This is a genomic window from Shinella sp. H4-D48 (assembly GCF_022637395.1).
GTDB classification, from domain to species: Bacteria; Pseudomonadota; Alphaproteobacteria; order Rhizobiales; family Rhizobiaceae; genus Shinella; species Shinella sedimenti.
Map to the genome: position 1 here is coordinate 749,389 of NZ_CP093338.1, position 113,914 is coordinate 863,302.

Annotated in this window: 110 protein-coding genes and 2 pseudogenes (2 of these 112 running past the window's edge); 55 read left to right on the top strand and 57 right to left on the bottom strand. The window is 61.3% G+C overall.

From position 1 onward, the window contains the following. The 10 genes in view from MNR02_RS20490 to MNR02_RS20535 are tightly spaced (at most 53 nt apart) and all read left to right on the top strand, a layout consistent with a single transcriptional unit that may run on beyond the window. Positions 1-655 carry the 3' portion of a GntR family transcriptional regulator gene (locus MNR02_RS20490; RefSeq protein ID WP_241949131.1) on the top strand. Its footprint begins 68 nt before the window's first position, so only the last 655 of its 723 coding nucleotides appear in the window; its start codon lies beyond the left edge, outside the window; the stop codon is at positions 653-655. Then, on the top strand, positions 652-1,467 hold the full coding sequence (locus MNR02_RS20495; RefSeq protein ID WP_241949132.1) for a sugar phosphate isomerase/epimerase: 816 nt from the start codon (positions 652-654) through the stop codon (positions 1,465-1,467). The genes MNR02_RS20490 and MNR02_RS20495 overlap by 4 nt, the downstream gene beginning before the upstream one ends. A gap of 53 nt (positions 1,468-1,520) precedes the next feature. Further along, positions 1,521-2,189, top strand: a complete 669-nt coding sequence (locus tag MNR02_RS20500; RefSeq protein WP_241603030.1) for an amino acid ABC transporter permease — start codon at positions 1,521-1,523, stop codon at positions 2,187-2,189. 10 nt (positions 2,190-2,199) lie between these two features. Beyond that, positions 2,200-2,850, top strand: coding sequence for an amino acid ABC transporter permease (locus tag MNR02_RS20505; RefSeq protein WP_241949133.1), 651 nt, complete (start codon positions 2,200-2,202; stop codon positions 2,848-2,850). Positions 2,851-2,886: 36 nt separating this feature from the next. Continuing rightward, the gene (locus MNR02_RS20510; RefSeq protein WP_241949134.1) at positions 2,887-3,711 is read left to right on the top strand and encodes a transporter substrate-binding domain-containing protein; all 825 of its coding nucleotides are present in this window, start codon (positions 2,887-2,889) and stop codon (positions 3,709-3,711) included. A 45-nt stretch (positions 3,712-3,756) separates the two neighbouring features. Beyond that, positions 3,757-4,491 (top strand): amino acid ABC transporter ATP-binding protein, encoded by a 735-nt coding sequence (locus MNR02_RS20515; protein ID WP_305854561.1) that lies wholly within the window; start codon positions 3,757-3,759, stop codon positions 4,489-4,491. A gap of 21 nt (positions 4,492-4,512) precedes the next feature. Then, positions 4,513-5,367, top strand: a complete 855-nt coding sequence (locus tag MNR02_RS20520; RefSeq protein WP_241949135.1) for a shikimate dehydrogenase — start codon at positions 4,513-4,515, stop codon at positions 5,365-5,367. Between the two features lie 13 nt (positions 5,368-5,380). After that, positions 5,381-5,749, top strand: a complete 369-nt coding sequence (locus MNR02_RS20525) for a 5-carboxymethyl-2-hydroxymuconate isomerase (protein WP_241949136.1) — start codon at positions 5,381-5,383, stop codon at positions 5,747-5,749. 32 nt (positions 5,750-5,781) lie between these two features. Continuing rightward, complete coding sequence (aroQ, locus tag MNR02_RS20530; protein WP_241949137.1) at positions 5,782-6,231, top strand: type II 3-dehydroquinate dehydratase; 450 nt, start codon at positions 5,782-5,784, stop codon at positions 6,229-6,231. Between the two features lie 7 nt (positions 6,232-6,238). Continuing rightward, positions 6,239-7,276, top strand: coding sequence for a Gfo/Idh/MocA family protein (locus MNR02_RS20535; RefSeq protein ID WP_241949138.1), 1,038 nt, complete (start codon positions 6,239-6,241; stop codon positions 7,274-7,276). A gap of 363 nt (positions 7,277-7,639) precedes the next feature. On the opposite strand, the gene MNR02_RS20540 is transcribed toward MNR02_RS20535, so the two are convergent. Together MNR02_RS20540 and MNR02_RS20545 are read right to left on the bottom strand one after the other, a co-directional pair. Continuing rightward, positions 7,640-8,266 (bottom strand): hypothetical protein, encoded by a 627-nt coding sequence (locus tag MNR02_RS20540; protein WP_241949574.1) that lies wholly within the window; start codon positions 8,264-8,266, stop codon positions 7,640-7,642. A 90-nt stretch (positions 8,267-8,356) separates the two neighbouring features. Next, positions 8,357-8,821: a pyridoxamine 5'-phosphate oxidase family protein gene (locus MNR02_RS20545; RefSeq protein WP_241949139.1), complete on the bottom strand. Its 465-nt coding sequence runs from the start codon at positions 8,819-8,821 to the stop codon at positions 8,357-8,359. 217 nt (positions 8,822-9,038) lie between these two features. Between MNR02_RS20545 and MNR02_RS20550 the strand changes: the two are divergent. After that, positions 9,039-9,287: pseudogene (locus tag MNR02_RS20550) on the top strand (rubrerythrin family protein); the annotation flags it as partial. A 56-nt stretch (positions 9,288-9,343) separates the two neighbouring features. On the opposite strand, the gene MNR02_RS20555 reads toward MNR02_RS20550, so the two are convergent. Continuing rightward, positions 9,344-10,282 carry an AraC family transcriptional regulator gene (locus tag MNR02_RS20555; protein ID WP_241949140.1) on the bottom strand — a complete coding sequence of 313 codons (939 nt, stop codon included), beginning with the start codon at positions 10,280-10,282 and terminating at the stop codon, positions 9,344-9,346. A gap of 107 nt (positions 10,283-10,389) precedes the next feature. On the opposite strand from MNR02_RS20555, the gene MNR02_RS20560 reads away from it, so the two are divergent. After that, on the top strand, positions 10,390-11,586 hold the full coding sequence (locus tag MNR02_RS20560; protein WP_241603069.1) for an MFS transporter: 1,197 nt from the start codon (positions 10,390-10,392) through the stop codon (positions 11,584-11,586). Positions 11,587-11,845: 259 nt separating this feature from the next. On the opposite strand, the gene MNR02_RS20565 is transcribed toward MNR02_RS20560, so the two are convergent. Then, a complete protein-coding gene (locus tag MNR02_RS20565; RefSeq protein WP_241949141.1) occupies positions 11,846-13,534 on the bottom strand; it encodes a GMC family oxidoreductase in 1,689 nt (562 codons plus the stop codon). 160 nt (positions 13,535-13,694) lie between these two features. On the opposite strand from MNR02_RS20565, the gene MNR02_RS20570 reads away from it, so the two are divergent. Next, a complete protein-coding gene (locus MNR02_RS20570) occupies positions 13,695-14,621 on the top strand; it encodes a LysR family transcriptional regulator (protein ID WP_241949142.1) in 927 nt (308 codons plus the stop codon). Between the two features lie 188 nt (positions 14,622-14,809). Here MNR02_RS20570 and MNR02_RS20575 read toward each other — a convergent pair whose 3' ends face one another. The 3 genes from MNR02_RS20575 to MNR02_RS20585 all read right to left on the bottom strand — a co-directional run bounded on the left by MNR02_RS20575 (position 14,810) and on the right by MNR02_RS20585 (position 16,124). Further along, positions 14,810-15,061, bottom strand: a complete 252-nt coding sequence (locus MNR02_RS20575) for a DUF1488 family protein (RefSeq protein WP_241603093.1) — start codon at positions 15,059-15,061, stop codon at positions 14,810-14,812. A gap of 387 nt (positions 15,062-15,448) precedes the next feature. Beyond that, on the bottom strand, positions 15,449-15,697 hold the full coding sequence (locus MNR02_RS20580; RefSeq protein WP_241603095.1) for an acyl carrier protein: 249 nt from the start codon (positions 15,695-15,697) through the stop codon (positions 15,449-15,451). 136 nt (positions 15,698-15,833) lie between these two features. Continuing rightward, on the bottom strand, positions 15,834-16,124 hold the full coding sequence (locus MNR02_RS20585; protein WP_241949143.1) for a hypothetical protein: 291 nt from the start codon (positions 16,122-16,124) through the stop codon (positions 15,834-15,836). A gap of 574 nt (positions 16,125-16,698) precedes the next feature. Between MNR02_RS20585 and MNR02_RS20590 the strand changes: the two genes are divergently transcribed. From MNR02_RS20590 to MNR02_RS20660, 15 genes are all read left to right on the top strand, one after another. Next, entirely contained in the window at positions 16,699-17,052 is a 354-nt protein-coding gene (locus MNR02_RS20590; RefSeq protein WP_241603100.1) for a response regulator, read from the top strand. Positions 17,053-17,142: 90 nt separating this feature from the next. After that, positions 17,143-18,189, top strand: coding sequence for a sensor histidine kinase (locus MNR02_RS20595; RefSeq protein WP_241949144.1), 1,047 nt, complete (start codon positions 17,143-17,145; stop codon positions 18,187-18,189). A 341-nt stretch (positions 18,190-18,530) separates the two neighbouring features. Beyond that, positions 18,531-18,812 (top strand): hypothetical protein, encoded by a 282-nt coding sequence (locus MNR02_RS20600; protein ID WP_241949145.1) that lies wholly within the window; start codon positions 18,531-18,533, stop codon positions 18,810-18,812. Between the two features lie 399 nt (positions 18,813-19,211). Then, a complete protein-coding gene (locus MNR02_RS20605) occupies positions 19,212-20,297 on the top strand; it encodes a PHB depolymerase family esterase (RefSeq protein ID WP_241949575.1) in 1,086 nt (361 codons plus the stop codon). A gap of 252 nt (positions 20,298-20,549) precedes the next feature. Next, positions 20,550-22,355, top strand: a complete 1,806-nt coding sequence (locus MNR02_RS20610) for a sensor histidine kinase (RefSeq protein ID WP_241949576.1) — start codon at positions 20,550-20,552, stop codon at positions 22,353-22,355. After that, positions 22,352-23,695 carry a sigma-54 dependent transcriptional regulator gene (locus MNR02_RS20615; RefSeq protein WP_241949146.1) on the top strand — a complete coding sequence of 448 codons (1,344 nt, stop codon included), beginning with the start codon at positions 22,352-22,354 and terminating at the stop codon, positions 23,693-23,695. The genes MNR02_RS20610 and MNR02_RS20615 overlap by 4 nt, the downstream gene beginning before the upstream one ends. 207 nt (positions 23,696-23,902) lie before the next feature. Further along, positions 23,903-24,886 (top strand): tripartite tricarboxylate transporter substrate-binding protein, encoded by a 984-nt coding sequence (locus tag MNR02_RS20620; protein ID WP_241949147.1) that lies wholly within the window; start codon positions 23,903-23,905, stop codon positions 24,884-24,886. 96 nt (positions 24,887-24,982) lie between these two features. After that, positions 24,983-25,444, top strand: a complete 462-nt coding sequence (locus MNR02_RS20625) for a tripartite tricarboxylate transporter TctB family protein (RefSeq protein ID WP_241949148.1) — start codon at positions 24,983-24,985, stop codon at positions 25,442-25,444. A gap of 9 nt (positions 25,445-25,453) precedes the next feature. Then, entirely contained in the window at positions 25,454-26,959 is a 1,506-nt protein-coding gene (locus tag MNR02_RS20630) for a tripartite tricarboxylate transporter permease (RefSeq protein ID WP_241949149.1), read from the top strand. Between the two features lie 98 nt (positions 26,960-27,057). Then, positions 27,058-28,050 (top strand): tripartite tricarboxylate transporter substrate binding protein, encoded by a 993-nt coding sequence (locus MNR02_RS20635; RefSeq protein WP_241949150.1) that lies wholly within the window; start codon positions 27,058-27,060, stop codon positions 28,048-28,050. A gap of 269 nt (positions 28,051-28,319) precedes the next feature. Next, the gene (locus MNR02_RS20640; RefSeq protein ID WP_241949151.1) at positions 28,320-29,789 is read left to right on the top strand and encodes a sensor domain-containing diguanylate cyclase; all 1,470 of its coding nucleotides are present in this window, start codon (positions 28,320-28,322) and stop codon (positions 29,787-29,789) included. Positions 29,790-30,289: 500 nt separating this feature from the next. Beyond that, positions 30,290-31,021 (top strand): autoinducer binding domain-containing protein, encoded by a 732-nt coding sequence (locus MNR02_RS20645; RefSeq protein ID WP_241949152.1) that lies wholly within the window; start codon positions 30,290-30,292, stop codon positions 31,019-31,021. Positions 31,022-31,290: 269 nt separating this feature from the next. Then, on the top strand, positions 31,291-33,096 hold the full coding sequence (locus tag MNR02_RS20650; RefSeq protein ID WP_371746779.1) for a methyl-accepting chemotaxis protein: 1,806 nt from the start codon (positions 31,291-31,293) through the stop codon (positions 33,094-33,096). Further along, positions 33,096-33,566, top strand: a complete 471-nt coding sequence (locus MNR02_RS20655) for a chemotaxis protein CheW (RefSeq protein ID WP_241949153.1) — start codon at positions 33,096-33,098, stop codon at positions 33,564-33,566. The genes MNR02_RS20650 and MNR02_RS20655 overlap by 1 nt, the downstream gene beginning before the upstream one ends. A gap of 135 nt (positions 33,567-33,701) precedes the next feature. Further along, positions 33,702-35,282, top strand: coding sequence for a bifunctional diguanylate cyclase/phosphodiesterase (locus tag MNR02_RS20660; RefSeq protein ID WP_241949154.1), 1,581 nt, complete (start codon positions 33,702-33,704; stop codon positions 35,280-35,282). A 211-nt stretch (positions 35,283-35,493) separates the two neighbouring features. On the opposite strand, the gene MNR02_RS20665 is transcribed toward MNR02_RS20660, so the two are convergent. The 6 genes from MNR02_RS20665 to MNR02_RS20690 all read right to left on the bottom strand — a co-directional run bounded on the left by MNR02_RS20665 (position 35,494) and on the right by MNR02_RS20690 (position 39,569). Next, the gene (locus tag MNR02_RS20665) at positions 35,494-35,760 is read right to left on the bottom strand and encodes a hypothetical protein (RefSeq protein WP_241949155.1); all 267 of its coding nucleotides are present in this window, start codon (positions 35,758-35,760) and stop codon (positions 35,494-35,496) included. An 11-nt stretch (positions 35,761-35,771) separates the two neighbouring features. Further along, complete coding sequence (locus MNR02_RS20670) at positions 35,772-36,641, bottom strand: SDR family oxidoreductase (RefSeq protein ID WP_241949156.1); 870 nt, start codon at positions 36,639-36,641, stop codon at positions 35,772-35,774. A 262-nt stretch (positions 36,642-36,903) separates the two neighbouring features. Beyond that, positions 36,904-37,398, bottom strand: a complete 495-nt coding sequence (locus tag MNR02_RS20675) for a BON domain-containing protein (RefSeq protein ID WP_241949157.1) — start codon at positions 37,396-37,398, stop codon at positions 36,904-36,906. A 329-nt stretch (positions 37,399-37,727) separates the two neighbouring features. After that, on the bottom strand, positions 37,728-38,807 hold the full coding sequence (locus MNR02_RS20680) for a DNA topoisomerase IB (RefSeq protein WP_241949158.1): 1,080 nt from the start codon (positions 38,805-38,807) through the stop codon (positions 37,728-37,730). Positions 38,808-39,123: 316 nt separating this feature from the next. Then, complete coding sequence (locus tag MNR02_RS20685; protein ID WP_241949159.1) at positions 39,124-39,330, bottom strand: hypothetical protein; 207 nt, start codon at positions 39,328-39,330, stop codon at positions 39,124-39,126. A 14-nt stretch (positions 39,331-39,344) separates the two neighbouring features. Further along, entirely contained in the window at positions 39,345-39,569 is a 225-nt protein-coding gene (locus MNR02_RS20690) for a hypothetical protein (protein WP_241949160.1), read from the bottom strand. A gap of 229 nt (positions 39,570-39,798) precedes the next feature. Between MNR02_RS20690 and MNR02_RS20695 the strand changes: the two genes are divergently transcribed. Continuing rightward, positions 39,799-40,530, top strand: a complete 732-nt coding sequence (locus MNR02_RS20695; RefSeq protein ID WP_241949578.1) for a Crp/Fnr family transcriptional regulator — start codon at positions 39,799-39,801, stop codon at positions 40,528-40,530. Here the strand turns inward: MNR02_RS20695 and MNR02_RS20700 are convergent. Further along, entirely contained in the window at positions 40,511-40,876 is a 366-nt protein-coding gene (locus tag MNR02_RS20700) for a hypothetical protein (RefSeq protein ID WP_371746780.1), read from the bottom strand. The genes MNR02_RS20695 and MNR02_RS20700 overlap by 20 nt on opposite strands. Before the next feature lie 76 nt (positions 40,877-40,952). Between MNR02_RS20700 and MNR02_RS20705 the strand changes: the two are divergent. Then, positions 40,953-41,150: pseudogene (locus MNR02_RS20705) on the top strand (hypothetical protein); the annotation flags it as partial. A gap of 317 nt (positions 41,151-41,467) precedes the next feature. Here the strand turns inward: MNR02_RS20705 and MNR02_RS20710 are convergent. Continuing rightward, positions 41,468-41,608, bottom strand: a complete 141-nt coding sequence (locus MNR02_RS20710) for a hypothetical protein (RefSeq protein ID WP_241949162.1) — start codon at positions 41,606-41,608, stop codon at positions 41,468-41,470. 284 nt (positions 41,609-41,892) lie between these two features. Between MNR02_RS20710 and MNR02_RS20715 the strand changes: the two genes are divergently transcribed. After that, complete coding sequence (locus tag MNR02_RS20715; RefSeq protein WP_241949163.1) at positions 41,893-43,224, top strand: NAD(P)/FAD-dependent oxidoreductase; 1,332 nt, start codon at positions 41,893-41,895, stop codon at positions 43,222-43,224. Between the two features lie 81 nt (positions 43,225-43,305). Here the strand turns inward: MNR02_RS20715 and MNR02_RS20720 are convergent, their stop codons facing one another. The 3 genes from MNR02_RS20720 to MNR02_RS20730 all read right to left on the bottom strand — a co-directional run bounded on the left by MNR02_RS20720 (position 43,306) and on the right by MNR02_RS20730 (position 45,020). Beyond that, positions 43,306-43,491, bottom strand: coding sequence for a hypothetical protein (locus tag MNR02_RS20720; RefSeq protein ID WP_241949164.1), 186 nt, complete (start codon positions 43,489-43,491; stop codon positions 43,306-43,308). Positions 43,492-43,616: 125 nt separating this feature from the next. Then, positions 43,617-44,129 carry a sigma-70 family RNA polymerase sigma factor gene (locus tag MNR02_RS20725; protein ID WP_241949165.1) on the bottom strand — a complete coding sequence of 171 codons (513 nt, stop codon included), beginning with the start codon at positions 44,127-44,129 and terminating at the stop codon, positions 43,617-43,619. Positions 44,130-44,288: 159 nt separating this feature from the next. Next, positions 44,289-45,020 (bottom strand): Crp/Fnr family transcriptional regulator, encoded by a 732-nt coding sequence (locus MNR02_RS20730; RefSeq protein WP_241603199.1) that lies wholly within the window; start codon positions 45,018-45,020, stop codon positions 44,289-44,291. Between the two features lie 234 nt (positions 45,021-45,254). Here MNR02_RS20730 and MNR02_RS20735 point away from each other — a divergent pair, with 234 nt between their 5' ends. Then, a complete protein-coding gene (locus MNR02_RS20735; protein ID WP_241949166.1) occupies positions 45,255-45,437 on the top strand; it encodes a hypothetical protein in 183 nt (60 codons plus the stop codon). Positions 45,438-46,066: 629 nt separating this feature from the next. Here the strand turns inward: MNR02_RS20735 and MNR02_RS20740 are convergent. Further along, positions 46,067-46,219 carry a hypothetical protein gene (locus MNR02_RS20740; protein WP_241603205.1) on the bottom strand — a complete coding sequence of 51 codons (153 nt, stop codon included), beginning with the start codon at positions 46,217-46,219 and terminating at the stop codon, positions 46,067-46,069. 359 nt (positions 46,220-46,578) lie between these two features. Here MNR02_RS20740 and MNR02_RS20745 point away from each other — a divergent pair, with 359 nt between their 5' ends. After that, complete coding sequence (locus MNR02_RS20745) at positions 46,579-47,820, top strand: AGE family epimerase/isomerase (RefSeq protein WP_241949167.1); 1,242 nt, start codon at positions 46,579-46,581, stop codon at positions 47,818-47,820. A 302-nt stretch (positions 47,821-48,122) separates the two neighbouring features. Then, complete coding sequence (locus MNR02_RS20750) at positions 48,123-49,391, top strand: SfnB family sulfur acquisition oxidoreductase (RefSeq protein WP_241949168.1); 1,269 nt, start codon at positions 48,123-48,125, stop codon at positions 49,389-49,391. A gap of 110 nt (positions 49,392-49,501) precedes the next feature. On the opposite strand, the gene MNR02_RS20755 is transcribed toward MNR02_RS20750, so the two are convergent. The 8 genes from MNR02_RS20755 to MNR02_RS20790 all read right to left on the bottom strand — a co-directional run bounded on the left by MNR02_RS20755 (position 49,502) and on the right by MNR02_RS20790 (position 59,082). Further along, positions 49,502-51,652, bottom strand: a complete 2,151-nt coding sequence (locus MNR02_RS20755; RefSeq protein ID WP_241949169.1) for a TonB-dependent siderophore receptor — start codon at positions 51,650-51,652, stop codon at positions 49,502-49,504. 164 nt (positions 51,653-51,816) lie between these two features. Beyond that, positions 51,817-52,701 (bottom strand): AraC family transcriptional regulator, encoded by an 885-nt coding sequence (locus tag MNR02_RS20760; protein WP_241949579.1) that lies wholly within the window; start codon positions 52,699-52,701, stop codon positions 51,817-51,819. Positions 52,702-53,607: 906 nt separating this feature from the next. Beyond that, entirely contained in the window at positions 53,608-54,108 is a 501-nt protein-coding gene (locus tag MNR02_RS20765) for a heme-degrading domain-containing protein (protein WP_241949170.1), read from the bottom strand. A gap of 99 nt (positions 54,109-54,207) precedes the next feature. Next, entirely contained in the window at positions 54,208-54,555 is a 348-nt protein-coding gene (locus tag MNR02_RS20770) for a DUF6074 family protein (protein ID WP_241949171.1), read from the bottom strand. A 38-nt stretch (positions 54,556-54,593) separates the two neighbouring features. Further along, complete coding sequence (gene repC, locus MNR02_RS20775; protein ID WP_241949172.1) at positions 54,594-55,874, bottom strand: plasmid replication protein RepC; 1,281 nt, start codon at positions 55,872-55,874, stop codon at positions 54,594-54,596. A gap of 156 nt (positions 55,875-56,030) precedes the next feature. Further along, on the bottom strand, positions 56,031-57,056 hold the full coding sequence (repB, locus tag MNR02_RS20780; RefSeq protein ID WP_241949173.1) for a plasmid partitioning protein RepB: 1,026 nt from the start codon (positions 57,054-57,056) through the stop codon (positions 56,031-56,033). Between the two features lie 2 nt (positions 57,057-57,058). Further along, positions 57,059-58,267: a plasmid partitioning protein RepA gene (gene repA / locus MNR02_RS20785; protein ID WP_241949174.1), complete on the bottom strand. Its 1,209-nt coding sequence runs from the start codon at positions 58,265-58,267 to the stop codon at positions 57,059-57,061. Positions 58,268-58,545: 278 nt separating this feature from the next. Next, positions 58,546-59,082, bottom strand: coding sequence for a DUF2585 domain-containing protein (locus tag MNR02_RS20790; RefSeq protein WP_241949580.1), 537 nt, complete (start codon positions 59,080-59,082; stop codon positions 58,546-58,548). 132 nt (positions 59,083-59,214) lie between these two features. On the opposite strand from MNR02_RS20790, the gene MNR02_RS20795 reads away from it, so the two are divergent. The 3 genes from MNR02_RS20795 (at position 59,215) to MNR02_RS20805 (ending at position 60,935) form a co-directional block, all read left to right on the top strand. Further along, positions 59,215-60,231 (top strand): fumarylacetoacetate hydrolase family protein, encoded by a 1,017-nt coding sequence (locus MNR02_RS20795; protein ID WP_241949175.1) that lies wholly within the window; start codon positions 59,215-59,217, stop codon positions 60,229-60,231. Positions 60,232-60,300: 69 nt separating this feature from the next. Continuing rightward, a complete protein-coding gene (locus MNR02_RS20800; RefSeq protein WP_241949176.1) occupies positions 60,301-60,540 on the top strand; it encodes a type II toxin-antitoxin system VapB family antitoxin in 240 nt (79 codons plus the stop codon). Further along, positions 60,540-60,935: a type II toxin-antitoxin system VapC family toxin gene (locus MNR02_RS20805; RefSeq protein WP_241949177.1), complete on the top strand. Its 396-nt coding sequence runs from the start codon at positions 60,540-60,542 to the stop codon at positions 60,933-60,935. Before MNR02_RS20800 ends, MNR02_RS20805 begins: the two co-directional genes overlap by 1 nt. A 37-nt stretch (positions 60,936-60,972) precedes the next feature. Here MNR02_RS20805 and MNR02_RS20810 read toward each other — a convergent pair whose 3' ends face one another. Together MNR02_RS20810 and MNR02_RS20815 are read right to left on the bottom strand one after the other, a co-directional pair. Then, positions 60,973-62,454: an NAD-dependent succinate-semialdehyde dehydrogenase gene (locus MNR02_RS20810; protein WP_241949178.1), complete on the bottom strand. Its 1,482-nt coding sequence runs from the start codon at positions 62,452-62,454 to the stop codon at positions 60,973-60,975. 90 nt (positions 62,455-62,544) lie between these two features. Continuing rightward, a complete protein-coding gene (locus MNR02_RS20815) occupies positions 62,545-63,819 on the bottom strand; it encodes a 4-aminobutyrate--2-oxoglutarate transaminase (RefSeq protein WP_241949179.1) in 1,275 nt (424 codons plus the stop codon). Positions 63,820-64,007: 188 nt separating this feature from the next. On the opposite strand from MNR02_RS20815, the gene MNR02_RS20820 reads away from it, so the two are divergent. Next, the gene (locus MNR02_RS20820; RefSeq protein WP_241949180.1) at positions 64,008-64,823 is read left to right on the top strand and encodes a MerR family transcriptional regulator; all 816 of its coding nucleotides are present in this window, start codon (positions 64,008-64,010) and stop codon (positions 64,821-64,823) included. Between the two features lie 2 nt (positions 64,824-64,825). Here the strand turns inward: MNR02_RS20820 and MNR02_RS20825 are convergent, their stop codons facing one another. Next, positions 64,826-65,134, bottom strand: a complete 309-nt coding sequence (locus MNR02_RS20825; protein WP_241603257.1) for a ribbon-helix-helix domain-containing protein — start codon at positions 65,132-65,134, stop codon at positions 64,826-64,828. Positions 65,135-65,346: 212 nt separating this feature from the next. Between MNR02_RS20825 and MNR02_RS20830 the strand changes: the two genes are divergently transcribed. From MNR02_RS20830 to MNR02_RS20845, 4 genes are all read left to right on the top strand, one after another. Continuing rightward, complete coding sequence (locus MNR02_RS20830; protein WP_241949181.1) at positions 65,347-65,742, top strand: VOC family protein; 396 nt, start codon at positions 65,347-65,349, stop codon at positions 65,740-65,742. A gap of 57 nt (positions 65,743-65,799) precedes the next feature. After that, positions 65,800-66,330 (top strand): gluconate 2-dehydrogenase subunit 3 family protein, encoded by a 531-nt coding sequence (locus tag MNR02_RS20835; RefSeq protein ID WP_241949182.1) that lies wholly within the window; start codon positions 65,800-65,802, stop codon positions 66,328-66,330. A gap of 78 nt (positions 66,331-66,408) precedes the next feature. Further along, on the top strand, positions 66,409-67,980 hold the full coding sequence (locus MNR02_RS20840) for a GMC family oxidoreductase (RefSeq protein ID WP_241603278.1): 1,572 nt from the start codon (positions 66,409-66,411) through the stop codon (positions 67,978-67,980). Positions 67,981-68,092: 112 nt separating this feature from the next. Beyond that, complete coding sequence (locus tag MNR02_RS20845) at positions 68,093-68,473, top strand: cytochrome c family protein (RefSeq protein WP_241949183.1); 381 nt, start codon at positions 68,093-68,095, stop codon at positions 68,471-68,473. Positions 68,474-68,479: 6 nt separating this feature from the next. Here the strand turns inward: MNR02_RS20845 and MNR02_RS20850 are convergent, their stop codons facing one another. After that, positions 68,480-69,382 carry a DMT family transporter gene (locus tag MNR02_RS20850; RefSeq protein ID WP_241949184.1) on the bottom strand — a complete coding sequence of 301 codons (903 nt, stop codon included), beginning with the start codon at positions 69,380-69,382 and terminating at the stop codon, positions 68,480-68,482. A 159-nt stretch (positions 69,383-69,541) separates the two neighbouring features. On the opposite strand from MNR02_RS20850, the gene MNR02_RS20855 reads away from it, so the two are divergent. Continuing rightward, positions 69,542-71,326: an IlvD/Edd family dehydratase gene (locus MNR02_RS20855; protein ID WP_241949581.1), complete on the top strand. Its 1,785-nt coding sequence runs from the start codon at positions 69,542-69,544 to the stop codon at positions 71,324-71,326. 6 nt (positions 71,327-71,332) lie between these two features. Here the strand turns inward: MNR02_RS20855 and MNR02_RS20860 are convergent, their stop codons facing one another. From MNR02_RS20860 to MNR02_RS20890, 7 genes are all read right to left on the bottom strand, one after another. Next, positions 71,333-72,211 carry a DMT family transporter gene (locus tag MNR02_RS20860; RefSeq protein ID WP_241949185.1) on the bottom strand — a complete coding sequence of 293 codons (879 nt, stop codon included), beginning with the start codon at positions 72,209-72,211 and terminating at the stop codon, positions 71,333-71,335. A 193-nt stretch (positions 72,212-72,404) separates the two neighbouring features. Further along, positions 72,405-73,838 carry an aldehyde dehydrogenase family protein gene (locus tag MNR02_RS20865; protein ID WP_241949186.1) on the bottom strand — a complete coding sequence of 478 codons (1,434 nt, stop codon included), beginning with the start codon at positions 73,836-73,838 and terminating at the stop codon, positions 72,405-72,407. Positions 73,839-73,968: 130 nt separating this feature from the next. Further along, a complete protein-coding gene (gene cueR / locus MNR02_RS20870) occupies positions 73,969-74,379 on the bottom strand; it encodes a Cu(I)-responsive transcriptional regulator (protein WP_241603294.1) in 411 nt (136 codons plus the stop codon). Next, on the bottom strand, positions 74,376-76,862 hold the full coding sequence (locus tag MNR02_RS20875) for a heavy metal translocating P-type ATPase (RefSeq protein ID WP_241949187.1): 2,487 nt from the start codon (positions 76,860-76,862) through the stop codon (positions 74,376-74,378). The genes cueR and MNR02_RS20875 overlap by 4 nt, the downstream gene beginning before the upstream one ends. Before the next feature lie 73 nt (positions 76,863-76,935). Continuing rightward, entirely contained in the window at positions 76,936-77,148 is a 213-nt protein-coding gene (locus tag MNR02_RS20880) for a heavy-metal-associated domain-containing protein (protein ID WP_241949188.1), read from the bottom strand. A gap of 52 nt (positions 77,149-77,200) precedes the next feature. Next, positions 77,201-78,379 carry an aminotransferase gene (locus MNR02_RS20885; RefSeq protein ID WP_241949189.1) on the bottom strand — a complete coding sequence of 393 codons (1,179 nt, stop codon included), beginning with the start codon at positions 78,377-78,379 and terminating at the stop codon, positions 77,201-77,203. 16 nt (positions 78,380-78,395) lie between these two features. Then, a complete protein-coding gene (locus tag MNR02_RS20890; RefSeq protein ID WP_241949190.1) occupies positions 78,396-79,412 on the bottom strand; it encodes a LysR substrate-binding domain-containing protein in 1,017 nt (338 codons plus the stop codon). 171 nt (positions 79,413-79,583) lie between these two features. Here MNR02_RS20890 and speB point away from each other — a divergent pair, with 171 nt between their 5' ends. The 6 genes from speB (at position 79,584) to MNR02_RS20920 (ending at position 85,360) form a co-directional block, all read left to right on the top strand. After that, positions 79,584-80,636 (top strand): agmatinase, encoded by a 1,053-nt coding sequence (speB, locus tag MNR02_RS20895; protein WP_241949191.1) that lies wholly within the window; start codon positions 79,584-79,586, stop codon positions 80,634-80,636. Between the two features lie 69 nt (positions 80,637-80,705). Next, positions 80,706-81,794, top strand: coding sequence for a PotD/PotF family extracellular solute-binding protein (locus MNR02_RS20900; RefSeq protein WP_371746766.1), 1,089 nt, complete (start codon positions 80,706-80,708; stop codon positions 81,792-81,794). Between the two features lie 93 nt (positions 81,795-81,887). Then, entirely contained in the window at positions 81,888-82,922 is a 1,035-nt protein-coding gene (locus tag MNR02_RS20905) for an ABC transporter ATP-binding protein (RefSeq protein ID WP_241949192.1), read from the top strand. Beyond that, positions 82,919-83,773 (top strand): ABC transporter permease, encoded by an 855-nt coding sequence (locus MNR02_RS20910; protein ID WP_241603330.1) that lies wholly within the window; start codon positions 82,919-82,921, stop codon positions 83,771-83,773. The genes MNR02_RS20905 and MNR02_RS20910 overlap by 4 nt, the downstream gene beginning before the upstream one ends. Next, a complete protein-coding gene (locus MNR02_RS20915) occupies positions 83,770-84,573 on the top strand; it encodes an ABC transporter permease (RefSeq protein WP_241603333.1) in 804 nt (267 codons plus the stop codon). The genes MNR02_RS20910 and MNR02_RS20915 overlap by 4 nt, the downstream gene beginning before the upstream one ends. A 4-nt stretch (positions 84,574-84,577) precedes the next feature. Further along, positions 84,578-85,360, top strand: a complete 783-nt coding sequence (locus tag MNR02_RS20920; RefSeq protein WP_241949193.1) for a carbon-nitrogen hydrolase family protein — start codon at positions 84,578-84,580, stop codon at positions 85,358-85,360. A 637-nt stretch (positions 85,361-85,997) separates the two neighbouring features. Here the strand turns inward: MNR02_RS20920 and MNR02_RS20925 are convergent. The 6 genes from MNR02_RS20925 to MNR02_RS20950 all read right to left on the bottom strand — a co-directional run bounded on the left by MNR02_RS20925 (position 85,998) and on the right by MNR02_RS20950 (position 92,839). Then, a complete protein-coding gene (locus MNR02_RS20925) occupies positions 85,998-87,668 on the bottom strand; it encodes an amidohydrolase (RefSeq protein ID WP_241949194.1) in 1,671 nt (556 codons plus the stop codon). A gap of 18 nt (positions 87,669-87,686) precedes the next feature. Next, positions 87,687-88,868, bottom strand: coding sequence for a serine hydrolase (locus MNR02_RS20930; protein WP_241949195.1), 1,182 nt, complete (start codon positions 88,866-88,868; stop codon positions 87,687-87,689). A gap of 71 nt (positions 88,869-88,939) precedes the next feature. Beyond that, positions 88,940-89,980, bottom strand: coding sequence for an extracellular solute-binding protein (locus tag MNR02_RS20935; protein ID WP_241949196.1), 1,041 nt, complete (start codon positions 89,978-89,980; stop codon positions 88,940-88,942). A 36-nt stretch (positions 89,981-90,016) separates the two neighbouring features. Then, positions 90,017-90,820: an ABC transporter permease gene (locus MNR02_RS20940; RefSeq protein WP_241603345.1), complete on the bottom strand. Its 804-nt coding sequence runs from the start codon at positions 90,818-90,820 to the stop codon at positions 90,017-90,019. Further along, positions 90,813-91,736, bottom strand: a complete 924-nt coding sequence (locus MNR02_RS20945; RefSeq protein ID WP_241949197.1) for an ABC transporter permease — start codon at positions 91,734-91,736, stop codon at positions 90,813-90,815. Before MNR02_RS20945 ends, MNR02_RS20940 begins: the two co-directional genes overlap by 8 nt. A gap of 2 nt (positions 91,737-91,738) precedes the next feature. Next, the gene (locus MNR02_RS20950) at positions 91,739-92,839 is read right to left on the bottom strand and encodes an ABC transporter ATP-binding protein (protein ID WP_241949198.1); all 1,101 of its coding nucleotides are present in this window, start codon (positions 92,837-92,839) and stop codon (positions 91,739-91,741) included. A 259-nt stretch (positions 92,840-93,098) separates the two neighbouring features. Here MNR02_RS20950 and MNR02_RS20955 point away from each other — a divergent pair, with 259 nt between their 5' ends. Next, positions 93,099-93,785: a GntR family transcriptional regulator gene (locus tag MNR02_RS20955; RefSeq protein WP_241949199.1), complete on the top strand. Its 687-nt coding sequence runs from the start codon at positions 93,099-93,101 to the stop codon at positions 93,783-93,785. Between the two features lie 76 nt (positions 93,786-93,861). After that, a complete protein-coding gene (locus MNR02_RS20960) occupies positions 93,862-94,023 on the top strand; it encodes a hypothetical protein (RefSeq protein ID WP_241949200.1) in 162 nt (53 codons plus the stop codon). An 8-nt stretch (positions 94,024-94,031) separates the two neighbouring features. Here MNR02_RS20960 and MNR02_RS20965 read toward each other — a convergent pair whose 3' ends face one another. The 13 genes from MNR02_RS20965 to MNR02_RS21025 form a co-directional block, all read right to left on the bottom strand. Beyond that, positions 94,032-94,877: an amidohydrolase gene (locus tag MNR02_RS20965; RefSeq protein ID WP_241949201.1), complete on the bottom strand. Its 846-nt coding sequence runs from the start codon at positions 94,875-94,877 to the stop codon at positions 94,032-94,034. 186 nt (positions 94,878-95,063) lie between these two features. Then, positions 95,064-97,445: an aldehyde dehydrogenase family protein gene (locus MNR02_RS20970; RefSeq protein WP_241949202.1), complete on the bottom strand. Its 2,382-nt coding sequence runs from the start codon at positions 97,443-97,445 to the stop codon at positions 95,064-95,066. Between the two features lie 9 nt (positions 97,446-97,454). Next, complete coding sequence (deoC, locus tag MNR02_RS20975; RefSeq protein WP_241949203.1) at positions 97,455-98,408, bottom strand: deoxyribose-phosphate aldolase; 954 nt, start codon at positions 98,406-98,408, stop codon at positions 97,455-97,457. A gap of 29 nt (positions 98,409-98,437) precedes the next feature. Beyond that, a complete protein-coding gene (locus tag MNR02_RS20980) occupies positions 98,438-99,439 on the bottom strand; it encodes an ABC transporter permease (protein WP_241949204.1) in 1,002 nt (333 codons plus the stop codon). Then, on the bottom strand, positions 99,432-100,925 hold the full coding sequence (locus MNR02_RS20985) for a sugar ABC transporter ATP-binding protein (RefSeq protein ID WP_241949205.1): 1,494 nt from the start codon (positions 100,923-100,925) through the stop codon (positions 99,432-99,434). The genes MNR02_RS20980 and MNR02_RS20985 overlap by 8 nt, the downstream gene beginning before the upstream one ends. Next, a complete protein-coding gene (locus tag MNR02_RS20990) occupies positions 100,922-101,908 on the bottom strand; it encodes a sugar-binding transcriptional regulator (RefSeq protein WP_241949206.1) in 987 nt (328 codons plus the stop codon). The genes MNR02_RS20985 and MNR02_RS20990 overlap by 4 nt, the downstream gene beginning before the upstream one ends. A 1-nt stretch (position 101,909) precedes the next feature. After that, complete coding sequence (locus MNR02_RS20995) at positions 101,910-103,421, bottom strand: ribulokinase (RefSeq protein WP_241949207.1); 1,512 nt, start codon at positions 103,419-103,421, stop codon at positions 101,910-101,912. Positions 103,422-103,482: 61 nt separating this feature from the next. Then, positions 103,483-104,505, bottom strand: coding sequence for a galactitol-1-phosphate 5-dehydrogenase (locus MNR02_RS21000; RefSeq protein ID WP_241949208.1), 1,023 nt, complete (start codon positions 104,503-104,505; stop codon positions 103,483-103,485). Between the two features lie 99 nt (positions 104,506-104,604). Further along, positions 104,605-105,588: a substrate-binding domain-containing protein gene (locus MNR02_RS21005; RefSeq protein WP_241949209.1), complete on the bottom strand. Its 984-nt coding sequence runs from the start codon at positions 105,586-105,588 to the stop codon at positions 104,605-104,607. A 330-nt stretch (positions 105,589-105,918) separates the two neighbouring features. Next, complete coding sequence (locus tag MNR02_RS21010) at positions 105,919-106,758, bottom strand: alpha/beta hydrolase (RefSeq protein ID WP_241949210.1); 840 nt, start codon at positions 106,756-106,758, stop codon at positions 105,919-105,921. A gap of 18 nt (positions 106,759-106,776) precedes the next feature. Next, complete coding sequence (locus MNR02_RS21015) at positions 106,777-108,240, bottom strand: NAD-dependent succinate-semialdehyde dehydrogenase (RefSeq protein WP_241949211.1); 1,464 nt, start codon at positions 108,238-108,240, stop codon at positions 106,777-106,779. Between the two features lie 17 nt (positions 108,241-108,257). Then, positions 108,258-109,457 carry an iron-containing alcohol dehydrogenase gene (locus MNR02_RS21020; protein ID WP_241949212.1) on the bottom strand — a complete coding sequence of 400 codons (1,200 nt, stop codon included), beginning with the start codon at positions 109,455-109,457 and terminating at the stop codon, positions 108,258-108,260. Between the two features lie 21 nt (positions 109,458-109,478). Beyond that, positions 109,479-110,483: an Ldh family oxidoreductase gene (locus MNR02_RS21025; RefSeq protein WP_371746767.1), complete on the bottom strand. Its 1,005-nt coding sequence runs from the start codon at positions 110,481-110,483 to the stop codon at positions 109,479-109,481. Between the two features lie 72 nt (positions 110,484-110,555). On the opposite strand from MNR02_RS21025, the gene MNR02_RS21030 reads away from it, so the two are divergent. The 4 genes in view from MNR02_RS21030 to MNR02_RS21045 are tightly spaced (at most 47 nt apart) and all read left to right on the top strand, a layout consistent with a single transcriptional unit that may run on beyond the window. Continuing rightward, positions 110,556-111,269 carry a GntR family transcriptional regulator gene (locus tag MNR02_RS21030; protein WP_241603401.1) on the top strand — a complete coding sequence of 238 codons (714 nt, stop codon included), beginning with the start codon at positions 110,556-110,558 and terminating at the stop codon, positions 111,267-111,269. Beyond that, positions 111,266-112,858 (top strand): sugar ABC transporter ATP-binding protein, encoded by a 1,593-nt coding sequence (locus MNR02_RS21035; RefSeq protein WP_241949214.1) that lies wholly within the window; start codon positions 111,266-111,268, stop codon positions 112,856-112,858. Before MNR02_RS21030 ends, MNR02_RS21035 begins: the two co-directional genes overlap by 4 nt. Next, entirely contained in the window at positions 112,821-113,819 is a 999-nt protein-coding gene (locus tag MNR02_RS21040) for an ABC transporter permease (RefSeq protein WP_241603407.1), read from the top strand. The genes MNR02_RS21035 and MNR02_RS21040 overlap by 38 nt, the downstream gene beginning before the upstream one ends. Before the next feature lie 47 nt (positions 113,820-113,866). After that, positions 113,867-113,914 carry the 5' end (the start) of a substrate-binding domain-containing protein gene (locus tag MNR02_RS21045; RefSeq protein WP_241603411.1) on the top strand. Its footprint extends 921 nt past the window's final position, so the window shows 48 of its 969 coding nt (coding positions 1-48); the start codon lies at positions 113,867-113,869; its stop codon lies off the right edge, out of view.

The following is a 113,914-nucleotide window of genomic DNA, read 5'->3' on the forward strand; positions in this document are numbered from 1 at the left end:
GATCGGCAGCCAGCTGGCGTCCCGTCTGCGGGAAGCGATCATTTCCGGCAGCCTGGAAGCAGGCAGCAAGATCAATCTTGACAAGGAACGGCAGGCATTCAACGTCAGTCTGAGCCCGTTGCGTGAAGGGCTGGCGCGCCTCATTTCCGATGGCCTTGTCGAATTCGAGGACAATCGCGGCTATCGCGTTTCCCCCGTGTCGCTGGCGAACCTCGAGGAAATCACCGTCCTTCGCGAGGAGTTTGAGGTTTTCGCACTGAAGGAATCCATTCGAGTCGGCGATGTGGAATGGGAGGGCAACGTCATGCGTGCGCTTCATAAGCTGACCCGTGCCGAGCGCGATGCCAACAGGCCAGAAACGCTGGAGCATTGGGAAGCGGTCCACCGCGATTTCCACCTCACCCTTATCTCGGGCTGCGGAAAGCCGCTTCTTCTTCATTTCTGCAAGACGCTTCTCAATCTCAACGATCGCTACCGCCGGACATTCCTCAAGCAAACTTCCGGCGACAGGAATGTGAACCAGGAGCACAGCGAGATCGCGCAGGGCGCGGTGGCGCGCGACAGCGACTATGCGGCCGACAAGCTGCGCCAGCATATCCATCGCACCGGCACCAATCTTCTGGCCCACCTCGCACGCACCGGAGCGGTACGATGACGCACGCCCGGCAGATGCATCAAAGCCCGATCGGCGTCGCGCATTTCTCGGCAATCCAGGTGCCGCCGCACGAATTCGTCCGGCAGGCTGCGGCAGCGGGGTTCAGTTCAGTCGGACTTCGGCTCCACCCGGCATTCGCCGGCGCGCCTTACTATGAGTTGCCGCAGGGCAGCCGTGCCGCTTCGGAGTTTCGCTCGCTGCTCGACAGCGAAGGCATGAGGGTTTTCGATATCGAGTTCTTCATCATCGGCCCGGATTTCAAGGCGAGCGCGATAGAGCATATCGTTGCGGCTGCAGCGGATATCGGCGCCCAGCGCCTCTCCGCCTGTGGCGACGATACGGATCGGAGCCGGCTGGCCGACAATTTCAATGCGTTCTGTCAGCTCGCCGGGCGGCATGGCATGGCTGTCGATATCGAAAACATGGGCTGGCGTGCCGTCAGCAGCTACAGCGACAGCGCTGCACTCGTTCATGCCTGCGGTCAGGACAATGCCGGCGCTCTGGTGGATGCCATTCACTTCTTTCGCAACGGTGGACACATCGAGGAAATCGATATCGATATCGTGCGGCATGTTCAGCTTTGCGATGTGGTCGGCCCAGCGCCCAAGCGTTCAGAAGACATGATGAACGAGGCACGGACCGGGCGCTTGGCGCCGGGCGATGGAATACTCGCGCTCAACGCGCTTATCGCTAAGCTTTCCGGCAAGGCCGCGATTTCCGTGGAAGTACCGTTGGTGGGCGACACCCCGGCACCGGTGCATCTGCGAAATCTCAATCTGAAAACACGGGAAATTCTACAGGCAGAGACTTAGACATTCTGGATCTGGCGCGGTGGAGGCTGCGCCCGGAGGAGGAACACCCTTTCATGAATTACCAGTTCGACTTCGGCGCGGTCTTCGAGCGCGCCCCCGAATTGCTGTGGGCTACGCTCGGAACGTTCGGGCTTGCCTTTGCCGGCATGGCGCTCGCGCTGGTGATCGGCGTGGTGGGCGTCATCGGCCGGACATCGCCGAACAAGATCGTGCGTGCGCCCGTCATCGCGTTTGTCGAGATCGTGCGCAACACGCCCTTTCTCGTGCAGATCTTCTATATCTATTTCGCCTTGCCACTGATGGGCATCCGCCTCAATCCAACGGCAACAGCCATTATCGCCCTCGGCATCAATGGCGGCGCCTACGCGATTGAAATCATCCGCGGCGGCGTCGAAAGCATCGGCAAAGGCCAGGTCGAAGCCGGTTATGCTCTGGGCCTCCACAAGGCAGACGTCTTCCGGCTCATCGTTTTGAAACCGGCTCTGCGCGCGATCTATCCGTCTCTGACCAGCCAGTTCATCATGCTGACGCTGACGACCTCCGTTTGTACGTCGATCGCGGCTTATGAGCTGACATCCGCCGCGCAGAGGATCGAATCCGACACCTTCAGAAGCTTCGAAGTCTATTTCCTGGTGACCGGGATCTATCTCGTCATTTCGACCGTGATGATGGGCATCTTCGCGCTGATTTCCCGCCGCTACTTCAGCTACCCGACACGATAGAGGTTTAGCCATGGGACCTATCGGAGCAAACGAATTCCTGTTCATCCTGCAAGGCCTTAAATGGACGGCCCTGCTTGCAATCATCGGCTTCATCGGCGGTGGCGTGTTCGGCATCCTGATTGCGGTGACCCGTGTCTCCAAGAGCGCCGCGGCCCGCGCCATCGCCGCGGCCTATATCGGGCTCTTCCAGGGCACACCGCTGCTGATGCAGTTGTTCGTGGTGTATTACGGCGTCGCGCTGGTCGGTATCAATGTCAGCGCATGGCTTGCGGTGGCGATCGCCTTCACGCTGCATGCCAGTGCCTTCCTTGGCGAAATATGGCGCGGTTCGATCCAGGCTGTGCCGAAGGGGCAGACCGAAGCCGCCAACGCGCTTGGACTTCACTACGTGTCGCGGATGAAGGATGTCATCCTGCCCCAGGCGCTGAAGATTTCCATGCCCGCGACCATCGGGTTCCTGGTGCAGTTGATCAAAGGCACGTCACTTGCGGCAATCGTCGGCTTCATCGAACTTGCCCGCGCCGGACAGATCATCTCGAACCAGACGTACCGCCCGCTGCTCGTCTTCGGCATCGTCGGCACGATCTATTTCATCATCTGCTGGCCGCTCTCCCATTTCGGAACGGCTCTTGAAAAACGGATGGCCAAGGCCGCCCGCTGACGCGTCACAAAATGACATCAAAAAGGAGGAACCAAAATGCAATACAATCGCAGGACATTCATGGGTGTGGTGCTGGCAACGACGGCGCTGGTTATGGGCGGCACAACCTTAGCATCTGCCGCGAGCCTTGAAGAGGTAAAAGCCAAAGGCACGATTGTCGTCGGCATCCAGGGCGACAACGCACCCTGGGGCTTCGTCAACTCAAGCGGCACCCAGGATGGCTTTGATGCCGACGTGGCAACGCTCTTTGCCAAGGAGATCGGTGTCCAGGTTCAGTTCCAGCCGCTCGCCGTGGCGAACCGTATCCCCGCTTTGACCACTGGCAAAGTCGATATCCTTTTCGCCACGATGGCGATGACGGAAGAGCGCGCCAAATCAATCCAGTACAGCAAGCCTTACGCCGCCAACACCATTGCGCTCTATGCCGCCAAGGCGGACAAGGTTGCCACGGTCGAAGATCTGGCGGGCTGGGAAATCGGCGTGCCGAAGTCGAGTTCGCAGGACAAGGCCGTAACCGATGCCGTCGGCTCATCTGCCACGGTTCGTCGGTTCGACGACGATGCGGCTACCATTCAGGCGCTGATTTCAGGCCAGGTGAAGGCCGTCGGCGGCAACCAGTTCTACGGACAACGGCTTGAAGCCGCGGCCGCCGGCACCTACGAGCGCAAGATCGATTTCCTGACGACCTATAATGGCGTCGGAACGCGACTGGGCGAAAAGGACTGGAACGACACCGTCAACGCCTTCATCGACAAGATCAAAGCGAACGGCGAACTCGCAGCCATCACCAAGAAATGGATGGGGATCGAACTTCCGCAATTCCCGGAATCCATTCCCAACATCCCCTTCACCGTGAACTGACCTATCAAGGAGGGCGTCGTGACAGCTTCCGACAATACTCAATCGATGCTGATTTCACTTGAGAAAGTGGAGAAGTGGTACGGCGCCTTTCATGCTTTGAAGGACATCAATCTGACGGTCCGCAAAGGCGAGAAGATCGTTCTTTGCGGACCGTCCGGCTCCGGCAAATCGACATTGATCCGCTGCATCAACGTGCTGGAGACCATCGAAGGCGGTCGGATAACCGTTGGAGGCCGAGTGCTCGATGGCAGCAGCAAGGCGGTGGATGCAATCCGTCGTGAAGTCGGCATGGTCTTCCAGAGCTTCAATCTGTTTACGCACATGACCGTCCTGCAGAATTGCGCACTGGCTCCCATGCGCGTGCGGGGAATGAGCCGTGCCGAGGCCGAAACGCTGGCGCGCAAATATCTCGAACGCGTCCGCATCCTCGATCAGGCGGACAAGTATCCCGCGCAGCTTTCCGGTGGCCAGCAGCAGCGCGTCGCTATCGCCCGCGCGCTTTGTCTTGAGCCGAAAATCATGCTGTTCGACGAGCCGACATCGGCGCTCGACCCGGAAATGGTCAAGGAAGTCCTCGACACCATGATTTCACTGGCGCGCGACGGCATGACGATGATCTGCGTTACCCACGAGATGGGCTTCGCGCGCCAGGTTGCCGACCGCGTCATCTTCATGGCTTCCGGCGAGATTATCGAGGAAGCGGAACCGGACGTCTTTTTCACGTCGCCGAAGCACGAGCGCACCAAGACCTTCCTTGGTGAAATTCTCGCGCATCACTGAACATAGACAAGGACTTGAAGCATGAGCGACAGGCGTTACCTGGTCGGCCTCATCGGCGCGGATATTCAGATGTCGAAGTCGCCGGCCCTTCACGAAGCAGAAGGCTGGCATCAGGGGCTGGACTATCACTACGAGCTGCTCGACCTGACGGAGCGCGGCCTGCCGGCATCTGCCCTTCCCGCCCTTCTCGATGAGGAGGAGCAAAGAGGCTTTGCCGGCAGCAACATCACCCATCCCTGCAAGCAGACGGTGATCCCTTATCTCACACGGCTGTCCGACGACGCCGAAATGCTCGGCGCCGTGAACACGGTCGTGTTCCAGAACGGCGAGCGGATTGGTCACAACACCGACTGGTATGGCTTCTACAAGAATTTCGAGCGCGGCCTGCCGGACGTCGCCAAATCTCGCGCCGTTCTGCTCGGCGCAGGCGGCGCCGGCGTTGCAGTGGCCCATGCGGCGATCAAGCTCGGAATAGAGCGCCTGTCGATCTTCGACCAGGACAGCGACCGCGCCGCACGCTTGGCTTCCCAGTTGAACGAACGGTTCGGCCGGGCGTGCGCGGAGGCGGCGACCGATGTCGGCGCCGCGCTGCGTGCCGCAGACGGGCTGATCCACGCCACGCCGACCGGAATGAAGAGCCATCCCGGCATGCCGATCGAACCGCAATGGCTGGAGCAGCGTCACTGGGTGGCGGACATTGTCTACATGCCGCTGGAAACCGAACTCCTCGCTCTGGCGAAGCGCAAGGGCTGCCGCACCCTGCCCGGCAGTGGCATGACGATCTTTCAGGCAGCGGCCGCGTTCCAGCTTTTCACCGGCATTGCTCCGGATACGGAACGCATGTCCCGTCATTTCGACGACCTGACCACGCGTTGAAAGGCCGAAATCGATGCCTCACGTTGTGATCGAATACAGCCGGGGCGCCGGTGAACGCGTGCCGATCGAAGCCTTGACTACGGCGGTCCACCGCTGCATTCGCGATGGCGGCGTCGTGAAGCCGAAAGCCGTCCGCACGTTCGCCCGCGAGGCGACGTTTTCCTGCGTCGCGGATGAGCATCCGCAGAACCATTTCATCCAGATCATCATTCGCATGGCGCCCGGCCGCTCGCTGGAAACCAGGCAGCACCTTGTGCGGGCCACGTTGCAGGCGGCCCGTGCCGCCGCCGCACCCGCTCTCAGCGAGGGCCGTCTCGGCCTTCGCGTCGACCTTTATGAATCCGATCCCGCACTCGCGGTTCAGGAAAGCACGCTTGACTGAACTGCCGGCTTTCAGAATGAGAGGAGAACCTCGTGAGCCTGATCTATGTCCTGAACGGTCCCAACCTCAACCTGCTCGGCAAACGCCAGCCCCATATCTATGGTCATGAAACGCTTGCCGATGTCGAGGCGGACTGCTCCAAGCTGGCAGCCGAACTCGGTCACGATATCCGTTTCCACCAAAGCAACAGGGAATACGAGATCATAGACTGGATCCATGAAGCGCGCGAGGACGGCGCGGGCATCGTCATCAATCCGGCCGCATTCACCCACACTTCGCTCGCCATTCTCGATGCCTTGAACACATTCGAAGGCCCTGTCATCGAAATTCACATCTCCAACGTCCACAAGCGCGAAAGCTTCCGGCATCACTCCTTCGTTTCCCATCGGGCCGACGGCGTGATTTGCGGGCTCGGCACCGAGGGCTACCAGCTCGGCATCCGCCGGGTCGCCACGTTGATCAAATCCGCAGAGAAGAAGTGAGCTCGCAATGACCGCCCCTGTGAAACTGGCCGTGCTCGGAGCCGGCCTCATTGGAAAACGACATATCGAGCACGTCGCCCGCGAACCGGAGGCGGTGCTCAGTGCCGTGGTGGACCCCACGCCTGCCGGCGAGGCGATAGCCAGGGAAGCCGGCGTGCAGTGGTTCGCCAGCTTTGCCGACATGATCGCCGTCGATCGGCCCGACGGTATCATCGTGGCGACCCCCAATCAGGTCCATGTGAAGAACGGTCTCGAAGCCATAGAGGCCGGCATTCCGGCCCTGATCGAAAAACCGCTCGCCGACGACATCGCGTCCGGCGAACGGCTGATCGCCGAAGCGCACGCGAAAGGAGTGCCGCTCCTGACCGGCCACCATCGCCGGCATAATCCGATGATGCGCAAAGCCAAGGAAATCATCGACAGCGGGCGGCTCGGACGAGTGCTGGTCGTCAACGCGATGTTCTGGCTTTTCAAGCCTGACGACTATTTCGATATCGACTGGCGCCGGCAGGCTGGCGCCGGGCCGGTCTTTCTGAACCTCATCCATGACATCGACAATCTTCGGTATCTGTTCGGTAACATCACTGCCGTTCAGGCGCGGGAATCCAATGCGGTACGCGGGAATGCGGTCGAGGAAACGGCCGTGATCCTGATTGAATTCGAGAGCGGTGTTCTCGCAACCGCATCCGTCTCCGACGCCGTCGTGGCGCCCTGGAGCTGGGAGATGACAACAGGGGAAAACCCGGTTTATCCGAAAGTGGACGAAGCCTGCTACGTCATCGGCGGAACGCACGGCTCCCTTGCCATTCCGTCACTCGAAATCTGGCGCAATCCCGCCAAGCGCAGCTGGTGGGAGCCCTTTGAGAAGGAACAGGCTGAATATGTTCCCCAGGACCCGCTCGTCCTGCAGATCAGGCAGTTCTGCAAGGTCATCAGAGGTGAGGAACAACCGCTTGTCAGCGGCTTAGAAGGCCTGCAGACGCTCAAGGTGATCGACGCCGTTAAAAGATCGGCGAAGTCGGGAGAGCGCGTCCTGTTGAGCTGAAGCCAGATCACCCAATGCGGCCAACAGAACAACGCCCGTTCCCACCAAAGCGTCGGTGGCAAACTATCTACAGATCTCACCAGAAGACAACGCCCCACATGGTGCGACCGTTGGCAGTAAAAACGGCGGGCTTCAAGCCGGTGTCCGTCGTCTGAGAGGCGGACACCGACTCTAGATCACCACACAGCTTCGCGGCTGAAAGCCAAAGGCATCGTGGCCTGCGAAATCTTCGTCGGGCCGTGAACCCGCGGGCAGCACATGTCGGGGATGAGGCCGGCTAAAGCTCCGATCGCCAAGGCCGTCAGGTTCAAATCTTAAAGGCAGGGCCCCATTTGTCATATCCACAGAGATTCATCGAGCCGACTAACGAAGCAGGCCGTCGATATCGAAATCCTCCCAGCCCCGAAGTCCGGGCGCGGGATCGTCGACGCCATTGTCGGCCTTCTTCGACCGCTTTTTCTTTTTCGACAACCGCTTGAGCTTTGCCTGATAAGCGGCCTTCATTCTCTTCTCGGCTTTTGCCTCGGCATCCTCTACGCGCCACTCCTCAACCGACCCACGATTGAGGAGATCGTCTACGACCTTCGGCTCAAAGACATGGAATGTAATCTGGCGCGCGCGCCCAGCCAGCCTGACGGTTCTGGTGCCGGCGCTTGGTAAGCGGCCGTCCGCAAGCCAGCGATGCCGCTCGCTGGTCTTCATGCCAAGAATGTCCTCGATCTCGCGCGGAATGACAGGCAGAGATGGAGCTTCATCTAGCGTCTTGGAAACAACCGTCGCCGCGGCGTTGAAAGCGGCCTTTTCATCGGCTGGCATCGCCAGAACAAGATCGATCCCATCGAGCGAGATCGCCTTCCTGAAGATCGCCGGCAGCCGCGCCTGGATTTCCTGAAGGATACCTTTGGCGCGAACGGAAGAACCCATTGTCACCATGGGCGACAAGGTCCAGGCTTTGATCAACTCGACGTGGTTCTTTTCTTGTTTTGGCATGCCATCTAGATGGTGCACGCAACACCGGCGGTCAATGTTCCACCGACGATGCTGCGCGCGATACACCTACAGGCTTGGCCTTCCAGACGATCAAAGAACGCCTCGCGCTACAGCATCTGCCGCATGCACATCGATGCGGCCATTGTCCTCGCCGTCCCAGTATTCGATCGTGCTCGCAGAAACCTTGATCAAGACCATGCCGGGCGTGTCGATGCCGTCGGGAAACCACCGATCGAGATCTTTTACCCAGTGCTCTTCGAATTGCGCCTTGTCGCGGATCAGGCTGGCTTCGCCATCGACGGCAATGAAGATTCCCGGCTTCCCGAGGAGGCTCGGCGGTGCAGTGAAGGTCAACGCGACCTGCGGTTCGAGACCAATCTCGCTGACTTTTCTTGTATTCTCGTAGGAAAAGAACCAGGAGTCGCCGTCATACTCGACATCGCCATTGTTGCTCATCGGCCGGCAGTTGATCCTTCCATTGTCGCTCGTGTTGAACATGCAGAAATCGATCTTGCTGAGCTCTTTTGAAAGCTCTTCCATCGTCATCGCGCTCATCGGGTTCTCCGTGGGTTGTTTTCCAATGAACCCGTTTTCATCCCGTATGGTTCCGATGGGCCGAGCGGGCCGCGGACGCCTGCGAATTCAGAGCTTTCATAGGATCGCAGACAGGAACATTCCGTCTGACGGGTGGTTGGCGGGTGTCCAACAGCCCAGATGGAGGAGAAGTAATGGTTACCATGGTCGGCGACGAAGGCAACTCAGCGCAAAGGTCGCCGAGTTCAAACAAGATCACCTGCAGCACGTCGATGTCCTGAACGAGATCGCGCGCGAGCTTGGCATCGAAGCGCCAACCGAAGGCGACATGAAGCAGATGCTGACCACAAGGAAGATCGTGCTCGCCGATCTGATGGGCGATGCCGCGATCCTGAAAGCCATGAAGACCAACGAAGATGACACCGTTACGGCCTATGAACGCGCTTCCGGCCACGATCATCCCATGCGTGTCTTCTTCGTAGCGTAAGGCGGGCACCGGTCTCCTCCCCAATGGGGTAACGGGCCCGGCTCGTCGCACCCGCTTCAGCGCAGGGCAGCATCCGCCATAACAGCCTTGCTGCGATAGTGACTTGGCGGAGCGCCCATCATCTTGCGGAAGGCGCGGCTGAAGGAAGCTTCGGAATCGTAACCAAGACGATTGGCGACGGAGGCGACGCGCTGTCCCTCCTTCAGCCATTGATGCGCCTGGTGCATGCGCATGCTTGCGATGTAGCGCGCCGGCGTTTCGCCCACCACATCGACAAAACGCTGGGCGAAGCCGGAGCGCGACGCGCCCATGATTTTGGCCAGTTCGGCAATCGTCCAGCCGCGGGCAGGCTCCAGATGGATGGCGGCGAGGACGCGGCCGATCTCAGGATTGCGTACCGCGGCCAGCCAGCCCGTCGCCGTGCCGCAGCCATGCTCCACCCAGGTCCTGATGATCGTTGCCGTCAAGACGTCAGCCAGCCGCGCCAGAATGCCGCCGGAGCCGACACGGTTCATCTCCACCTCCCGCATCATCGCGTCGAGAAGCGGCGGGATGGAGGGCTCGTTCGACGAGAGATCGCTGGTGCGCATGACCGAAGGCATAAGCTGCAAGAGGGGATGTTGCCGGTCGACATTGAAGCGCATGACGGCAAAGAACAGGAGATTGTTCTTGTCACTGCAAGGACATTGCAGATCGATTATCCCGTCGCAGAGCTGGCGCTTCGGCAGATCATGGACAAGTACGGGCGGGACACCCGGCTTGCTGGCGAGCACATGGGCATCTCCCTTCGGCAAAAGAATCGCATCGCCGGCGGCAAGCTCCATCCACTCGCCTTCCGGGGTCTGGAGATAGGCGGAGCCTGCGGCAAGGAAATGAAACCGGGCAGATTCCTGCGCCGGATATTCCGTCGCCCATGGCGCTGACGGTTGGCAGCGCCCGTATTCCACACCGTCAAGGCGCAGGCCACGCAAAATTTCGCTCAAGGCATCACTCAAGGCACACTCCATATTTGGAGAAACGGCATAGTTTTATGGATTTCTTAGCATAGAAACTCCGACCCGTCACGCCTACCTTTTTCCCGACCTTCATTGGAGATGGAAAAATGGATTATGTTTCAACGCCCTCTCACCCGATTGGTGACGAGCGTGTAGCCCGGTGGGGGGCCGTCCTGTCGCTGTCGCTTGGCGTTTTCGGGCTGGTGACGGCAGAATTCCTGCCGGCAAGCCTGTTGACGCCGATGTCGGCGGATCTGGGTGTCAGCATCGGCGCCGCCGGACAGTCCGTCACCACCACCGCCGTCGTCGGCGCATTCGCGGGGCCGGCAATCGTCGTCGGTACGGGACGTTTCGACCGACGCACCGTTCTGCTGGCGCTGACCGGCCTGCTCGTCATATCAAGCCTGATTGCCGGCTTTGCCTCCAGCCTGTTCGTGCTGCTCGTCGCGCGCGTCCTGCTCGGGATCGCGCTGGGCGGCTTCTGGGCCATGTCGTTGGCACTGGCCATGCGGCTCGTGCCCGACCGGCTGATGCCGCGCGCCATGGCGATCGTGATGTCAGGCGTATCGCTGGCTACTGTCTGCGCCGCACCGCTCGGTGCCTGGATCGGTGCCACCCTTGGATGGCGGTATGCCTTTCTCTTGGCAGCCGCGGTCGGTATCGTCACCTTCGTCGCGCAGTTGCTGACCGTGCCGCCGTTGCCCCCCAAAGGGACGACAACCTTCGGCACGATCCTTCGGGTCATCAGGCGGCCAGCGGTACGGCTAGGGCTTGCGACCATCCTGCTGGTTGTCACCGGACATTTTGCCGGCTTCACCTACATCCGCCCCTACCTTGAACTCGTTCCGCACTTTGGCGTGGAGATGATTACCGTCATCCTGCTTGTCTTCGGCATCGGCGGCTTCTTCGGCAACATTGCCGGCGGTTTCATCGCCGAGCGCAGCACGCGCCTATCGATCACGCTCGCGGCAAGCGGTGTGGCGGTGACAACGCTGATACTCGCCTTGTTCGGCGTATCCCCGATTATCGCTGCCATCGCCACGGCAGCTTGGGGTTTTGCATTCGGCGCGCTGCCTGTCAGCGTCCAATCCTTCATCAGCCGTGCGGCCGGTGACGAGGCGGAAGGAGCCGGTGCTGCAACCCTGACCACGTTCCAGATCGCAATTTCGACGGGGGCCATCCTTGGCGGACTGATTGTCGAGCTTCAGGGCCCTGCCGGCGTGTTCCTCTTTTCCGCACTTGCCGCGCTACTCGGCGCCTCGTTGGTGACCGTGTCTCGCAAGATGCTGGTTCAGGTCGGCTGAAACAACAAACATTCGACGCCTCCCCAGCCCGGAGCCTGAAAAGGCTCCGGGTCGAGTCTCGCGAGCAAGACTTAATCAGCGCGTCCTATCAGCTCGCAACTGAGCAAGTGCTCGTGGGCGGGCAAATAGGCAGCGGCGCGAAAAACAGCTTCACGCCATAAATGGCGGAGTGAGACCCATAACCGTCAGACGCCGGACAAGCGCATGATCACTACCTTGGGAAGCGCCTGTTACGCGAAACCGGTCATCAGGGGAAAAATCATGCGCGCGCATCCGCGACGATCCAGCCGGCTGCTTTTTCCGCAATCATCAGCGTCGGTGCATTCGTGTTGCCGCTCGTGATCTTCGGCATAATGCCTGCATCGACAACGCGCAGGCCTTCGATGCCCCACACCTTCAAACGACTGTCCACCACTGTCATGGGATCGTCATCACGCCCCATCTTCGTTGTCCCCACGGGATGGAAAATGGTGTTGGCGATATCGCCCGCCAGCCGCGCCAGTTCGCCGTCGCTCTGGAACTGCACGCCAGGCTTCCATTCCTGCGGCTGATATTTGGCAAGCGCCGGCTGCGACACGATCCTGCGCACTTGTCTCAGACTCTCGGCGGCAATTTTGCGATCTTCGTCCGTGCTGAGATAGTTTGGCGCAATCGCTGGAGCGTCCTCGGCCTTGTTGGAGCGAATGCAAACGCTTCCAACGCTGGTCGGGTTGAGATTACACACACTTGCGGTGAAGGCGGGGGTGCTGTGCAACGGTTCGCCGAAGGCGTCGAGGCTGAGCGGCTGGACGTGATATTCCAGATTGGCATGGGCCTGACTGGAATCCGAACGGGTGAAGGCACCGAGTTGCGAGGGCGACATGCTCATGGGACCGCTGCGCTTCAGCGCATATTCGAGCCCGATCATCGCCTTGCCGAACAGGCTGTTGGCGAGCGTATTCAGCGTCTTTGCATTGCCGACCTTGAACACCGCGCGAATCTGCAAATGGTCCTGAAGGTTTTGCCCGACACCCGGCAGGTCGTGCGCGACCTCGATGCCGTGCCGTTTTAGAAGACCAGCCGGCCCGATGCCGGACAGCTGCAGGATTTGCGGCGAACCGATCGCCCCGGCTGACAGGATAACTTCACGGCGCGCCTGAACGTTTGCGCTCTGCCCTTGCCGCTGAACCACGACGCCGGTGCAACGCTTGCTGCCGGACCCTTCAACGTCAAGGATCAGTCGTTCGACATGGGCCTGCGTCCAGATCGTCAGGTTCGAACGGTTCTTCGCGGGGCGCAGAAACGCCTTCGACGTGTTCCAGCGCCAGCCGGAGCGCTGGTTGACTTCGAAGTAGCCGACGCCCTCGTTGTCGCCGCTGTTGAAATCCTCCGAACGCGGGATCCCGGCTTCGACCGCAGCTTCGGCGAAGGATTCAAGGATGTCCCATTTGAGCCGCTGTTTTTCGATCCGCCATTCACCACCATGGCCGTGCATGTCGGAAAACCGGCTGTTGCCTCCCGTCTGCGGGTCGGCGCCGTTGTCCAGCCGGTAGTGATCTTCGTGCGCCTTGAAATCGGGGAGGCAATTCTGCCAGGACCAGGCGTCATCGCCGGTCGCCGCCGCCCAGCCGTCGAAATCGCGCGCCTGGCCACGCATATAGATCATGCCGTTGATCGAAGAGCATCCGCCGAGGGTCTTGCCGCGCGGATAGCGCAGCGACCGGCCGTTCAGGCCGGCATCCGGCTCGGTCTTGTACAGCCAGTCGGTGCGCGGGTTGCCGATGCAGTAGAGGTAACCGACCGGAATGTGGATCCAGGGATAGTCGTCCTTTCGGCCGGCTTCCAGCAGCAGGACGCGCATCGCGGGGTCACGGCTGAGACGATTGGCGAGCAGGCACCCCGCCGAGCCACCGCCCACAACAATATAATCAAACGTATCGGTGGATGGGCGGGAAGATGAGAGCTTCATAGGATCACTCCCCAGTTCCGACGAATTGCCTCATTGACGCGAGATTCGATGACCTGCCCTGCCATTTCAACCTTCTCCTGATTTCCAGTTTCGGAGATAGCGAAGGAACGGTACGAAAATCCAATGACAAATGACATAGTGCATTATAAGTGAAACTAATATGCTTCACACCGTCGATCTGAAAACATTAAGAGCATTCATCACCGTCGCGCGAGCCGGAAACGTCACGCGTGCCGCCGAGGAACTGCACGTCACTCAGCCTGCCGTCACGCTGCAGTTGAAGCGCCTTGCGAAAGATACCGGGCTCACCCTGTTCCGGCGGACGTCGACGGGACTGGAAATGACGCAGGAAGGCGCCCTGCTGGCCGCCAAGGCAGAGCAGGTGTTGGCGGCACTTACGGACTTCGGCCAGACGGCCGGCCATCTGGCAACGCGCGTGCGAGGAAAGCTGAGAATCGGAACGATCATCGATCCGGAATTCACCCGGCTGGGTGCGTTTTTGAACGCGCTGATCGAAAACGGGCCGGGTATCGAGACGACACTACGGCACGGCATGAGCGGAGACGTGGCGGAGGGCCTGAGGCGAAACGAGCTGGATGCCGGTTTCTATCTTGGCGACCCCAGAGACCATGATCCTTCCGCGGATACCTCAGTCGAAGGCGCCGCGCCTTTATTTCACGCGCGCGAGCTGGCTCAATTGACCTATCGCGTTGTCGCTCCGCCATCTCTCGCCGGTTTCGTGCGGGAGGGCGATTGGCCACAACTTGCCTCTCTCCCCTGGATCGGGACGCCACAAGCCTCGGTCCACAGTCGCTTGCTCACACGCTTGTTCACCAATCTCGGCCTGCGCCAGAATATCGTCGCCGAAGTCGATCAGGAAGCGTCCATGGTTGCCATGGTGCGGACAGGGATCGGCCTGAGCCTTTGCCGGGAGTCGATCGCGCTTCATGAGCAACAATCCCATGGCCTCGTGATCGCTGAAAACGTCAGGATTTCGACGAAGCTGAGCTTTCTTTGCCTGGAGGCCCGCACGAAAGACCCGGCCATATCGGTCGCATTGGACGCAATCAGGCGGGTCTGGGGATAATCCTTTCATCTCCCGCAACGACGCACGTCACGCGGAGCAGATCATGCGGGAGCACACTTTCGGCTCGGCACCTCAACTTGCCGAATTCGCAAGTCCTGTTAGGTGCTTAAGCGCTACCGGCCTGGCCAGTCGGCGAAATCCCACTGGTCTTCGTCGAGTATGAACGGTTGCCTCGGTGTTCGGCGCTCTCAGCCGAAATCCGCGCGCGTCAGGACGTAGGCCGGTTTACGGGCGGCCGAATAGGCGCGACGGGCGGCCGTGTTGATGGCAAGGCGCGCGGCATCGAAGGCTTTAAGGTAACCTGCTTCGGAGGTCGCAGCCGGGAAGAGATCCGCCGCAGCAAAGAAGGGGATTTCAAACACGCCGTCATGACCGATAAAGCGGATTCGCCTGCCGGCCTCTTCGTAACTTCTGCTCGGGTTCGGGAAACTGAGACTCATGGAAAGCTCCTCCTTGTGGACGGCAAATTATCGATTTGAAATGCCGCCACGGGCGCCTGGGATAGCCTCTACAGCGCCGTAAATAATACCACCTAAAAAGATGATACCTTTTGCATTGGATTTTGATCGTTAAAACAAAAATGAAAATCACATATGTATATATTTCATTGAAAGCACATGAATAAACACATTTTCATTGAAATCATCATATCACTAAAAATCGAATTAGGAATTTTATTTCGTACAGAAAGAATAATTTCTTCGGACTGAAGCACGGGCCCTGATCGATCCCGAAAATATCTGCCTCGGCAAAATCATGTTACTCCTATCCGTCAACGCCGCCATCACGCTATGACAGATCGCCAAGGCCGGGCATCCGCGCATATGTCAAGGCTGCGATGCGACCACGTAGTCGATGGCGTCCCGAACCGTCAGAAGCCCTTCGGCCGGCTGGTCGGGAATGGCGATCCCAAACTCGTCCTCAATGAGCATCACGATTTGGACCATTTCCAGGGAATCGGCCCCCAGGTCATCGACAATTGAAGCGTCATCGACGACCTTCGATTTCTCGACGGCCAACTGTTCGACGATAATGTTCCTGACACGCTCGGCAATGTCTGCTCTTCCATCTTCCATGACGATTGTCCTGATGAAGCAACTTACCGTTTCGACGCCAGTTGACGCGACTGCGCTGGATGACCGCGATCACAGTGGTCCTGGCGGTCGGGCCAAACAGACTCGACCTCCTGAACCAATGTGACAAGGCGCGCTGTCAGACGATCGGGCATCGTGGCCACGCATCGGTGGACCCGCCCTCGTTTTCCCAAACCTCAACCCCGGCGCGCTGTTCTTGCGCATGCGCCTTGCGGGATAAAGGATAGTTTCCGACATCAATCGTCGCCGATTTGATTAGTTGGATAAGATTTGCGGCGTGACCGTCTTTGGTCTCTCGCCCGAGCACAATGCCACGGGTCTCATAATCGGCGTTCTTGAGAATCTTTCGGAGGACGGTGCGGCGACGCGTTGCTGAAGTATCGGGGCTTTTAAAGATGAGGATCACCATAGCCACCCCTCCATGAGAAGGACGAGGATCATCGCCAAGCTGGCTGCAAGAAAAACATAGCCGCCAGCAGTAGCCCATATATATCGCTGCTGTTTTGAGAAGAATGCGGAAGACATCTTGTCCTCCTTCATTTCAGGGCCAGGGTAACCACCCCTCAAACAGCAGCGCCCTTGTCAATGGCTGCTCGAACATGGACCTTGCGCCCGATGCCGCCCATTGGCAAGTCCTCAATTGCGGTCGTTTCGTGCCGGGAGCGCCCGAAATTGTGTAGTCGGCGGATGAGACAGCAAAGCTGCGCCTTCCGTCATCGATGGCTTTCGACGATGGCACCAATCCCGGACGGTTTGCCGGTGCGGGAACTGCCAGAGAAGACCTTCGGTTCGGCACCCAGGCGACCGCGTGCTCGGCATTATAGCAACATATGGCATCACCCAGATACAAGCGGTCGGTTCAAGCCTCCGCGACCTTTATCGGACCAGCACGATACCCACGGCGATGCAGATCACGGCGACTTTGATCAGAGACGGAACGTTGCACGGTTCAAAGGGTTGGTGAACATTGATAGGAGAACGTCGTGCGCAAAGTTCTGGTCGTCGAAGACGAAGTGCTGATCCGCTTGACCTTGGTCGATGCGCTGCATGATGCCGGGTTCGAGGTTGCTGATACCGGCTCGGCAGAAGCGGCAATCGAGATCATAGACCGACAGACGATTCATCTGCTTTTCACGGATATCCAGTTGCCGGGCAAATTGACTGGCCTTGATCTTGCCCAGACTGTCTTCGCGCGCTTTCCCGATGTCGGCATCATCGTGGCTTCGGGCCGGATACAGCCAGCGAGCGCGGAGTTACCGCCAGGGGCAAAATTCTTCGCGAAACCTTTCCGCTTCGATCAAATCATCGCCTGCTTCAAAGCGATGAACCCTGCCTAGATTTCGGCCGGCTTCCCATGCAAAAATATACGGCTGCGCAAGCGCTGCGATCCGTGGCATAACGTGCAGAGTTGAGTTCGAGAGGCCTTGATGAAGATCGCAGGCGATACCGGAACGATTTCATCACGAGAGCGCTTCCTTGAAGCGATCGTGCAAAGCGCGATCGATTATGCCATCATTTCCATGGATCTGGACGGCCTCGTAACGAGCTGGAACGAAGGCGCCGTAAAGATACTGGGCTGGAAGGCCGAGGACATGATCGGCAAACCCGCCACCGTTTTCTTTACGCAAGAAGATAGGGAAGACGGCGTTCCGCAGAAGGAGATGACCGCAGCCCTGAATAACGGTCGGGGAAGCGATGAGCGATGGCATTTGCGCGCCGACGGCACGATATTCTGGGCCTCAGGCGAAATGATGACGTTGAGAGACGCCAACGACAAGACTATCGGTTTCATCAAGATCCTTCGCGACAGGACCGAGGAACGTGAGCGGGCGGAGCGTGAGCGCCTCCTTATGCATGAACTTGCCCACCGTATGAAGAATACGTTGTCCGTCGTCCAGGCGATCGTGACGCAGTCTCTGCGCAATGCCGCATCGCTCGGCGACGCGAGCGACAAGCTTCAGCTGCGAATTGCAGCCTATGCCAAAGCCCATGAAATCCTGTTGCAGCGAGACTGGGTAAGCGCGACAATGGCAGACGTCGTGACGGCTGCCAGCATGAATATCGGTTTGGATGGGAGTTCCCGGATCAGCGCAGATGGACCTGATGTTCGGCTCGGCCCCCAGGCCGCTCTGTCGTTTGCAATGGTTTTTCATGAACTTTTGACGAACGCTTCAAAGTACGGAGCCTTGTCAAACGAAGAGGGGCATGTCGAAATTTCCTGGGACCTAGAGCACCGCGATGGAACAGAGACCCTCATGGTGTGCTGGCGGGAGACAAATGGCCCGCGCATCGCTAGTTCGAAACCAGACCGCAAGGGTTTTGGTTCACGCCTCATCGTTTCCAGCCTGCAAGCCTTTGGGGAGGCGTCCGTCTCCTATCTGCAGGAGGGGTTTGTCCTCCTTGCCGCCCTACCACTCGCAAAAATTCAGCTCCAAAGCGACTTGTCGGCAATCGAAACCGCGCCGAAAGCTTAACATCGAAAACGATCACAACCGGACCGCCTGATCAAAGATCGATAAAGCTGACGGACTGCATCCATGATGACGAAACGATTGATTGCCAAAACCGGTGAATGGGTTCACTGTATATCTTCCAGCAGCAATTTTACGGGCGCTGCTGTTTAAGGGTTTAATGCCCTGGCCCCAAAACGAGGAGGACACCGTGTCTTCCCTATTCCGCCAACCGAAGACCGATTTCGCCACCGTTGCCGGTTACGTCGTGTCCGTCGCGAGCCTTTTGGTAATCATCTACATTCTGACTGCTGGATGGTTCTGATGGTCTCCCAAGCGGAGATGAGGGGAAAGCGGTGCTCAAAATGACCGAAAGAACCACGGAAACCGAAATCACATTCACGCATCCGTTTCATCTGGAGTCCCTGTCGGAACCCCTGGAAGCTGGCACCTATCGCCTGGTCGCAGACGAAGAACTGATAGAAGGCCTGAGCTTCACGGCATATCGAAGGGTGGCGGCCCATCTCGAGATCCCCGCGATCTCGGTCACCGTCAACAGGCGTCAGTTTCTCCAGGTGTCACAGCAAGAGATCGATGCGGCGTTGGCAAGCGATGGAACAAGCTCTAGCGTCACCCGCATTGTTTGAACCGACACCGAACCGGGAGCGCGCGCCGCCACCTGAAGGTCGCTAGCAGAAGCGGTGCGGCCTCGCCATCCTTGGTGGCCTTGACCTGCCAGACACCCTCGTCGTCCAGCATCAGGCCGGTGACTTCCGCATGGCATGCTTCCGTCGTGAGTTCCTGGGTGAAGCTGTTGGGGCCTTTTCCTTATCATCGGCGCTTTCATGGCATCGGCTGCCGCCATTCTTGCGGACAATGATGAAGCAGCCGTCAGCGTTGCATACCAGGCAATCTGGAAGCCGTCCGTCGCGGAACGGCTTCTTTCCAATCATGGATGCAACATTTATTGTGCAGCGCAGCAACCTTATTGCCGCGGAAGGGTTACAGGATATGCGGCCAATCCGGCGCGCCACCTGGAGTCCCTCATGAGATCGCTATCCGATACGCTCGAAAGACTCGCACGGCTGCGCGCCGTAAAACCCGCAACGCCGACCGGCTCCATTCTCGAGAAGCTCGATCATTTCGGCACAAACCCAGGCGCTTTGGCGGCTTGGCAGCATGTGCCGCAACAGCTACCGGCATCACCGGCTCTCGTGGTCGTGCTTCACGGCTGCACGCAGACCGCCGCCGGCTATGATACCGGCTCCGGCTGGTCGGCGCTAGCCGAGGATTACGGCTTCGTATTGCTCTTTCCCGAACAGACCAGGCAAAACAACGCTAATCTTTGTTTCAACTGGTTCAGTGCAGCGGACACCCAGCGGGACCGGGGCGAGGCGATGTCGATCCGGCAGATGATCGCCACCGTGGTCGCTGAACGCGGCATTGATGAGCGCCGAATCTATATTACAGGTCTATCGGCCGGCGGTGCGATGGCGAACGCCATGTTGGCCTGCTACCCGGAAATCTTTGCCGGCGGCGCCATCATTGCCGGCCTGCCCTACGCCGCTGCCTCGACGGTCCCCGAAGCGTTTGACCGCATGCGTGGTCACGGTCTTCCGGGCACCGGCAGCTTGCAGGCAAGCCTGCGCGACGCATCGCATCATGACGGCGTCTGGCCGACGGTGTCCGTCTGGCAGGGAACAAGCGACAACACCGTTGTCCCGGACAACGCGGCCGCAATTGTCGCGCAATGGCAGGGCGTGCATGCCGTTCATGAACAGCCAAGTCAGGTCGAGACGATCGGTCGAAACTTGCGCTCCGTTTGGCGCGACGATCGGGGCCTGGAGGCAATCGAACTCTACACTATCTCCGGCATGGCGCACGGTACGCCGATCGATCCGTCCAGTGGATACGGCAGGGCAGCCCCCTTCATGGTTGACGTCGGTGTTTCCTCGACAGAGCAGATCGCGAGAAACTGGGGCCTCGCCGCCTCGTTCGAGCGCCGCGACCGACCGACCGCAGCTCCCTCCCAAGAAGGAACGACCATGCAGCACTCCTCATCCGACGGCGCTCACAACGGTATTCAGTCCATTATCGAGAAAGCACTGCGTTCCGCCGGCTTGATGAAGTGAGGTTAGGCTCAGCTGTGCGGGTTTGTTTTCCAGACATGCGGGCATTCATTTCACACCCCATGATCTGGAGCTAGATGGCGACTCTACCGCTTGGCAGCGCTGCTTAACACACACCCCCTGAAGCAACTGGCTCCCGCATCTTCTATCCGGGACTTGGAAAGCTTCCGCTTGCCCTCTACACTTGCCGTGCGGCGGAATGCCGCGACCGGGAAGGTGGGGAGGAGCCCGCATTTCGTGACCTATCGTGTGATCATGGCGGTCTCTGCGCTGTGTGTGCTCGCCTATGTCGTCGTTGTGCACGGTGACCGGCTGGCGACGCGCAGCTATCTGGACGAGGCATCGCTTCAGGCCGGATCGGCGTTGCGGCTGACGGTCTCGGCGCTCAGCGGCCATCTCAGCCGCTATGAGCCGCTACCGGCACTGATCGCCGACCATGACGACATCAAGGAACTCGTCAGCGACCCTGAAAATGCGACGCTGGTCGAGAGGGCAAACCTCTACCTCAAGGAGATCAACGCGCTTCTGGAATCCTCGGATATCTATGTGATGACGATGGACGGGGCGACAGTGGCCGCAAGCAATTTCGACGCGAAGGCCAGTTTCATCGGCGAGAACTTCAGCTACAGGCCATACTTTCAGGAGGCCGCGAAAGGCGGCCAGTCGCGTTTCTACGCGCTCGGAACCACCTCCCTGAAGCGCGGCTATTACTTCGCCTCGCCCGTCCATGTCGGCGAGACGATCCGCGGCGTTATCGTGTTCAAGGTGGATATAGACACGATCGAAACCTTCTGGCGTGGCGGCGAATACAAGATTCTCGTCTCCGATCCGGAAGGCATCATCTTCATGACGGGCAGCCCGGAATGGCTGTATTCGAGCCTGCTGCCTTTATCGCCGGACCGGCTGGAGCGCACGCAAGTATCGCGCCGTTATGCGGAGGCGGTGCTGAAACCGCTGCCGCTCAAACACGGCGATCTCGGCCATCATGAACTCTTGACCATTGCGGATGGCGGTTCGGCGCGGGAATATCTTGTCCTGTCGCAATACATGCCGCAGGCCGACTGGACGGTCAGTGTGCTGATGGACACCGGGTCGGTGCGCAGCCAGGCGCGGACGATGCTGATCGCCGTCGTCCTCTTCCTCTGCCTTGCCGGCCTTGCGCTGGCGATCGTCCTGCAAAGGCGCGCGCGCGCCAGCGAACGTCTGCGCATGCAGATCGAGGCGCGCAACGAGCTTGAGCGGCGGGTCGAGGAAAGGACGGCGGATCTTGCTCACGTCAACCGGCAGATCGAGTTGGAGATTGCCGAACGACGGCTGACGGAACAGGAACTGCGAAAGACGCAGGCCGATCTCATCCAGGCAGGGAAGCTCGCCGGCCTCGGCCAGATGTCGGCTGCCCTGTCTCACGAGTTCAACCAGCCACTCGCCGCAGCCAAGACCTATGCCGACAGCACCGCAATGCTGATCGATCGCGGCCGCATCGAGGAAGCGCGGGACAATGTTCGGCGCATTTCCGGCCTCGTCGACCGAATGGCTGCGATCGGTCGTCACCTGCGCAACTTTGCCCGCAAGCCCAACGAGAAGCTCGGTCCCGTTCCGGTCGAAACCGTCGTCGGCGACACGCTGGAGATCGTTGCGGCACGCCTCAAATCTGCCGATGCCCATCTCGATATCGATCTCGGTGGAAAACCCCTCTGGGTCCTGGCCGGGTCGGTGCGACTACAGCAGGTGCTGGTCAACATCATCACCAATGCCGCCGATGCCGTCGAAGGCTTGGATGACCGCCGCATCGAGCTTGCCGGCAGCGCGGAGGACGGCAAGGTGATCCTGACGGTCCGTGATCATGGTCCGGGAGTTCCCGCCGCAATTTCCGAGCGGATCTTCGATCCCTTCTTCAGCACCAAGGGCGTTGGCCGGGGCCTGGGGCTTGGTCTGTCCATTTCCTACAACATCATCAAGGATTTCGGCGGCGGTCTGTCCGTATCCAACCCGGCCGATGGCGGCGCGGAATTCCGTGTCGAGCTGGATGGCGCACTGCCCGCACAAGAGGCGGCCGAATGAGCCGGATCCTGCTGATCGACGACGAGGAGGAGATGCGTCGTTCTTCCGCCCAGGCTCTGGAGCTTTTCGGCATGGAGGTCGATACATTCGCCAGTGCTGAACCGGTGCTTGAGCGCGTCGGCTACGGTTTCGACGGTGTCGTGGTCAGTGATATCCGCATGCCCGGCATGGACGGAATGACGCTCCTTCAGCGGGTGCGCGAGCTTGATGCCGAGATACCCGTCATTCTGCTCACAGGCCATGCGGATGTCCAACTCGCGGTGACGGCCATGCGCGCAGGGGTCTACGACTTCCTCGAGAAACCGTTCACCGCGCAACATCTGGCCGGCATCATCCGCCGCGCGATGGACCGCCGCAGCCTCGTTCTGGAAAATCGGCGTCTGCGGGCGGTTGCCGGCAAGCGAGACGATATAGAAGCCCGTTTGCCTGGCCGTACGCAGGTCATGGTCGATCTGCGCTACAGCCTTCGCGCGATCGGCGCCACCGATGCAGACACGCTGGTGATAGGCGAGACGGGCGTCGGCAAGGAGGTTGTCGCCCGGGCCCTGCATGATATCAGCGCCCGGGCCGGCCGACCGCTGATCGCCATAAACTGCGCGGCGCTGCCGGAAAACCTGATCGAAAGCGAGCTTTTCGGCCATGAGGCCGGCGCCTTTCCCGGCGCCATCCGGCCCCGCTACGGCAAGTTCGAGCATGCGCGTGGCGGCACCATCCTTCTCGACGAAATCGGCTCCATGCCCTTCGACCTTCAGGCGAAGTTTCTGCGCGTTCTGCAGGAGCGGGTGATCAGCCGACTTGGCTCGAATGAAATCGTTCCGCTCGACGTCCGCTTCATCGCCACCAGCAAGGTTGATCTGGAGGCAGAGGTTGCGGCCGGACGGTTCCGCGCCGATCTGCTCTACCGCCTCAACGTCGCCACCCTGCATGTGCCATCGCTTGCGCAGCGTCGCGCCGATATTCCGCTGCTTTTCCTGCAGCTCGTGCGCGAGGCCTCAGCCCGCTACGGCCGTGCCGACATGGAGGTGCCGCCCGATGTGATCACGGAGGTAGCGGGCCGCAACTGGCCGGGCAATGTCCGCGAGTTACGCAATGCCGCCGATCGGCTCGTGCTCGGTCTCGATCCCCAGCGCGAAGAGACGCAATTCGAACCGCAGCGTCTGGCAGACAAGGTGGCGGCCTATGAGCGCAGCGTCATCGCGAGTGCGCTTGCCGCGCATGCCGGCCGCATCCGGCCGGTCTATGAAATGCTCGGCATTTCCCGCAAGACGCTGTACGAGAAGATGCAGAAATACGACCTCGACAAAAAGATGCCCTTCACCGACGAGGATTACACGGGATAGGATGAAAGGCGCAATGGGTGGAAATCCACCCACATCCATGCCCGTTTGTTTCCATTTCGACCCATGCTGCGGCGCATGCAGGCAGAAAAAGCCCTGCGTCAGTCGAACCGCGATTGCCCGCAGCCCCTCCCGCTTCGCAGATTGAGACATCACGACCGGTGAGGGAGGAGCCACGCCGGCGGGAAACGTTCATCCGGGAGGATTTCGATGAAGTTTATCAGTGCCATGCTCGGCATGTCGGCTGCTGCCGCCTTTTCAATGGTCCTTGCGCCGGCGATGGCGCAGACCTATCCCGAACGCAACATCACCATGGTCATTCCCTTCTCGGCCGGTGGCCCGACCGATACGGTGGCCCGCCTCGTCGCGGAGTCCATGTCGAAGGATCTTGGCCAGCAGATCATTGTCGAGAATGTCGGCGGCGCTGGCGGCACGCTGGGTGCCGGCAGGGTCGCGCAGGCAGACCCTGATGGCTACACCATCCTCTTGCACCACATCGGCATGGCGACCAGCGCCACACTCTATCGTAAACTCGCCTATGACACGCTGAACGCTTTCGAATATGTCGGGCTCGTTACCGACGTGCCGATGACCATCGTCGCGCGCAAGGATTTCGAGCCGGCCGATCTCAAGGGTCTGGTCGAGTACGTCAAAGCGAACAAGGATACGGTAACCGTCGCCAACGCCGGCATCGGCGCCGCCTCGCATCTTTGCGGCATGATGTTCATGAGCGCGGTCGAAACACCACTGACGACCGTGCCTTACAAGGGCACGGGCCCGGCCATGACCGATCTTCTCGGCGGCCAGGTCGACATCATGTGCGACCAGACCACCAACACGACGAAGCAGATCCAGGGTGGCACCATCAAGGCCTATGCGGTGACCTCGCCGGCACGCCTCGATGTGCTTCCCGACGTGCCGACCGCTATCGAAGGCGGGCTTGCCGATTTCCAGGTCGGCATCTGGCATGGTGTCTATGCACCGAAGGGCACGCCGGCAGAGGCCACCGAACGCCTGTCGAAGTCGCTGCAGGTCGCGCTGAAGGATCCAAACGTCATTGCCCGTTTCGCGGAACTGGGCACGGTGCCTTCGCCGGAAAGCGACGCGACGCCAGCAGCGCTGAAGGCAAAGCTCGAAAGTGAGATCGCGCGCTGGAAGACCGTCATCGAAGCCGCCGGCCAGTACGCCGACTGAGGACGTCTCCCGATCCGGGCGGGCCGCGTGGTTTCCTAGCCGCGTGGCCCGTTTCCCCAAAGAGCGGCATCCTTCCGGTCGAGAACAGGAAACACCATGAAATCGCTGGCAGTTGACACCACCAATGCGCTTTGCGGCGCGATCTTCATCGCTCTCGGGGCTTTCTTTGCCTATCAGAGCTTCGAACTCGAGCTTGGTACGGCCTTGCGCATGGGACCGGGCTATTTTCCCTTCGTGCTGGCGCTGATCCTGGTGCTGCTCGGCATCGTCATTCTCATCCAGTCGGTGCGGACGGATAGCGGACCATTGGGACCGATCGCGCTGCGCGGCATGCTTTTCATCCTGCCGGCGCCGATCTTCTTCGGGCTGACCGTGCGCGGCCTCGGTTTCGCGCCGGCGCTCTTCTTCTCAGCCCTGATCGCCGCTTTTGCGTCAACGCGGATGCGGCCTCTCATGGGTGTTGTTCTTGCTGCTGCCGTCACGGTCTTTTCGGTCGCGGTCTTCAGTTATGCGCTGGGCCTGCCGTTTGAACGTTTCGGCCCCTGGGTGCGGTTCTAGGAGGCGACCATGGATCTCATCAGCAATCTCGCCCTCGGTTTCGCTACCGCCGCCTCTCCGGCAAACCTGCTCTTCTGCCTCATCGGCGTGCTGCTCGGCACCCTGATCGGCGTCCTGCCCGGCATTGGCGCCACGGCGACCATCGCGATGCTTCTGCCTATCACCTTTCAATTGGAGCCTGTCTCGTCGCTCATCATGCTGGCGGGCATCTATTATGGCGCCCAGTATGGCGGCTCGACGACGGCCATTCTCATCAACATGCCGGGCGAATCCTCTTCCGCCGTGACGGCCATTGACGGCTACCAGATGGCGCGTAAGGGCCGTGCCGGCGCCGCGCTGTCGATTGCCGCACTCGGTTCGTTTTTCGCAGGCACGGTCTCCACTTTCCTCGTGGCGATCTTCGCCATTCCACTGACGGTGCTTGCTCTGAAATTCGGTGCGGCCGAGTATTTCTCCCTGATGATCGTCGGCCTCGTATCGTCGATCGCGCTGGCGCACGGGTCGATCGTCAAGGCACTCGCCATGGTGGCGCTCGGCCTGCTGCTCGGTCTCGTCGGCACCGATATCTATACCGGCACCCCGCGCTTCACTCTCGGGATCCGCGAATACGCGGATGGGCTGAACTTCGTTGCCGTCGCCGTCGGTGTCTTTGGCATCGCGGAAATCCTGCGCAATCTGGAAAGTGAGAAGACACGCTCGATTCTGATGGCGAAAGTCACCGGCCTTTGGCCGACACGGGATGATTTTCGCCGTATGGTCGCACCTGTCCTGCGCGGCACAGCGATCGGCTCGGCACTTGGCATCCTGCCGGGCGGCGGAGCCATTCTTGCCGCCTTCGCCTCCTACACGGTCGAAAAGCGCATCTCCTCGACGCCGCAGGAGTTCGGCAAGGGAGCGATTGCCGGCGTCGCCGGTCCGGAATCGGCAAACAATGCCGGTGCACAGACGTCGTTCATCCCCCTTCTGACGCTCGGCATTCCCGCCAATCCGGTCATGGCGCTTATGGTCGGAGCGATGATCATCCAGGGCATAGTGCCTGGACCGAATGTTGCGGTTGAGCAGCCGGCGCTCTTCTGGGGCATCATTGCCTCCATGTGGATCGGCAACCTGATGCTCGTTGTCCTGAACCTGCCGCTCATCGGCCTCTGGGTGAAGCTGCTGACGATCCCCTATTATGTGCTCTTTCCGATCATTATGGCCTTCTGCTCGATTGGGGTCTACAGCGTCAATTCCAATGTTTACGACCTCTATGCCGTCGCGTTTTTCGGGTTTGTCGGCTACCTTCTGGTCAAGCTGCGCTGTGAGCCGGCGCCGTTGCTTCTTGGTTTCGTGCTGGGGCCACTGCTCGAGGAAAACCTGCGGCGCGCCATGATCCTGTCGCGCGGCGATCCGACCACCTTCGTCACAAGGCCGATCAGCGCCATCCTGCTTTTGATTGCGCTCGCCGTGCTCGTCGTCGTCTTCCTTCCCTCGGTCAAGGCAAAGCGCGAGGAGGTCTTCCAGGAAGAGGATTGAGAACAGGGTTTTATCCCCGAATGGAGGGGTGGATTCCAAGGTGGCAGGCGGGCACGCGAAACGCCCGCCTGCATCGTTTGCAAGAGAGGAGAAACGCAATGAGAATGTCCAAACTGACGCGCCGCATGGCGCTCTCTGCAGGATTGTCGCTGCTGTCCCTGCTGGCTTTGAATGCGCCCGCCTTGGCGGCAGGCTTCCCTGAGAGGCAGATCACCCTTGTCGTTCCCTTCGCCGCCGGCGGCTCGACCGATGTGGTGGCGCGTATCATCGCCCAGAAGATGTCGGAGGATCTCGGCCAGCAGGTGATCGTCCAGAACGTCGCCGGCGCTGGCGGCAATCTCGGTGCTGACAACGTCGCCCGCGCGGATGCCGATGGTTACACGATCCTCATGGGCACCGTCGCCACCCATGCGCTCAACCCGCTCATCCTCAAATCGACGCCCTATGACGCGGAAAAGGATTTTGCTCCGGTTTCCCTGCTCGTCGTCGTACCCAACGTGCTCGTGGTCAATCCAGAGCTGCCGGCAAAGAATGTCGAGGAACTGCTGGCGCTGTTGAAGGGCGCGCCGGACCAGTACAGCTACGCCTCGTCGGGCAACGGTACGCCACTGCACCTTTCGGGAGAACTCTTCAAGCGCATGGCGGGCGTCGAGATGGTCCATATTCCCTATAAGGGAGCGGGTCCGGCCTTGAACGACGTCATTGCCAATCAGGTGCCGATCATGTTCGATAACCTGCCGTCGTCCTCCGGTCATATCAAGGCAGGCACGCTGCGCGCTCTGGCGGTTACGACGAAGGAGCGGGCCGCATCCTTCCCTGATATTCCGACGGTCGCCGAGTCCGGCATTCCCGGTTATGAAACCTATACGTGGAACGCTCTCTTTGCACCGGCCGGCACGCCCGCAGAGGTGATCGCCCGCCTCAATCAGTCTGCGAATAAGGCCCTGAAGGATCCCGCGGTCGCCGAGCGCATGAAGGAGTTCAGCGCCACCATCGTCGGCTCCACGCCGGAGGAGCTGGGCGCGCATGTGAAGGCCGAAATCGCCAAGTGGACGCCGATCGTCCGCGATGCGAAGATCCAGATGGATTGACCGGAACAGGTGCCTGGGGGACGGTGGTTTTCCGGGCACCATCGCCTATGGGCGTTTTTCTCGCAGCCGGATGCCGACCGCCGGTATCCCGGCGCGGTTGTCCACGGCAATGTACAGGTGATGCCGAAGAGCACGCCCGGCCGTGACGGTCCCGGAGGCTTATCAATCCTCGCTTACCCGTGGAAAGCTGCGGTTTACCTCTTCGTCATAAGGTGACGTTTCCCGGACGGGGTTGCTGCCGCAGCCCCAACTCTTTTTAGGCAATGTCGATGACCGATGCTCTCGATTCCGATATCTTCAACCTCGCGCCGATCGCCATGTGGATCGAAGATTTCAGCGGCGTGAAGGCGCTGTTCGAAGACTGGCGCGCAGAAGGCGTGACCGATATCCGGACTTTTCTGCGAGAGGATCGGGATCGGGTCATCGCCTGCTCGTCGCGGATCCGGGTTGTCAGCGTCAACGCCAAGACGCTGGAATTGTTCGAGGCCAAAGACCTTGGACACCTGACAGCCAACATTGCCGCGATCTTCCGCGACGACATGCTGGATACCCATATCAACGAACTGGCAGCGCTTTTCGATGGCGACCTTAAGTTTTCGAGCACCACCGTCAACTATACGATCACCGGCCGGCGGCTCGACATCCAGCTGCGCGGCGCCGTGCTGCCGGGTCATGAAAACACGCTCGGCAGGCTGTTGCTGACAACGGAAGACATCACCGCGCGCGAGGACGCCCGCCGCGCTGAAGCCGAGCAGAGGCGCCAGGCGGAGGGCGTTTTCGAGCACTCGCCCGTTTCTCTGTGGATCGAAGACTTCAGCCGCATCCGAACGTTGATTGAGGATATCCGCGATCGCGGCATCACCGATTTCCGCACCTTCATGGATGTCCATCCGGAGTTCGTGCACCAGTGCATGAGCGAGATCAGGGTGATCGACGTCAATCAGGCAACGCTTAATCTCTTTGGTGCGAAAGACCTCCGCGAGCTTCTGCAGCGGCTCGGCGAAATCTTTCGCGACGATATGGAAAAGCCGTTTCGCGAACAGTTGATGGAACTTTGGAACGGCAATCTCTTCCACCATCGCGAGGTGATCAATTACGCACTTGACGGATCGGAGCGCCACATACTGCTGCACTTTTCCGTGTTCCCGGGCCACGAGCACGATTGGTCGCGGGTTCAGGTAGCGCTTGCCGACATTACCGCGCGCAAGAAGGCGGAAGCCTATCTCGAATATCTCGGCAAGCACGATGTCCTGACCAAGCTCTACAACCGTGCATTCTACGCCGACGAGATGAACAGGCTTGAGCGGAAGTCTCTGAGGCCGGTCTCGGCCGTCGTCATCGACCTCAATGGTCTCAAGGCTACCAATGACCAGTTGGGCCATGATGCAGGCGACGGCCTGCTGCGCCGCTTCGGCGAAATCCTCAACGGTGCGGTACACGCACCGAACCATGCCTGCCGGATCGGCGGTGATGAGTTTGCGGTTCTGTTGCCCGGCGCGGATGCGAAAGCGGCCGGCACGATGCTAGAAACGATCATGGAGTTGTTGAGGATCAACAACCAGTTCTACTCGACCGCGCCGCTGAGCATGTCCTATGGCGTTGCGACCAGTGAGGCCGGCGAAACGATCGAATCCGTCATCAAGCGTGCCGATGCCTTGATGTACGAGTACAAGAGTGCGCATTATGCGACGATCGATCTCGGCACCGGCGTGTCACGAACGAAAACCCGAACACGGTAGAATGCCGACAGAAGCCATCCTTCAAGAAAGCGACCATGTCGCCACCCTTCCCGCGCGCCAGGGAAAACAGGGCCAGTCACTTTGATGCTATAGCGCCGGTTGGGGGTTACACCCTCAATGAAGCATTATTCCAGCGCTTCCAGACGAGGCTTTCAGGTTTCTCCCTGAAAGGCGAAGCGTATCAGACGCCTCTCGATGACCGATTGGGCCAGGGCGGTCGCCGATCGGTTGCAACCAATACAGCCACACGCGCGGCAAAGAGCGCCGAAAGGTGTACGCTCCTGATGCCCAAAATCGGGGAGCACCTCAAAACCGCCGAGGCTCTAATCGCCGCCGGGTGAAAGTTCAGTGGCAGGCCACAATGTCGCGATCGACGATATTCGGGCTGGGATCAGGCTGGTCGCGGAACAGAAACTGACATAGGCTTCGGCTGCAATTTTTACAGAAAATTAAGATGTTCACACCAGAAACTGGGCTCTTCCACTTCTAGGAGATTTGATTTGCCATTTTCGAGCGCGCCGGCCCTGGAAGAGTTTGTTAGCGAGGCCGTCGATTTGAGATCGGTGCCAACGCGGCGCTACATTGGCCCACATCCGTTTATGGAAAAGCTGCGCAAAGCGGTGCCATTTGATTTTTTTGCGGTGTCAGGGCTCGATCTGGACGGCTATCGCTTCGGTAGCGGACACTCCATCGACACTGATTTGCCGCCTGCATTTCTGGATGCTTATTACGGTGATAACCTTCTCAAAACTGACCCTTTTGTCCAGGCGTCAGTGACGGCAACCGAGGTCGTCATCGAAGAAAGGGTCTATGAGGAAACGCCACCGCCGCAAAGATTGATATATCTCGCACGTACCTTTGGGGTTTTGAATCGCACGCTGTTTCCGGTACGGCGAGGGGATGTTGTGTTTGGTGCCGTTACCTTTTCGAGAACGACGCCATTCGGCGACGATGAGATCAGCTTCCTGACCGACCAGGCCGAGGTGACGCATCGCGTGATTACACGCCCGATCATGGAGAAGTTCTCCGCGCAGACGATGAAACTGAGCGACGGTGAAATCGCCTGTTTGAGATACGCGAGCCTCGGAAAAACCACCGATGATATAGCGACGGCGAGCGGTTATACGCCCGACACGGTCAATAGCTATATCAAAACGGCCATCCGCAAGCTTGGCGCCTACAACCGTGTGCACGCGATTGCGGAAGCGATCAGACGTGGGATTATTCGATAGCACTCCCCCCGGCCTTTACTTTGGAACAAACGAAGGCTTCGCGCGCACTCCGCTGATAGAAACAGCGACATTTTGCTCAATTCTTGAGCGAAAGCTCAATTACGCCAGCCCACGTTAAGCTTTCGTTCGGAATTTGCCCCTAGAACTGGGGTGTCAGGACGAAACAACTATCGGAGAGCTTATTTCATCCTGAGCATGCCCTTGTTTATGGCGCCAAGGCCAAACGGTTCCAGTCATGGCTGACTTAGGGACACGCGCTTATGGCAAATATGGAGCGTATGTTGGGAATGATGTCTTTTAGTTTCTCTTCTGATGCCAAGGCCGTGCTGGCCGCAATGAGCAAGTCTCAATCAATTATCGAGTTCGACCTCACCGGAAAAATCCTGACGGCGAACGAAAACTTCTGCGCCGCGCTCGGCTACGAGCTGCATGAAATCACCGGTCAGCATCACCGTATATTCGTTGACCCGGCCGAGGCCGCCAGCGCCGAATACCAACAATTCTGGAGCGATCTTGCCGCCGGCAGGTTTGATCGACGCCAGTATAAGCGGATCGGAAAGGGCGGGAGAGAAGTCTGGATCGAAGCATCGTACAATCCGGTTTCGCGTGGCGGTAAGCCCTACAAGGTGATCAAGTTCGCCACAGACATCACCGAGCAGAAGTTGAAGTCTGCCGAGGATGCAGGCAAGCTCGATGCCCTCTCCCGGTCTCAGGCCGTTATCGAATTTACGCCTTCAGGCGAGATTCTCACAGCCAATCAGAACTTTCTGGATGTTCTGGGTTACCAACTCGCCGAGATTAAAGGCAAGCATCATTCGATGTTCTGCGACAGCGCTTACACCAATAGCGATGACTACCGGCGCTTCTGGAACCGTCTCGCCGGTGGAGAGTTTGTCGCTGACGAGTTTCTGCGTATCGGCAAAAATGGCAAGAAGGCTTATATTCAGGCCTCCTACAATCCGGTCTTCAACATGAACGGCAAGGTCAGCAAGGTCGTAAAATTTGCGACCGATGTTACGACTCGCGTCGAGAACGTGGATCAGCTTGCGCTGGCGCTGCAAAGCGTCGCACAGGGCGATCTCACACCGCAGCTTTCGTCTCCCTTCCTGCCGGCGCTTGAGAAACTCCGCACGGACTTTAACGGTGCGGCTTCAAAGCTTCGCGCAGCTATGGAAGCGGTCTCGCACAATGCAGGTGCCATAGCGGCAGCTTCCCAGGAAATCCGATCTGCCTCTGATGATCTCTCTCGGCGAACGGAGCAGCAGGCGGCCTCTGTTGAGGAGACAGCCGCTGCACTCGAGGAAATAACGACTACGGTTGCCGATTCCAGCCACCGGGCACAGGAAGCGGGTCAGCTTGTGCGCAAGACGAAAGAAAACGCCGAGCGCTCCGGCCTTGTTGTGCGCCAGGCTGTCGAGGCGATGGGCAAGATCGAGTCTTCTGCGTCTGAGATTAGCAATATTATCGGTGTAATTGACGAAATCGCCTTTCAGACCAATCTTCTCGCGCTGAATGCCGGCGTTGAAGCCGCACGCGCAGGCGACGCAGGCAAGGGCTTTGCCGTCGTTGCACAGGAAGTCCGCGAGCTTGCGCAGCGGTCGGCCAAAGCCGCTAAAGAGATCAAGGACCTCATCGGCACCTCAAACGGCCATGTGAAGAGCGGCGTGGCGCTTGTTGGTGAGACAGGCAAGGCCTTGGAGGAAATCGTCGGTCAGGTCGTGCAAGTCGATGGCAATGTTGGCGCTATTGTTGGGGCGTCGAAAGAACAGGCGACCGGCCTGAAGGAAATCAACACGGCCGTTAATACGATCGATCAGGGCACACAGCAGAATGCCGCCATGGTCGAAGAAACATCAGCTGCTGCGCACAGCCTTGCAAAGGAAGCAGACGCACTCTTCCGGTTGCTATCGCAATTCAATATTGGCGCGAGCACGAATTCACGACGCTCCATACCAGCGCCCGTATTGACTGCCTCTCGCCATGCTGGTTCGCCAGCCCGTCAGATAATGGCCAAAGTAGCAAATGCATTCCAGGGAAATGCTGCCATCAAGAATGACAGCTGGGAGGAGTTTTGATGTCCAACCTTTCGCGCGATATGAACGGTCAAACGACGCTCGACATCATCGCTTTCCAGCTTGGGGGGCAGACATTCTGCATCCAAACAACCTCTGTTCGCGAAATTCGCGGATGGGCGCCATCGACACCTCTGCCGCATTCCTCGCCGGAGGTTCTTGGAATAATCAATCTGCGCGGGACCGTCATACCGACGATCGATCTGTCGCTTAAGCTCGGAATGCGTTCGGGCGAGAGATCGGAGAGAAGTGCCATCGTCGTGGTCGAGGTCAGCGGTAAACCGATGGGGCTCGTGGTTGATCAAGTGACCGATATGCTGTCTGTCACCGCCGATCAGTTACAGCCGACGCCTGATATTATCGGCCCCTTCGACCGGTCCTGTTGCGAAGGTATCATTACCCACATGTCGGGTATGATCTGTTTTCTCAATCTGAATTCTATGTTCGCGCCTGGCGACACGCTGGCAGCTTAGCGGTTTGCTGCACACGGTTAAGGCGAGATACCTTAACGCCCCTTCAACGCATATCCATTAATGTCGTAATCACCTGGGAAGATGCATTCCTAATAGTACCGGCATGACGCCATTTCTGGCTCCAGGGGGTCCTTCATGCCGTCAATGCATTCAAACCGTGCCAAATGGGAGGCAATGGTCTGGCTCTTCGTGTTTGCGATAATCTACGGAGCGGCGCTCTTCTTCAACGCGCATGAAGTGCTTGATACCTATTTTCGCATACATGAGCAGTATGATCTCGACGAAATATTCACTGCCTTGAACATAGCCGGAGCGCTCGGTCTGATCTATTCGGTGCTTCGCATCAAGGATATGTCTCGAGAGATCCAGCGACGCCTGACGGCGGAGAAAAATGTCGACTGGATTGCCTGCCACGATCCACTGACAGAGTTACCCAACAGACGGTACTTGGCCTCTACCCTCCTGAATCCGCAGATCCTACCGTGCAAAGACGGAACCGCGATCTTTAGCATCGATCTTGACGGCTTCAAGAAGGTCAACGATCTCCTCGGGCACGATCAGGGAGATCGTGTTCTGAAGGCCGTGGCCGAACGGCTGACCTGCATTTTCCCCCACGACAATGTCTATCGATTGGGAGGGGACGAATTTGTCGTGGTTATTGAGCGAAAAGGCAACCAGGATCTGACGGCCGTTGGAAGACACATGGTCGTTGCGATCAGCAAACCAATCTCCATAAATGGTGCTACCGTCGAGATTGGATCGAGTGTCGGTTTTGCGCGCATACCTGAAGACAGCAGAACACTGGCGGAAGCCCTTCAATATTCCGATTGCGCTATGTACGCGGCAAAGAAGGAGGGCCGCAACGTCGTCAAGGCGTTCTTGCCGGTAATGCAGGAGGAGTTGGTCCGGCGGATCCAGATGGAAGCGGATCTGAAGCTGGCCATGAAACTGAAGAAAATCCGTCCCTACTATCAGCCTCTCGTAGACCTCAAGACCCAACAAACTGTCGGATACGAAGCTCTTGCCCGGTGGGAGATGTCACCGGGCAAATTCATTCCGCCATGCGAATTCATTCCGCTGGCCGAGGACGCCGGATTGATTGTCGAGCTCACTGACCAGTTGTTCCGCATCGCCTGCCAGGATGCGCTGTCGTGGCCCGCTCACACTGTTCTTTCCTTCAATATTTCTCCGGTACAACTGAGCGATCGACTGCTTGGACTGCGCCTCCTTAAGATTCTCGGCGAAGTCGGACTACCTGTCCACCGACTGGAGCTTGAAGTCACGGAAAGCGCGCTCATCAACGATCCGGAAACAGCCCGTGGTGTTCTTGACGATCTTGTCAAATCCGGCATCAATATCGCACTGGATGATTTCGGAACCGGCTATTCCAGTCTCTCACAGCTGTCGAGCTACAATTTCAATAAGATCAAGATCGACAGAAGCTTCGTGGCAACATTCGAAGACAGCGACAGGCAGGAGAAGATCGTCCGTGCGATCATAGCGCTCGGGGCCGGGCTCGGGGTGAAGATCACCGCCGAGGGCATCGAAGACGAAACCCAACTCCGCCGTCTACAAGATCTTGGATGCGACATAGGACAGGGATATCTCCTCGGTAAGCCTTGCCCGATCGAGAAGACGTTGAAGGTTGCCGAACGAAATCTCGCAGAGCCTGACCGATCAACCGTTAAGCCGATAAAACGTCACATCACTCAATAGGCTTTTAAGCGAAAAGGATGTCAAATAGATATGCAATTCTATATTGCATGATCTGGTTTATCAGCTTCCCCGTTTGAGTGGGCATACAGGTTTCCCGCATCGCGAGCTGGCCGCTCAACGAAAGGGACTGCGGTCGATTCCATGACCGCAATTCCACTTCGTGCGCGCGATTTTAGTTGTAGGACTCTTCTACAGCCGCATAAGCTGCCTTTCATATATAAAAACGGATGATCGCCACTAGGGCAAGAAACATACTGGGGCCGGCGATTTCCAACCATCGCGTCGTGTGCTGATCGCGTCGGGCGCGGACACGCTGGTGCATATCGGCCACTTCAGCACGCATCGCGGCCAGTATGTCGAGTTCGGCTTGGGTGTCCCTGGGCCTGTAAGCGGAGCGTCTCACCGGCTCGTCGATTTCCTCGAGATATTCACGCCATTGCGCATCGCTCTCGAAGCCGTGTTTGCGGATATCCGTCATGTTCGCCTCCCTCAGATCATGATCTCGCCGCCGGTAACGGGGATCACCGCGCCCGTCATGTAGCTTCCGAGATCAGAGGCGAGTAGAACATAGGCGCCGGCAAGTTCGGCCGGCTGACCTGCGCGGCCAAGCAGTGCCTGTTTTCCGAAATCCCTGGTCTTGTCGGGCGACATGGTGGAAGGGATGAGCGGCGTCCAGATCGGTCCAGGCGCGACCGCGTTGACGCGAATACCCCTGTCGGCGACCATCTCCGCCAGGCCGGCAGTGAAATTCGAAATCGCCCCTTTTGTCGACGCATATGCCAGAAGATGCGACGACGGCTGGCGGGACTGGATCGAGGTCGTGTTGATGATGGAACTGCCCGGCTTCATGTGCGGGATCGCAGCACGCGACAGAAAGAATGGGGCGTATATGTTGGTTCGGAAGGTCTGGTCCCACTCCTCGGTGCTGATATCGGCGATATCGCCATAGGTTCGCTGGAACGCGGCGTTGTTGACGAGAATGTCGATCCGCCCGAAGTTCTCGAGGCATTGGCGGACGAGATGCTCGCAATGCTCCTCGCGCGTAATGTCGCCCGGCAGAACCACGGCCTTGCGGCCTGCGGCCTCGACGAGACGCGCAGTATCGTTCGCGTCCTGGTCCTCACTCAAGTAGGAGATCACGATGTCGGCGCCTTCCCGTGCGAAGGCGATGGCAACAGCGCGACCGATACCGGAGTCCCCGCCGGTAATCAGTGCCACCCTTCCTTCGAGACGGCCGGCTCCGACATAGCTTTCTTCGCCATGATCGGGCGGCGGATTCATTGCGTTCGTCAGGCCAGGAGGACTTTGCTGCTGTTCGGGTTGTGGCGGAACGGGGCGACGCACGTTGTTCTCAGACATCTCGGTCTCCGTATGAGTGGGTTCGCTCACCCAACTCGGCGTGCGCCGCGATGTTCCCTTCTGCACGGCTAACCCTAAAGGCCGGCAAGATCCCGCACGTAAATCAAAGGTGTGGGGGACATATCTGCACGCTTCGGGTTGAAGATTTGCTCCGAACATGGCCTGAAGCGGCCCCCGAAACTGCAGGTGCGGTAGACGTCGCACCCGGAGTTTCCATTTTTGCAATCTCGGCTCTCTGCAAAGCGCGTCGCGCCAGACCGGTCTAATCCGCCGAATCCGCAGCAATATGGCTGTCGATGCCGCGTGTCGTCAGGCCTGCGGCAGACACATCGCGCACACCCTTTACGCTTCGAACCAAGCGGAGAAGGTGTTTTCGGTCATCCTCACTGTCAACGGCGCCTTCGAGTTCGGCAACGCCGCCGCGGATGGATATCTGCAGCATGTCGAGTTCCACGCGGCCGTCTTCCTCGAGCGCTTCCATGATACGAGCCTCCAGATCGTCATCGCTGATCGTGCCGGCCTCATCGTCGGAGAATGGCTTCGGTGCTCCGTCCACGTCCCGTGCGTCGGGATCCGATATAACGGCAAGGCGCTCGTTATCGATCTGGTCAAGTTCGGATCCGCGTGCGCCATAGGGTGCGTTGCCGCCAGCCTTGCGGCCGTCATCATTGTCCGAGTACGGCCAGCCGTCGCGGATATCCCGCTCTTCATAGTCGCGAAAGTCTTCTTCGCGGGATGGGTGCTTGGGATCGGTCATCGTCGTTTCCTCGCTCAAAATTGGCGTCGTACCCGTAACCGATGAGTGTTCAGCGTTGTTCCACGCACACTTTCGCAAGTCAGTACGACGCCCCGCCACTTGAAGCATTCAAGGACAATCTGCCGAAGAGAGTGGCCGGCGCAAATCAACCGCCTTCCCCCCGCGCAGACAGCCAATTCTCGCAACGAAAACGCAAAACATTGGAGAACGCGAACGAGGAGCTGCGCACGGGTTTCCGCAGCCAACCGAAGAATAGCAACTAACCGGCGGTATATCTTATGAACTCAAGTCGGCAGAGGTGTTGGCCGCTGCTAACACGTTCAGACAGATCATGTGCCCTGCTGAACCACAGTCGAGCGCTTTTTCAACCAGCGGAACACACGGATTTCATCCTCATCCAGCCAATCCAGCAGACGTTTTGCACTGGTTTTCAGCTTCAGCACATCGCGCAGCTTGCCTTCATGAAAGTCCTCGAAGACCGCCGGATGAATGTATGACGAGCGGCATACGGCACGCGTGTTTACGAGTTTCGCCGCGACCGTATCGATCGCCTGATTGATCTGTCTGGTGAGTTCGCGCTTGGTCGGCGAAACGTCGACAGCGGCGAGTGCCTCAACCGCCATGCAAGTGGCACCCCATGTGCGAAACTGCTTCGAGCTGAAACCGTCGCCGGTGATCTCGCGGATATAGGCATTCACGTCCTGCGAGGAGATAGGCCGGCAGCCACCTTCGTCACACACATACTGAAAAAGATGTTGCCCGGGCAATTCTTGAAGCTTGCGGACCACGTTGGCAATGCGCCGGTCGCTGTGGACAAGGTTCCACTCTTTGCCCGACTTTCCTTTAAAACGGAACTTGAGATTGCCGCCGTCGACGCTGACATGCCGGTTGCGCAAAGTCGTCAGGCCGTAGGACTTGTTCGTTTCTGCATAGGCCGCATTGCCGACGCGAATATAGAGATTGTCGAGCATCCAAATGACAGTGGCCAGTGCCTTGTCAAAAGTGAGCCCCGGGGACCGCAGGTCGCGTTCCACGCGCGCACGCAGGTCTGGCAGACGGTTCGCAAACTCGACAAGCCGGTCAAATTTGGCGCGTCCGCGCTCGGCGTGCCAACCAGGATGATAGCGGTACTGGCGCCGACGCCGCGCGTCCTTTCCGACAGCCTGCAAATGAGAATAAGGGTTGGTGGAGATCAACACATCGGTATAAGCAGGCGGTATCGCAAGGGCATTCAATCGGGCAATTTCTGTGCGGTCTGTGATCCGTCGCCCGTCGGGCCCATAATACAGGTATCCTCTGGCGCCCTGTTTTCGCGTGATACCCGTTTCCAAGCCTTCGATGTAAACCAACCGCGCGTGCAGGTCGGTATCGGGAGAGGAATCGGCCAACGCGCGGATCATCTGGTTCATGACGCGATAACTCTCGGACCGGTCTGCTGTTCCCCGAACAACGGCGTGTCGTAGGGCGTGTTTCTACAAGGGGCTTTCGGAGAAGCGCGGTGTCTATAGCGACGACTCAAGCGTTGGCCTGCTTGCCCCACCACCGAAACACTCGGCTGCGACAGGCTCGATCAGGACCGAGCCGACAGTCCGCTTCTCCGGCGCTTCAACGATGACACCCCGTTCTCGGTCCATTGAAAGTCGAGAAAGTCGTCGGTTTCGGAACGGCTGAAGCCGACTTGGCGACAGAGCATAAGTCTGCGGGCAGTCGCCATCGTCTCTGCCGTTATTCTATCGCCCCAAGATCGTTCAAAGCTTTCAGTTGATCAACGGCAGGCTCACCGTCCACAAAAACCCGAAAAGCTTTGCCTTGATTCTTGAGTCCCTGCGCCGCTTTCAACGCGTCCGGAAAGACCAGTTTCGGCTCATCGCGCGTGTCGCTTCCGCCAGGGTCGAGTGAGCTGAGCGCAACGATCTGATAAGTGGTCGGCATTCCGTTCTCCTGTTTCAACCTTCATTTCCATCCGAAACGAAATTGTCGGGCACGGCCGCACGGGCACGTCTCATTGCCTCCACCTGGTCGAGCCAATTCCGGTTGAGGACCTGCTGTATCCCTACAGCAATGTCCTCCACGCTCCAGTTGGCATCTTCCAGTTCCTGAACGAGAGCCGTGAGCTTCGTGTCGATGATCGCGTTCAGTTCGTCGGTTCGGGCATTGCGGGGATCACGCATGTATATGGCCTCGTTGTGTAGCGCTCGTGCGGCATGAAGCGAACGTGGTGGTATCTCTCCTCAACAACGCATGAGGTGACATCAAGTTTCGAGGTGTGGCTCGAATGGCGCCGGAAAATGGAACCGTATCGGCATTGGGCGGTTAATTGTCGTTGTGGCAACGCGCGGCATTTTCGTGAAAGACCTGAGATGGGTTCCTGCTGCCGCGGGGAAGGAGCCAGCCTTGGCGGTGGAAGACATTAACAGCAATGGGTTGCTCGCCTGTATCGAACCCGATGACATGACGGCAGTATCCGCTCAGTTGGAGCGCGTCGATCTCGATCAGGGACAGTTCCTGTTTCAATCCTATGAGGTCATCGAGCACGTCTATTTTTTCCTGAGCGGGCTATCATCCGAAATCGCGGGATTGCGCGGCAAGGAAGTGGAAGTCGGGTGTGTCGGCGCCGAGGGTTTATCAGGCGTGCCTGCTCTTCTGGGCGTTGACAGCAGCCCGCATTACGCCTTCATGCAGGTGGGTGGCAAAGCCTTGCGCATCAGGACGGATGCCTTGAGGGAGCTAATGGAAAAGCGGCCGAGGCTACGCTGGCTTCTCCTGCGCTTCGCACATGTCTTCATGATGCAGATCGCCGCCACCAGTCTGGCGAATGGCCGGTTCAACGTGGAGCAGCGCTTGGCGCGCTGGCTGTTGATGTCGCAGGACCGCCTCGGCGACCGCCTTTCTCTCACGCACGATTTCTTTGCGCTCATGCTTGGCGTTCGCCGGCCCAGTGTGACGGATGCCCTTCATACGCTGGAGGGAAAGCACTTGATCAAGTCCACACGCCGACTCGTGACGATCCAGGATCGCGCCGGACTGGAAAACCTCGCCGGAGCGTCATACGGACTGCCGGAAACGGAGTATCGACGGCTTATCGCGGGCCAGTGTGAACCATTGGCGCCGCTCACTGCGGCTTCGATCTGAGCGCTGAACGAAATGGAACGCTGACAAGAACGCGGCCGTCTTCATCAGCGATGTCAAAAAATTGCCCATCCGGCTCATACCCCGCCAGAACATGTTCCGCCATGATCTCGCGTGCCGCGAGCCTGGCATCCTGAATCGCAAGCTCCAAATTATCGAACTCCGATCCTTCCAGGTCCCGCTCCGTGCGTGCTCCGTCACGGATATTGAAGAAATATCGCACCCTGTTGCCTCCTGCAAACCATGCGAACAGAAAGCTGCCGTGGTTTGTTCCTGAAGGTTTTTCACTCCGCACGCTGATGCACCCATGGGCCCCGGCCACACGTCCGATACCAGACGCGACAACCACCAATCGGTTTTCATCCTTGGGGCGAACGGAACATCCGGCGATGCAGGCGGTTTGGGCTCGTGAAAGGAGATTTGATATGGGCATCAACAAACCGCAGGACGGCGCACCAGGCACCACCGACCAATCCCCCCGCTGGGAAGGGCCGGAAGCATCCAGACCGCGCGGCTACCTCCCTGCCAAAGACGACCCGGATACCGCACGTGATGCCGTCGGCGAAACGAACAAGGACCCGGAGCGCAACGGCGTCAAAGACGCTATGAAGGCCAAAGGCGATCGCGCCGGACAATCTCCCGCCGTGCGGTCACTTCACGAAGAGCAGTCCGGCCAGGCGCAACCCAGCCAGGAAGGAAGGCTTCAGAAAGGGCTGGAAGACACATTCCCCGCCTCAGACCCTATTTCAGCGTCCAGCCCGTCGACCGTCAAGAAACACGTCGCGCAGAGTGAAGTCACGAAGCTGGAAGAGTAACCATCGTAGCCAAGCGCCACTATGGTTTCAGCCTGATCGGGCGCGGTTATCACAGCCTGAAGCGGCGGCAAAAGGATGCCGCCGTTATTTCTACGCCATGAGACGAACCGCAAGTCTGTTTTCCGTCAGTCGAACAGCGTGCCGCGTGCACCTTCCTGCTCGTGTGCCAGCTGCCGTATCGCAGCGCCAGCCTCGTCGGTGCGCCAACCCGCCCTCTCTGCTTGCGCGATGAGCTCCGCGAAATCGCCCGCAGGGCCTGTTGTCATAGTCGCGGTAAGATCCTCCGGAGCCGCTATCGCCAGATCCGCGACGGCGGGTCTTAGCGCCGCGACACAGTCGGCGCTGCGTCCGGGATAGTCTGCACTCTCCTTGGGAGGGTCGATAGCGTGCTGATGCGGCATGGCCGATTCTCCTGGTTGGCATTAAAATGCCAATCCCCGCCAGCCTCCGTTGTTCCGTGCCACGGCAGGAACAATCCCTTGACGCCAAGGTTGGTCCTTTTTCCGAATGGAAAGAGGCACAATGAAACGAAAGAGGTGCGCAAGAGACCATGTCTACCCATGACCCTTACACGCATTCTCAGGTCGTCATTCTCGGTGCGGGCTTTGCGGGTCTTGCCTGCGCAAAGGGCCTCGGCAATTCCGGCATCAGCGTGACCGTCGTGGACAGGCGAAATCACAATCTCTTCCAGCCCCTGCTCTATCAGGTGGCAACCGCCGCCCTGTCGCCGGCCGATATCGCAGAGCCGGTGCGTCGGACGCTCGGCCGGTATGACAATATTCATGTCATGCTGGGCGAGGTGGTAGGTATCGACCACCTAGGCCATCGGGTCATGCTGAAAGACGGCACGTCACTCCCCTATGACGAACTGGTCATCGCGACCGGCTCGGAATACAACTACTTTGGAAACGACGAGTGGAAGCCATTCGCGCCGGGCCTCAAGACCGTTCACGAAGCACGGCTCATCCGCCACAGGCTGCTGTCCGCCTTCGAGCAAGCAGAGCGCGCAACCGATCCCGCCATTCGCAAACGCCTGCTGACATTCGCCATCATCGGCGGCGGACCAACTGGCGTCGAGATGGCCGGCGCCATTTCCGAACTGGCGCGCCACATGATCCATCATGACTTCAAGGCCATCAACAAGCACGAGGTCGATGTTCTTCTGATCGAGGCCGGGCCGCGCATCCTCACCGCTTTTCCGGAGAAACTTGCAGCCTATGCGCACAATTATCTGACGGATATCGGCGTTCGGATTTTGACCGGACGCAGCGTCACCGGCATCGACGCCAACTCGTTGTTGCTTGACGACGAGCGCATCGAAACAAGTTGCATCGTATGGGGAGCGGGCGTACGCGCCTCGCCCGCGGCACGCTGGCTTGGCGTGGAAGGCGGTCAGCAGGGGCGCATCCCTGTGGAACCCGATCTTGCGCTGCGCGGACAGCCCGATATTTCGATCATTGGCGATACGGCGTTTGCGAAGGACGAGGACGGAAAGCCGCTTCCAGCGCTTGCACAGGTCGCCAAGCAGCAGGGGGCATATCTGGCGGATCGCCTGCGGCATAAACTAACGGGACGCGCCCACACCGCACCGTTCCGGTTTCACAATCGTGGCAACACGGCGGTCATCGGCCGTAATGCCGCAATCTTCGACTTCGGATCCTGGACGCTGAAGGGACGCATGGCCTGGTTTCTCTGGGCGCTCGTCCACGTCTATCTTCTGGTGAATTTTGAAAAGCGGCTGCTGGTGAGCATCCAGTGGATAACCCGCTACTTCACCAGGCAGCGCAGTGCGCGTTTGATTGACGAGAACCACGGCCGCGATGACGACAGCTCGGATCCCCCAGACAAACCGGTGGAGGCTCAGCCAGCGACCTGCCGCTGATCCGCAGCCTCACCACAGTCGAGTATTGCAGCTTGCACTGGTATTTTCCAAGTCAAGCATCTGGACACGCAGGACACGGCGCTAGAATGCACCTTTCGCGTAGAACATCCGAGCGGACGCCTCGATAACAGAGCGGTGCTTGTCGGGGTCGAATGTGGTATGGGCGAAAGTGTCGAACCATGGCTGTACGGTCAGCTCATTGAAGACCGACTGCAGAGCACCCAACTCTTCGGGGTCGAACGCGCCCTTGTGTGTCTGGCTGCACATGCTTGCCTCCTGAATGTCAGGGGGAAAGCTTAGAGAACTTGCAACCCAATCCAAAGCAAGAACATTGTACGGAAGCGTACACAGTTTGGGCCGGTCGGCGAGGACAAAGCGCGTGCATATTACCTCTACGCTATGCCGGGTCGCCCGATGTCGTCCTCAAGCATCTTCCGCGCACGATTGACGCGGCTCTTGACCGTCCCGATTTCACAGGCACAAAGCCGTGCGGCGTCGATATAGCTCACGCCCATCGCCACGAGCAGCAATGTGCGCCGGCTGCTGGAGGGAATGCGCTTGAGCGCCGAGCGCAATTCACTGCGACATACCGCCCATTCCTGCGGCGCGCTGATGCTCAGCCGTTCGAAAATCTCCGGGTCCATGCCGGCGGGCTCGCGGCAGCGGCGGCGATATTCCGTGTTGAACGTATTGCGCATGATCGTGAACAGCCACGAGCGAAGATTGGTATTGGGGTGGAACTGATGCGAAGATCGCAGGGCCCGCATAACCGTTTCCTGAACCAGATCCTCCCCATCGCTGTTTGCGCGACACAGTTGGCGCGCAAACAGCCCCAGGGCGGGCAACTGGGCTTCGATCTGGGCGTGAACCGTCTCGTCTAGGGGGGCGGCAACCAAAGTATCCATTCGTTCCTCCATTTCAAGGTGAACGAGATGGGCTCAAACAAGTTGCGGTACGTTAGCGTACTGATGATCACAGGAAAAATCCGGACAAGCGTTCTGCTTCGAGATCGACGAGACCGCTCGGTTTCCGGCGAAAACGCGCGGTGCAGCCGCAATGCGCGTTCAGTCCAAGGGCCGCGCTATAGGTGTCCCGATAAGGCGCTCATATTCCCGCTCGCTTTCGCCATAGGCATCGCGCGCGAAGGCAACAAGGCCAGCCCGGTCGCGGACGCCGACGACGCCCCGTTCAGAATAGATAAGCTTTTTGCCTTCCAGCACATGAAGCGCCGTGGTGACGCTGGGACGCCTCACTGCAAGCACCATCGACATGAACTCATGCGTCAGACTGATTTCCATCCCGTCAACACGGTCGTGGCACATGAGTATCCAGCGGGCGAGACGCTCGCCGATCTGGTGCACCGCATTGGAGAGCGAGGTATAGGCTTGCTGGACAGACAAAGTCTGGATGTAAAAGGACAGCACCCTGTGAATCTCACGATCTTCGGCCATGATCGCCTTGAGTGTGGGAGTGGCGATCCGGAGCGCCTCGCCCGGGATCTGCATGTGGACGGAAAACGGATCGGCATCCACATCCAGAATGGCTGAGGCGGGATACATGCCGTCCCTGCCGATGAGCCCGATTTCACTGCACTGTCCCTCAGGCGACCGGATAGCCACCGATGCGATGCCGCTTTCGAAGAAATAGGCATGCTCCATTGTCTGATGGGCGGACGCAAGCTGGTGCCAGCGAGGCAGCTGAACCCGTTCCAGATGTGGGGTAATCCGTTGCTGGCTGGCTTCCGGTAAACGCCAAAGAAGGTTGTTCCGAAACCCACCGTCGCAACCCGTTGCCATCAACAAATCCAATGCAGTTCATCGACCGCATATCCGCCGGAGCCTCGGTCTTTCTCAAAATCAATGGCTGTCCATCTATGGCCATACAATCGGTGAAACAACCCGGCCCGCAGGGTCGGTACGAAAGCGGACAGACGCGCCACGACGCGTCGTTTGTACGGTTTCGTACGGAGTCCTCCTCGCTGGAACTTCCGACCGCCGGATGCATTTGGACGCTCGACCGGGAGGAACATCATGCAACACGTCGACAGCAATCGCTCTACACCGCAGGCCAGGGTGTATGACGTCGTCATGTACTGCAGGCTGCACGGTATCGACGAAGCGGAAGCTAGAAAACTGGCCCGTCTGATCGGCCGCTTTGCCGACCGGATGTCTATACAGATGAACCTGACGAAACGACCCGTCCGTTTCCGCTGAATCAGACCAGAGCGCTTCGTCCTTCAACACTCTGATTCAGGTTTGAAATGGTGCGCTCTGGTATCATGCCGTCGTGGCATCTGGACGCTCGCCGGCGCCGTCATGCTGGCTGTCGCCATCGTCTTGGCACTCGACCGAATGATACTCGCCGCTCAACGGGATTGATAGCACAGAGCAGAACATGCCGTTGAGCGCCCTCCCCTAGCCGCCGTTTCTCGCCTGCATTATCGCCGGACATCTGATGGTCACTCCCATCCATGCTGCCGGATGATCGTCGCGCGAAACTGAGGCCGTCGTGACGATCCCGGCCCAAGCGCAAGTTCTGCTCTACGCGGGGCTTGCGGTACTGCACATGCTCGTGTTAGCGCCCGCAACGCCTGGCGGCCCGATGCGCACCGTCTGCGTCACCTTCATTTTTGCATTCGGATGGCTTTTGATGAGAGCCCGCTCCAGAGCCGATGAAGCATTTGCCCAGTCGGCGCCTGAACTCCCATCAGGCGAGCGCGGAACTCTCGTGCCAACAAGTGCGGTTATGCGTCGCGAAAGTCGCAAAACCGCACAGCCTGTCGAGCGTAGGCAATGGGCGATAATGTCAGTCGTTCATTCTTTAAGAAGCGTATACGGCCGTTTCAGCCAACGAGGCCGAAAACCACGGCGCTCACGAAGATGAATGCACCCGCAAACAGAACTGTGCTGACGAATGCCTGCCGCTCGGCACGACGGGCACGGCGCGAACCGAACGTCGCGTAAGTCGCACGGCTGTCGAGTTTCATATCGCGCATTGCCACCGTCCTTTGTTCAGGCGACCGTTCGTAGCCGACCGCCCCTGAAGAGCATTTCGTTTTGCTCTGGGGAATATTTCTATAGGATCCCTATAATATTGGTAGGGTATTTTTTCTCATTTTGGCCGCAATCGTAAATTCGCGTTTCTCGATCGCGCGCCAAGGACTTGCGCCACGGCTCACGGCTTGCAGGACCGAGCGTTCTGAGCCATAAATCCCGCCCCACCTGTCGGAGGCAGCCGTCATTGCGAGTGTTGCGGGCCGTGCGTGAACAACACGCCACGACACCTCTCCTGCGCTCCCGCCTGGCCCGACAGCACCGGACACGACTGCGGACCGACCAAAAAGGAGAACGCATCATGGGCGCAACGGGACATCTTGGCACGGCCTGGCGCAAGCGCGACTATCATCGCCAGTGGCTCTGGCGGGAGGCAAACCGCCTCTTCGATTTCTTCCAAAACCGGGCCTTCAATCCGCTTGGCGGCTTTCACGAACTCGACGTCGACGGTCGCCCGCTCAACGCCGGCAACCCGGTGCGCGGCATCCATTCCACCGCCCGCATGGTGCATTCTTTTGCCATCGGCAGCCTGCTCGGCCGCCCCGGATCCGATGATATCGTCGACCACGGCATGAAATTCCTCTGGGAAAAGCACCGTGACCACAAGCGTGGCGGCTACCACTGGTCGCTCGATAATTCCGGGCTGCTCGATGCCACCAAGCAGGGCTACGGCCATGCTTTCGTGCTGCTGGCCGCCTCCAGCGCCAAGCTTGCCGGCCACCCTGATGCCGACCGCATGATCGCCGACGTAACCGAAGTGCTGGACAAGCACTTCTGGGAAGATCGCCACGGCGCCATTGCGGAGGAATTCGAGGCCGATTGGACACCGATTGAGGGTTATCGTGGCCAGAACTCGAATATGCACCTCACAGAGGCCCTCATGGCCGCATACGAGGCCACTGGCGAGCGCTTCTATCTCGACCGAGCGGAACGCATAGCCGACCTCATCATTCGCCGTCGCGCCGCTGAGAGCGGTTTTCGCGTACCCGAACATTTCGATGAAAACTGGGTGCTGGATCGTGATTACCGTGGGAACGAGATGTTCCGCCCCTCCGGCACCACCCCCGGCCACTGGCTGGAATGGACCCGCCTCGTGCTTCAGCTGTATGCGCTTGGTGGCCGCAAGCACGCCTGGATGCCGGAAGCAGCGAAGGCATTGTTCGACCAGTCCCTCGCGCTGGGCTGGGATAAAGAAAAGGGCGGCTTCTACTATACGCTCGACTGGGATGACGTTCCGGCCAAGCGCAATAAGCTCTGGTGGCCCATGGCCGAGGGCGTGGGTGCTGCGGCGTTTCTGTGCGAACACGTGCCCGACGACAAGCACGAGTTCTGGTATCGACGGATCTGGGACACGATTTCCCGTCATGTCCTCGACAATGAGCGTGGCGGCTGGCACGAGGAGCTTACGGAAGAACTCACGCCGAGCTACACGCTGTTTGCCGGCAAGAGCGATATCTATCACGCCCTTCAGGCCTGCCTCATCCCACTTTATCCGGCAACAGGCAGCGTCACGCGCGGCATCATCGAGGCTGGTAACCGCTGACATTGCCTCCCGCCAAAGCGGACTGATAAGGACTAAACTGAAACGCCGCCGCTCCGGCGGCGTTTCTATTATCAGGCGTTCCCTGGTTCCTATCTGCACAAACGCAGCGTCGCCGGCCCAAGTATAATCCCCTCCCCTTCCCGGAAGCAGCCTCATCGTCCAATGATGCCATCCCTGCTCTCGCTCTCCATGGACCCGCAGCGAAGGATTTTTCTCCCGCAGGCCTTTCCGTAAAATAGATTGTCTACTGATTTTATCAAAAGCCTGAAAGGCTACGGTCTCCGCCAACAGGGAGCACCGACATGGGGATCATCGAACAACAGCCGATCGACTACAATATTCATCCGCGCGTCAATTCCAGTGATCCGGTCCCGCCTCGACCGCGACCGCAGACGCCCGCCCATGTCATCAAAAGTGACGCTGAGGCCATCGAGATTGCTCGGCGACTGGCCGACGAGTTTACCGCCGGCGCAGCGCTGCGCGACCGTGAGGGACTGCTTCCCCTCGCCGAGATCGACGCCTATTCCCAGAGCGGACTCTGGGGCATCAACGTGCCAAAGGCCTATGGCGGGGCCGGCGTATCCTACCGCACCCTCGCCCGCGTGATCGCCATCATTGCGGCTGCGGACTCATCCATCGCGCAGATCACCCAGAACCATCTGTCCATCAATGGCCACATCGATCTTGACGGTACGGAAGCTCAGAAACGCGAGTTCTTCGGCTGGGTCCTGTCCGGCCTGCGCTTCGGCAATGCCTTTTCGGAACTGAACAGCAAGAACGTCGGCACCTTCGAAACGCGGATGGCCTTCGACGGCGACGTGGCCGTGGTGAACGGCGAGAAGTTCTACACAACGGGCGCCCTGCTCTCGCATATCATACCGGTCGTCGCGGTGGACGATGAAGGAAAAAGCTACCTCGTTTTTGTTGACAGGGACGCCCAGGGCATCACCATCACGAACAATTGGTCGAGCTTTGGCCAGCGCACAACCGCGTCCGGCTCGGTCAGGATCGAGAATGTGCGCGTACCGAAAAGTCGTCTGTTGCCCGTTCTCGCCTTCGACCGGCCGACAGTTGCCGGACCCGTGTCACAGATCATACAGGCCGCGATTGATGCCGGCATTGCGCGCGGCGCTATTGACGATGCCATCGCCTTTATCAAGACACAGAGCAGGCCATGGATCGACAGCGGTAAGGAAACGGCGGGGGAGGACCCCTTCACCATCGCCGCAATCGGAGACCTGAAGATCCGTCTGCATGCCGCCGAGGCGCTCCTCGACATCGCTGGGGAAGCCATCGATAGCGGTCTAGCGAACGCTACAGAAAACACGATCGCGGAGGCGACGGTGAAAACAGCGGAAGCCAAGGTGCTGACGACCGAGATCGCCATCCTGGCCACCAACAAGCTGTTCGAGCTGGCCGGCACACGCTCCACCCTTGCCAAGCACAATCTCGATCGCCACTGGCGCAATGCTCGGGCGCATACCTTGCACGATCCCGTACGCTGGAAATATTTTCACGTAGGGAATTTCTACCTGAACGACCTCAACCCGCCACGTCACGCCTGGAGCTAACTCCGGCCGGGTCGTAAAGTTGACCGCCGTAAACTGACAAAGGCCTGGCGATAAAATCGCCGGGCCTTTTATCGCAACACTGCTGCGGGGGCAGGGGCTACCCCACTATACTACCAGCTCGTGCTCGCCTTCAACATGAAGGTCCGCCCCGCGCCGTAGCCGCACAAGGCAAGCCCCTGGCAACTCGAGACATACTCTTTATCGAAGAGATTGGACACATTCAGTGCAACACTCCAGTTGTCACGTTTGTATCGGATAGCCGCATCGACGATTGTGGCGTCCTTCACCTTAAGAGTATTGGCGCGGTCCGCCCAGCTTTCTCCGAGATAGCGCACACCCGCGCCAAGGCTAAGTCCTTCAAATTGCTCACTTTGAACAGCATAGTCCAGCCACAGCGAAGCGGTAAGGTCTGGAACCTGAATCGGCGTTGTGCCAGCATTCGCGAAGTCGTAGCTAGGGCCGTATGCACGAGCAACCTCAGCATCGAGATAAGCAACCCCACCGATAACCGTCAGCCCGTTACTGACATTGGCCTGCGCCGATATCTCAATACCCTTCACGCGAACTTCCCCGATCGTTTCGGTCAAAGGCGGTGCAGTCGAGACCTGGGTCGGTACGTTCTGGCGCGTGATGTCGAAGTAGGCGAGGGTGAAAAGACCATCGAACGAGGTAGGTTCATACTTGATACCTGCCTCCCACTGCTCTGCTTTCTCAGGCGCAAGAAGCGCTCCCTGTCCGTTGTCGCTGGTGAGCGGACTGAACGAGGTCGAATAACTCACATATGGCGTAATGCCATTCGCAAACTCATAGGCGAGAGCGGCCCTGCCAGTAAACTCGCTGTCGGAACGTTCTGTGTCAGGCGTATCGAGCTTCGTGGAAACAAAGTCATAGCGACCGTTCAGCGTCACCAGCCAGCCTTCGCCGAAGCGAATCTGGTCCTGCGCATAGATACCGAACTGGTTGAGTGTCGTTTCACTTCCCGGCGTCAGCGTTGGCGGACCGTATACCCCGCCATAGACCGGGTTTAGGATGTCGATCGACGGTACCGCTGCGTCATAAAATGTCGATGCGCCGTGCTGATACCACCGGTAATCCACGCCCAGGAGCAGTGTGTGCTCCACCGCACCAGTTTCGAACTTGCCCTCTACCTGGTTGTCGACGGTAAAAGTGTTTGCGCGTGTGTCATGCGCCCAGCGATAACGCTGCAGTGTCGTGCCGGTAAAGACACCGTTGCTGTACAGGCCATCTTCCTGCAGTGACACCGTGCCATAACGAAGGTTTTGGCGCACTGTCCAGTCGTTATCGAATGTGTGTTCGAATTCGTAACCGATCATCGCCTGTGTTCGGTCATACTGCTCGACGTCTTTATCACCATAGAAGAAGTCACGCGGTATCGTGTAGCCGGCGGCATTTGGAACTGCAGTTCCTTCGTAAGGCAGGAAACCGGTGCTGGTATGAACCAAATCGGTGCGCGAGAGTGAGGCGAGTACCGTCAGGCTTGTCGACTCGTCTGGCTGCCACTTGAAGCTTGGCGCGACCGTCCCGCGAAAATCGCTGGAATGGTCTGTCTCCCAGCCCCCACCCGATAGTTTGGCGTTCACGCGGTAGGAAAGGACGTCGTTCAACGCATCACCGAGGTCTGCCGCAACGTAGCCGTTACCGAAGCTGTTGACGCCCGTTTCCAGATACCTGTGGCGTTCACCGGGACGCTTGCTAACGTAGTTTATGAAACCGCCCGGGTTGCCGCCGCCATACAACGCAGATGACGGTCCTTTAACAACTTCAATACGTTCAAGGAAGAACGGGTCCATCAGGAAGGTCGCGAACCCCGTCTGGTAGAAGGACAAACCATCCAGAAACACGCCAGTCTGATCCGCCTGGAACCCGCGTATGAAGATCCAGTCAGTGTCAGAGTCCGTACCATATGTTGACGGGTTTACACCCGGCACGTAGCGAAGCGCCTCGTCGATCTTCTGCGGGCTCTGCATCTCCATCTGATTGCGGCCCACAACCGAAACGGACTGGGGAATATCCCTTAGTTCACTCGCTGTTTTGCTGCCCGTGCGCGATGTCTTCGCGACAACGCCCTTGACCGGCTCGATACCGGTATCCACGTCCTGTGCGCCTTGTTCGACCCTTACTTCCTCAAGCTGGGTTGCACGATCTTGAGCGGATGCGCTCCACGCGGCAGCCATGGCGGAAACGGCGGTCCCGCAGATGAGAGCCAATCTCATTTTCTGTTGATTTTTCAACGTGATCATCCCTACACACCCAGGCAGTTCCGCCTCTAGCCACTGGAGCAGGGCGAACGGCAATAAGATGAGTAATTAACTCAGTTTTAACACGTGGGATTGTCACATTCCGCGAAAATTGAACGTTTTTGGGCTATTTTCAGAAGCCGGTGTGCGGCGCGCAGCGCAGTCTTTCAGCGTATGTATGCCTTGCGCCAATGGGCGGGTGTGGTGCCTAAATTCTTGCGGAAGACCCGCGTGAAATGCGCCTGATCGGAGAAACCGGTTTCGACAGCAATATCGGTGAGTGATAAATTCGCGCGCAAAATCAATGCCTTGGCCCGACGAAGCCTTGCATTGACCTGCCACTGGTGCGGCGCCATTCCGGTGGAGGCCTTGAAGGCGTGACTGAAATGCGACTGGGAAAGTCCCACAAGTCCCGCCAGTTCTTCCAGTCGAATATTGCGCAAGCAGTTTTCTTCAATAAAGTCGGTCGCGCGGCGCAGTTGCCAGCCGGCAAGCTTGCTGCGTTTACGGCCCTGCACCTTTGCCAATTTCATGACATCAATGAGCAGGGCAAGGGAAAGACCGTCGCCGTAGAGATCGTGCAAGGGGAGGGGATTGCTGCATTCGGCGGCGATCAGATGCGCCAAGGCCAGAAGTCGACTGTCTGAGAAGAACAATTGCGGCGTCGCAAGGCGGTCGGCGTCCAGATCGTCAGCGAGCCGCCGGCGGATCGTCTCGACATCGAAATGCAGATCGAGATGCCGCATGAAGCGATGGTCGGAGAGTTCGGCCCAGAGTTCGAAATTCGCGGGGATATAGGCGATTGGCTGCATCCCCCAATCCGTTACCGTTTCCGTACCGCGAGAAGACAGCCGCATTCGCGACGATCCGGGTCCCTGCTTGTCCAGGAGCACAAAAAGGCGGGGATCACGTCCGACATAATAACCGCCGGCATTTGGTGCACATTCCACGTTCCAGACATCGGCCACGATTCCGTTCCAATGCCGCCGGCTGAGATCGCCGACGACGGAAAAGCCCTCGATTCTGTTTTCCATGCGTGGTTGGAAGGTCATTGTGCCGTCCAAATATACCTTCTGATGTTTATCAAGTTTTCTACAGCCAAATGACGTTCTGCGCAATATGATCGACGGCGAGTAAGCTAAGCCCATCACATCCGGCATGGCGGCATTCTTGAGCCTGCAGATGGCATAGCGAGCCCGAACGGTTTACGGTGGTAAACACCCGATGCTTTGATGCAACTCTCTCTTATCGCAACGAACCTGGTGGTGGGTGAGGGGGATCTGATAATAACGACGCCCACGGAAAAGATGGGTCAAGGCTCAATGAAACCGTTAGCCATCGCTTACCATCACGTCGAACGGCTACCCAGCGTTCCGCGCCCGTAGCGAGGTTTTAGAAGCTGATACGGATATGACCAATGAACTTTCAGGCGACCACAATGCCGGGACCAAGCATGATGCTGTGGTTGAGCATCCGATCTAGCTCTTTCGCTCAAAGCTCTTGAAGACACCGTTTTTTGAAAACCGCTATCGCGAAACACACCTCGAAAATCTGTAATGACGTGTAGAATGCGGTCCCGTTCTTCAGGAGATCATGTGAAGTCGCAGCAGGATTTGATATGAAAGGTCAACGGTTCTCTGCGTAGTCAGAGTGCGCTGTTCAAGGCAAAATCATTTAAAGTCTTTTAAACGGCCGGGGCCTATCGAGCGCGACAAGATCACTGTTGATGATCCATTTCTGGTGGTTCACTCGATCGAGCAGATGGATGACTTCCTTGAAGCGCTCTCCGAACATGCCGTTCCCAGCACGGTCCTTATCAAGGGAACATCCGTCAAACGGCGCTTGCCGCCTTGGTAACAGCTCTCGTCCTGTTCTGCGGAGCTACTTGCCCGGGACGAAGACAGCATTTTACAATATCGTCAGCAAAAGACATCTCGCCTCAATGGGGGGGAGGGGTCTTACTCCGGTAGACGGCTGTCGCCGAGATCGATGTTGAGGAAACTCGCCATGGCATCCGTGACGATGGCGTGGTCGATGCGCTCCGGTACGCCTGAAACAGTGATGGCGCCAACGCAGCCGAGATCCGCGACAAAAAGCGGAACACTGCCGCCGTGTACGGAAAAATCGGCAAAGGCAAGATTTCGCGCTTCCACCTGATCTCGACCCGAAAGCGCAAGCCGGCGGCCGACGAGATAGGAGGCGCTCCAAAGGCGAAGCACTGTGTTGCGCTTGCGTCGTATCCATTCGCCGTTATCGGTGGTGGTCCCGGGCAGTGCACAATGAAACAGCGGTCGATCCCGAAGGGAAATATCGATCGCGACACCCGCGCCGCGTGCGGTCGCCACGTCGCGGATGCGGTTGCCGAGCGCCCAGGCATCCTCAGCACTGAACCGGCTGAAGCGGAGCAGGCGTTCCTGCTCCTCGAGCCGGCGGATATCTTCCGCGATCGCTTCTGTCATATCCATCCTCCGGCATTTTCCCCGCCCGTTACTAGCCCGCCTTTTGGGCAAAGGGAAGGGGAGGGGGCTCGCATCGCACCCAATGCCGAAAGGTCCGGCTCAGTCCTGTTCGGCTTCATGCTGGCGAAGAAGTTCTCGCTGTACTTCATCCTGAAAAGCCAGAACTGCGGACCGGGCCTGGCTTTCGCTTGATCCAAATTTCAAGAGGTCGTCGGCAAGTTCGCGGCAAACCTTCAGCCAGTAGCGGCGCGCATCTTCGCCATGCAGCCCGCCGAGTTCTCCCGCACATTGACGGACATGCGCCGTCCGACGTGCGGCCGGAAACGGCACGACCGGGCCGGTCTCTATATCGGTGGAACGGCGACGTGGCTGGACCGAGGCAGGTGAAGGCATTGATTCGGATTTCCCTATTGCTCCACCCATCATTAGGAACTCCATGGTTAACATGCGGTTTCCAAACACAAATCCGCTGTTCCGCAATCATGCTAGCCAGCCCGCTTCGCCGGGTTTCCATTCGCTCGTGCCAAAGCCATCAGCATCGGCCCGAGGGTGAATTCTCCCCGTTGTGCGCGACGGGTCAGGTCGCGAAGATAGCCGCCCGCCGAGTTGATATGGCCGGAGCGCTCGAGAATGCAGGCAATCACGGTCGCCGCATTTTCAGGGCCGAGGATCTCGCAAGCGTTCTCGTAAGCCGAAGGGCTCACCGCCAGCATGGAGCGCACCACCACGGCCGCCGTCATGAAATCCCGCCAGCTGGTAATCGTTCCGCCAGGACCAAACGGAATGATCTCGGGGCAGGCTTGCAGAACCAGGGCAAGAGGGTAGGGCTTCTGCGGATCAGCGGGTACGATGGTTCGTTGCGCCCGCCGACGCTCAAGTTCATCCTCCCGTATACCATCCAATCCAGCTGCACCTTCCGTTTGGGTTTCGGCATTGCCGCCCTGCTTCGTATCGAAGCGAGGTTCAGAGTCAGAGATGGATTCTGGTTTTGAATTCTGTTTGTGCCGCTCAGTTTGGCCGCCACTGCCAGCCGCATTATGCGAAAAGATGTTATCTTCCAGCGTCTTGAGGATTGCGGTCCGCAGTTTTTCGAGTTCATTCAGGACCGGCATGAGGATTTCCGGCGTCGCGACCCTGGGCAACGTGAGGATATGCATGCGATATTCCGCTTCAAACCCCATCCAGTCGCCGGAAATGCCGTCTTCCAAGGCCGTTTCGATAAGTTTTACGATGTCCCTGCGCACGAGCGTGACGCGTTCGCGCAGTTTCTGCAGCAACAATCGTTCGGCCGTTACCGCTGCGGCCGTTGTCTCTATCTCCCCTGCCCTAGCGAGGAGGGGGGCGAGCGAGAAGCCATACGCCTCGCCGATGTCCCCTTGCCGGTCACGGCGCACGTAGCGTTTGCCGTTCGGGCTGTCACGCCGGGCAAGAAGGCCGACCTCCACCAGGGCGGCCAGGTGACGGCGCAAGGTCGTTTCCGCCATTCCATGGGTGCGAAGCGATAGCTGTGCATTGGATGGGAAGACGACAAGGGTTTCGCCGGCGGCGAGTTCGTTCTTTGGATAGAAGCTCATCAGCGCGTTCAGAACCGAAAGGGCACGGTCGCTGATGCCGAGTTTCGGTTTCGCTTCGCAGAGCCAGCGGTAAAGCTGCCACTTGTCGACGCTCGCATCGGCTGCCATCGTCTGGGTGCGGGCTTGGTTTACCAACATGCCAAGCGTCATCGGCCGCCGCCCGAAAGGCGTCGTTATGCCATCCATCTCCATGTCTCTTCACCTTTCATCAGGCAAAAGAGACCCCATCACTGAAACCAGTGCCGAAAAGGCTTGACTGTGATTCGGGGAAGTGCGATTCTCAGGCTGCTAAACGATGAGAAGGGCTTCCGCGACGGTAACGTTGAGGGGGCCTTTTTCTTTTGCGGATCAATCTCCTGATTTCGATTTATTTTCAGCATGATACGCCTCATAGAGGCGATCCAGATTGCGGGTGAGGTAGGCGCCGAAGCCGGCCGCCTCTGCCGCTTTCAAAGAAATCGTATATTGGCGACCGCTGGCCTTGATGTTCGCCTGAATACCTTTGCGCTCCCAGCTGGCCGGACCCGTCTTCTTGGCTGGCGCCAACACTGGCGCCTTCGAGAGATGAGCGTTGACAAGGTTGAAGCGCTCCTCAGGCGGACGCGCCACGACGCGATCGCGCGAGAGAAACTCGACGGCCCGATCTTCGTTGGCCGGTTCGTCGAAGCGGGTCGCCAGTTCGTGCCAACGGTCACGGCCGATCGACAACGCCGGGCCGATACCCGCGCGCACTGCCTTGGGAATCCGGTTCACGACAGAAAGCATCTTGGAGACGGTTGTTTTGTCGGCGCTCAACGCCGCCATAATCGTCTCGCGATCGAAGCCGCGCGCCTCCAATTCGCCCGCGAACGTTGCGCGCTCAAGGAAGGATAGATCGGCACGCGCACTGTTTTCCTGCCCTTGCGCGATGACGTGATCGCGGTCCGTCAACGTCCGCACCACCGCCCGAACGGGCCGGCCAAGCAGCCGGGCCGCCTTGGCGCGGCGATGACCGAAAGCGATCTGGTAGATTCCGTTCTTGCTCGGATGCGGCCGCACGAGAATGGGCGAATCCTGGCCGCGCACCCGCATCGCCTCCACCAGTTCCTGGAACTGGTGGTCGGAATGCGCAAGACGATCGGAGATGAAGGATTCCTCGATCTGGTCCGCCTCGAGCTCGATCACCACGTCGCCAGCCGTTAGTTTGGCCTCGATTTCCTTGGCTGCGTCCGCCTTGGCCGCGAGGGCGTCGATGCTGCGCGTCACCGCGCCGAGTGCGCCGATGCCCTTATAGGTAACATGCTGGCGTTGGTCTTCCTGCGGGGCCGGGTTTACCGGCGTCAACTTCGCGTCGGACGACGCCATCAGACTGGAAAGAACGTTCTTGCGGGCCATGCTCAGCGCCCCCATGCTTTATGAATGAGTTCAACGATTTCGGCATTGACCGCTTCCATGGATTCAAGCGCGCGGTCGTAAGTCGTGCGGGTGAACTGGCTGCGGTCAACTTCGTAAAGCGTCTGATTGGTCAGCGCGGCATCGGCGATCGCAACACTTCGCACCATCGAGCTCGTCAGCACGTGCTGCTTGAACAGAGAGCGCATGAACGCGACCATCTGCGTCTGCGGCCCATCCGCCGGATCGTATCGGGTGACAAGGTAGCGCAGCCAGTCGAGATTCATGTCGCCGCCGGCGCTTTTCAGCGTGTTCAGAACTTCGCCCAGCATTTGCAGGAATTGGCACATGGACATGACGTCCAGCATCTGCGGATGCACGGTGATCAGCACCGCCGTTGCACCGCAGATCGCGCTCATGGTGAGGAAGCCGAGCTGCGGCGGGCAGTCAATCACCACGACGTCGTAATCATCGGCGACCGAGGACAGCGCCTCGTCGAGCCGGGCAAAGAAGATACGGCCGTAGTCGCCACTGTTGCCCTGTGCAAGAATGCGCGGTGTATCGTGCTCGAACTCCATGAGCTCAAGATTGCCCGGCACGATATCGAGGCCCGGGAAATTCGTCTTGCGGATGATTTCCTTCAGCGGCCTGCGCTGGTCGTCGTAACGGATTGCGCCGTAAAGCGTCTCGTTCTCGTTGACGTCGAATTCCGGCTGGAAACCATGAACCGCCGACAGGCTCGCCTGAGGGTCGAGGTCGACGGCGAGCACGCGATGCCCTGTCAGGGCTAGATGCTGGGCAAGATGCGCCGTCGTGGTCGTTTTGCCGGAACCGCCCTTGAAGTTGACGACCGCGATGACCTGGAGGTGCTCACCGCGGCGCCTGCGGGGAATATACCGCTGGCCACGGCTGTTCTGCTCGAGATATTGGCGCATCTCCTGCAGCTGCTCGGCCGTATAGGACCGGCGGCCGGACGGCGTCACCTGGGGCAGGGGGCCCTTGGATTCCAGCGAGAGATTGCGCAGATAACCACTCGTCACGCCAAGGAAATGCGCGGCCTCGCTCAACTGAAACCGGCGCAGGCTCTTCTGCGCAACGGGCGGGAACATTTCCAGCCGGTGCTGCTTCAGCTTGTCGGACAGCTCATGTGCCTGGCCGATGATCAGCTGATCGACCTCGGAAATTGCCTGTCCCAATGTTGCAGCCATATTCATATCGAGAATCTCAAGATGCGATTTCAAACCCATTTAATAGTTTAAATCGCATTTAGAACTGATTCTGACGGATGGGCAAGCCAATAGTGGCGAACACACGGCGCGAAATAGCGCAGTATTGCCAATAATTTGCACCATAGCCTATTGACCGCAACGTGCATACGGAAGCCGTGCGATTCGATTGGGGAAAACCTCGCATAAAGGGCGGGCTCCGCCCGGGTCACGTCTCGACGTAACCCCTTCGTTGCCGCCGCGCGAGAATCAAACCGACTGACGTCTCAGCCGCCCTGCCACGCCTTCACCGCGTCGATGGGCCAGACCAGCATCAGCACGTTCAGCGCCAGCCCATCACGGATGAGCCACGTCGTCGTCGCCTCGAAGACGATGATGATCGCGATGCTGGCCCACACCGGCAGGCGGGAAGCGAGGAAGAAGCCGACCACCATGGCGAGGATGTCGGCGCTCGAATTGATCACGCTGTCGCCGAAGTAATCCAGCGCTATCGTCGCCTCGCGATAGCGGTTGATCACCATGTCGGTGTTTTCGACGATCTCCCACGCGCATTCGAGAATGAGGGCAAGCGTCAGGCGCACATTGATGCTAGCCTTACGCAGGATGAGGGTGAACAAACCGAAGAACAGGATGCCATGGATGATGTGGCTCGGCGTGTACCAGTCGGTCAGGTGCTGCGAGTTCTCCGACGAGACCACGACGCCGTGCCACAATTTGACATATCCGCACTTGCAGATGAGCGGCTGCCCCATCGTATAAAGAATGGCGGCCGTCGCGGCGACGAAGGCTGCGACGATCAACAGGGCGTTTCGGACCGTGGGGTTCAAGCGGAATGTCCTTGCAGAGTCAGTGCGCCGGGGAGGGCCCGGAAGGTTTATGCGGCCGGTAGATGACACGATCGCAGGGCAGGAAACAAGACTGGGAGAGAGAGACATATGAAACTGGCGACATTGAAAAGTTCCACCCGTGACGGCCGCCTCGTGGTCGTTTCGCGTGACCTGACGCGCTGCTCGGAAGTGGGGCATATCGCCCGCACCCTGCAGGATGCTCTCGATGACTGGGAACACACCGCACCGCGGCTGGCACGGGTCGCAGAGGGACTGGAAACCGGCTCACAACCCATCATGCGTTTTCACGAGCACGATGCCGCCTCGCCGCTGCCGCGCGCCTATCAATGGGCAGACGGATCGGCCTATCTCCACCACGTCGAACTCATGTACAAGGCGCGCAACGCCGAACTGCCCGACAGCGCCTACACCGATCCGCGGATGTACCAGGGTGGCTCGGACAGTTTCCTGGGGCCGCGCGATCCCATCGTGGCAGCCGACGAGACCTGGGGCATCGACATGGAGGGTGAGGTCGCCGTCATCGTCGATGATGTGCCGATGGGCGTGAGCGTGGAGGAGGCCGGTTCTGCCATCCGGCTGATCATGCTCGCCAACGATGTCTCTCTGCGCGGCCTTATGCCGTCCGAACTCGCCAAGGGGCTGGGCTTCTTCCAGTCGAAGCCGTCCTCCTCTTTTTCCCCCGTCGCCGTCACGCTGGATGAATTGGGCACGGCCTGGGATGGCCGCAAGCTCCACCTTCCGCTTCTGGTTTCGCTCAACGGCAGCCCCTTCGGCAAGGCCAATGCCGGCATCGATATGGTGTTCGACTTCGCCCAGCTCGTTGCGCACGCCGCAAAGACCCGCCCGCTCGTCGCCGGCTCCATCATCGGCTCCGGCACCGTATCGAACAAATCCGATGATGGCCCCGGCAAGCCGATAGGCGAGGGCGGTGCGGGGTATTCCTGCCTTGCGGAACCGCGCACCATCGAGACCATCACGACCGGCGCGGCGAAAACGCCGTTCCTCAAATTCGGCGACGTCGTGCGCATCGAGATGAAGGACGAAACCGGTCATTCCATCTTCGGCGCCATCGAACAGACTGTGACGCGCTACGAAAGAGACTGAGACGCGCACGCCGATCTTTCAACGACGACAGTGGCATGGTATATCCCTCTACAGAAGAAAGGATATACCATGCCGCTCTATGTCAAGGACCGGGAAGTCGACCGTCTCGCTCAACGCCTCTCGGCGCTGCGCAAGATCAGCAAGACGGAAGCGGTGCGGCAGGCGCTGACGCATGAGCTGCAGCGGCTCGAGCAGGAGCCCTCCCTGGTCGACAAGGCACTTGAATTGACCCGTGCGCTGAACCGGAAATATCCTCCTGTCGGTCCTGAAGCCGACAAGGCGTTCATCGATAGCCTGTACGAGGACTGATGTTCATCGATGCCTCCGCCATCGTCGCGATGATGACAAGCGAGAACGACGCTCGCTCTCTCAGCCGACAGCTTGCGGCCACTCATCGTCGTTTGACATCACCCATGGCGATCTGGGAGGCCGCCATCGCCTATGCCCGCGTAACGGGCCTCGAGCCAAAGGCGGCGCTCGGTGAGGTCGAGACCTATCTCCGGATGCTGCAAATCGAGACGCTCGCCGTCGATGCCGCTATTACGACTTTAGCCGTCGAGGCGTTCCAGCGTTTCGGCAAAGGCCGCCATCCGGCAGCGCTGAATTTTGGCGACTGCTTCGCCTATGCCTGCGCCCGCCGGCACGGCGTACCGTTGCTCTATAAGGGCGATGATTTCGCCCGAACCGACATCGAAAATTCCTGAGGGTCGCCCGCGTTATACGCGGGCGACCGCTTGTTCGTCAGGCAAGTTCGCCAATGCAGACGTACTTCATTTCCAGGTAGTCTTCGGCGCCATGGGCCGAGCCTTCCCGCCCAAGGCCGGATTGCTTGATGCCGCCGAAGGGGGCTGCCTCCGAGGAAATGAGGCCGGTATTGACGCCCACCATGCCGTATTCCAGCGCTTCAGCTACCTTCCAGACCTTCTTGAGATCGCCGGCATAGAAATAGGCGGCAAGACCGAACTCGGTGTCGTTGGCCTGTTCGATGACGTCCTCGACTGCGTCGAAGCGGAAGAGCGGCGCGAGCGGGCCGAACGTCTCTTCCCGCGCCACCGTCATGCCACGGGCGACGCCCTTCAAGACGGTCGGCTCGAAGAAGGTGCCCTTGCCCGCCACGCGCTTGCCGCCGGAAACGACCATCGCGCCCTTGGAAACAGCGTCGGCAATATGTGCCTCGACCTTTTCGATGGCGGCTTCCTCGATCAGCGGACCGACCGTCGTGCCCTTTTCGAAACCGTCGCCGACGGAAAGTTCGGCGACCTTCTTCGCGAGCTTGTCCGCAAAGGCGTCATAGACGTTCGACTGCACATACAGCCGATTGGCGCAAACGCAGGTCTGCCCGGCATTGCGGTACTTGGACGCCATGGCGCCTTCGACAGCGGCGTCGAGGTCCGCGTCATCGAAAACGATGAAGGGCGCATTGCCGCCAAGCTCCAGGCTCATCTTCTTGATCTGATCCGCGCACTGGCGCATCAGGATGCGCCCCACTTCCGTCGATCCCGTGAAGGAAATCTTGCGGACCTTCGGGTTATAGCAAAGCTCCTTGCCGATTGCCGGACCGTCCGTTCCGAGGACGATGTTGAACACACCGGCGGGAATTCCGGCCCTTTCGGCCAGAACGGCAAGCGCGATGGCCGACAGCGGCGTCAGTTCGGCGGGCTTGGAAACGACCGTGCAGCCGACGGCCAGCGCCGGCGCCACCTTGCGGGCGATCATCGCGGCCGGGAAGTTCCACGGCGTGATCGTACCGACCACGCCGACCGGCTGCTTGATGACCATCATGCGCTTGTCGGCGCTGGCGGCGGGGATCGTCTCGCCGTTGATGCGCTTGGCCTCTTCCGCATACCATTCGACATAGGACGCGGCGTAGATGATTTCGCCCTTGGCTTCGGCCAGCGGCTTGCCCATTTCGGCGGTCAGGATCGCGGCAAGCTCGTCGGCATGGGCGATCATCAGATCAAACCACTTGCGCAGAAGAATGCTGCGCTCCTTTGCCGGGCGCGCGGCCCAGGCGGGCTGAACCCGGTAGGCGGCGTCGATTGCCGCCTTCGTCTCGGCCGCGCCCATTTCCGGCAAGGTCGCCAGTTTCTCGCCGGTCGCCGGATTGAGCACGTCGAAGGTGCCGGCGGCACTGTCGCTGACCCATTTGCCGTCCACATAGCCGGCATCGCGCAGCAGGTCGCCCGACGTGAAGTGCCGGGTCAGAGCATCATAGAAAGCCATTGTCGTTCCTTTCGGGCAGCAAAAGGCGTTCACCCGGAGCGTCTGCTCCGGGTGCCGCTTGCAATTATGTGTCGTGTCTGGCGGGTCCGCTTAGCCGCGGGCTTCGATCATCGCCGCTTCGAGAATGTCGAGACCTTCGGCAAACACCTCGTCCTGAATGGTGATCGGCGCGAGGAAGCGGATGACGTTGCCATGCACGCCGCAGGTCAGCAGGATCAGGCCCTTTTCAAGCGCCTTCAGACGAACCTTGTTGGCGAATTCCGCACTCGGCTGCTTCGTCGCGACGTCGTTGAATTCGACGGCGTTCATGAAGCCCGGGCCACGGATGTCGACGATCTCCGGAACCTTGTCGCGCAAGGATGCAAGACGCTGCTTGAGCCGTGCACCGAGGTTTTCTGCGCGGTTGCACAGGTCCTCGTCCTTGATGACGTCGAGAACGGCATGGGCCGCTGCAACGCCGATCGGGCTGCCGGCATAGGTGCCGCCCAGACCGCCCGGGCCGGGTGCGTCCATGATTTCGGCGCGGCCTGTGACGGCCGCGATCGGGAAGCCGCCACCAAGGCCCTTGGCCATGGTCACGAGGTCAGCCGTGACGCCGAAATGCTCCATGGCGAACAGCTTGCCAGTACGAGCAAAGCCGGTCTGAACTTCGTCGGCGATCAGCAGGATGCCGTGCTTGTCGCAGACCTCACGGATCGCCTTCATGAAGCTGACCGGGACCGGATAGAAGCCGCCTTCGCCCTGCACGGGCTCGATGATGATCGCGGCGACGCGGTTCGGGTCCACATCGGCGGCAAAGAGCTTCTTCAGCACATCCAGCGATTGTTCGACGCTCGTGCCGTGCATCTCGACCGGGAACGGCGCATGGTAGATGTCGGCCGGCATCGCACCGAACCCGACCTTGTAGGGAACGACCTTGCCGGTCAGCGCCATGCCCATAAAGGTGCGGCCGTGGAAGGCACCGGAAAACGCGATGACAGCCTGGCGGCCGGTGGCAGCGCGGGCGATCTTAACGGCATTCTCGACGGCTTCCGCGCCTGTCGTGACGAAGATGGTCTTCTTCTCGAAGTCGCCTGGAGTGATGGCGTTCAGACGCTCGGCGAGTTCCACATAGTTTTCATAGGGCACGACCTGGTGGCAGGTATGCGTGAAGCGGTCGAGCTGCTTCTTGACGGCCTCGATGACACGCGGATGGCGATGTCCGGTGTTGACGACGGCGATGCCGGCGGCGAAATCGATATAGCGATTGCCTTCCTTGTCCCAGATTTCCGCATTCTCCGCACGGTCGGCGTAGATCTGCGTGGTCATGCCCACGCCGCGCGAGATGGCGGCGTTCTTGCGGTCGGTCAGCGGGGAGGCGGTCATGGCGCTATCCTGAATCTGGAGGCTTCGATTAATAACTTGCATTTTTTCTGCAAGCCTTATGTGGAATTCCTACATTTTTTCTGCAAGAATGCAACTGGCATTCTACGCGGGAAATGCGACTGATTTTCAGGCCGTCTGCCGCATGGGTGTGTATAAGCGAAGCGTACACAGAATCAGGGATTGGCGCGATGGGTTCCCCGGAACCGGTGCACTATAAGGTGACGGAGGCGGCACGTCTTGCCGGCGTCTCGGCCTCCACACTCAGGCTATGGGAGACGCAGGGTCTCGTCGTGCCCGGCCGTTCGGACACCGGTCACCGGCAGTACAGCGCCGACGACGTTAATCGGCTCAAGCGCATCGCCTGGTATCGCACCGAGCGCGGCCTGAACCCGGCCGCGATCCGAGAGGCGCTGGAGGCCGAAGACCCCGGCACGGAAACACAGGCTTCGGACGGAGAATCGCCGCAGGGCGTCGGCCGCAAGTTCCGCAGCTTGCGCCATGCGGAAGGCAAGACGCTGGAGCAGGTAGCCGGCGATATCGGCATCTCGACCTCCGTCCTCTCCACCTTCGAACGCACTTCGCAGGGCGTGACCTTCCGCGTGCTTCACGATCTCGCCGACTATTACGGCACGACCGTCTCCAAGCTTTCTGGCGAGGAAGAGACCGACAATCGCGCGCTGGTGCGCTCGGGCGAATGGAAGCTGTGGCCGGAGACATCGCCGGGCGTGACCGTGCAGGTGCTGGCCGATGGCCGGAACATGATGGATTGCCACCGTTTCGTGCTGGCGCCCGGCGCCACCTCTGATGGCGCCTACCAGCACGACGGCGAGGAATTTGTCCATGTGCTGACGGGGCGCGTCGAGATCGTGCTCGACGGCCACGAATTCCACGACCTTGGACCCGGCGACAGCCTCTATTTTGAGAGCACCCGCCGCCACGCCTGGCACAACAGCCATGACGGCGAGACGGTGCTGATCTGGATCAACACCCCGCCGACCTTCTGACGCTACTCGGCCGCAACGATGTGGAAGGCGCGCGGTTCGGCCTCCCTGGCAGCGCCGCCCATCAGGTAGATGAGACAGCTCGTGCGCAGCAGCGACGCGAAGTTCGACACCGTGCCGTTGCGCTCCAGCGCCTCGTCATAGAGCGTCGAGAGGAAGCGCGACGTCGACATACCCTGACCGCTGGCGATCTCGTCGATCAACACCCAGAAGGCCGCCTCGAGCTGGATGCTCGTCGAATGTCCGCCGATGCGCACCGAGCGGTTGACGGGCCGATAGCGTTGCGGATCCTGTCCCGCGAAGACCTCACACATTGGGATATCCTCCAGTCTTGTTTTTATGCCCGCGATTATGCGGTGGCGCTTGTATTTGGTCAAATCATCCCGTCGGGTGCGAACCGATAAAAAATCCTTCCCCGTATACTCCAGAAATGAAAATCCATGTGCGGTAACGGGCTGCTACCCGCGATCCCGATTCCGGACGCACACTTCCCTCACAAGCGAACTGCAAGCGGGGGAAACCAAGCGTGGCAAAGACGATACACTCCATGATCCGGGTTCTGGACGAAGACCGGTCCGTGGATTTCTACAACAGGGCCTTCGGCCTCGAAATCGCCGAGCGACTGGATTTCGAGACCTTCACGCTCGTCTATATGAGCAATGCCGAAAGCGAATTCGAACTCGAGCTGACGATCAACAAGGGTCGTACCGAAGCCTACAATCTCGGCGATGGCTATGGCCATCTCGCCGTGTCGGTTTCCGATCTCGACAGCGAGCATGCCCGCATCTCCGCACTCGGCTTCACCATCGGCAAGATCGTCGAATTCAACCGGGACGGCGGCCTGCTTGCCCGCTTCTTCTTCGTCACCGATCCGGATGGCTACAAGATCGAGGTCCTGCAGCGGCGCGGTCGGTACAAGTAAAGAGGCCGGCGGCCCGGGGGAGGCCATCAGCCATGAATGCAACGGGAGGAACGTGACATGACGACCATCTACGAGCAGCGCCCCGGCATTTCCCGGCGCGAGCTTTTAAAGCGCGGCACGATCGGCGCCGCACTCATCATCGCCGGCAACGCCGTCATCAGCCCCGATCGGGCCTGGGGCATGGAAACGACGGCGCTCAAGCCGGAAACCATGGCGACGCTGATCAAGCTCGCCCGCGATATCTATCCGCACGATGCAATCGCGGATCGGTTCTATGCCATTGCCGTGAAGGGCCACGAGACAAAGGCCGGCACGGACGAGGCACACAAGACGCTGATCGAGGACGGCATCGCCGATCTCGACAAGCGCGCCGGCGCGAACGGCTATCGCGGCCTCGGCTGGGAGGATGACCGCGTCGCGATCCTGCGCGACATCGAAACGACACCGTTCTTCCAGGCGGTGCGCGGCGATCTCGTCGTCTCCTTCTACAACCAGAAGGAACTCTGGCCGCATTTCGGCTACGAAGGCGAGTCCTACTCGAAGGGCGGTTACATCGCCCGCGGTTTCGACGACATCGAATGGCTTTGACAACGGTCTGAGGGCTCGCGCCGGAGGAGGCGCGTCCCCGCGGCGCAACGCCGACCGTTCCCGTTTCAGGAGGAAACCATGGCAGCTCCTTACGATCTCAACGACGACAGCGTGGTCGTCATCATCGGTTCCGGCGCCGGCGGCGGCACGCTCGGCAACGAGTTGGCGCAGAAGGGCATCGACGTCGTCGTGCTCGAATCGGGCGCACGCCACGAATACGAGGACTTCATCAACGACGAGTGGGACAGTTTCGCCCAACTCGCCTGGCTCGATCACCGCACGACAGGCGGCGGCTGGCGTGTGGCGAAGGACTTTCCGAACCTGCCGGCCTGGATCGTCAAGGCGGTCGGCGGCACCACCACCCACTGGGCGGGCGCCTCGCTGCGCTTCCAGGAACACGAGTTCAAGACGCTCAGCCATTACGGCAAGGTCGAGGGCGCCAACTTGCTCGACTGGCCGATCACGCTCGCCGAACTGGAGCCTTACTACGCCAAGGCCGAGGACAAGATGGGCGTCACCCGCACCAACGGCATCGAGGGCCTGCCGGGCAACAACAACTTCAAGATCCTCAAGGCCGGCGCCGACAAGCTCGGCTACAAGGAATGTCACACCGGCAACATGGCGATCAACTCCGCCGATCGCGACGACCGCATGAGCTGTCAGCAGACCGGCTTCTGCTTCCAGGGCTGCAAATGGGGCGCCAAATGGTCGACGCTCTACACGGAAATCCCGAAGGGCGAGGCCACCGGCAAGCTGGAGGTGCGGCCACAGTCGCATGTTGTGAAGATCGAGCATGACGCAAGCGGCAAGGTCAACGCCGTCGTCTATGCTGACAAGGACGGCAAGCTGCACAGCCAGAAGGCCCGCATCGTCGCCGTCGCCGGCAACTCCATCGAAAGCCCGCGCCTGCTGCTCAATTCGGCCTCGGCCAAGTTCCCGGATGGCCTTGCCAATTCGTCCGGTCAGGTCGGCAAGAACTACATGCGCCATACGACGGGCTCGGTCTATGCCGTGTTCGAAAAGCCCGTGCACATGTACCGCGGCACCACCATGGCCGGCATTATCCGGGACGAAGCGAAACACGATCCGTCGCGTGGTTTCGTCGGCGGCTACGAGCTGGAAACGCTCTCCCTCGGCGTGCCCTTCATGGCCGCCTTCCTCGATCCCGGCGGCTGGGGCCGCACCTTCGCCTCGGCTATGGACAGCTACGCCAACATGGCCGGGCTCTGGATCGTCGGCGAGGACATGCCGCAGGAACAGAATGCCGTGAAGCTGCACGGGGAACTGAAGGACCAGTACGGTATGCCGATCCCGGACGTCTGGTTCACGGACCACGCCAACGACGTCGCCATGCGCAACCATGCCTACCAGCAGGGACAGGCGCTCTATGAAGCCGTCGGCGCGACCCGTAGCTTCCCCACGCCGCCCTATCCGTCCACGCACAATCTCGGCACCAACCGCATGAGCGAGAAGGCGAGCGACGGCGTGGTCAACAAATGGGGCCAGACACACGACATCAAGAACCTGTTCGTGTCTGACGGCAGCCAGTTCACGACGGGTGGCGCGGAGAACCCCACACTCACCATTGTCTCGCTTGCGATCCGCCAGGCCGATTACATTGCCAAGGAAATGGCCGCCGGCTCGATCTGATATCTCTGGCGATCCTCCCCGGCCGCTTTCGGGCGGCCGGTGATCGCGTGCGGTCGGGAGACCGCGCCAACTCCGGCCGGCTCACGCCGGCCGCCTTTTCGATGGAACACCAATGAAGACCCTTGCCGCACTGATTGTCCTTGCTCTTTCCACTACCGCGCTGGCAGCCGAAGGCTCCGCCGAAGCGGGCAAGATCGTCTTCAAGAAATGCACCGCCTGTCACAATGCCGAACAGGCGACAAACAAGGTTGGCCCGCATCTCGATGGCATTGTCGGCCGCCAGGCGGCAGCACTTGCCGACTACACCAACTATTCCGATGCGATGAAGGAACAGGGCGCCAACGGATTGACATGGGACGAGGCGACGCTCGCCACTTATCTTGCCGGCCCGAAAAAGATGATCCCGAAAACGCGCATGGCGTTTTCCGGCCTCAAGTCCGAGCAGGACATTGCAGACGTCATCGCCTATCTGAAATCGGTCAAGGCGCAGTAAGACCGCTTATCCGCCGCGCCGCTTCAACTGCAATTCGCGGAAGAAGATGAACAGGCCGGACGCGACGATGAAGCCAGCGCCGATGAGCATGGCGGGGCGGGGCGCGTCACCGAAGAACAGCCAGCCGAACAGCACCGCCCAGATCAGAAGCGTATACTGAAGCGGCACCACGGTCGCGGCATCGCCGAGCTTCAGCGAGCGGTTGACGAGCATATGCGCAGCCATCGCCACGATGCCAAGCAGGCTCAGCAGGCCGAAGTCGACCGCACTGACCGGCGCCCAACCGCCGGGATCGGCAAGACACCAGATGCCGGCGAACAGAGCCGCCCCGGAGACCTGCCAGAACACCAGCGTCGTGTCGGGCGTGGCGCGCAGCGACCGGCTGAACACCATGGCAAGCCCGAAGGCAAGGCTGCCCGCGAGCGCAATCAGGGCCGGCAGCGTGAAGCTGTCCTTGGAGGGCGACAACGCTATGATGACGCCTGCAAAACCGACGAGAATAGCCGACCAGCGCCGCCAGCCCACATTCTCGCCCAGCATGACCGGCGAAAGGGCCGCCACATAAATCGGCGCGGCAAGCCAGTACGTCATCGCGTCCGCGAGCGGCATGTAAGCCACCGCGAAATAGAAAGCCGATGCCTCGAAGGCAAAAAGCCCCGAGCGGAGCAGATGCAGCTTCGGCTGCTCGACCTCGACAAGCCGACGCCAGCCGACCCGCCAAAAAAACGGCGCCAGCACCACGATCGCTGCAAGACTGCGGATCAGCATCAGCTGACCGACCGAATAAGTGGAAACCAGCCACTTCCCGAGCACGTCGTTCAGTGAAAACATCACCATGCCGAGAAGCATCAACAGCACGCCGAGGCGGGCGGAGCCGGAAGCAGGCGTGGCGGCAGCGGTGTCGGTCATGTCGGAAACTCTGATGGCAGTTGACGCGCTGTGACACATTCGGCGCCGTCGATCCAACGACTATTTTTGATAGCTGCATAAGTCAGTCTATCCCCGCACCGCCGGTTGATCCCCGTCTCCGGCAATGAAACAGTACGGTCGGTGCGGAGGAGGGTCATGATGACGGACACAAAGACGACAAAACGCCGGCTGCGCTCGCAGGACTGGTTCGACAACCGCGACCACATCGACATGGCCGCCATCTATCTCGAACGCTTCATGAACTACGGCATCACGCCGGAGGAGCTGCGCTCGGGCAAGCCGGTGATCGGCATCGCCCAGAGCGGCAGCGATCTCACGCCGTGCAATCGCCATCACATCGATCTTGCCAGGCGTGTGCGCGACGGCATCCGCGATGCCGGAGGCATTCCCATCGAGTTTCCCACCCATCCGATCTTCGAAAACTGCAAGCGCCCGACGGCCGCCCTCGACCGCAACCTTGCCTATCTTGGCCTCGTCGAAATCCTCTACGGCTATCCACTCGACGGCGTCGTGCTGACGACCGGCTGCGACAAGACCACGCCCTCGGCCCTGATGGCCGCCTCGACGGTCGACATCCCCGCCATTGTCCTGTCGGGCGGGCCGATGCTGGACGGCTGGCACGACGGCGACCTCGTCGGATCGGGCACCGTCATCTGGCGTTCGCGCCGCAAGCTCGCGGCCGGCACAATCGACGAAGAGGAGTTTCTGGACGCGGCAATGGATTCAGCCCCCTCCATCGGCCATTGCAACACGATGGGAACGGCCTCCACGATGAACGCGCTGGCCGAGGCGCTCGGCATGTCGCTCACCGGTTGCGCCGCCATTCCGGCCGCCTATCGAGAACGCGGGCAGATCGCCTATCGCACCGGCCGCCGCGCCGTGGAACTGGTGCTGGAGGATATCCGCCCCTCCCACATCCTCACGCGGGAAGCCTTCCTCAATGCCGTGCGCGTCAATTCCGCCATCGGCGGCTCTACCAATGCGCAGCCACACCTGATGGCCATGGCCAAACATGCCGGTGTCGCGCTGGAGCCCGACGACTGGCAGCGCCACGGCTACGACATCCCGCTGCTGGCCGATGTGCAGCCGGCCGGCCGCTTTCTCGGCGAGCGCTTCCACCGCGCAGGCGGCGTGCCTGCGATCATGCGCGAACTGCTCGATGCGGGAAAACTCGATGGCACCTGTCCCACCGTGACGGGCCAAACCATGGCTCAAAACCTCGAGGGGCGCGCAGCAAGCGACCGCGAGGTGATCCGCCCCTATCACGCGCCGCTCAAGGAGCGCGCAGGTTTCCTCGTGCTCAAAGGCAATCTCTTCGACTTCGCCATCATGAAGACCTCGGTCATTTCCGAGGAGTTCCGCCAGCGCTATCTCAGCGAGCCCGGCCGCGAAGGCATATTCGAGGGCAGGGCAGTGGTCTTCGACGGCTCGGAGGACTACCACACGCGCATCAACGACCCGGCGCTCGGCATCGACGAGCGCACCATCCTCGTCATCCGCGGCGCCGGGCCGCTCGGCTGGCCGGGTTCGGCGGAGGTCGTCAACATGCAGCCGCCGGATCATCTGCTCAAGCGCGGCATCACCAGCCTGCCGACGATCGGCGATGGGCGCCAGTCCGGCACCGCCGATAGCCCTTCCATCCTCAACGCCTCGCCGGAAAGTACTGCCGGCGGCGGCCTCGCCTGGTTGCGCACGGGCGACACCATCCGCATCGACCTCGAACACGGTCGCTGCGACATGCTGGTCACGGATGAAGAGATCGAAAGGCGCAAGGCCGATGGCATTCCCGCCGTGCCGGCAGATGCCACGCCATGGCAGCGCCTCTATCGCCAGACCGTCACGCAGCTCTCGGATGGTGCCGTCATCGACGGGGCGGCCGATTTCCGCGGGATTGCGGAAACGCCGCCGCGTCACAACCACTGACACTGGTCAGCCGCGCCGTGCCACGAGAATGCCGAAGAGCACGATCACGCCCCCGATAGCCTGCATCAGCCCCACCGGCTCGCCCAGCAGCAGCCAGGCGAGGAGCGCGGCGACCACCGGTTGGAGAAGCAGCGTCAACGACGAAAACGCCGTCGGCAGGTAGGCGAGCGCGTAGGTGACGAGACCCTGCCCGCCGACATGGCTGATGAGCGCGAGACCGAGCAGCATGCTCCAACCGAATAGCGTCACCGGCACCATGTCGCCCTCCAGGAAGAAGGCGACCGGCAACATGCAGGTCATTGCGGAGAAGGTCGTCCAGACCATGATACGCAGTGTGGAGTACCGGGCACGCACATGGCCGATCGACAGCATGTAGCAGGCGTAGAAGATCGCGGCGAGGATGGCCGTTGCATCGCCCGCAAGCTGACCGCCGCCAATCGCCGCCGGCCCGCCCTTCAGCACGACGACACCCGAGAGCGCCAGCGCCAGTCCGGCAAGGAAGACGGGCGTTATGCGCGTGCGGAAAAGCAGCCACGATCCGAGTGTCACGAAGACCGGAGCGAGGTTGGCAAGCAGTGTCGCATTGGCGACGGAAGTCATGTGCAGCGAGACGTGCCAGGCTGCAAGATCGACGGCCAGGAAGATGCCGGGCAAAAACAGGAACAGCCGATCGCGCAGGCAGGATGGCCGTTTGTCGTCCTGTATTACCACGCGCGAGACGATGAAGAACGGCACGAGCGCCAGTGCAACGCGCCAGAACGCTGTCGCCATCGGCCCGACCTCGGAAAACCGCACGAAGATCGGCGAGCCGCCGATGGCAATGCCCCCAACAAGGAGGGCGATGAGCGCAAGGCGCGCATGCGGGGAGGATGCGATGGGGGGCACGGCGGACGTCCAGGAAGCGGCGATGCCGAGCGGGCTATCAGACCGCAGCGGTTTCAACCAGAGGCGCGCCGGCATTCTCAGGACGAGCGAAACAAAAAGCAACGTCCCGTCAAAGACGGCCGATCATAATGCGGGAAGGAGAGCGACTGGGCCGGGGCCGCCCGCAGCAGCGGGCAGCCCAGGTCCGATATTCCTACGCCGCCTCGGGACGGTGCACGGTCTTCACCTCAAGGAAGTCCTCCAGGCCGAACATGCCGCCCTCGCGGCCATTGCCAGACTGCTTGTAGCCGCCGAACGGGCTGCCATAGCGGTGCGGACCGCCGTTGATATGCACCATGCCGGCGCGCAGGCGCGCGGAAACACGCTCCGCGCGGTCGGGATCGCCGGTCTGCACATAGGCCGCAAGGCCGTACGCCGTGTCATTGGCGATCGCGATCGCTTCCTCCTCGGTGTCAAAGGGAATGATCGACAGAACCGGGCCGAACACCTCTTCACGCGCAATGCGCATGGTGTTGTTCACATCGGCAAAGATCGTCGGCTTGACGAAATATCCGGTCTCGTACCCATCCGGCTTGCCGGGACCACCGACGAGAAGCCGCGCGCCCTCGGAAACACCGGCCTCGATCAGCGCCTGCACCCGGCCGAACTGGATGTGCGAGACGAGCGGGCCGATATGCTCGCCCGCCTCCTCGGGATTGCCGACCTTGGCTTGCTTGCCGGTGCGTTCGGCAATCTCCACCACCTTGTCATACACCGAACGCTCCACGAGCATCCGCGTGGGCGCATCGCAGGACTGGCCGGAATTGTTGAAGCATTCGCGCACACTGCCGGAAACGCGGCCCTCGAGGTCGGCATCGGCGAAAACGATGTTCGGCGACTTGCCGCCGAGTTCGAGTGTCACGCGCTTGACCGTGTCTGCCGCATCCTTGCTGACGGCAATGCCCGCGCGCGTCGAGCCGGTGAAGGACATCATGTCGATGTCCTTGTGACGCGACAGGGCCGCGCCGCATTCCGGGCCGTCGCCGTTGACGAGATTGAACGTCCCCGCCGGGAACCCGGCCTCATGCACCATTTCCGCGTAGAGCATGGCGTTGAGCGGCGTGAATTCGGAAGGCTTGAGCACGCAGGTCGAACCCGTGGCCAGCGCCGGGACAACCTTCAGCGCGATCTGGTTGATCGGCCAGTTCCACGGCGTGATGAGGCCACACACGCCGATGGGCTCGCGGCGCACCACGTCGCCGTTCGGCAGGACTTCGCGGTTTTTCAGACGCTTCAGCGCATCGATGAAGCCCTGCAGATGCCCGACGCCCACATCGGCCTGCTGCTCGGTGCTCATGGTGATGGGCGCGCCGAGCTCCAGCGTGATCGTGCGCGCCATCTCGTCATAGCGGCGCTTGTAGATTTCCAGCAGCTTCTCCAGCAGTGCTAGCCGCTCTTCCGTGCTGGTCTGGCTATAGGTCGCAAACGCCTTCTTGGCAGCCGCCACGGCGCGGTCGATGTCGGCGGACGTACCCATCGAGATGACCGCAATAGGCTTCTCGGTCGCCGGGTTGATCACCGACAGATCGTTCGGCTTCAAAGGATCGACCCACTGGCCGTCAACATAGAATTTGCGCCTGTCGAGCATGCTTTTCTCCCGTCATTCCCGTTTTGTTACGCCGGCCCTGCATGGGCCGGTCTGTCATTCCGGCAGCAAATGTCCTTCGGCGCGGCAAAAAGCGCAAGCCCCTGAAAGGGCAAGAAGGGCGGAAAGGCGGCTAGCAGCAGGACGTCTCGGCATCACCCGTCGCAAGCTGTTGCAGGATCGGACAATCGGGCCGGGCATCGCCGTGGCAGTTTGCCGACAGATGCTCCAGCGTACCCACCATGTCCTGCAGCAGCCGCATCTTTTCACGCATTTCCTCGATATGCTCGTTCGCGATGCGCTTGACCTCTGAGGAGGCACGGGCGCGATCCTGCCACAGCGCGAGCAGATCGCGGATCTGCGCGATGGAGAAACCGAGGTCGCGCGACCGCCGGATGAAGGACAACGTCGAAAGGTCGTTTGGACCATAGACCCGGTATCCCGCCCCGGTGCGTCCGGCCGCCTTGATAAGGCCGATCTGCTCGTAGTGGCGGATCATCTTGGCGGTCACGCCCGTGGCCTCCGCCGCTTCGCCGATATTCATGCCTTTTCTCCCTTGAACGCTGGCCTGTATCGCTTCAGCCTTAGTGCATTCGTCACCACGAAGACGCTGGAGAGCGCCATCGCCCCCGCGGCCAGAGCCGGTGAAAGCTGGATGCCGAAGGACGGATAAAGCAACCCGGCGGCGACCGGCACCAGTGCCACATTGTAGCCGAAGGCCCAGAAAAGGTTCTGCCTGATGTTGCGCATCGTCGCGCGCGAAAGGCCGATGCCCGTCGCCACGCCCCGCATGTCGCCGGCCATCAACACCACGTCGGCGCTTTCGATGGCGACGTCCGTGCCGGTGCCGATGGCAATCCCGGTATCGGCCGCCGCCAGCGCCGGCGCATCGTTGATGCCGTCGCCGACGAAGGCGACCTTCTTCGCGCCACCGGCCGACAGTTCGCGCACGGCGGCAACCTTCCCATCCGGCAGCACCTCCGCCATCACCCGGTCGATGCCGAGCGTTGCGGCGACGGCTTGCGCCGTACCCCTGTTGTCGCCGGTGATCATCGCCACCTCGATCCCGAGCGCCTTGAGCGCCGCGATCGCCTCACGCGTCGTCGGCTTGATCGGGTCTGTTACGGCAAAGAGCGCGGCGAGCTTGCCGTCGATGGCCGCATAGAGCGGCGAGGCGCCTTCCGCCGCCAGGCGCGCGGCCTCATCCGCGAATGGCGCGACATCGAGGCCGAGCCCCTTCATGAAGCCGACCGAACCGACCTCCACACTGCGGCCGGCCACGTCGGCGGAAATCCCCTGGCCCGATGTCGCCACAAAGCCGGAAGCCGTCGGCAATGCCACGCCTTCGGCGACGGCCGCGTCATGGATGGCGGCGGCGATAGGGTGCTCGGAATGCACCTCCGCAGCCGCCACGAGGGCAAGAACCTCGTCACGCGAAAAACCATCGGCGGGCACGATGCGCGTCAGCGTCGGGCGGCCAAGCGTCAGCGTGCCCGTCTTGTCGACAGCGACGATATCGGTGCCTTCGAGCGTCTGGAGCGCGGTGCCCTGGCGGAACAGCACGCCCAGTTCCGCCGCCCGGCCGGTGCCCGTAATGATCGACGTCGGCGTGGCAAGACCCATGGCGCAGGGGCAGGCGATGATGAGCACGGCCACCGCATTCACCAGCGCATGCGCCAGGACGGGGCTTGGCCCGAAGATCAGCCACAGGCCGAAAGTGATGAGCGCCACGGCGATGACGGCCGGCACGAACCATTGCGTCACGCGGTCGACCAGCGCCTGGATCGGCAGCTTCGCCGCCTGCGCGTCCTCCACCATGCGGATGATTTGGGACAGCACGGTATCGGCGCCGACACGCGTGGCGCGGAAGGTGAGCGAGCCCGTCGTGTTGACGGTGCCGCCCGTCACAGTGTCGCCGGGCTTGCGGGCGACCGGCATCGGCTCGCCGGTGATCATGGATTCGTCGATATAGCTTTCGCCCTCGATCACCTCGCCGTCGACGGGCACCTTCTCGCCCGGCCGCACCAGAACGATATCGCCGGCCACGACGCTTTCTAGGGAAACGTCCTCGGTCCTGCCGTCGCGGATCACGCGGGCGGAGCGGGCGTTCAGGCCGGCGAGATGGCGGATCGCCTCGCCGGTGCGGCCCTTGGCGCGCGCCTCCAGGAAGCGCCCGGCGAGAATGAGCGTTACGATGACGGCGGCTGCCTCGAAATAGACATTCGCCGTACCGCCCGGCAGGAGAGCCGGTGCGAAGGTCGCGACCGTGGAGAATATCCAGGCGGCAAGCGTACCGATCACCACCAGCGCGTTCATATCGGGCGCAAGCCGGATCAGGCTCGGGATACCCTTCAGGAAGAAGCGCCGCCCGGGACCGACAAGCACCAGCGTCGCCAGCACGAACTGAATGACCCGGCTCGTCTGCATGCCGATTGTTTCGTGGATGTAATGGCCGAAGGCGGGCACGGCATGGGCCCCCATCTCCATCACGAACAACGGCGCCGTCAGCACGGCCGCGATGATGAGATCGCGCCTGAGCGCGCCCGCCTCCGCTGCGCGGCGGTCGTCCTCGACAGGGGTGTCTGCGGCCACGCGCACCGCCTTGTAGCCCGTACGCTCGATGGCTGCGGCGAGGTCATCGAATGTTGCGGCGCCCCTGGCAAGGCGCACGCGCGCCCGTTCCTGCGCAAGGTTTGCGGTGGCGTCCAGAACGCCGGGCACGGCCTTCAGCGCCTTCTCGACGCGGCCGATACACGAGGCGCAGGTCATGCCCTCGACGGGAAATTCGATTACCTCTTCGCCGACGCCGTAACCCGCGCCGCGCACAGCTTCGGCAACGGCGGCTATATCTGGCGCGCCGTTGAAGGTTACATCGGCCTTCTCTGTCGCCAGATTGACGGCCGCGCCGGAAACGCCCGGCACCGCTTCGATGGCCTTCTCCACCCTGCGCACGCAGGACGCGCAGGTCATGTCGGAAATGGAAAGCTTGATGGTTTGCCGGTCGCCCGGTCCCGTGGTGGTGAGCATGGTGCACCTTTCATCCTGTTTGGATAGATCGTGCACCTTCCCATCATGTCAAGGTCAAGCCCTGTTTTGCCTGTTATGCATCGGCGGGCGAATATCCCTCCGCTTCGATGACGGACGCGACCGCCGCACGGTCGCCGGCATTCTCGACGGTGACATGTTTGGTCCCAAGATCGATCTCGACCTTCGCGTTTGGGTAGGCAGCCAGCACCGCCCCGGTGATCGTCTTGACGCAATGGCCGCAGGTCATGTCGGGAACGGTGAAGGTGAGGCTGTTTTCGGCAGGCATGGCAAACTCCCTGATAGATATATCGAGGCTGACGCCTTGCCGCGTAGGAAGGTCAAGCCCCATTTATCGAGAAACCGGCAAGCCGTGCACCGAGTTTACCGATCGTCTCTACATCGGCATTGGCAAAGGCGAAACGCAGGTAATCTTCCTGCCCGGGTCCGAAATAGCTGCCCGGAAGGCAGAGAATGCCCGCCTCCTTGGCAAGTCGCTCCGCCACCACCGCCGATGGCGTGCCGGCGAAGGGGTGCGCGATGAAAGCGAAATAGGCGCCGACAGCACCGACACGCCACGCCGGCGCCGCAACCATGGTGGCGAGAAGCGCTTCGACACGGCGCGCGATCTCGCGGCGGTTCTCCTCGCGCCAATCGGAGAGAAGCGGAATGGCGGTGGCAACGGCCGCCTGCGCCGAGCGCGGCGGGCAGATCTGCAGATTGTCCATGATCTTGGCGACCTGCGTCACCACCGCGTTGCCGGCCGTGATCGCGCCAAGGCGATGACCGGGAATGCAGAAGGACTTGGAGAAGCTGTAGAGGCCGATCAGCGTATCCTCCCAGCCCGCGCGCCCGAACAGGTCGTGCGGCCGGCCGGCGCCGGCGGGCAGGAAGTCGCGATAGGTCTCGTCGAGGATCAGCCAGATGCCGCGCGCGACGCAAAGATCGTAGATCGCGCCCAGCATATCCGGCGGATAGACCGCGCCGGTCGGGTTGTTCGGCGAGACGAGGGCGATGGCGCGCACGTCGGGCGTGATGCCGGCGGCAAGCGCCGCGAGGTCGGGCAGGAAGCCGTTTTTCGGGTCGCAGGCGGCAAACCGGGTCTTGATGCCCAGCATGGCCAGCGTCGTTTCCTGGTTGAAATAATAGGGATCGGTCATCAGCACCGCGTCCCCCGCACCCGCCACCGCCATGGCGGCGCAGATGAAGGCCTGGTTGCAGCCGGCGGTGATATGGACGTTGCCGGCGGCAAGCGCCGCGCCGTAGCTTTCCGAGAGATGGTCTGCATAGGCCTTGCGCAGCACCGCCTCGCCTTCGATCGGGCCGTAGCCGGTATAGGCGCGCGAGGCGGCGTATTCGCCCAGCAGCCTCAGCATGTCCGGATGCGGCGGATAACCCGGCACGGCCTGCGAGAAGTCGATCATCGCGCCGCCGCGCCCGTCATAGGCGTCTGCCCAGGCGAAGACGGAGGGGATCGGCGGGGCGGCGAGGGTTTCGACGAGAGGATTGAAGCGAGGCATGGTCGGTCCGTTGGTATCAGGCGCGGGTCTTGCGCGGAGGGCTTGTTGGTATCAGGCGCTTGGCCGGTGTCGTGGTGGCGCGGTAGGCATCGGCGCTACGGCCGCCGCGCCCGCGCAGATGCAGGCGGGCTGAGGCCTGCGGCTCGGGCAGGGTTTCCTCCAGCGCCGCAAAGAGCCAGTCGATGAACACCTTGACGATGGGCGACTGGCGCAGCGCCTGCCGGCAGGCGACATAGAAGGCATCGTTGGCCGGCACCGAGAGGTCGAAGGGCACGACAAGCTCGCCGCGGGCGATCAGGTTGCTCGCCGTGATGTTGTCGCCCAGCGCGATGCCCTGTCCGTAGAGCGCCGCTTCCGTCGAAAGACGTGCATCGCTCATGAAATGCTGGCGGTCACGCGGCATGTCGATGGCGTCGGCGGCGGCCAGCCATGTGTTCCATTCGCGCCCGTCATCGCCGTGAAACAGCGCGTGATCGGCCAGATCGCGAACGGAGCGCAGCGGGCGGCTGTTGAGGAGGGTGGGGCTCGCCACCGGGAAAAGCCGGAGATTTGACCACAGCCGCGTCCAGCAGTCCGGCCAGTTGCCGTCGCCATAAAGCAGGCTCACATCCGTATCGAGCGAGCGCAGATGTTGCGGGTCGTTGGATGCGATCAGCGTCACCTTCACGCCGGGAAACTGGTCGGTGAATGTATTCAGCCTGGGGAGAAGCCAGAGCGAGAGCAGTGCGGGCACGCAGCTTATGGTGATGTCGCCGCGCGTCTCCGGCTGTTTCATCAGGGCGGTTGCCGCGGCGATCTCGCTGAAGGCATTGGTGACGGCAGGCAAAAGCAGCGCGCCCTGCGGCGTCAGCTTCAAGCGCTTGCCGTTGCGTTCGAAGAGCGTCGTCCCGAGCGATTCCTCCAGCGCACGGATCTGATGGCTCACCGCGCCATGCGTCACGTTCAATTCACGCGCCGCTGCTGAGACGGCGCCCCGACGCGCGGTCGCTTCAAAGGCGCGCAAGGGGTTGAGAGGCGGAAGGCGCGAAGCCATGGACAACCTGTATGTGAGTTTTTCTCACGAATACCGCTACAACAATGTCAATTGATTTTCCATATGGATTGCCGCGATAATGCTGTCAACGAGGGCAAAGCCCCGGGAACGTTATCAGGCTATCGCGTACCGGCCCCGGACCGCCCGCATCTCAACAGGTGAGGCAGGATCATGAGCGACACGAAGCTCGACGAGCTCAGGGCTAAATACGGCGAGAGCCACGGCGGCGACATCTTCGACCCCGCTTTCCGCAAGGTCGCGGACAAGATTTTCAACAAGAGCGGCACGCGTCTGGCGCCCTATGCCGGCGTTCCCACCTTCCTCTCCGCCCCCTACATGCCCGTGGAGGCGGATGCCCCGGATTTCGGCAATCTCCAGGTCGCCATTACCGGCGTGCCCATGGATCTCGGCGTCACCAACCGCCCGGGTTCGCGCTTCGGGCCCCGCGCCATGCGCGCCATAGAGCGGATCGGCCCCTACAACCACGTGCTTGATTGCGCGCCGGTGCAGGAGCTTCGCGTGGCGGATATCGGCGACGTGCCGTTCCAGAGCCGCTACCGCCTCGAACTCAGCCACGACGATATCGAGAAGCGCTTCAACCAGATCGTCGATGCCGGAGTCATCCCGCTCGCCGTCGGCGGCGACCACTCGATCACGCATCCGATCATGAAGGCCGTCGGCAAGAGAGAGCCGGTCGGCATGATCCATATCGACGCCCATTGCGACACCGGCGGCCTTTTCGACCAGACGAAGTTCCACCACGGCGGCCCGTTCCGCAACGCCGTACTCGACGGCGTGCTCGATCCGAAGCGCACCATCCAGATCGGCATCCGCGGCTCATCAGAATATCTGTGGGAGTTCTCCTACGATTCCGGCATGACCGTCATTCACGCGGAAGAGGTCACCGGCCTCGGCATCCCCGCCATCATCGAGAAGGCGAAGGCGATCGTCGGCGACGGCCCGACTTACCTCTCGTTCGACATCGACAGCCTGGATCCGAGCTTTGCGCCCGGCACCGGCACGCCCGAGATCGGGGGCCTGACGACGCGTGAGGTTCTTGAACTCATCCGCGGCCTCAAGGGCATCAATCTCGTCGGCGGCGACGTCGTGGAGGTAGCACCGCAATACGACGCGACGACCAACAGCGCCCATGCCGGCGCGCAGGTGCTGTTCGAAATTCTGAGCCTGATGGTATTCAGCCCTTCCGTGACGGCGAAAGCCTGACATACAATAGCAACAACGGGAACATGCCGGCCGGTCCAGACCGGCCGACCTAACAGGAGAAAGACGACCATGCGTGACATCCTCAAGACCAATGTCAGCCGCCGCGCGGTGCTGGGCGCCGGCGTTGCCGGTGCTTCGCTGCTGGCCATGCCCGCCGTCCTGCGCGCGCAGGACAAGTCGCTGAAGGTCGGCGTCTACGGCGGCTACTTCAAGGATTCCTTCGACAAGAACATCTTTGCGGATTTCACCAAGGAAACCGGCATCGCCGTTGAATCCGTCGCTGAGCCGACGGGCGAGGCATGGCTGGTCCAGCTCGAGCAGGCCGCCAAGGCGGGCCAGGCCCCGGCCGACGTCTCGATGATGTCGCAGGTCGCCATGCTCAAGGGCCAGTCCACCGAGCTGTGGGCGCCGCTCGATGTGGCGAAGATCCCGAACGCCTCCAACCTCATCGACCATTTCGTCAACAAGTACCCGGATGGCCGCATCGCCGGCATCGGCGCCGTCGCCTGGTACATCACGCTCGTGACCAACACGGATGTCTACAAGGAAGCGCCGACCTCGTGGAATGCGCTGTGGGATCCGGCGAATGCCGACAAGCTCGGCCTGCTTGCGCTCGTTTCCAACTCGTTCCTGCTGGAAGTGACCGCCAAGACCCATTTCGGCGGCACCAACGCGCTCGACACCGAGGACGGCCTCCTCAAGGCCTTCGAGAAGCTCGCCGAAGTCAAGCCGAACGTACGCCTGTGGTATCGCGACGAGGCCCAGTTCGAACAGTCGCTGAAGTCGGGCGAAATCCCGATGGGCCAGTATTATCATGACGTGACGGGCCTTGCCGCGGCCGATGGCCAGCCGGTGCGCTCGACCTTCCCCAAGGAAGGTGGCATCATGGATTCGGGCTGCTGGGCGCTGTCGCGCGCGTCCGCCAAGGTCGAGGAAGCCCATACCTTCATCAACTACATGAGCCAGCCGAAGATCCAGGCGCTGCTGTCGCGCAAGGTCGGCACCGCGCCGACCGTCAAGCGCGATCTGCTCGACCTGACGGCGGAGGAGTTCGCCGCCGTGTCGTCGGACATCGAGCCGATCATTCCGCGCTACGACCTCTACCAGACCAAGTCCGACTGGCTGAACCAGAAGTGGACGGAAATGATCGCCGGCTGATCGCCCGATCCATCGAAACCTTGCCCGGCCGCCAGCGTGAAGCCTATGCTGGCGGCCGCGTGCCTTGAACCGAACGCGCCGAGCGGAGAACCAATGTCCGGACTGACCCTCCAGAACGTCACCAAAGAATTCGGCACGTTTACCGCCGTCAGGAATGTCGAGCTGACGGTGCCGCACGGCACCTTCGTCTGCCTGCTCGGCCCGTCGGGCTGCGGCAAGACCACGCTGATGCGCATGGTCGCCGGGCTGGACCTTCCCACAAGCGGCTCGATCCGCCTCGGCGACCGCGACATCACCAATGTGCCCACCCACAAGCGCGACCTCGGTATGGTCTTCCAGTCGCTGGCGCTCTTTCCGCATCTGACGGTCGGTGAGAACATTGCCTACTCGCTGCGCATCCGCGGTGTCGGCAAGGCCGAACAGAAGAAGCGCGTCGACGAACTTCTCGCCATGATCCACCTGACCGGCTACGCCGACCGCCCGGTCGCCAAGCTCTCCGGCGGCCAGCGCCAGCGCGTCGCGATCGCCCGCGCGCTCGCCATCTCGCCCAAACTCTTCCTGCTCGACGAGCCGCTCTCGGCGCTCGACGCCAAGCTGCGCGAGGCCATGCAGGTGGAGCTGCGCCAGCTCCAGCAGCGCCTCGGCATCACCACCATCGTCGTCACGCACGATCAGCGCGAGGCCATGACCATGGCCGATACCGTGGTCGTGATGAATGGCGGCGAGATCCGGCAGGCCGCGCCCCCGGTTGAAATCTACCGCCGCCCGGCAGATACCTTCGTCGCCGATTTCATCGGCATGACGAACCTTATCGATTTCAAGGCCGACGGCGCCGGCACGCAGGTTCTGGGCGCCTCGGTTCCCGGCCTCACCATTCCGAACAGCCTGCCATCAGGCATCATCTCCGTGCGCCCGGAGGATGTGCATCTCACCGCACCCGGTAATGCGCCGATCACGGGCACCGTCACCTTCGTGCGCGATCTCGGGGGCACGATCGAGACCTTCGTGGAGGCCGCCGGCAAGCAGATCGTCGCCGTCTCCATGCCCAATGCCCGCCCGGACGTTGCCGTCGGGCAGAGCGTCGGCATTGCGCTCAACCCCGATGATTGCGTGGTGCTGAAGGCATGAGACGCGAGCCGCCGCAGAAACTCACCGATTACAGCCCGCTCGTCTTTCCGGCCGGCATGCTGATCGTCTTCTTCGTCGTGCCCTTCGCGACGATGATCGCGGTCTCCTTCTTCAAGCGCAATCCGTCTGGCTTCTACACGCCGGATTTCGTCTTCGACAATTACGCCCGCTTCCTCAGCCTCTTCTTCGGCAAGGTGCTCGGCTTCTCGTTGATGCTCGCCATTGCGGTCGCCATCTGCTGCGTCGTGCTTGCCGTGCCCTTCACCTATCTCCTGTCGCGCGCCAGGCGGCGCACGCAGGTGCTCTGGCTCGTTGCTTTGCTGTCGATCCTCTCGCTCTCCGAAGTCATCATCGGCTTTGCCTGGTCGACGCTGTTTTCTCGCACCGCCGGCATCACCAACCTCTTCGTCATGCTCGGCATCATGGACCAGCCAGTGGCGCTCAATCCGAGCTTCGGCGCCGTGCTGACGGCCATGACCTATCAGGCGCTGCCCTATACCGTGCTCGTGCTCTATCCCGCGCTTGTGCGGCTTGATCCGACGCTGACGGAAGCCGCGCGCACGCTCGGCGCCTCGCCGGTGCGCTCCTTCTTCACTGTCGTCGTTCCGGCGCTGCGCAACACCATCGTCGCCACGCTGATCATGGTCTTCATCTTCGCCCTTGGCTGCTATCTGTTGCCGCAGATCCTCGGCCGGCCGCAGCACTGGACGCTATCCGTGCTCATCACCGACCAGGCGATCTACCAGTCGAACATGCCGTTCGCCGCTGCCATGGCCGTGTTCCTTGTGCTTGTCACGCTCGGCCTCGTCGGCCTCACCATTTATGCCGGACGCAAGGGAGAAGCCGCATGACCGTGTTTCTTCAGCGTCTTTATTTTAGCCTGATCGGCCTCTTCCTGGCCCTACCGCTCATCGTGGTCGCGGGTGTCTCCGTCAACGAGAAGCAGGATCTCGCTTTCCCGCCCAAGGGCTTCTCCTTGGCCTGGTACGCAGAGATCTTCACCAATGTCGAGTGGCGCAACGCGCTGTTCGCGTCGATCACGCTGGCGGCGCTATCGGCGGCCGTTGCGCTTCTCATTGCGCTGCCGCTGGCGTGGTTCCTCTGGCGGCGTCATGCGCCCTGGGCCAATATCTTCCAGCTGCTTGGCATTGCACCCTTCACCCTGCCGCCGGTCATCACGGCGCTCGGCCTGCTCACCTTCTGGGCGGCGACGGGCTTCTACGGTCAGCCGGCCACGGCCGTGATCAGCCACGCCATCTTCTTCGTGACCCTGCCGCTGGTGACGCTGTCGCTCGGCTTCTCCTCAATCGACCGCTCGCTGGTCGAAGCCGCCGCGACAATGGGCGCAGACGACCGCACGGTCTTCCGCACCGTCGTCCTGCCGTTGATCCTGCCCTATCTCGTCTCCGGCTATGCCTTCGCCTTCGTGCTGTCGCTCAATGAATATATCGTCGCCTACATGACCGTCGGCTTCACCATGGAGACGCTGCCGATCAAGATCTTCAACGCCCTGCGCTACGGCTATACGCCCACCATGGCCTCGGTCACGATCCTGTTCGTCGCCATCGCGGCCACCATATTCGGCCTCGTCGCGCGCTTCGGCGACCTGCCCAAGCTGCTCGGCGCCATGTCGTCGCGCGATCAGGAGTAAGAGCATGCGCATCGCCGCCCTTCAGATGAAAGCCATCGCCGGCGATATAGAGGCGAACCTGGCCCGCATCGCGGCGGCCGCCGCCGATGCGGCGAAGGGCGGCGCGAGCCTGCTTGTCGTGCCCGAACTCGCCGTCACCGGCTATGGCGCGGGGGAGGCGTCCTTCTCAGACCTCGCGTCTCCGGCATCCGGCGACACGGTCGCCCGCCTCAGCGCCATCGCGCGCGAAATGGGTATTGCCATCATCGCCGGCTTTGCAGAACGCGAGGGCACGGCGGTCTATAACAGCGCCGTCTTCACCGATGGCATCGGCACCAATGCCGTCTACCGCAAGTCCCATCTCTACGGCGAATACGAGCGCGCCGCCTTCAAGCCTGCGACACCCGCCTCCGTCCTTGTCGAGCTTGGCGGGCTGAGGCTCGGCATGCTGATCTGCTACGATGTGGAATTCCCCGAGAATGTCCGCCGCCTCGCCCGTGCCGGCGCCGATCTCGTCGTCGTCCCGACCGCCCTGCCGGAGGGCGCCTCCGGCACCTTCATCGCCAGCCATATGATCCAGGTGCGGGCCTTCGAGAACCAGGTCTTCGTCGCCTATGTCGATCATTGCGATAGTGACGGCCTTTTCGCCTATGCCGGCCTCTCGCGCATCGCCGCCCCTGACGGCACGCTGCTCGCCGAAGCCCCGGCGCAAGGCGAGGCCCTGCTCTTCGCCGACATCCGCCCCGCCGACTACGACACCTCCCGCGCCGAAAACACCTATCTGGCGGATCTCGATCGCCCCGTCTGAGCGCGTGGCGGCCGGTCCTCGGGGTCGTATCAGGGGATCAGATCGCCCGGTACACTCTGATTTCCCTATGAAAAATCTGCGCGAAATCCCCGCGCTGAAAAACCGCGCCTACAATCTTCCCATCCCGCCCTCGGATACACCGCAAGGCGTTGCGGCGAGGCGGGGTCGGCGCGGGGCATGAAGGAAGGACGCAGGACTTCACGCACCGGGTCTGCAGAAAATGGTCTCCCTCCGGAAAGGGACAAGCGAGGGGCGTCGGACCGCCTTTTCGACAACGCCTTCACCGGACGTGCCTGTGTGGCACACAAGTGGACGGATGCGCCGCGGGGCGTCCGGGGGATGTTTCCCTGTCGCGCGGCGCAGTGGAAGACGATGCCGACCGGCAGTCATGGCTGCGGCATCGTAAGTCTGAGGGCGTGCATGACCTCGTCTATGGAGGGGCGCGCCACCGTTCCCACGCACCCCGTCATCGCAGAGAGACCGAAGTCGCAGGCAAAAACCGCCGAACGGGGCGCCGGAAGGTGTCACTTTACTACTTTCATTCGAGGCAGCTTCCGGCGCCCCGTCCGAATGCTCTTTGAACCCACGGGCGAAACCGCCGCGTGGATACAGTCGTGCCGCCATAACCGGGCCTTCATCAGGCCTGGTAGGTGATCCGCCCGTCGCAGATCGTGGTCACCGGCCGCACCGTCGCCAGCGCGGCAAAGTCCGTCGCCTCGATATCGGCCGAAAGCACCACGATATCAGCGAGATACCCCTTCTTCAGCATGCCCTTGCGGTCTTCCATGAACTCGACCCAGGCGCCGGTCCTCGTATAGGCGGCAAGCGTCTCGTGCAGCGAAAGCCGTTCGTCCTTCATGCCCTCCTTCCACACCGTGCGCGACATGGCGCACTGGATGGAATGCATCGGATCGAGCGGAGAGACCGGCCAGTCCGTGGCAAACACGATCGGCGCACCGGCATCGACCAGCGTGCGCCAGGCGAAGGCATAAGGCCAACGGTCCTCGCCGATATACGACATATACGGTTCGAGTGGCAGGCCGGCGCTGCCCGGCGGATGCGTCGGCTGCATCGAGGCGACCGTGCCCAGTTCCTTGAAGCGGGGGATATCGTCAGGATGGACTACCTCGATGTGCTCGACGCGGTTGCGGCTGTCGCGCTTGCCATTCGCCTTGATCGCAGCCTCGTATCCGTTCAACACCATGCGCACGGCACCGTCGCCGATGGCATGGACGGCGACTGGAAGGCCGAGCTTGTCGGCGGCGATGGCGATGTTGTCGAACTGCTCCTGCGTGAACAGCGGCTCGCCCTTCCAGCCCGGCTGGTGCGCATAGTCATCGACGAAGACCGCCGTACCGGATTCCGTCACGCCATCCATGAACAGCTTGACGAAATTCGAACGCAGGCGATCCGTATCGAAGCGCGTCCGCCAGGCGGCGGCCTTCGTCTCGAGGTCGGACAGCGGCATGAAATTCTTCATGTGGAAGGGCATGCGCACGCGCACCGGCAGGCCCACGGTCTTCTCGATCTCGTCGAGCATTTCCAGCTGATAAAGGCTGCCGTCCATGTTCTGCAGCGAGGTAATGCCGAGCGATGCGACATAGGCGAGGCCCTCCTTGAGGATCGCGATATCGCCAGCACGCTCCTCCTCCGTCACATGCTCTGGATCACCGCCCGTTCCGACGCCGAGCATCTCTCGACCGCCCGTCTCGCCGAGCGCCGAGACCGGGCGGATGGCGTTGCTTTCGCGCAGCTCGCCGTTGGCCAGCCCGTCCTCGCCCATGACGATCTCGTTGCCTATACCGACATCGCGGCCCTCGAAAATGCCGCCGCCCTTGAGCGCCAGCGTGTTCGCCCAGGCGGTGTGATGATCGGGCGCGAAGATCAGCACGGCGCGATCCGGCAGGATGCGGTCGAGGTGATGGCGTGTCACGCGTTCGTCATCGGACAGGATCGTGTAGTCGGCATGCTGGGCGATCAGCAGCGCCCTGTCAGGATATTCGGCGGCATAATCCCGCAAGGCCTTCGCCAGCGCGTCGAAGCCCTTCACGCCGGCAAGCGAGAGTTCCCGCAGTTCGGCCGAGCCGCCGAAGATATGCATATGCGCTTCGTTGAAGCCCGGCAGGACCGTCGCGCCCTTGGCGTCGATAACATGCGTGTCGGGGCCGGAAAAAGCATCGATCGCGGCTTCCGAGCCGACCGCGAGGATGCGGTTGCCGGCGACCGCCAAAGCGCTCGCACGCGGATTGGCGTCGTCCATCGTCAGCACCCGCGCATTGCGGATGATAAAGCTCGCTTCGGCCTGCATGGAATGCTCCTCGAAGGGTCAGATTGCCCGGCGGCAAAGCGCGCGGAAGAAGGTGAAGACGTCCTGGTTTTCCTCGTCACCCAGCGGTTCTGGTTGGGAGGAGAGCTTGACGATGACGGTCTCGGTGCTTGGATCGACATAGAGCCACTGGCCGTGGATGCCGATCGCACAGAAAGCGCCGTCGGCTTCGCCAGACTGATACCACTGGCTGCGGTAGCGACCGTTCGGCAGATCGACATTGCGGCCCTGCTGCCAGGCCTCCCGGTCGCCGTTGTCCTGCATATCGCGGATCCAGCCTTCAGGGATAACCTGGCGGCCATTGCGAACGCCATGGTTTCGCAGCAATTCGCCAAGCCGCGCCAGATCGCGCGCTGTTATGGAAACGCCGCCGGCGGTGCGCGGCGTGCCGATGGCATCCACCGTGACCTCGGCGTTGTTCCTGGCGCCCATCGGCTTCCACAGCAGATCGGAAGTCAGATCGGCAAAGCGGGCGCCTGTCGCCCGTTCGATGATGACGCCGAGCAGGTCGGCATTGGGCGAGGCGTAGTAGAACGGTCCGCCATGCGGTCGTTCGGCCTTCTGAAGCGTCAGCAGGAACGAGGCCAGCGTCTCCGGCTCCACATCCGGCATCGGCGGGTTCCACAGCATGGCGCGGCGATAGCGGGCGAAAGCGCCATAGGGATCGAGATAGGCTTCCTCGAAATCGAGGCTCACGCGCATGTCCAGCACATCGCGGTAGGTGCAATCGCCGTAGACGCTGCCCTTTGCCTCGGGCAGGTAGTCCGTAACGGGGCGGTCCGGGTCGAGGATGCCCTCGGCTTCAAGGATACCGGAGACCACGGCCGTCAGCGACTTCGAAATCGAGAAGACAAGGTGCGGCGCGTTGGGGTCGGCGTGCGGTGCATAATATTCCGCGACGATCTCACCTCGGCGCATCAGGACGAACGCGTCGGTATGGGCAAAGTCGAGGAAGGCGCGTGCGGTGGCCGCCCCCGCCAGGCCCGTCTCCATCGGCGCGTCGAGGAACGTATCGCTCGCAAGCGGCTGCTCCGCGCTCACCAACTCAGCCGCAATGACGGAGGTCGGCACGAAATCGCGCACGTTCTGGAACGTCCAGCGGCTGTAGGGAGCCGTTCGCCAGTTGGCGAGCGTGACATCGGCACGGGCAAAGCCGTGCGTTTCCTTGAAGGTCTTGATCATGAGAATGCCGCCAGTCTGCGGGAAGGCGTCAAGCCCTCCCGCATATGGCTGTCCTTGTTACATGCGACGCATTACTTCTGCAGTTCGGTCCAGATCCGGGTGTAAAGCTGCTGCGTCTCCGGCTCGCAGCTCAGCAGGAACTCGCCGGCCTTCTCGTATTCCGGCGGAACGACCAGTTCCGGCGCAGTCTTCATTTCTTCCGGCAGGAACTGGTCCGAGCCCTTGATGCCGTTGGCATATTTCGCGAAGGCCGAAATCATCGCGGCGTTCTCCGGGTCCATGATGAAGTTCATGAACAGCTTGGCGTTTTCCGGATTCTTCGCGTCCTTGAGGAGTGCTGCGCTGTCCATGAAGTAGGGGAAGCCCTCCTTCGGATAGCCCATCTTGACATCGGGGTTCTTCAGGCGCGAACGCATGATGGCGCCGTTCCAGTAGTAGACGCCGGCATAGTCGCCGGACGGCAGCTTCTCGGTGACGCTGTAATCCATGGCGAGCCACTTCGTCTTGGCTTCCACAAGCTTGTCGCGGACCTTGCGCAACACTTCCTTGTCAGTGGTGCACCAGTCGCCGCCAAAATACTTGATCGTGGCGAAGAGCACATCGTTCATCTCCGGCGCGACGTTGATCTTGCCAACCAGTTCCGGCGGCGGATCGAGGAAGATGGCGGACGTGTTGATATCGCCCTTGTAGACCGAGGTGTTGACGCCGATGCCCGTCAGGCCCCACTGCCACGGAACGGTGTAGTGACGACCCGGATCCCAGGGAACGTCCACCCAGCGCGGATCGACGTTCTTGAAGTTCTCCATCTGGTCGGGCCGAACTTCTTCGATGAGACCTTCCTTGACCCAGATCTGCACGTAGTTGGCCGAGGGAACGACGATGTCGAAGCCGTGGCCGCCGGCGCGGACCTTGGCAAGCGCCGTGTCGTTCGAATCGTAGTCGGTCACGGTGACCTTGACGTCGAACTCCTTCTCGAACTTCTTGATCAGTTCAGGGCTCGTATAGTCACCCCAGTTGTAGATGTTGAGTTCGCCTGCGGCCGATGCTCCATTGGCGAAGGCCAGGGCGGCGACCGCGGCTATTGCCGTCGTGGTGATCCATTTCGATTTCATGTCTGTTCCTCTCTGTCGTTGGTCTGTCGGATTTGGCTATTGTTTTTTCCGGTTGATGAAGAAGAAGATCACGACCAGCACGGTCGAAAGCGCGAGAAACACGGTGGCGATCGCGTTGATCTCGGGCGTGGTTTCGCGGCGCAGCTGTCCGAGCATGTAGGTCGGCAGCGTATCCTGCCCGCCCGATTTGACAAACTCGGTAATCACAACGTCGTCCAGCGAAATGACAAAGGCCAACATGAAACCGGCGATCACAGCCGGTCGCAAGAGCGGCAGTGTCACATGACGGAAGGTCTGCCAGCGCGAGGCGTAGAGATCCGCCGCCGCCCGTTCCAGCGTAAGGTCCATGCTCTCCAGCCGTGCACGGATCGGCAGGTAGGCGAAGGGAATGCAGAAGGCGGTATGCGCGAGGACGAGGTATCCGAGGCCGGAATATCCGGTCCAGACCTTGATGCGCGAGAACACGATCAGCAGCGCAACGGCGGTAACGATCTCCGGCACCATCAGCGGCTGGTTGATCATCGCATACTTCAACGTCTGACCGCGATAGGGCGCGGTACGGGTTGTCGCGAGTGCTGCCATCAGGGCCGCAATCGTCGCGAGGCTCGCTGCCCAAAGCGCGATGATCAGAGAGCGGATCGCCGCATCCTGCACGGCAGAGTTCTGCCAGGCCGCGACGAACCAGCGGCCGGAAAAACCGCCCCATTGCGACAGCGATTCCGCGTCATTGAAGGAATAAACCACCAACGCGCCGATCGGCAGATAAAGGGCGAAGAAGGTGAAAAGCGTGATGAAGCCGAATCCCGGCTGCGACTTGATGTCGAAACGCGACCTAAACATGCCCGGACCCTCCGCGCGAGGCGTTGCGGACATAGACGATCAGCGCCACCATGACGAGAATCATCAGCGTGATCGACATGGCCGCCCCGAGCGGCCAGTTGCGGCCGGCGCCGAACTGCATCTCGATCAGGTTGCCGAGCATCATGTTCTTGCCGCCGCCGAGAACGCGCGGGATGACATAGGCTCCGAGCGAGGGGATGAAGACGAGGATCGAGCCGGCGATGATGCCGGGCTTGACCAGCGGGATGACGATCTTGCGCAGCACCTGGAAGCGTGTCGCGTAAAGATCGTAGCCAGCCTCAACCAGCCGGAAATCGAGCTTTTCGATGGAGGCATAGAGCGGCAGCACCATGAGCGGCAGATAGACATAGGTCATGCCGAGCAGGTTGGCGGTGTCGGTATAGATGATCTGCAGCGGGCTCTTGATGATGCCGAGCCATATCAGCGCATTGTTGAGAAGGCCTTCGTTGCGGATGACCTGCTGCATGGCGAAGGTGCGGATCAGAAGGTTCGTCCAGAACGGGATGGTGACGAGGAAAACCCAGATTTCGCGGGTATGCGGCGGCCGTGTCGCAATGAAATAGGCGGTCGGGAAGCCGAGGATCAGGGTGAGGATCGTGGTGAAGAACGATAGCTGGATGGAGCGCCAGATGATCGAAATATGCGCATCCGCCAGCCCGAGCGTGTCGTCGAAGATATCACGCTGGAAGAAGACCGAGGTCCAGCCGTCGAGCGAGAATTCCCAAGGTTTGACATCGCCGTAATCGCCCTTGACCAGGAAAGAATACAGCAGCATCACGAACAGCGGCCCGATCGCCGCCACGAAGATGATGATCAGGGCCGGTGCGCTCAGGATCCAGCGGGAGCGGATATCCTGTTTTCTGGCCTCGATCGCGACCTGTTCTGCACCATTCATCGTCAGTCCCTCAGAATCTGAGCGACGTCGTCGCTGAAGTCGATGCCGACCGTATCGCCTTTGGAAAAGCCGCAATGGCCACTGCGCGCATTCTGCTGGCGGACCATGAACGCCGAACCGTCATCGAGGTGCACATGAACATGCGTATCCGTGCCGAGATAGACGATATCGTGCACGACGCCTCGTAGTGCCGACGTATCCGTCGGCGCGCCCGCGCGCGCATGTTCGGGCCGAACCACGACGGTGACGGATCCACTCGGCGTAACGTCAGCCGGGAAGCTTGCTGAGATTTCAGCGCCGGAGGAAAGACGCACACGCGCCCTGTTATCTGCAACCGAGACGACATCGGCGGAAAGGAAATTGGTCTCGCCGATGAAGTCGGCGACGAAACGCTCGGCCGGGCGGTCGTAGATATCCCAGGGCGAACCGACCTGGCGAACCGTTCCCGCCGACATGACCGCGATGCGGTCCGACATGGTAAGCGCTTCTTCCTGGTCGTGCGTGACGAAGACGAAAGTGATGCCGGTCTCCAGTTGAAGACGCTTCAGCTCGATCTGCATGGATTTGCGAAGCTTGAGATCGAGCGCCGACAGCGGCTCGTCGAGCAGGAGAACTTTCGGTCGAGGCGCGAGCGCCCGCGCGAGGGCCACGCGCTGCTGCTGGCCACCGGAAAGCTGGGTGACCGGATTGTGGCCGCGTCCATCGAGATGGACGAGCTTCAGCATGTCGTTGACGACGGACGTTATCTCGGCCTTCGGACGGCCCAACATCTTCAGGCCGAAGCCGATATTCTCCGCCACTGTGAGGTGCGGGAAGAGGGCATAGTTCTGAAAGACCGTGTTGACCGGACGCTGGTTGGGCAGAAGCCCCGAAATGTCGGCCCCGTCGAGCAGGACCTGCCCTTCGGTCGGCATTTCGAAACCGGCGATCATGCGCAGAAGCGTGGTCTTTCCGCATCCCGACGGGCCGAGGAGCGTGAAGAATTCATTGGGGCGGATATCCAGCGTGACATTGTCCACGGCTTGGAAGTTTCCGAACCATTTCTTGATACCATGCAGGCCAATGGCACCGCCATGCGCCGCAGTCGTTCGCGATTCAGTCATCGGTTCCCCGTTCGTCGACCGACACCCGAGACTTCCTCTGTCCGGATCGCCGGCTTACCATTGTCTGACCGTCGATCACGGCTCTTATGTGATATGCTTGTCTTGCTTATGATCACAACAAATCATAATTTGATCAAATCTGTAAAGGGTCATTTTCGGCTTCGCAACATTATCAGTTCTGCGTGCAGTCCGCTGAGAATTCAGCCCTAAGTCGGCCTGTAGAAACAGAAGGGCCGAGCTGCGCACGGGAGGGTAGGGCATGCTGGTTTGCGAGCGGCGGGAAGAGAGCGAATCCGCCAAGCAGTGGGTGTACCGCGTGCTGCGGCACAGCATCATGACGGGCGGTTTCGAACCGGGCGAACCGGTGACGATCAACGGCCTCGCCGAGATGCTGGGCGTCAGCGCCATGCCGGTGCGCGAGGCGCTGCACCGGCTCGTCTCCGAAGGCGCGCTGGAACTGCTCGACAATCGGCGTGTCCGCGTGCCGGACCTGGACTCCGCCGGCTTCGATGAGGTGCTGGAGGCGCGTATCGCGCTGGAAACACGCGCCGCCGAACGCGCGATGCCCTATATCGATCAGCCAGGGCTCGCTCGCATGCGGGCATTCGACCGGCAGGCAGACAAGGCACTGGCCGCGGGTGATTTCCGCCGGCTGGTGGAAGCCAATTTCGCCTTCCACCGTGCCCTGTACGAGGCAAGGCCCGGAACGGTGATGCTGCCCCTGATCGAATCTCTCTGGCTGCGGCTAGGCCCCTTCATGCGCCGGGCCGGCGAAAACCTGTCTCAGACCTACCAGGTCGATCGTCACGCGGAAGCCTTGACAGCCATCGCAAGGCAGGACGCCGACGCACTGAAGGCCGCCATCACCGCCGATATACGCGACGGCGCCGGCCATCTCGGCCGTGGTCATTTCGAACGCGTGGCGATTTCCGGCAGGGCAGACTAGTCGGCCGTGACTGACGGCCCTTGCATTGGATGGCCAAGCATCGGTAAGTCAGCGGCACTGTAGCGGGAGGAACGCCTTGGACGACGACAATATAGTGAAGTTCGAACGCCGCAAGCCGCAGCCGGAGAAGAAGCCAGCCACGCCAAGGCTGCAAGGGGGCCGCATCTGGCTCGCCATCCTTGCCGTGATCGTGCTGGTTTGGGCTTATTATCAGTTCGTTGCACCGCAGACGCTCTGACCGCGGCACTAAGCTCGTGGGGTGATATTCCATAACCGGCGCGCATTGTCGGAGAGAACGCCGGCCTTTTCCGGCAGGCTGACGCCCGACAAAAGCGCGTGCGTGGCGCCGATCCATGTAGACAGGCCGCCGCCAAGCGTGCAGACCGGCCAGTCGCTGCCCCACACCATGCGCTCGAACCCGAAGCAGTTGGCGACATGGGCGAAGTAGGGTTTCAGGTCCTCCAACGTCCAGTTTTTTGCACCATAGGCCGGAATACCCGACAGCTTCACCGTCACGTTCGACCGCCGGGCGATCTCGGCAACCGGACCTTTCCACAGATCGTAGCCGCCGCCCGCGATATCCGGCACGCCACAGTGATCCAGCACGAAGGACACGTCAGGCACGAGGTCGACAAGGGCAATCGCACGCTTGATCTGATGCGGTTTGACGCAGAGATCGAAAGTGAGCCCGCTGCCGGCAAGCCGTGCGATATTTTCACGGAAGAGAGCACCTTCTGACAGATCATCCGGCACGACATGCAGCACGCGGCGAAAGCCGCGCACAAAGGGATTGGCGCGCACGCCTTCGAGATAGGCGGGGAAGCCCGGCAGCTCCGGCCGACAGCTCGCGATGGCTCCGACGAGCAGGCTGCCCGACGCGGAGGCGAGCTCCTTGATAACCGTCGTCTCGCGCGCGATGTCCACCTCGGTGACATCCACCTCCATATGCAGCGAGGCCGAAATACCGAGACGCCTAGCCTCTTGTGCATAAGGTTCCTGCGGGAAATCAGCGTTGAGAGGCGGCACGTCGGCAAGCCAGGGATAGGTCAGACGATCCCGGTAGACGAGATGCAAGTGGGTATCGATGATCATGATGCGTGCCTCCTCCGAGCGGTCACACTGCCACAGGAAAATTCACCATTCAAATACGAATTAAGCCCTGGGATGCGCTGGTCGCTGAAGGTCGTGCGGATGCGATATGTCGTGGGCGCAGGGTGTCAAAAAATCGAGATCGGGGACGGCGGGGCGGGGAGACGATCGCTCCCCACCGCGGTTGCTTCATTCGCCGTAGGGCAGCCAGATCGTCTTCACCTGGCTGGCGCGGCGCAGATACTCCTGTCCCTGGCCGAAGCGCGTGTCGCGCCAGTCGCGCAAACGACCAAGATCTGACCAGACCGGCTTCAGATTGCCGGCCGACGCCACTTCCACCATGCGCGAGCCGTCCTCACTGCCGCAGTACCAGAGCGCCGCCACGTCGTCGTGCTCGGCGAGCGTTTTGGCCAACACGTCGCGCTCACCGGTCAGCAGGTTGACGACGCCGGCGGGAATATCCGACGTTTCGAAGACCTGATAGAGGCGGGCGGCGATGAGCGGGTGGGCCTGCGAGGCCACCGCCACGACGCGGTTGCCCATGGTGACTGCCGGCAGGATGAGCGAGAGAAGGGCCAGAAGCGGCGCCTCGTCGGGCGCCACGACGCCGATCGTTCCATAGGGCTCGTTGACGGTCATCGTCACATGCTGCGACTTGGTCGCGGTCACGCTGCCGTCGAACTTGTCGGCCTGCGCGGCATACCAGAAGCACCGGCGGATCGCGGCTTCGAACTCGTCCTCCGGCTTTGCCACAGCGCCCGTTGCAGCGAGTGCGGCCACGAATTCATCACGACGCTGCTCGAGGTTTTCAGCAAGGAAATAGAGCACCTGCGCGCGGTTGTGCGCGGTCACGCCGCCCCATGCGTTCGCTTTGTTTGCAGCTTCGACGGCGTTGCGCACATCCTTGCGGTTGGCGAGGCCGGCCTCGCCGATGGCCGCACCTCCCTTGCCAAAGACCGTGTAGCTCTGGCCGCCATCCGGCCGCGCCTGCTTGCCGCCGATATAGAGCTTTGCCGTCACATCGATTGCCGCGTGGTCGGCCTTGCCCGTGGCGGGGGCGACATCGATGGGTGCGGCCGACGTGGCGCGCACCTTGCCCTGCTTGTCCCAGCCGGTGGTGAGATATTCGAGCATGCCCGTGCGGCCACCCTCACGGCCATAGCCGCTTTCACGATAACCGCCAAAGGGAGCCGCCGCGTCGAACATATTGGTGGCGTTGATCCAAACGACGCCCGCCTTGACGCGCGCCGCCAGTTCGATAGCGCGATTGACGTTCTCCGACCAGACCGAGGCGGCAAGGCCGTAGCGGGTATCGTTGGCGAGCGCGACGGCTTCGTCCAGCGTGCGGAATGTAAGTGTGGTTGCCACGGGGCCGAAAATCTCGACCTGCGACACGCTGTTGGCGGGGTGGCTGTTCGTAAAGAATCCCGGCGTGCAGAAGGCGCCCTTTTCCGGCAAGGCCACCGGGGCGAGATTGAGCGTCGCCCCTTCCTGCTCACCCGCCTTGAGAAGTGCCTTGATGCGCGAAAGCTGCTTCATCGAGACGACGGCGCCCATGTCCATCGTCTTGTCGAGCGGATCGCCGACGCGCAGTGTCGCCATGCGGGCCTTCAGCTTTTCAAAGAAGCGCGGCGCGACACCTTCCTGGACGAGGAGCCGCGAGCCTGCGCAGCAGACCTCGCCCTGGTTGAACCAGATCGCATCCACGACGCCTTCGACGGCGGCATCGAGATCGGCATCCTCCAGCACGATGAAGGGCGACTTGCCGCCGAGTTCCAGGCTGAGCTTCTTGCCCGAGCCTGCGATCTGGCGGCGGATGATACGCCCGACATCCGTCGAGCCGGTGAAGGCGACTTTGTCGACACCGGGATGGCCGGCAATGGCGGCTCCAGTCTCGCCGTCACCCTGGACAATGTTGACGACGCCGGCGGGCAGGCCGATCTCGACGAGAAGCTCGGCGAAGGCATGTGCCGTCATCGGCGTGAGGTCGGCCGGCTTCAGCACGACCGTGTTACCGGCCGCAAGCGCCGGCGCGACCTTCCACGCCAGCATCAGCAGCGGGAAGTTCCACGGAATGATCTGGCCGCAGACGCCGACGGGCTTGTGCTGTGGGAACTCGTCGGCAACGAGCTCGGCCCAGCCGGCATGGTGATAGAAATGGCGGGCGACAAGCGGAATATCGATGTCGCGGGTCTCGCGGATCGTCTTGCCGTTGTCCATGGTCTCGAGCACGGAGAAGAAGCGTTCACGCTTCTGGATGTGACGCGCGATGGCGTAGAGATACTTCGCACGCTCATGGCCCGGCAGCGCCGACCATTTCGGGAATGCTGCGCGCGCGGCCGCGACAGCCGCATCGACATCCGCCGCGCTACCCTTGGCGACACGGCTGATGACATCTTCCGTCGCGGGGTTGACGACATCGATGAGATCGCCGTCGGCACTCGTGAACTTTCCGTCGATGAAGTGGCCGATGCCGGCGGAGCGGGTGGAAAGCCAGGCCTTGACCTCTGCGTTGCTTTCGGGAGCGGGGCCGTATTCCATGGTCTGCATAATGTCCTTGATGGAAGGCATGGTCTAACCTCAGGCCAGCGCGTGGCGGTTGGCGGCCGAGTAGCGGCCCGTAATGTGATGTTCGAGCTGGCGTTCGATGTCGCCGAGCATGGAGGAGGCGCCGATACGGAAAAGATCCGGCATCATGAACCGCGTGCCGAGTTCCTCTTTCATGAGGATCAGCCAGTTCATCGCGTCCTTGGCAGTCTTCAATCCGCCGGCCGGCTTGAAGCCGACCATCTGGCCGGTGCGGTCCTTGTAGTCGCGCAGTGCCCGCACCATCGTGAGCGAGACTGGCAGCGTCGCATTGACGTCTTCCTTGCCGGTCGATGTCTTGATGAAATCCGAGCCCGCCTGCATCGCGACCATGGATGCCTTGTAGACGTTGGAAAGCGTCTTCAGGTCGCCGGTCGCGAGGATCGCCTTCATATGGGCGTCGCCGCAGGCTTCGCGCATCTGGCGCATCTCGTCGTAGAGTGCGGACCAGTTGCCGCGCAGCACATGCTCGCGAGTGATGACGATGTCGATTTCCTTGGCGCCCTGTTCGACGGCATAGCGGATTTCGCCCAGCCTGAGCGGCAGCGGCGTCAGGCCGGCAGGAAAGCCCGTCGCAACGGAGGCAACGGGAATGCCGCTGCCCTCCAGTGCTTTCACCGCATGGCCCACCATGGTCGGGTAGACGCAGACCGCGCCAACCGTCAGGCGTTCGATGCCGAGTGCTTCGAGGATATCGGCGCGCACCGGTGCCTTCGCCTTGGCACAGAGCCGCTGGACGCGGCCTTCCGTGTCATCACCGGCAAGCGTGGTCAGATCGATGCAGGTGATCGCACGCAGCAGCCAGGCCGCCTGCCAGTCCTTCTTGACCGAGCGCCGGGTCGGCAGGGTCGCGGCGCGGCGTTGCGCGGCCGACAGGTTGACCGCGTGTGTCTCGAACCAGTCGAGCGTCAGCGGCGTGCCCTCAGGGCGGGGAAAATGATCTGTCATGGTGGATTCCAGCGATTTTTCTTGGGGTTTCATGCCCGGCCTCTGCGAATGTCGATGAAGCGGTTGAGAAGAATGGCCGCGACAATGATCAGGCCCGTTACGGTCATCTGGTAGAAGGAACCGAGCCCGAGAAGGTTGAAGATATTGCGCAGCACTTGCAGCAACATGACGGCAAAGAACGTTCCGAGGACGCCGCCGCGTCCGCCAAACAGCGATGTGCCACCAAGCACCACCGCCGCGATGGCGTCAAGTTCCAGCCCCTGCGCGGCGGTCGGCTGGCCGATGCGCAGACGCGATGTCAGAAGAATACCGGCAAGCGCGCTCATGATGCCGGACACTGTGAACACGAGAACGAGGATGCGTGTGGTCGGCAGGCCTGAAAGCCTCGCTGCCTCGGCATTGCCTCCCGTCGCATAGACGGACTCGCCGAATACCGTCAGGCGAAGCAGCGCGCCGGCGGCAATGCACAGCACGACGAAGATGATGCCCATCGAGCTGACCTGCAGGCCTGGCAGGACCGGGACCATGGTCGAGGAGATCGCGCCGAAGGATGGCGGCAGACCCGAGACGGGCACACCGTCCGTCAGCAGATAGGTGATGCCGCGAAACGAGACGAGGCCGGCGAGCGAAACGATGAAGCTCGGCACTTCGGCCAGCGCCGTGATGAGGCCGATGACCGCGCCGGCAAGCGCGCCGGTCAGAATGGTAATGGCAAGCGCCGGCAGGATAGGCATGCCGCCCGCCAGGAGAACGGCGACGAGCATGCCGCACAAAGCCACGACGGAGCCGACGGAAAGATCGATATTGCCCGTGAGGATGACGAAGGTCATGCCAACGGCCACGACGCCGACCACGGCCGCCTGCTGGAACAGGTTGGCAATGTTGGTGGGTGTCAGGAAGTTCGGCGACAGGATCGCGGCGATCGCGACGACGACGAGGAAGATCGCGATGAAATTGTACTCGATCAGAAGGTCGGCGATGCGACGCCCGGAAGTGCGTGCCGGCGCAACGCCCGTCACAATGTCAGTCATGATGGTGGTCTCCGAGAATCTGATGTTTCAGGATCGTGTCCTGATCGGTGGTGGCGGGGTCGAAGCGGGCGATGTTACGCCCCTCGTGGAACACCCAGATCGTGTCACAGGCGGCATAGAGCTCCTCCAGTTCGGATGAGGCGACGATGACGGCTGCGCCGTCGGCCGCAAGTTCATCGACCAGCCGGTAGAGATCGGCCTTGGCGCCGATGTCCAGCCCGCGCGAGGGCTCGTCGAGCAGCAGCAGCCTGGCGCCCTTGATAATCCATTTCGCCAGCACGACTTTCTGCTGGTTGCCGCCTGAGAGCTGGATGACCTTCTGTTCGGGTGAGCCGTATTTGGTGGAAAGCTGCCTGAGCACCGGCACCGTCTTCGCCTTGAGCTGACCGTGCCTTGCGAGGAACTGGCCCTGCATGGCGGGTAGCGTAGCGTTGCGATAGATCGGCGCGTCGAGGATGAGGCCTTCCGTCTTGCGGCTTTCCGGCACGAGGCCGACGCCGGCAGCAATGGCATCGCGCGGCGTCTTTGCCTTGTAGGGCTTGCCGTAGAGCGACATGCGCGCCTCATGCGGATCGGCCCCGAACAGCGCCTTGAGGAAAGAGGTTCGTCCGGAGCCATTCAGACCGGTAAGACCGGCGATCTCACCGCGCCGCAATTCAAATTCGCGGATATCGAGGCCATGCGCCGCCGTCAGACGATCAACCTTCAGGATGACCTCGCCGGTTACAGGCGGGCGATCGCGGCGCTCGACGAAGCCGCGCTCGCGTCCCAGGATGGCTTCCACCAGCGCGCTGTCGGGCGTGCCCTCGACATCGAAGGTCTCAATTGTGCGACCGCCGCGCAGCACGGTCACCCGGTCGCCGATCTCGCGTAATTCACCCAGGCGGTGGCTGACATAGAGGATGGCGACACCCTGCGCCGTCAATTCACGGATGACGCGGAAGACGGCTTTCAGCTCGGTCTCGTTGAGTGCCGCCGAAGGCTCGTCCATGATGATGACCTTCGCCTCGCGCGTCAGCGAGCGGGCGATCGCCGTCAATTGCTGGTTGGCGATGGAAAGGCTGCCGACGCGGTCCTCCGGCGTGAAACTCGCACCGACGCGGGCAAGCGCCTCTCGTGCCTGAACGCGGCGGCTTCGCTTGTCGAGGAAGCCGAAGCGCGACGGCGGATGGCCGAGAAAGAGGTTTTCGGCGACCGTCAGCTGCGGCACGAGGTCCAGTTCCTGATAGATCATGGAGATGCCGGCCCGGGCCGCTTCCGCCGGCGCGCGGAAATGCACCGGCTTGCCATCCACATGAATCTTGCCGGCCGATGGCGATAAAGCGCCGGCGATAAGCTTGAGGAAGGTCGACTTGCCGGCACCGTTCGCGCCGAGAAGGCAGTGGACCTCGCCCTTGCGCACGGCGATATTTGCCTCGTCGAGCGCGATGATGCTGGGCGGGAACCGTTTCGACAGGCCCTCGATGGTCAGTACGTCCGGCGTCATACGCCCTCCTCCAGAATGCGGCGCGCGGTAACCTCGTCGGTCACGAGATCGGTGACGTAGCCGGCGCGCAGGCAGGCAGCCGCGATACGGTGCTTGTCCTCGCCTGCCGCAACGCCGATCACCCGCTCCTTGGCCGCAAGCGCCTCCAGCCTCAGACCGATGGTGCGGTCGTCGAGCTGCATGTCGGCAATCCGGCCGTTGCGATCGACGAAACGGCCCATGATGTCCCCGACGGCCTCCAGATTGCGCAGCCGCGCGATGTCCTCGTCGCCGAGATAGCCGGAGCTGAGCAGCACCGACTGGGATGTGAGGCCCCCGAGACCGAAGCAGAGGACAGGCGCCTCTTCGGCCAGCGCAAGAACGCGACCGAGAATGGGGTCCTGTTCGAGCGCCTGGCGGGTGGATTTCGAGCCGATGATCGCCGGCACGGGCAGCAGTGTCGCGCGGCCGCCCGTCGACTGAGCGAATTCCTCCGCCACGGCGGAATTGCGGCTGCTCGTCGCTGTTAGCGCGGTCGATCCGTTGACGAGCACGACATGAAGCCCCGGGCACCAGTCCTTCGGCAGCGCACGGGCGACCGCCGACATCGTGCGCCCCCAGCTGACGCCGATCAGCTTCGGCTTGGGGCTGAGGCTCGCCAGATGCGTGGCGGCGGCCTGGGCGACGCTGTCGATGACGAGGCTGGGATCGTCGATCTCGCCCGTCGGCACCACGATGGCTTCCTTGACGCCGAAGCTGCGCTGCAATTCGAGTTCGACCGTGGTCCTTCGGCCGGCGCGCGGGGTGATCTCGATGCGGACAATGCCCGCCTCTTTCGCCTCGGTCAGCAGCTTGCCGACCTGCCAGCGAGTGAGACCGAGTTCGTTCGCGATCTCCGACTGGGTGCGGTCGAGATCGTAGTAGAGCTTGGCGACCTGGACAATCAGGTGATCGCGCTGGTCGGAGGAGGGCAGGCGTGCGGAATAGGGGTTGCGTTCGGCCATGTCACGCCTCTCTCTGGCGGCTTGCCAGCTGGTGAAGGACCGGCCGCAGACGTTCCGTCGCATCCTGATAGAGCGGCAACATCTGCTGGAACCATTCGGCGCGCGCCGGATCGGGTAGGAGTTCCTTCGACGGCGCCACGCAAGCGGCTGCGGCGGCGCGAAGATCCGGGAATTCGCCGATGGCAGCCGCCGCGGCCGCCGCTGTGCCGACGAGCGAGAGATTGTCTTCGCGCGCGACCTGCACCGCCTGGCCGATGGCATCCACCGTCGCCTGAAGCCAGGCTGCATTCTTGACGATGCCACCCGCCATCATGACTCGGTCCACGGCAACACCGCGTGCCTTCAGCACCGACAGCACATTGGCGGAGCCAAGCGCGATCGAATCGACGGACGCGGCATAGACATCCGCGCGGGTGTGGCCCAGCGTCAGCCCCATTAGCGCGCCGCGCAGTGCGGCGTCGCGGTAGGGCGTGCGATTGCCCATCATGTAATCCAACGCCAGCAGGCCTTCCGATCGCGACGGATTGGCCGCGACCTCGGCGATTAGCGCGGCATGGCCTGCAGCATCCAACCCGAACATTTCGCCGGCAAGCCAGTTGAGCATCGAGCCGGCCGCAACCTGTCCGCACTCGACCAGCCAGCGGCCGTCGTTGAGCGCGTTGGGATAGGGGCCCCAGAAGCCGGAAACGTCGGACTCTTCCGCCAACTGAACGAGCTGGACGATGGAGGTGCCGCCAATGAACAGCATGCCGCCCGGCTCGATGGTGTCTGCGCCCAGAATGCCGATATGGGCATCAATACCGCCCTGGGCGACGATGGGCTGGTTCTCCAGCCCCAGCTCCGCCGCCATGGCGGCACGCATGGGCGCGATCACGCCGCCGACGGGCACGATGCGCTGCGGCAGGCGCTCGGTCAGGTCCGCGATGCCGAAGGCCTCGTAGACCTCGGGCACGAACTGGCCGGCGGCGCTGTCGTAGTTCCATTTGCAGGCAGCGTTCATTCGCGAGCCGACCCATTCGCCCGCCAGGTCGAAATTCACGTAGTCGAGCGCCTCGCAGACGACCTCGGCAGCATCCCAGATGTCCCGTCGGTTGCGCTTCAGCCACATAGCCTTGGGCACCAGCCATTCGACGGCGTCAGAACCACCGCAATAACGCATGACGGGGTGATGAAGGCTCGCCGTCTCGCGTGCTTCGGCTTCCGCGCGGCAGTCCATCCAGAGCAAAGCCGGCGACAGCGGCGTGCCGTCGCGGCGGCAGATCGCCACGGTGGAGGCGGTCGTGGCGGTGCAGACCGCATCGACGGTCCGCCGACCAGCCTTTTCCAGCGCGGCACGGCCGGCCGCGCGAAGAGCCGCACGCCATTCGGCGGGAGACTGCTCCGCCCAGCCGGCGCGCGGGTAATGCGTCGCGTAGGGCGCCTCCGCCTGGGCCAGCATCTGGCGCCGGTCCGTGTCGTAGACGCCGGCGCAAAGGCCGCCCGTACCGAAGTCGAAGCTCAGGATATGAGCCATGACCGATGATCCTCCCTAAATTCTCCGTCGCCCGGCAACGCCTCCAGCGCCGGACACCCCGTCAGGGGTGGAACATGATCTTCGAGAAGAAGAATTCGCGGTCGGTGCGAAGCCGCTCGAAAATCGCAGGCAGTTCCTCCAGATCAAGATCGTGTGTGATCATGAACTCCCACTTCAGCGCACCGGACGCAAGCTTGTCCAGCGTCACCGTCCACTGTGGGCCGGGATAGGGCGCACCGAAGGAATTCCACGAGCCATGCAGCGACACCTCCTGGCGCAGGAAATGCTGGAAGGCGGCATTGGTGAGGGGCACCTCGCCGACGGGAATGCCGATGAAGACCACATGACCGCCCGGCGCGGCCAGCCTGACGGCGGCGTTGACGGATGTCGGATGCCCTGCAGCTTCCACGATGATGTCGGCGAGAAGTTCCTTGGGCAGTTCGGCACCGGCGAGGAAGGCATGCGTCGCGCCGGCCTGCCGGGCAAGTTCCAGCTTTTCCTCGGAAACATCGATGGCAACGACCTCGCGCGCGCCCATCAGCAGCATCCACTGAATGGCGAAGAGGCCGATGGGGCCACAGCCGATGACTGCGCCACGGTCGCCCATCCGCACGCCGCCGGCCTTCCAGATAGCGTGAATGGCGATGGAGGCGGGATCGACCATGGCGGCGGCGCGCGGATCGCAGCCTTCCGGCGCCTTCAGGAGGTTTTCGACCGGCGCGCAGACCCATTCGGCATAGGCGCCGTCACGGCGCGAACCAAAATAGTCGTAGTTGCGGCACCGCGAGAAATTGCCGGTCGCGCACTGGTCGCAGGTGCCGCAGGGCAGCATCGGCGGAACCGTGACGAGGTCGCCTTTGGCAAAGCCGGTCACAGACGCGCCAAGCTCCTCGATATGTCCGGAAAATTCGTGGCCGCAGATGATGGGCATCTTGTGCGCGCCCTTGATGAGCATGCGCGGCAGGTCCGATCCGCAAACGCCGACGGCAGCCACGCGCAGCAGCACCTCGTTCGCCTTGGGAACAGGCTTATCGACATTTTCGAGGCGGATGTCTCCGGGCGTGTAGAGGACGGCGGCGCGCATGAAGGGGTTCCTTTGAAAACGAAATGACTTGCGCCGGCGGAAAACCGCCAGCGTTCGGAAAAGCGGGAGGAACCGAGGCTCCCCCCACCGCCCTGGGAGTTACTTGTCGAGAACCTGCGGCCGGTATTCCGCAAACAGTTCCTTGTGCGGGTATTCGCCGACCTTGTCGGGCGTCACGAGGGCCGTGCCGGCATCGACGAAGGCCGGAACCGTCTTGCCGGCAGCGGCTTCGCGTGCGACCTGGATGGTCACGTCGCCGAGATATTGCGGGTCGTTCAGCGCAGTGGCGATGTACTTGCCGTCGGCCATGGCCTCCAGCGCCTCGGACAGGCCATCAACGCCGGCGATGAGGACGTCGTCGCGGCCGTTTTCCTTGAGAACCTGCAGGGCGCCCAGCGCCATGTCGTCGTTATGGGCGTAGACGACCTTCAAGTCGGCATTGGCCTGAAGCAGGTCCTGCATGGCCGTCACGGCATTGGCGCGGATATATTCCGCATACGGGCCTTCGACGATGGTATGGCCAGAGCCTTCGAGCGCGGCGTGGAAACCATCGCGACGATCCATCATGACCGCACCGCCCGCATCGCCCTGGATCTCGATGACCTTTGCGCCGGTGACACCATCGGCCTTCAGCTTCGCGACGACGGCTTCGCCGACCAGCTTGCCCATCGCCTTGTTGTCGCGGCCGACATGGGCGGCAACCTTGCCGCCGGTGACGGGGCGGTCGACGGTGATAACGGGAATGCCGGCAGCGGCAGCGGCTTCGAGCGACGGTGCGACCGCTTCCGGATTGACCGGGTTGATGATGATCGCGCTCACACCCTGAGTGATCAGATCCTGGATATCGTTGTTCTGCTTGCTGACGTCGCCATTGGCGTCGAGGAAGACGAGCGTGTCGCCGGACGCCTTGGCGGCGGCTTCCGCGCCGTTCTTCAGCTGCACATAGAAGGGCGACTGCAGCGTAACCTGGCTGAAGCCGATCTTGAGGCCTTCGGCATGAGCGGCGGCAGGCGAAAGCGCCATGACAGCCAGAACCGAAACGGCACCAGCGAGGCCGGCAAGAAATGTACGACGCGTGTTCATGGATTCCTCCCTAAAAAACCGAAAATCGCCCTCTCTCCCAGAGAGCAACATAAGTGATATTATTTCACATATGTTGCTAGCATGGCATCACGCCCCCCGGAACCTTGTCAATCCCGGGACAGCGCCTCAGTGGAAAGAATACTCAACCACCTGAATTCGTTTATTTTATCTGAGTTTATTCCAGGGAAATCGATGCCGTTGACACGACAACGGCGCGCGAAAATCCAGAGAATGGGATTTTCGCGGGGAAAATGCCGGCAACATTTGCAGCTTTGTCGAAAAGGCGCAGGGAAAAGGGGCGGCGCGGCTTTGCCGACCGCCCGGATCGCGTCAGCGCGACGCGACCATATCCGCGATGCGGGCGCCGGCCAGGCCGAGCGGGTCTGCAAGATCCAGCACCACCGTCATGTGGTTGAGGCCGGGCAGCGGGAGAAGCTGCGCGGCCTCGCCCTGGGTATTCAAACGGGATTGGAGCTCCGCCGCTGGCTCCAGGAAGGGCGTCGTTTCCTCGGCACCGAACGCGATGACACGCAGCGGGCAGGCATGCTGGCTTGCCGTCAGAGGCGACCACGCCGACGCTTCCGCGGGCGTCATCTTCGCCTCGTCGCGCAGGAAGCTTCCAGGAATGCCTGAGAGGTCGTAGATGCCGCTGAGCAGGAAAAGCCCTTTCAGGACAGGAAGCTGTGGAGTTTCCTTTTCCCCCGACCCCGTCGCGGCAAGAAATGAGGCGAGATGCGCGCCCGCCGAATGGCCGCTGACGGTCAGGCGCGCGGGATCTGCGCCAAAATCCCGCGCATGCTCCTGGAGCCAGAGTACGGCGCGCCGCACCTGATCGACGAGAACATCGAGACGCTCGCCGGGCATGAGATCATACTCGACAAGCGCCGCGACGCCGCCGGCGGCCAGAACCGGCGCGGCGACGAAGCGATAGTTCTCCTTTTCGCCGGAACGCCAGTATCCGCCATGGACGAAGACATGCAGCGGCGCGCCGGCCTTCGGGCGTTCTGGCAGGATGACGTCCAGTACCTCCCGCGGCCGCGCGCCGTAGCGCAGATCGGCCAGCACATCCGCGTTGACCGAAAATGCCCGGCTGCGCGCGGAAAACTCGGCGGCAATCGCATCGAAATCCGGCACGAAGTCGCGAATGCGGTAGAGATCCTGTGACGTCATCCTCTTGGCTCCCCTGCGTCAGTACTCGACGGCGTAATACTTCGCCTCCATGAATTCCAGAATACCTGTCACGCCGCCCTCACGGCCGAGGCCGCTCTGCTTGACACCGCCGAAGGGTGCCGCGGGGTCCGACATCAGGCCCCTGTTGATGCCGAGCATGCCGCTTTCGAGACGCTTACCGACCTTGAGGGCCCGTTTCAGATCGCCGGAATAGATATAGGCGGCCAGACCATACTCCGTGTCATTGGCAAGGCGAACCGCCTCGTCATCGGTTTCGAACTTGTAGACGGGGGCGACGGGACCGAAGATTTCCTCCCGGGCAATGGCGGCATCGACCGGGACGTTTTCCAATACGGTCGGCGGATAGAAATAGCCGCCTTCCACAAGCGGCTTGCCGCCCGTGGTCGCACGGGCACCCGCGGCCACCGCTTCGGAAACGAGGCGATCGATCTTGCGCACGGCATTCGTCGTGATCATCGGGCCGCATTGCGTGTCCGGATCGTAGCCGGGACCGATCTTGAGCGCTGACATTCGGGCTGTCAGGCCGGCGACAAAGGCATCATGAATGCCGGATTGCACATAGAAGCGGTTGGCCGCAGTGCAGGCTTCCCCGGCATTGCGCATCTTTGCGATCATAGCGCCGTCGAGAGCGGCCTCGAGATCCGCATCGTCGAAGACTATGAAGGGGGCATTGCCGCCGAGTTCCATCGAGCAGCTGACAACCGACTTGGCGGCTTCGGCCAGAAGCGTGCGGCCGACGCCGGTGGAACCGGTGAAGGAGAGTTTTCGCACGCGCGGATCGGCCAGCATGGTATTCGTCACGCCACTTGGATTGGTCGTGGTCAGCACGTTGACGACGCCGGGCGGGACCCCCGCCTCTTCGCCGAGGCGCGCCATGGCATAAGCCGTCAGCGGCGTCTCGGATGCGGGTTTGAGAATGACCGTGCAGCCGGCGGCAAGGGCCGGGCCGATCTTGCGCGTGGCCATGGCGGCGGGGAAATTCCACGGCGTGATCAGCACCGCGATGCCGATCGGCTCGTGATCGACGAGAATGTTGTGCGAGCCCGACGGCGTATGACGGTATTCACCCGGGATGCGCACGGCCTCCTCGGCATACCAGCGGAAGAACTCTGCCGCATAGGCGACCTCGCCGCGCGCATCGGGCAACGCCTTGCCGTTTTCCAGCGAGATCAGCGTCGCCAATTCCTCGGCATGCTTCGTCATGAGCTGGAACCAGCGGCGCAGGATTTCAGCGCGCTGGCGTGCAGGGGTGGCGCGCCACCCGGCAGCAGCGGCCTCGGCGGCATCGACCGCGCGGCGGGCATCGTCGATCGAGGCGTCGGCCACTTCGGCAAGCAGCTTCCCGGTCGAGGGATCGAGAACCGATATGCCGTCGCCCTTGATCCAGTTGCCACCGATATAAAGGCCTTGGGCGTGAAGTGCGGGATCGGCGTAGCCGGAAACTTTGGCGTGGAACGTCATGGCATTGTCCTTTCAGATCAGATCAGGCTGGCGCGGTCGCCGCCATGGGCGGCGGCGACGAGGTTGCGCATCTCCTGCGGGTTCAGCGGGCGGGGATTGTTCTGGATGAGGCGCGCAATACCGGAACTCTGCTCGGCCACCCAGTCGATCCGGTCTTCGGAAAGGCCGAGATCACGCAGGGTGACGGGAATGCCGATCCGTTCGAACAGCGCGGCAAGGGCCGGAATGACGTCCTCGGGGCCGTCGAGACCCGCCGCGTCGGCGATCTGCGCAAGTTCTGGCCCGATAGCCGGCTGGTTCCAGGTCATGACATAGGGCATGAGGCAGGCGACGCCGAGACCATGGGCGGTGTGGGTGAGCGCGCCGACGGGATACTGGATGGCATGGGCCGCGGCCGTACCGGCCACGCCGAAGGCAAGGCCGGCGAGCGTCGCACCGAGCATGACCTTTTCGCGGGCGGCCCGATCGGCGCCATCCTTGCAGGCCGCTTCGAGCCCATGCCAGAGAAGACCGATGGCGCTCAGCGCAAACTGATCGGACAGCGCATTCTTGCCGACGAACACACGTTGCAGCGCAATGCCGGGAACCGGGTCGCGCCGGATCGCGGTGAAGGCCTCGATGGCGTGGGTCAGCGCATCCGCGCCGGCAATCGCCGTCAGACCCGGCGGGCAGGAGAGGGTCAGTTCGGGATCGCAGATCGACACGGTCGGAATGAGATAGGGGCTGGAAATGCCCACCTTCAGGCTGCGCTCGGCATCCGATAGCACGGCGACCGGTGTCACCTCAGACCCTGTTCCAGCGGTGGTCGGTATTGCGATCAGCGGCAGCACCGGGCCCGGCACGGTATGTTCGCCGTAATAGTCCTGCGGCCGCCCACCATGCGCGAGGAGGAGCGCCACGCATTTCGCCATATCCAGGCAGGACCCGCCGCCGATACCGATCACGAGGTCCGGTCGGAATTTAACGGCATTCTCGGCGCTCGTAATGGTCGAATCGACGGGCACATCCGGCAGGGTGGAGCTGTCGATGAGGACCGCGAGGCCCGCGGCCTCCAACTGGCCGACCAGCGCGCGAAAATCGGCGTCTGCCGCAAGGCGCGTGTCGGTGACGACCAGCGCGCGCCGGCCGAGCGTGGCCGCGACGCTCCCGAGCGCATGGCGCTGGCCGGCGCCGAAGAGCAGTTCGCGCGGCGCCCTCAATGTGCCGAATAGGTTCATTCCGTGTCTCCTCCAGTGAATTCAGGCGGCCTCAAGGGCCGTAAGTTGTTCGAAAAGCAGGTGGGGCAGGGTGATGCCCTCGGCCATTGCAGCGGCCCGGCGGCTGCGCGCGCCGTCGCCGGGAACGGCGACCGGTCTTGCAGCGTCGAGCGGGCGGGAGAGCCGCAGGCCGTCGAGATAGGCCGTCAGCGCAGACGCCGCGCCTTTACCGGCCTCCGGGTCGATGAGGATGAGAAGGTCGCCCTTATTGGCAGCATGATCGTCATCGAGCGTGCCGTGCACGTCCGGCGAAAGGGCCGAGCCGGCAAGGGCGGCCACAAGAAGCTCGATGGCCAGGCCCAGGCCATATCCCTTTGCATCGCCGAACGGCGCGATGGCGCCAGTCTGCGCGGCGATGGGATCCGCCGTCGGATGTCCGTCCGCATCCACGGCCCAGCCCAGCGGGATCGGCACGCCACGAAGCGCATGGTTGCGGATCTTGCCCATGGAAACGACGCTGGTGGCGAGATCCAGAACGAAAGGCCGGTCGCCGGAGGGAATGCCGATCGCAATCGGGTTCGTGCCGAGCATGGCCTTTGTTCCGCCGAAAGGATGAACCAGCGCTTCGCTCGTCGACATGACGATGGCGATGAGCCCGTCTCGGGCGGCGGCCTCCACATAGTAGGCGAGCATGCCGATATGGTTGGCGTTGCGAATGGCCGCCACCGCGATTCCCGTTTCCGGCAGGTTCTGCTTGAGGCGGCGCATGGCGTTCATCAGCACAACGGGACCGAGGCCGCGCTCGCCATCCACGTCGAGAAGGGCCTGCCGCGACCATGTGCATGCGCCCTGCGCGCGCCCATCCGCCAGACCTTTCTCAAGGCGTGACAGCAGAAGCGGCAGGCGCTGGAGGCCGTGCGAAGGCAAGCCGCGCAACTCTGCCTCTATCAGAAGGTCGGCTTGCAGGGCGGCGGCTTGGGGCTCTGCTCCCCGGCTGTCGAGCAGCGCCGTCGCCAGGCTGCGGAGTTGATCGGGCATGATCTTCATTTCATATCCTATATCGGATCATATACGATATTGTATTTGACATAGGATATCTTATTTGCAACAAAAGATCGCATGTCAATAAGCAGTCGGAGAGCAAACGTGGCAATTGCAGCGGAGCGGGAAGGCAAGGCGCCGGTCATTCGCCCTATCAGCGTCGTGGAAGGTGTTTATGACAGCATCTACCACCGCCTGATGTCGCTGGAGATTGCACCGGGCGCGCGCATTCCCATCGACGTTCTCTCCCGCGACCTCGGCGTATCGCAGACCCCGATCCGCGAGGCGCTCAGCCGTCTCGAGCGCGAAGGGCTTGTCCGCAAGGAGCATCTCGTCGGCTATAGCGCAGCCCCGCAGTGGACGCGCAAGCAGTTCGAGGACCTTTATGCATTCAGGCTGCTGGTCGAGCCCGAGGCGGCGCGGCTTGCCGTCATCAACATGACGCCCGAAGCGCTGTCGGAGCTGGAAACCTCCGCAGCCGATATGGGCCATGGCGAAGCGCCGGTCGACCGCAACACCCGCTATTCCCGTTTCGCCCGCGCCGATGCGCAATTCCACGACGCCATTCTCAAGATCGCCGGCAACGAGATCATCCGCAGCACGCTGTCGAACCAGCATGTGCACCTTCATATCTTCCGACTGATGTTCCACACGCGTGTCACGCAGGAGGCGCTGGAGGAGCATGAAAATCTGCTCGCGGCCTTCCGCTCAGGCGAACCGCAGGCGGCGTACGATGCCATGCGTATCCACATCGAGCGCTCGCGCGACCGCCTGCTGTCGGCCTTCGAATGAACGCGGTCGTGACCCCTCATCCGGCCGTCGCGCCGGCCAGCACAGCCGCCGCGCTCGGCGCCGAAGGGCTTGGCAAGACTTACGGCCAGATCACCGTGCTGTCGGATGTGACGCTCGACATCCGGCCCGGCGAGGTGCACGCCATCATCGGCGAGAACGGCGCCGGCAAGTCGACGCTGATGAAGCTCCTCTCCGGCCACGTGACGCCGACTGAGGGCAGCCTCTCCATGGACGGCAGGCCCGTTGCCTTCCGCAATGCGGTGGAGGCGGAGGATGCCGGCATCGTGCTGGTTCACCAGGAAATCCTGCTGGCGGCCGACCTGACGGTGGCCGAAAACCTCTTTCTCGGCCGAGAAGTCGGCCGTGGCCTGATGGTCGACGACCGGTCGATGAACCGGCGTACGGCCGAACTTCTTGCAAGGGTAGGCTCGACGGCGCGTCCGCGCGACCGCATCAGCGACCTGCCGCTTGCCCAGCGCCAGCTCGTCCAGATCGCTCGCGCGCTGCTGGATGAGCGAAAGGTCGTGATCCTCGACGAGCCGACGGCCGTGCTGGCGAATGACGAAGTGGCGGCTCTGCTTACCATCGTGCGCAGCCTGCGCGACCACGGCGTCGCCGTGCTCTACATTTCCCACCGTCTTGACGAAGTGCAGGCGCTGGCGGACCGCATCACCGTGCTGCGCGACGGCAAAATGATCGGCACCTGGCCAGCGGCCGGCCTCGGCCAACGCGAAATGGCGGAGCTGATGGTCGGACGAGAGCTGGACATGCTCTATCCGCACAAGCGGCCGCAGACGACGGCCGAACCGATCCTGGAGGTGACCGACCTTGCCGTCGATCACGGCACGGAAAAGGTGTCCTTTAATGTGAGGGCGGGCGAAGTGCTCGGCATCGGGGGCATGATCGGTGCCGGGCGTACCGAACTCATCGAAGGGCTGATGGGGCTGCGCCCCTCGGAAGCAGTGCGCGTCACCGTCAACGGCAAGGAAATCGCCAGCCGCTCGGTGCGCACGCTGATGGAGGCGGGGCTCGTCTATCTGACCGAGGATCGCAAGGGAAAGGGCCTTCTGCTCGAGGAGAAGCTCGGCCCCAACCTCACGCTCCAGGCGCTCGATTCCGTCAATCCGGGCTCCATGCTCGACAAGCGGGCGGAGTTCGCCCGGCTCGAAAAGGCGGTAGCGGACTACGACATCCGCGTGCGTTCACTGCGCCTTGAAGCCGGAAAGCTTTCCGGCGGCAACCAGCAGAAGCTTCTGCTGGCCAAGGTCATGATGGCGGATCCTTCGGTGGTCATCATCGACGAGCCGACGCGCGGCATCGACATCGGCAACAAGAGCCAGATCTACGACTTCATCGACGCAATGGTGCGTGCCGGCAAGGCCTGCATCGTCATCTCGTCGGAAATGCCCGAGCTGGTCGGCCTCGCCGATCGTGTTCTGGTGATGCGGGCCGGCCGGATCGTCGCCGAGCTTCGCGGCAATGACATCAATGAGGAGAATGTCGTCTACGCGGCCACGACGGGTGGCGGTGCGGACGGCGGGGAGGAAGACCATGACCACCGCAGCGACCATAACAATCCCGCCGGCTGACGACGCCGCCCGCATTCGCTGGGCCGATCTCGCACCCTTCATCGCGCTTGCGCTGATCGTGCTGTTCGGCGCGCTGGTGAACTCCAATTTCGTGTCGTCGGCGAACCTGATCAACGTGATCACGCGCAGCGCGTTCATCGCGATCATCGCCATCGGTGCAACCTTTGTGATCTCGTCGGGCGGGCTGGACCTGTCTGTCGGCTCGATGATGGCCTTCGTCACCGGGATCATGATCATGGTGATGAACCATCTGGCGCCCAACTTCGGCGCCTGGGCCATACCGATGGGCGCCGCGGTCGCGCTGGTCGTCGGGTCGCTTTGCGGCCTCTTCAACGGATTGATCGTGACGGTCGGGCGCATCGAGCCTTTCATCGTGACGCTCGGCACCATGGGCATCTTCCGCGCCTTCATCACCTTCATGACGGACGGCGGTTCGCTGCCGATCGACCGCAGCCTGCGCGAGGCCTATCGCCCGGTCTATTTCGGCAGCCTGTTCGGCATTCCCTATCCGGTGCTGATCACCTTCGTCGTCGTGCTCGTCGGGGCGTTCCTGCTCTACAAGACGAAGTTCGGCCGCCGTCTGACATCGGCGGGCTCGAATGTCGAGGTCGCGCGCTTTTCGGGCGTCAATGTCGCTGCCGTGCGCACCATGGCCTACGTCATCCAGGGCATCTGCGTGGCCGTCGCCGCCATCTGCTACGTGCCGCGGCTCGGCGCCGCGACGCCCACCACGGGACAGCTTTGGGAATTGCAGGTCATCACGGCTGTCGTCATCGGCGGAACGTTGCTGCGCGGAGGGCGCGGACGCATCGGCGGCACCGTCGCCGGCGCGCTGATCCTCGAGGTCATCGCCAATGTCATGGTCCTGTCGGACATGGTCTCGGAATACCTGGTCGCCGCCGTTCAGGGCGCGATCATCATCATCGCCATGCTGGCGCACCGCTTTACCGCCAACCGCTGATCTCGGCCCCAGGTCGAGACCGGCACTGACTTCAAAAGGAGGAGAAAATGAAGTCTATCATGCAGAAAGCCGCACTGTTGCTGTCAACAGTTGCA

Bases quoted from the DNA above. Each gene is read 5' to 3' on its own strand.
- MNR02_RS20495 (WP_241949132.1), top strand. From the start codon at position 652: ATGACGCACGCCCGGCAGATGCATCAAAGCCCGATCGGCGTCGCGCAT.
- MNR02_RS20500 (WP_241603030.1), top strand. From the start codon at position 1,521: ATGAATTACCAGTTCGACTTCGGCGCGGTCTTCGAGCGCGCCCCCGAA.
- MNR02_RS20505 (WP_241949133.1), top strand. From the start codon at position 2,200: ATGGGACCTATCGGAGCAAACGAATTCCTGTTCATCCTGCAAGGCCTT.
- MNR02_RS20510 (WP_241949134.1), top strand. From the start codon at position 2,887: ATGCAATACAATCGCAGGACATTCATGGGTGTGGTGCTGGCAACGACG.
- MNR02_RS20515 (WP_305854561.1), top strand. From the start codon at position 3,757: ATGCTGATTTCACTTGAGAAAGTGGAGAAGTGGTACGGCGCCTTTCAT.
- MNR02_RS20520 (WP_241949135.1), top strand. From the start codon at position 4,513: ATGAGCGACAGGCGTTACCTGGTCGGCCTCATCGGCGCGGATATTCAG.
- MNR02_RS20525 (WP_241949136.1), top strand. From the start codon at position 5,381: ATGCCTCACGTTGTGATCGAATACAGCCGGGGCGCCGGTGAACGCGTG.
- MNR02_RS20535 (WP_241949138.1), top strand. From the start codon at position 6,239: ATGACCGCCCCTGTGAAACTGGCCGTGCTCGGAGCCGGCCTCATTGGA.
- MNR02_RS20540 (WP_241949574.1), bottom strand. From the start codon at position 8,266: ATGCCAAAACAAGAAAAGAACCACGTCGAGTTGATCAAAGCCTGGACC.
- MNR02_RS20545 (WP_241949139.1), bottom strand. From the start codon at position 8,821: ATGAGCGCGATGACGATGGAAGAGCTTTCAAAAGAGCTCAGCAAGATC.
- MNR02_RS20560 (WP_241603069.1), top strand. From the start codon at position 10,390: ATGGATTATGTTTCAACGCCCTCTCACCCGATTGGTGACGAGCGTGTA.
- MNR02_RS20565 (WP_241949141.1), bottom strand. From the start codon at position 13,534: ATGAAGCTCTCATCTTCCCGCCCATCCACCGATACGTTTGATTATATT.
- MNR02_RS20570 (WP_241949142.1), top strand. From the start codon at position 13,695: ATGCTTCACACCGTCGATCTGAAAACATTAAGAGCATTCATCACCGTC.
- MNR02_RS20575 (WP_241603093.1), bottom strand. From the start codon at position 15,061: ATGAGTCTCAGTTTCCCGAACCCGAGCAGAAGTTACGAAGAGGCCGGC.
- MNR02_RS20580 (WP_241603095.1), bottom strand. From the start codon at position 15,697: ATGGAAGATGGAAGAGCAGACATTGCCGAGCGTGTCAGGAACATTATC.
- MNR02_RS20585 (WP_241949143.1), bottom strand. From the start codon at position 16,124: ATGGTGATCCTCATCTTTAAAAGCCCCGATACTTCAGCAACGCGTCGC.
- MNR02_RS20595 (WP_241949144.1), top strand. From the start codon at position 17,143: ATGAAGATCGCAGGCGATACCGGAACGATTTCATCACGAGAGCGCTTC.
- MNR02_RS20600 (WP_241949145.1), top strand. From the start codon at position 18,531: ATGACCGAAAGAACCACGGAAACCGAAATCACATTCACGCATCCGTTT.
- MNR02_RS20605 (WP_241949575.1), top strand. From the start codon at position 19,212: ATGAGATCGCTATCCGATACGCTCGAAAGACTCGCACGGCTGCGCGCC.
- MNR02_RS20610 (WP_241949576.1), top strand. From the start codon at position 20,550: ATGGCGGTCTCTGCGCTGTGTGTGCTCGCCTATGTCGTCGTTGTGCAC.
- MNR02_RS20615 (WP_241949146.1), top strand. From the start codon at position 22,352: ATGAGCCGGATCCTGCTGATCGACGACGAGGAGGAGATGCGTCGTTCT.
- MNR02_RS20620 (WP_241949147.1), top strand. From the start codon at position 23,903: ATGAAGTTTATCAGTGCCATGCTCGGCATGTCGGCTGCTGCCGCCTTT.
- MNR02_RS20625 (WP_241949148.1), top strand. From the start codon at position 24,983: ATGAAATCGCTGGCAGTTGACACCACCAATGCGCTTTGCGGCGCGATC.
- MNR02_RS20630 (WP_241949149.1), top strand. From the start codon at position 25,454: ATGGATCTCATCAGCAATCTCGCCCTCGGTTTCGCTACCGCCGCCTCT.
- MNR02_RS20635 (WP_241949150.1), top strand. From the start codon at position 27,058: ATGAGAATGTCCAAACTGACGCGCCGCATGGCGCTCTCTGCAGGATTG.
- MNR02_RS20640 (WP_241949151.1), top strand. From the start codon at position 28,320: ATGACCGATGCTCTCGATTCCGATATCTTCAACCTCGCGCCGATCGCC.
- MNR02_RS20650 (WP_371746779.1), top strand. From the start codon at position 31,291: ATGGAGCGTATGTTGGGAATGATGTCTTTTAGTTTCTCTTCTGATGCC.
- MNR02_RS20655 (WP_241949153.1), top strand. From the start codon at position 33,096: ATGTCCAACCTTTCGCGCGATATGAACGGTCAAACGACGCTCGACATC.
- MNR02_RS20660 (WP_241949154.1), top strand. From the start codon at position 33,702: ATGCCGTCAATGCATTCAAACCGTGCCAAATGGGAGGCAATGGTCTGG.
- MNR02_RS20665 (WP_241949155.1), bottom strand. From the start codon at position 35,760: ATGACGGATATCCGCAAACACGGCTTCGAGAGCGATGCGCAATGGCGT.
- MNR02_RS20670 (WP_241949156.1), bottom strand. From the start codon at position 36,641: ATGTCTGAGAACAACGTGCGTCGCCCCGTTCCGCCACAACCCGAACAG.
- MNR02_RS20675 (WP_241949157.1), bottom strand. From the start codon at position 37,398: ATGACCGATCCCAAGCACCCATCCCGCGAAGAAGACTTTCGCGACTAT.
- MNR02_RS20680 (WP_241949158.1), bottom strand. From the start codon at position 38,807: ATGAACCAGATGATCCGCGCGTTGGCCGATTCCTCTCCCGATACCGAC.
- MNR02_RS20685 (WP_241949159.1), bottom strand. From the start codon at position 39,330: ATGCCGACCACTTATCAGATCGTTGCGCTCAGCTCACTCGACCCTGGC.
- MNR02_RS20690 (WP_241949160.1), bottom strand. From the start codon at position 39,569: ATGCGTGATCCCCGCAATGCCCGAACCGACGAACTGAACGCGATCATC.
- MNR02_RS20710 (WP_241949162.1), bottom strand. From the start codon at position 41,608: ATGACAACAGGCCCTGCGGGCGATTTCGCGGAGCTCATCGCGCAAGCA.
- MNR02_RS20715 (WP_241949163.1), top strand. From the start codon at position 41,893: ATGTCTACCCATGACCCTTACACGCATTCTCAGGTCGTCATTCTCGGT.
- MNR02_RS20720 (WP_241949164.1), bottom strand. From the start codon at position 43,491: ATGTGCAGCCAGACACACAAGGGCGCGTTCGACCCCGAAGAGTTGGGT.
- MNR02_RS20725 (WP_241949165.1), bottom strand. From the start codon at position 44,129: ATGGATACTTTGGTTGCCGCCCCCCTAGACGAGACGGTTCACGCCCAG.
- MNR02_RS20730 (WP_241603199.1), bottom strand. From the start codon at position 45,020: ATGGCAACGGGTTGCGACGGTGGGTTTCGGAACAACCTTCTTTGGCGT.
- MNR02_RS20735 (WP_241949166.1), top strand. From the start codon at position 45,255: ATGCAACACGTCGACAGCAATCGCTCTACACCGCAGGCCAGGGTGTAT.
- MNR02_RS20740 (WP_241603205.1), bottom strand. From the start codon at position 46,219: ATGCGCGATATGAAACTCGACAGCCGTGCGACTTACGCGACGTTCGGT.
- MNR02_RS20745 (WP_241949167.1), top strand. From the start codon at position 46,579: ATGGGCGCAACGGGACATCTTGGCACGGCCTGGCGCAAGCGCGACTAT.
- MNR02_RS20750 (WP_241949168.1), top strand. From the start codon at position 48,123: ATGGGGATCATCGAACAACAGCCGATCGACTACAATATTCATCCGCGC.
- MNR02_RS20755 (WP_241949169.1), bottom strand. From the start codon at position 51,652: ATGATCACGTTGAAAAATCAACAGAAAATGAGATTGGCTCTCATCTGC.
- MNR02_RS20760 (WP_241949579.1), bottom strand. From the start codon at position 52,701: ATGACCTTCCAACCACGCATGGAAAACAGAATCGAGGGCTTTTCCGTC.
- MNR02_RS20765 (WP_241949170.1), bottom strand. From the start codon at position 54,108: ATGACAGAAGCGATCGCGGAAGATATCCGCCGGCTCGAGGAGCAGGAA.
- MNR02_RS20770 (WP_241949171.1), bottom strand. From the start codon at position 54,555: ATGTTAACCATGGAGTTCCTAATGATGGGTGGAGCAATAGGGAAATCC.
- repC (WP_241949172.1), bottom strand. From the start codon at position 55,874: ATGGAGATGGATGGCATAACGACGCCTTTCGGGCGGCGGCCGATGACG.
- repB (WP_241949173.1), bottom strand. From the start codon at position 57,056: ATGGCCCGCAAGAACGTTCTTTCCAGTCTGATGGCGTCGTCCGACGCG.
- repA (WP_241949174.1), bottom strand. From the start codon at position 58,267: ATGAATATGGCTGCAACATTGGGACAGGCAATTTCCGAGGTCGATCAG.
- MNR02_RS20795 (WP_241949175.1), top strand. From the start codon at position 59,215: ATGAAACTGGCGACATTGAAAAGTTCCACCCGTGACGGCCGCCTCGTG.
- MNR02_RS20800 (WP_241949176.1), top strand. From the start codon at position 60,301: ATGCCGCTCTATGTCAAGGACCGGGAAGTCGACCGTCTCGCTCAACGC.
- MNR02_RS20805 (WP_241949177.1), top strand. From the start codon at position 60,540: ATGTTCATCGATGCCTCCGCCATCGTCGCGATGATGACAAGCGAGAAC.
- MNR02_RS20810 (WP_241949178.1), bottom strand. From the start codon at position 62,454: ATGGCTTTCTATGATGCTCTGACCCGGCACTTCACGTCGGGCGACCTG.
- MNR02_RS20815 (WP_241949179.1), bottom strand. From the start codon at position 63,819: ATGACCGCCTCCCCGCTGACCGACCGCAAGAACGCCGCCATCTCGCGC.
- MNR02_RS20820 (WP_241949180.1), top strand. From the start codon at position 64,008: ATGGGTTCCCCGGAACCGGTGCACTATAAGGTGACGGAGGCGGCACGT.
- MNR02_RS20825 (WP_241603257.1), bottom strand. From the start codon at position 65,134: ATGTGTGAGGTCTTCGCGGGACAGGATCCGCAACGCTATCGGCCCGTC.
- MNR02_RS20835 (WP_241949182.1), top strand. From the start codon at position 65,800: ATGACGACCATCTACGAGCAGCGCCCCGGCATTTCCCGGCGCGAGCTT.
- MNR02_RS20840 (WP_241603278.1), top strand. From the start codon at position 66,409: ATGGCAGCTCCTTACGATCTCAACGACGACAGCGTGGTCGTCATCATC.
- MNR02_RS20845 (WP_241949183.1), top strand. From the start codon at position 68,093: ATGAAGACCCTTGCCGCACTGATTGTCCTTGCTCTTTCCACTACCGCG.
- MNR02_RS20850 (WP_241949184.1), bottom strand. From the start codon at position 69,382: ATGACCGACACCGCTGCCGCCACGCCTGCTTCCGGCTCCGCCCGCCTC.
- MNR02_RS20855 (WP_241949581.1), top strand. From the start codon at position 69,542: ATGACGGACACAAAGACGACAAAACGCCGGCTGCGCTCGCAGGACTGG.
- MNR02_RS20865 (WP_241949186.1), bottom strand. From the start codon at position 73,838: ATGCTCGACAGGCGCAAATTCTATGTTGACGGCCAGTGGGTCGATCCT.
- cueR (WP_241603294.1), bottom strand. From the start codon at position 74,379: ATGAATATCGGCGAAGCGGCGGAGGCCACGGGCGTGACCGCCAAGATG.
- MNR02_RS20875 (WP_241949187.1), bottom strand. From the start codon at position 76,862: ATGCTCACCACCACGGGACCGGGCGACCGGCAAACCATCAAGCTTTCC.
- MNR02_RS20880 (WP_241949188.1), bottom strand. From the start codon at position 77,148: ATGCCTGCCGAAAACAGCCTCACCTTCACCGTTCCCGACATGACCTGC.
- MNR02_RS20885 (WP_241949189.1), bottom strand. From the start codon at position 78,379: ATGCCTCGCTTCAATCCTCTCGTCGAAACCCTCGCCGCCCCGCCGATC.
- MNR02_RS20890 (WP_241949190.1), bottom strand. From the start codon at position 79,412: ATGGCTTCGCGCCTTCCGCCTCTCAACCCCTTGCGCGCCTTTGAAGCG.
- speB (WP_241949191.1), top strand. From the start codon at position 79,584: ATGAGCGACACGAAGCTCGACGAGCTCAGGGCTAAATACGGCGAGAGC.
- MNR02_RS20900 (WP_371746766.1), top strand. From the start codon at position 80,706: ATGCGTGACATCCTCAAGACCAATGTCAGCCGCCGCGCGGTGCTGGGC.
- MNR02_RS20905 (WP_241949192.1), top strand. From the start codon at position 81,888: ATGTCCGGACTGACCCTCCAGAACGTCACCAAAGAATTCGGCACGTTT.
- MNR02_RS20910 (WP_241603330.1), top strand. From the start codon at position 82,919: ATGAGACGCGAGCCGCCGCAGAAACTCACCGATTACAGCCCGCTCGTC.
- MNR02_RS20915 (WP_241603333.1), top strand. From the start codon at position 83,770: ATGACCGTGTTTCTTCAGCGTCTTTATTTTAGCCTGATCGGCCTCTTC.
- MNR02_RS20920 (WP_241949193.1), top strand. From the start codon at position 84,578: ATGCGCATCGCCGCCCTTCAGATGAAAGCCATCGCCGGCGATATAGAG.
- MNR02_RS20925 (WP_241949194.1), bottom strand. From the start codon at position 87,668: ATGCAGGCCGAAGCGAGCTTTATCATCCGCAATGCGCGGGTGCTGACG.
- MNR02_RS20930 (WP_241949195.1), bottom strand. From the start codon at position 88,868: ATGATCAAGACCTTCAAGGAAACGCACGGCTTTGCCCGTGCCGATGTC.
- MNR02_RS20935 (WP_241949196.1), bottom strand. From the start codon at position 89,980: ATGAAATCGAAATGGATCACCACGACGGCAATAGCCGCGGTCGCCGCC.
- MNR02_RS20940 (WP_241603345.1), bottom strand. From the start codon at position 90,820: ATGTTTAGGTCGCGTTTCGACATCAAGTCGCAGCCGGGATTCGGCTTC.
- MNR02_RS20945 (WP_241949197.1), bottom strand. From the start codon at position 91,736: ATGAATGGTGCAGAACAGGTCGCGATCGAGGCCAGAAAACAGGATATC.
- MNR02_RS20950 (WP_241949198.1), bottom strand. From the start codon at position 92,839: ATGACTGAATCGCGAACGACTGCGGCGCATGGCGGTGCCATTGGCCTG.
- MNR02_RS20955 (WP_241949199.1), top strand. From the start codon at position 93,099: ATGCTGGTTTGCGAGCGGCGGGAAGAGAGCGAATCCGCCAAGCAGTGG.
- MNR02_RS20965 (WP_241949201.1), bottom strand. From the start codon at position 94,877: ATGATCATCGATACCCACTTGCATCTCGTCTACCGGGATCGTCTGACC.
- MNR02_RS20970 (WP_241949202.1), bottom strand. From the start codon at position 97,445: ATGCCTTCCATCAAGGACATTATGCAGACCATGGAATACGGCCCCGCT.
- deoC (WP_241949203.1), bottom strand. From the start codon at position 98,408: ATGACAGATCATTTTCCCCGCCCTGAGGGCACGCCGCTGACGCTCGAC.
- MNR02_RS20980 (WP_241949204.1), bottom strand. From the start codon at position 99,439: ATGACTGACATTGTGACGGGCGTTGCGCCGGCACGCACTTCCGGGCGT.
- MNR02_RS20985 (WP_241949205.1), bottom strand. From the start codon at position 100,925: ATGACGCCGGACGTACTGACCATCGAGGGCCTGTCGAAACGGTTCCCG.
- MNR02_RS20990 (WP_241949206.1), bottom strand. From the start codon at position 101,908: ATGGCCGAACGCAACCCCTATTCCGCACGCCTGCCCTCCTCCGACCAG.
- MNR02_RS20995 (WP_241949207.1), bottom strand. From the start codon at position 103,421: ATGGCTCATATCCTGAGCTTCGACTTCGGTACGGGCGGCCTTTGCGCC.
- MNR02_RS21000 (WP_241949208.1), bottom strand. From the start codon at position 104,505: ATGCGCGCCGCCGTCCTCTACACGCCCGGAGACATCCGCCTCGAAAAT.
- MNR02_RS21005 (WP_241949209.1), bottom strand. From the start codon at position 105,588: ATGAACACGCGTCGTACATTTCTTGCCGGCCTCGCTGGTGCCGTTTCG.
- MNR02_RS21010 (WP_241949210.1), bottom strand. From the start codon at position 106,758: ATGACGTCACAGGATCTCTACCGCATTCGCGACTTCGTGCCGGATTTC.
- MNR02_RS21015 (WP_241949211.1), bottom strand. From the start codon at position 108,240: ATGACGTTCCACGCCAAAGTTTCCGGCTACGCCGATCCCGCACTTCAC.
- MNR02_RS21020 (WP_241949212.1), bottom strand. From the start codon at position 109,457: ATGAACCTATTCGGCACATTGAGGGCGCCGCGCGAACTGCTCTTCGGC.
- MNR02_RS21025 (WP_371746767.1), bottom strand. From the start codon at position 110,483: ATGAAGATCATGCCCGATCAACTCCGCAGCCTGGCGACGGCGCTGCTC.
- MNR02_RS21030 (WP_241603401.1), top strand. From the start codon at position 110,556: ATGTCAATAAGCAGTCGGAGAGCAAACGTGGCAATTGCAGCGGAGCGG.
- MNR02_RS21035 (WP_241949214.1), top strand. From the start codon at position 111,266: ATGAACGCGGTCGTGACCCCTCATCCGGCCGTCGCGCCGGCCAGCACA.
- MNR02_RS21040 (WP_241603407.1), top strand. From the start codon at position 112,821: ATGACCACCGCAGCGACCATAACAATCCCGCCGGCTGACGACGCCGCC.